At 66.4% G+C, this 112,089-nt stretch carries 109 protein-coding genes, 1 tRNA gene, 1 pseudogene and 1 riboswitch (2 of these 112 only partly in view); of the genes and pseudogenes, 60 read left to right on the top strand and 51 right to left on the bottom strand.

Annotated elements, in window-relative coordinates; all coding sequences use genetic code 11:
• The 4 genes from D6850_RS12885 to D6850_RS12870 all read right to left on the bottom strand — a co-directional run.
• A protein-coding gene (locus D6850_RS12885) for a DEAD/DEAH box helicase family protein (RefSeq protein WP_121167534.1) crosses the window boundary here: on the bottom strand, positions 1-191 show its start. The gene continues 2,347 nt to the left of window position 1, outside the view; the window shows 191 of its 2,538 coding nt (coding positions 1-191); it begins with the start codon at positions 189-191; its stop codon lies beyond the left edge, outside the window.
• Between the two features lie 298 nt (positions 192-489).
• Entirely contained in the window at positions 490-1,407 is a 918-nt protein-coding gene (locus D6850_RS12880) for an RES family NAD+ phosphorylase (protein WP_206019261.1), read from the bottom strand.
• A 104-nt stretch (positions 1,408-1,511) separates the two neighbouring features.
• Complete coding sequence (locus D6850_RS12875; protein ID WP_121167530.1) at positions 1,512-2,450, bottom strand: sce7725 family protein; 939 nt, start codon at positions 2,448-2,450, stop codon at positions 1,512-1,514.
• A 5-nt stretch (positions 2,451-2,455) separates the two neighbouring features.
• Complete coding sequence (locus D6850_RS12870; RefSeq protein ID WP_245964178.1) at positions 2,456-3,334, bottom strand: sce7726 family protein; 879 nt, start codon at positions 3,332-3,334, stop codon at positions 2,456-2,458.
• A gap of 695 nt (positions 3,335-4,029) precedes the next feature.
• Here D6850_RS12870 and D6850_RS12865 point away from each other — a divergent pair.
• The 3 genes from D6850_RS12865 to D6850_RS12855 all read left to right on the top strand — a co-directional run bounded on the left by D6850_RS12865 (position 4,030) and on the right by D6850_RS12855 (position 11,532).
• Positions 4,030-5,838 carry an autotransporter assembly complex protein TamA gene (locus D6850_RS12865; protein ID WP_245964177.1) on the top strand — a complete coding sequence of 603 codons (1,809 nt, stop codon included), beginning with the start codon at positions 4,030-4,032 and terminating at the stop codon, positions 5,836-5,838.
• On the top strand, positions 5,838-9,791 hold the full coding sequence (locus D6850_RS12860; protein ID WP_121167524.1) for a translocation/assembly module TamB domain-containing protein: 3,954 nt from the start codon (positions 5,838-5,840) through the stop codon (positions 9,789-9,791). Before D6850_RS12865 ends, D6850_RS12860 begins: the two co-directional genes overlap by 1 nt.
• Positions 9,792-9,873: 82 nt before the next feature.
• On the top strand, positions 9,874-11,532 hold the full coding sequence (locus D6850_RS12855) for a flavin monoamine oxidase family protein (RefSeq protein ID WP_121167522.1): 1,659 nt from the start codon (positions 9,874-9,876) through the stop codon (positions 11,530-11,532).
• Between the two features lie 18 nt (positions 11,533-11,550).
• On the opposite strand, the gene D6850_RS12850 is transcribed toward D6850_RS12855, so the two are convergent.
• Both D6850_RS12850 and D6850_RS12845 read right to left on the bottom strand, forming a co-directional pair.
• Positions 11,551-12,711 (bottom strand): winged helix-turn-helix domain-containing protein, encoded by a 1,161-nt coding sequence (locus D6850_RS12850; RefSeq protein WP_121167520.1) that lies wholly within the window; start codon positions 12,709-12,711, stop codon positions 11,551-11,553.
• A gap of 56 nt (positions 12,712-12,767) precedes the next feature.
• Positions 12,768-13,484 carry a hypothetical protein gene (locus D6850_RS12845; RefSeq protein WP_147438904.1) on the bottom strand — a complete coding sequence of 239 codons (717 nt, stop codon included), beginning with the start codon at positions 13,482-13,484 and terminating at the stop codon, positions 12,768-12,770.
• A 288-nt stretch (positions 13,485-13,772) separates the two neighbouring features.
• On the opposite strand from D6850_RS12845, the gene panB reads away from it, so the two are divergent.
• Complete coding sequence (gene panB, locus D6850_RS12840; RefSeq protein ID WP_121167516.1) at positions 13,773-14,612, top strand: 3-methyl-2-oxobutanoate hydroxymethyltransferase; 840 nt, start codon at positions 13,773-13,775, stop codon at positions 14,610-14,612.
• Positions 14,609-15,457: a pantoate--beta-alanine ligase gene (gene panC, locus D6850_RS12835; RefSeq protein WP_121167514.1), complete on the top strand. Its 849-nt coding sequence runs from the start codon at positions 14,609-14,611 to the stop codon at positions 15,455-15,457. The genes panB and panC overlap by 4 nt, the downstream gene beginning before the upstream one ends.
• 100 nt (positions 15,458-15,557) lie before the next feature.
• Here the strand turns inward: panC and serA are convergent, their stop codons facing one another.
• Positions 15,558-17,153, bottom strand: a complete 1,596-nt coding sequence (serA, locus tag D6850_RS12830; protein WP_121167512.1) for a phosphoglycerate dehydrogenase — start codon at positions 17,151-17,153, stop codon at positions 15,558-15,560.
• Between the two features lie 78 nt (positions 17,154-17,231).
• Positions 17,232-18,392 carry a phosphoserine transaminase gene (locus D6850_RS12825; RefSeq protein ID WP_206019260.1) on the bottom strand — a complete coding sequence of 387 codons (1,161 nt, stop codon included), beginning with the start codon at positions 18,390-18,392 and terminating at the stop codon, positions 17,232-17,234.
• Positions 18,393-18,560: 168 nt separating this feature from the next.
• Between D6850_RS12825 and serB the strand changes: the two genes are divergently transcribed.
• Together serB and D6850_RS12815 are read left to right on the top strand one after the other, a co-directional pair.
• Positions 18,561-19,433 carry a phosphoserine phosphatase SerB gene (gene serB / locus D6850_RS12820; protein ID WP_121167508.1) on the top strand — a complete coding sequence of 291 codons (873 nt, stop codon included), beginning with the start codon at positions 18,561-18,563 and terminating at the stop codon, positions 19,431-19,433.
• Between the two features lie 96 nt (positions 19,434-19,529).
• Positions 19,530-19,844, top strand: coding sequence for a YciI family protein (locus D6850_RS12815; RefSeq protein WP_121167883.1), 315 nt, complete (start codon positions 19,530-19,532; stop codon positions 19,842-19,844).
• Positions 19,845-19,878: 34 nt separating this feature from the next.
• On the opposite strand, the pseudogene D6850_RS12810 reads toward D6850_RS12815, so the two are convergent.
• Positions 19,879-20,312: pseudogene (locus D6850_RS12810) on the bottom strand (6,7-dimethyl-8-ribityllumazine synthase).
• A gap of 83 nt (positions 20,313-20,395) precedes the next feature.
• Positions 20,396-20,552, bottom strand: a riboswitch (FMN riboswitch).
• Between the two features lie 388 nt (positions 20,553-20,940).
• On the opposite strand from D6850_RS12810, the gene D6850_RS12805 reads away from it, so the two are divergent.
• Positions 20,941-22,419: a hypothetical protein gene (locus D6850_RS12805; protein WP_121167881.1), complete on the top strand. Its 1,479-nt coding sequence runs from the start codon at positions 20,941-20,943 to the stop codon at positions 22,417-22,419.
• A gap of 313 nt (positions 22,420-22,732) precedes the next feature.
• Here the strand turns inward: D6850_RS12805 and D6850_RS12800 are convergent, their stop codons facing one another.
• A complete protein-coding gene (locus D6850_RS12800) occupies positions 22,733-23,728 on the bottom strand; it encodes an asparaginase (RefSeq protein ID WP_121167506.1) in 996 nt (331 codons plus the stop codon).
• 182 nt (positions 23,729-23,910) lie between these two features.
• Between D6850_RS12800 and D6850_RS12795 the strand changes: the two genes are divergently transcribed.
• The 5 genes from D6850_RS12795 (at position 23,911) to D6850_RS12775 (ending at position 28,777) form a co-directional block, all read left to right on the top strand.
• Positions 23,911-24,438, top strand: a complete 528-nt coding sequence (locus D6850_RS12795) for an invasion associated locus B family protein (protein WP_206019259.1) — start codon at positions 23,911-23,913, stop codon at positions 24,436-24,438.
• Positions 24,439-24,537: 99 nt separating this feature from the next.
• Positions 24,538-26,727 carry a CAP domain-containing protein gene (locus D6850_RS12790; protein WP_121167504.1) on the top strand — a complete coding sequence of 730 codons (2,190 nt, stop codon included), beginning with the start codon at positions 24,538-24,540 and terminating at the stop codon, positions 26,725-26,727.
• Between the two features lie 75 nt (positions 26,728-26,802).
• The gene (rlmN, locus tag D6850_RS12785) at positions 26,803-27,993 is read left to right on the top strand and encodes a dual-specificity RNA methyltransferase RlmN (RefSeq protein ID WP_121167502.1); all 1,191 of its coding nucleotides are present in this window, start codon (positions 26,803-26,805) and stop codon (positions 27,991-27,993) included.
• Positions 27,994-28,110: 117 nt separating this feature from the next.
• On the top strand, positions 28,111-28,320 hold the full coding sequence (locus D6850_RS12780) for a hypothetical protein (RefSeq protein WP_121167500.1): 210 nt from the start codon (positions 28,111-28,113) through the stop codon (positions 28,318-28,320).
• 265 nt (positions 28,321-28,585) lie between these two features.
• Positions 28,586-28,777, top strand: a complete 192-nt coding sequence (locus D6850_RS12775) for a hypothetical protein (protein ID WP_121167498.1) — start codon at positions 28,586-28,588, stop codon at positions 28,775-28,777.
• Between the two features lie 29 nt (positions 28,778-28,806).
• On the opposite strand, the gene D6850_RS12770 is transcribed toward D6850_RS12775, so the two are convergent.
• The gene (locus D6850_RS12770; RefSeq protein WP_121167496.1) at positions 28,807-29,625 is read right to left on the bottom strand and encodes an LOG family protein; all 819 of its coding nucleotides are present in this window, start codon (positions 29,623-29,625) and stop codon (positions 28,807-28,809) included.
• Between the two features lie 79 nt (positions 29,626-29,704).
• Between D6850_RS12770 and D6850_RS12765 the strand changes: the two genes are divergently transcribed.
• The 4 genes from D6850_RS12765 (at position 29,705) to D6850_RS12750 (ending at position 32,235) form a co-directional block, all read left to right on the top strand.
• On the top strand, positions 29,705-30,613 hold the full coding sequence (locus tag D6850_RS12765) for a threonine/serine dehydratase (RefSeq protein WP_121167494.1): 909 nt from the start codon (positions 29,705-29,707) through the stop codon (positions 30,611-30,613).
• 114 nt (positions 30,614-30,727) lie between these two features.
• On the top strand, positions 30,728-31,555 hold the full coding sequence (gene dapD / locus D6850_RS12760; RefSeq protein ID WP_121167877.1) for a 2,3,4,5-tetrahydropyridine-2,6-dicarboxylate N-succinyltransferase: 828 nt from the start codon (positions 30,728-30,730) through the stop codon (positions 31,553-31,555).
• A gap of 59 nt (positions 31,556-31,614) precedes the next feature.
• Positions 31,615-31,866 carry a GlsB/YeaQ/YmgE family stress response membrane protein gene (locus tag D6850_RS12755; protein ID WP_121167492.1) on the top strand — a complete coding sequence of 84 codons (252 nt, stop codon included), beginning with the start codon at positions 31,615-31,617 and terminating at the stop codon, positions 31,864-31,866.
• 24 nt (positions 31,867-31,890) lie between these two features.
• Complete coding sequence (locus D6850_RS12750) at positions 31,891-32,235, top strand: hypothetical protein (RefSeq protein WP_121167490.1); 345 nt, start codon at positions 31,891-31,893, stop codon at positions 32,233-32,235.
• A gap of 7 nt (positions 32,236-32,242) precedes the next feature.
• Here the strand turns inward: D6850_RS12750 and D6850_RS12745 are convergent, their stop codons facing one another.
• Both D6850_RS12745 and D6850_RS12740 read right to left on the bottom strand, forming a co-directional pair.
• Positions 32,243-33,337 (bottom strand): Hint domain-containing protein, encoded by a 1,095-nt coding sequence (locus tag D6850_RS12745; protein WP_121167488.1) that lies wholly within the window; start codon positions 33,335-33,337, stop codon positions 32,243-32,245.
• A 2-nt stretch (positions 33,338-33,339) separates the two neighbouring features.
• Positions 33,340-34,932: a Hint domain-containing protein gene (locus tag D6850_RS12740; RefSeq protein ID WP_121167486.1), complete on the bottom strand. Its 1,593-nt coding sequence runs from the start codon at positions 34,930-34,932 to the stop codon at positions 33,340-33,342.
• Between the two features lie 284 nt (positions 34,933-35,216).
• Here D6850_RS12740 and dapE point away from each other — a divergent pair, with 284 nt between their 5' ends.
• Positions 35,217-36,368, top strand: a complete 1,152-nt coding sequence (dapE, locus tag D6850_RS12735; RefSeq protein ID WP_121167484.1) for a succinyl-diaminopimelate desuccinylase — start codon at positions 35,217-35,219, stop codon at positions 36,366-36,368.
• Positions 36,369-36,388: 20 nt separating this feature from the next.
• Positions 36,389-36,970 (top strand): TIGR04282 family arsenosugar biosynthesis glycosyltransferase, encoded by a 582-nt coding sequence (locus D6850_RS12730; RefSeq protein WP_121167482.1) that lies wholly within the window; start codon positions 36,389-36,391, stop codon positions 36,968-36,970.
• Between the two features lie 95 nt (positions 36,971-37,065).
• Here D6850_RS12730 and D6850_RS12725 read toward each other — a convergent pair.
• Positions 37,066-37,141 (bottom strand) — tRNA-Lys (locus D6850_RS12725).
• A 120-nt stretch (positions 37,142-37,261) separates the two neighbouring features.
• Here D6850_RS12725 and dapF point away from each other — a divergent pair.
• Positions 37,262-38,140, top strand: a complete 879-nt coding sequence (gene dapF / locus D6850_RS12720) for a diaminopimelate epimerase (RefSeq protein WP_245964176.1) — start codon at positions 37,262-37,264, stop codon at positions 38,138-38,140.
• On the top strand, positions 38,137-39,387 hold the full coding sequence (gene mtaB / locus D6850_RS12715; RefSeq protein WP_121167480.1) for a tRNA (N(6)-L-threonylcarbamoyladenosine(37)-C(2))-methylthiotransferase MtaB: 1,251 nt from the start codon (positions 38,137-38,139) through the stop codon (positions 39,385-39,387). Before dapF ends, mtaB begins: the two co-directional genes overlap by 4 nt.
• A gap of 100 nt (positions 39,388-39,487) precedes the next feature.
• Here mtaB and D6850_RS12710 read toward each other — a convergent pair whose 3' ends face one another.
• Positions 39,488-40,177, bottom strand: a complete 690-nt coding sequence (locus D6850_RS12710; protein ID WP_121167478.1) for an outer membrane protein — start codon at positions 40,175-40,177, stop codon at positions 39,488-39,490.
• Positions 40,178-40,502: 325 nt separating this feature from the next.
• Between D6850_RS12710 and petA the strand changes: the two genes are divergently transcribed.
• The 6 genes from petA (at position 40,503) to D6850_RS12680 (ending at position 45,610) form a co-directional block, all read left to right on the top strand.
• Positions 40,503-41,063, top strand: a complete 561-nt coding sequence (gene petA, locus D6850_RS12705) for a ubiquinol-cytochrome c reductase iron-sulfur subunit (RefSeq protein ID WP_121167476.1) — start codon at positions 40,503-40,505, stop codon at positions 41,061-41,063.
• A 14-nt stretch (positions 41,064-41,077) separates the two neighbouring features.
• Positions 41,078-42,421, top strand: coding sequence for a cytochrome b (gene petB / locus D6850_RS12700; protein ID WP_121167475.1), 1,344 nt, complete (start codon positions 41,078-41,080; stop codon positions 42,419-42,421).
• 8 nt (positions 42,422-42,429) lie between these two features.
• Complete coding sequence (locus D6850_RS12695; protein ID WP_425452387.1) at positions 42,430-43,287, top strand: cytochrome c1; 858 nt, start codon at positions 42,430-42,432, stop codon at positions 43,285-43,287.
• Positions 43,288-43,452: 165 nt separating this feature from the next.
• Positions 43,453-44,202 (top strand): glutaredoxin, encoded by a 750-nt coding sequence (locus tag D6850_RS12690; RefSeq protein ID WP_245964175.1) that lies wholly within the window; start codon positions 43,453-43,455, stop codon positions 44,200-44,202.
• A gap of 121 nt (positions 44,203-44,323) precedes the next feature.
• Positions 44,324-44,521 (top strand): hypothetical protein, encoded by a 198-nt coding sequence (locus D6850_RS12685; RefSeq protein ID WP_121167473.1) that lies wholly within the window; start codon positions 44,324-44,326, stop codon positions 44,519-44,521.
• Positions 44,522-44,575: 54 nt separating this feature from the next.
• A complete protein-coding gene (locus D6850_RS12680) occupies positions 44,576-45,610 on the top strand; it encodes a succinylglutamate desuccinylase/aspartoacylase family protein (RefSeq protein ID WP_121167471.1) in 1,035 nt (344 codons plus the stop codon).
• Between the two features lie 280 nt (positions 45,611-45,890).
• Here D6850_RS12680 and D6850_RS12675 read toward each other — a convergent pair whose 3' ends face one another.
• Positions 45,891-46,667, bottom strand: coding sequence for a hypothetical protein (locus tag D6850_RS12675; RefSeq protein ID WP_121167469.1), 777 nt, complete (start codon positions 46,665-46,667; stop codon positions 45,891-45,893).
• Positions 46,668-46,825: 158 nt separating this feature from the next.
• On the opposite strand from D6850_RS12675, the gene D6850_RS12670 reads away from it, so the two are divergent.
• Genes D6850_RS12670 through dctP form a run of 3 tightly spaced genes read left to right on the top strand, consistent with a single transcriptional unit; the run spans position 46,826 to position 49,774 of the window.
• On the top strand, positions 46,826-47,332 hold the full coding sequence (locus tag D6850_RS12670) for a TRAP transporter small permease subunit (RefSeq protein WP_121167467.1): 507 nt from the start codon (positions 46,826-46,828) through the stop codon (positions 47,330-47,332).
• A 29-nt stretch (positions 47,333-47,361) separates the two neighbouring features.
• Positions 47,362-48,660, top strand: a complete 1,299-nt coding sequence (locus D6850_RS12665; protein WP_121167869.1) for a TRAP transporter large permease — start codon at positions 47,362-47,364, stop codon at positions 48,658-48,660.
• 28 nt (positions 48,661-48,688) lie between these two features.
• Positions 48,689-49,774, top strand: coding sequence for a TRAP transporter substrate-binding protein DctP (gene dctP, locus D6850_RS12660; protein ID WP_121167465.1), 1,086 nt, complete (start codon positions 48,689-48,691; stop codon positions 49,772-49,774).
• Between the two features lie 90 nt (positions 49,775-49,864).
• Here the strand turns inward: dctP and D6850_RS12655 are convergent, their stop codons facing one another.
• The 4 genes from D6850_RS12655 to D6850_RS12640 all read right to left on the bottom strand — a co-directional run bounded on the left by D6850_RS12655 (position 49,865) and on the right by D6850_RS12640 (position 54,940).
• Positions 49,865-51,490 carry an ABC transporter ATP-binding protein gene (locus tag D6850_RS12655; protein WP_121167463.1) on the bottom strand — a complete coding sequence of 542 codons (1,626 nt, stop codon included), beginning with the start codon at positions 51,488-51,490 and terminating at the stop codon, positions 49,865-49,867.
• A complete protein-coding gene (locus D6850_RS12650) occupies positions 51,487-52,326 on the bottom strand; it encodes an ABC transporter permease (protein WP_121167461.1) in 840 nt (279 codons plus the stop codon). The genes D6850_RS12655 and D6850_RS12650 overlap by 4 nt, the downstream gene beginning before the upstream one ends.
• The gene (locus D6850_RS12645) at positions 52,323-53,294 is read right to left on the bottom strand and encodes an ABC transporter permease (RefSeq protein ID WP_121167459.1); all 972 of its coding nucleotides are present in this window, start codon (positions 53,292-53,294) and stop codon (positions 52,323-52,325) included. Before D6850_RS12645 ends, D6850_RS12650 begins: the two co-directional genes overlap by 4 nt.
• An 80-nt stretch (positions 53,295-53,374) precedes the next feature.
• Positions 53,375-54,940 carry an ABC transporter substrate-binding protein gene (locus D6850_RS12640; protein ID WP_121167458.1) on the bottom strand — a complete coding sequence of 522 codons (1,566 nt, stop codon included), beginning with the start codon at positions 54,938-54,940 and terminating at the stop codon, positions 53,375-53,377.
• Positions 54,941-55,157: 217 nt separating this feature from the next.
• Between D6850_RS12640 and D6850_RS12635 the strand changes: the two genes are divergently transcribed.
• From D6850_RS12635 to D6850_RS12610, 6 genes are all read left to right on the top strand, one after another.
• Positions 55,158-56,186 (top strand): histone deacetylase family protein, encoded by a 1,029-nt coding sequence (locus tag D6850_RS12635; RefSeq protein WP_121167867.1) that lies wholly within the window; start codon positions 55,158-55,160, stop codon positions 56,184-56,186.
• Complete coding sequence (locus D6850_RS12630) at positions 56,183-57,745, top strand: acetolactate synthase large subunit (protein ID WP_121167456.1); 1,563 nt, start codon at positions 56,183-56,185, stop codon at positions 57,743-57,745. Before D6850_RS12635 ends, D6850_RS12630 begins: the two co-directional genes overlap by 4 nt.
• A gap of 13 nt (positions 57,746-57,758) precedes the next feature.
• Positions 57,759-59,048, top strand: coding sequence for an ArgE/DapE family deacylase (locus tag D6850_RS12625; protein WP_121167454.1), 1,290 nt, complete (start codon positions 57,759-57,761; stop codon positions 59,046-59,048).
• Complete coding sequence (locus D6850_RS12620; RefSeq protein WP_121167452.1) at positions 59,045-60,166, top strand: phosphotransferase; 1,122 nt, start codon at positions 59,045-59,047, stop codon at positions 60,164-60,166. Before D6850_RS12625 ends, D6850_RS12620 begins: the two co-directional genes overlap by 4 nt.
• A gap of 6 nt (positions 60,167-60,172) precedes the next feature.
• The gene (locus D6850_RS12615; RefSeq protein WP_121167450.1) at positions 60,173-61,489 is read left to right on the top strand and encodes an aspartate aminotransferase family protein; all 1,317 of its coding nucleotides are present in this window, start codon (positions 60,173-60,175) and stop codon (positions 61,487-61,489) included.
• A gap of 110 nt (positions 61,490-61,599) precedes the next feature.
• On the top strand, positions 61,600-62,628 hold the full coding sequence (locus D6850_RS12610) for a histone deacetylase family protein (protein WP_121167448.1): 1,029 nt from the start codon (positions 61,600-61,602) through the stop codon (positions 62,626-62,628).
• A 96-nt stretch (positions 62,629-62,724) separates the two neighbouring features.
• Here the strand turns inward: D6850_RS12610 and rpsU are convergent, their stop codons facing one another.
• Positions 62,725-62,931: a 30S ribosomal protein S21 gene (gene rpsU / locus D6850_RS12605; protein WP_005614280.1), complete on the bottom strand. Its 207-nt coding sequence runs from the start codon at positions 62,929-62,931 to the stop codon at positions 62,725-62,727.
• A 111-nt stretch (positions 62,932-63,042) separates the two neighbouring features.
• Between rpsU and D6850_RS12600 the strand changes: the two genes are divergently transcribed.
• From D6850_RS12600 to D6850_RS12585, 4 genes are read left to right on the top strand one after another with little or no spacing between them, the layout of a single operon-like run.
• Positions 63,043-63,732, top strand: a complete 690-nt coding sequence (locus D6850_RS12600) for a COQ9 family protein (RefSeq protein WP_121167446.1) — start codon at positions 63,043-63,045, stop codon at positions 63,730-63,732.
• Between the two features lie 9 nt (positions 63,733-63,741).
• Positions 63,742-64,722, top strand: a complete 981-nt coding sequence (locus tag D6850_RS12595) for an NAD(P)H-quinone oxidoreductase (protein ID WP_121167444.1) — start codon at positions 63,742-63,744, stop codon at positions 64,720-64,722.
• 4 nt (positions 64,723-64,726) lie between these two features.
• The gene (locus tag D6850_RS12590; RefSeq protein WP_166434066.1) at positions 64,727-65,851 is read left to right on the top strand and encodes an exo-alpha-sialidase; all 1,125 of its coding nucleotides are present in this window, start codon (positions 64,727-64,729) and stop codon (positions 65,849-65,851) included.
• On the top strand, positions 65,833-66,399 hold the full coding sequence (locus D6850_RS12585; protein WP_147438903.1) for a hypothetical protein: 567 nt from the start codon (positions 65,833-65,835) through the stop codon (positions 66,397-66,399). The genes D6850_RS12590 and D6850_RS12585 overlap by 19 nt, the downstream gene beginning before the upstream one ends.
• A gap of 55 nt (positions 66,400-66,454) precedes the next feature.
• Here the strand turns inward: D6850_RS12585 and D6850_RS12580 are convergent, their stop codons facing one another.
• Positions 66,455-67,087 carry a ribonuclease T2 family protein gene (locus D6850_RS12580; RefSeq protein WP_121167438.1) on the bottom strand — a complete coding sequence of 211 codons (633 nt, stop codon included), beginning with the start codon at positions 67,085-67,087 and terminating at the stop codon, positions 66,455-66,457.
• Between the two features lie 147 nt (positions 67,088-67,234).
• Between D6850_RS12580 and D6850_RS12575 the strand changes: the two genes are divergently transcribed.
• Positions 67,235-67,987 (top strand): DUF1013 domain-containing protein, encoded by a 753-nt coding sequence (locus D6850_RS12575; RefSeq protein ID WP_121167436.1) that lies wholly within the window; start codon positions 67,235-67,237, stop codon positions 67,985-67,987.
• Positions 67,988-68,080: 93 nt separating this feature from the next.
• A complete protein-coding gene (locus D6850_RS12570) occupies positions 68,081-68,935 on the top strand; it encodes an EamA family transporter (protein WP_121167434.1) in 855 nt (284 codons plus the stop codon).
• A 10-nt stretch (positions 68,936-68,945) separates the two neighbouring features.
• On the opposite strand, the gene recR is transcribed toward D6850_RS12570, so the two are convergent.
• From recR to D6850_RS12545, 5 genes are all read right to left on the bottom strand, one after another.
• On the bottom strand, positions 68,946-69,539 hold the full coding sequence (recR, locus tag D6850_RS12565; protein WP_121167432.1) for a recombination mediator RecR: 594 nt from the start codon (positions 69,537-69,539) through the stop codon (positions 68,946-68,948).
• A gap of 70 nt (positions 69,540-69,609) precedes the next feature.
• Complete coding sequence (locus D6850_RS12560) at positions 69,610-69,954, bottom strand: YbaB/EbfC family nucleoid-associated protein (protein ID WP_121167865.1); 345 nt, start codon at positions 69,952-69,954, stop codon at positions 69,610-69,612.
• Between the two features lie 85 nt (positions 69,955-70,039).
• Positions 70,040-70,387, bottom strand: a complete 348-nt coding sequence (locus tag D6850_RS12555) for a hypothetical protein (RefSeq protein WP_147438902.1) — start codon at positions 70,385-70,387, stop codon at positions 70,040-70,042.
• An 8-nt stretch (positions 70,388-70,395) separates the two neighbouring features.
• Positions 70,396-72,147 (bottom strand): DNA polymerase III subunit gamma/tau, encoded by a 1,752-nt coding sequence (locus D6850_RS12550; RefSeq protein WP_121167428.1) that lies wholly within the window; start codon positions 72,145-72,147, stop codon positions 70,396-70,398.
• Between the two features lie 84 nt (positions 72,148-72,231).
• On the bottom strand, positions 72,232-72,600 hold the full coding sequence (locus D6850_RS12545) for a DUF202 domain-containing protein (protein ID WP_121167426.1): 369 nt from the start codon (positions 72,598-72,600) through the stop codon (positions 72,232-72,234).
• Between the two features lie 153 nt (positions 72,601-72,753).
• Here D6850_RS12545 and ypfJ point away from each other — a divergent pair, with 153 nt between their 5' ends.
• Complete coding sequence (gene ypfJ, locus D6850_RS12540) at positions 72,754-73,596, top strand: KPN_02809 family neutral zinc metallopeptidase (RefSeq protein WP_121167424.1); 843 nt, start codon at positions 72,754-72,756, stop codon at positions 73,594-73,596.
• Between the two features lie 7 nt (positions 73,597-73,603).
• Positions 73,604-74,110: a phosphatase domain-containing protein gene (locus D6850_RS12535; protein ID WP_121167422.1), complete on the top strand. Its 507-nt coding sequence runs from the start codon at positions 73,604-73,606 to the stop codon at positions 74,108-74,110.
• A 282-nt stretch (positions 74,111-74,392) separates the two neighbouring features.
• Here the strand turns inward: D6850_RS12535 and D6850_RS12530 are convergent, their stop codons facing one another.
• From D6850_RS12530 to D6850_RS12515, 4 genes are all read right to left on the bottom strand, one after another.
• Positions 74,393-75,664, bottom strand: a complete 1,272-nt coding sequence (locus tag D6850_RS12530) for an ATP-binding protein (RefSeq protein ID WP_147438901.1) — start codon at positions 75,662-75,664, stop codon at positions 74,393-74,395.
• A gap of 8 nt (positions 75,665-75,672) precedes the next feature.
• On the bottom strand, positions 75,673-77,628 hold the full coding sequence (locus D6850_RS12525) for a DNA gyrase/topoisomerase IV subunit B (protein WP_121167418.1): 1,956 nt from the start codon (positions 77,626-77,628) through the stop codon (positions 75,673-75,675).
• A gap of 142 nt (positions 77,629-77,770) precedes the next feature.
• On the bottom strand, positions 77,771-78,694 hold the full coding sequence (locus D6850_RS12520) for a glucokinase (protein ID WP_121167416.1): 924 nt from the start codon (positions 78,692-78,694) through the stop codon (positions 77,771-77,773).
• 88 nt (positions 78,695-78,782) lie between these two features.
• Positions 78,783-79,061: a hypothetical protein gene (locus D6850_RS12515; RefSeq protein ID WP_121167414.1), complete on the bottom strand. Its 279-nt coding sequence runs from the start codon at positions 79,059-79,061 to the stop codon at positions 78,783-78,785.
• Positions 79,062-79,237: 176 nt separating this feature from the next.
• Between D6850_RS12515 and D6850_RS12510 the strand changes: the two genes are divergently transcribed.
• Together D6850_RS12510 and D6850_RS12505 are read left to right on the top strand one after the other, a co-directional pair.
• The gene (locus D6850_RS12510) at positions 79,238-80,113 is read left to right on the top strand and encodes a DMT family transporter (protein WP_121167412.1); all 876 of its coding nucleotides are present in this window, start codon (positions 79,238-79,240) and stop codon (positions 80,111-80,113) included.
• A complete protein-coding gene (locus D6850_RS12505; protein ID WP_121167410.1) occupies positions 80,110-80,778 on the top strand; it encodes a 5-formyltetrahydrofolate cyclo-ligase in 669 nt (222 codons plus the stop codon). The genes D6850_RS12510 and D6850_RS12505 overlap by 4 nt, the downstream gene beginning before the upstream one ends.
• A gap of 10 nt (positions 80,779-80,788) precedes the next feature.
• Here D6850_RS12505 and D6850_RS12500 read toward each other — a convergent pair whose 3' ends face one another.
• The 3 genes from D6850_RS12500 to D6850_RS12490 all read right to left on the bottom strand — a co-directional run bounded on the left by D6850_RS12500 (position 80,789) and on the right by D6850_RS12490 (position 82,425).
• Positions 80,789-81,598, bottom strand: coding sequence for a division plane positioning ATPase MipZ (locus D6850_RS12500; protein ID WP_121167408.1), 810 nt, complete (start codon positions 81,596-81,598; stop codon positions 80,789-80,791).
• A gap of 87 nt (positions 81,599-81,685) precedes the next feature.
• Entirely contained in the window at positions 81,686-82,216 is a 531-nt protein-coding gene (locus D6850_RS12495; RefSeq protein WP_342769538.1) for a DUF488 domain-containing protein, read from the bottom strand.
• Entirely contained in the window at positions 82,216-82,425 is a 210-nt protein-coding gene (locus D6850_RS12490) for a hypervirulence associated TUDOR domain-containing protein (protein WP_121167406.1), read from the bottom strand. Before D6850_RS12490 ends, D6850_RS12495 begins: the two co-directional genes overlap by 1 nt.
• 53 nt (positions 82,426-82,478) lie before the next feature.
• On the opposite strand from D6850_RS12490, the gene D6850_RS19520 reads away from it, so the two are divergent.
• Complete coding sequence (locus D6850_RS19520; RefSeq protein ID WP_166434052.1) at positions 82,479-82,616, top strand: hypothetical protein; 138 nt, start codon at positions 82,479-82,481, stop codon at positions 82,614-82,616.
• A gap of 80 nt (positions 82,617-82,696) precedes the next feature.
• Here D6850_RS19520 and dnaJ read toward each other — a convergent pair whose 3' ends face one another.
• Positions 82,697-83,851: a molecular chaperone DnaJ gene (dnaJ, locus tag D6850_RS12485; RefSeq protein ID WP_121167404.1), complete on the bottom strand. Its 1,155-nt coding sequence runs from the start codon at positions 83,849-83,851 to the stop codon at positions 82,697-82,699.
• Positions 83,852-83,924: 73 nt separating this feature from the next.
• Positions 83,925-85,838 carry a molecular chaperone DnaK gene (dnaK, locus tag D6850_RS12480; protein ID WP_121167402.1) on the bottom strand — a complete coding sequence of 638 codons (1,914 nt, stop codon included), beginning with the start codon at positions 85,836-85,838 and terminating at the stop codon, positions 83,925-83,927.
• A 212-nt stretch (positions 85,839-86,050) separates the two neighbouring features.
• Between dnaK and D6850_RS12475 the strand changes: the two genes are divergently transcribed.
• Positions 86,051-86,659, top strand: coding sequence for an alpha-ketoglutarate-dependent dioxygenase AlkB family protein (locus tag D6850_RS12475; RefSeq protein ID WP_121167400.1), 609 nt, complete (start codon positions 86,051-86,053; stop codon positions 86,657-86,659).
• A gap of 44 nt (positions 86,660-86,703) precedes the next feature.
• On the opposite strand, the gene D6850_RS12470 is transcribed toward D6850_RS12475, so the two are convergent.
• The 3 genes from D6850_RS12470 to D6850_RS12460 form a co-directional block, all read right to left on the bottom strand.
• A complete protein-coding gene (locus D6850_RS12470; protein WP_121167398.1) occupies positions 86,704-87,510 on the bottom strand; it encodes a mechanosensitive ion channel family protein in 807 nt (268 codons plus the stop codon).
• 114 nt (positions 87,511-87,624) lie between these two features.
• Positions 87,625-88,053, bottom strand: a complete 429-nt coding sequence (mscL, locus tag D6850_RS12465) for a large conductance mechanosensitive channel protein MscL (RefSeq protein ID WP_121167397.1) — start codon at positions 88,051-88,053, stop codon at positions 87,625-87,627.
• 154 nt (positions 88,054-88,207) lie between these two features.
• Complete coding sequence (locus D6850_RS12460) at positions 88,208-88,657, bottom strand: YtoQ family protein (protein ID WP_121167395.1); 450 nt, start codon at positions 88,655-88,657, stop codon at positions 88,208-88,210.
• A gap of 207 nt (positions 88,658-88,864) precedes the next feature.
• Here D6850_RS12460 and D6850_RS12455 point away from each other — a divergent pair, with 207 nt between their 5' ends.
• Positions 88,865-89,578 (top strand): FkbM family methyltransferase, encoded by a 714-nt coding sequence (locus D6850_RS12455; RefSeq protein ID WP_166434065.1) that lies wholly within the window; start codon positions 88,865-88,867, stop codon positions 89,576-89,578.
• A gap of 6 nt (positions 89,579-89,584) precedes the next feature.
• On the opposite strand, the gene pheT is transcribed toward D6850_RS12455, so the two are convergent.
• On the bottom strand, positions 89,585-91,984 hold the full coding sequence (gene pheT, locus D6850_RS12450) for a phenylalanine--tRNA ligase subunit beta (protein ID WP_121167391.1): 2,400 nt from the start codon (positions 91,982-91,984) through the stop codon (positions 89,585-89,587).
• Positions 91,985-92,053: 69 nt separating this feature from the next.
• Complete coding sequence (locus D6850_RS12445) at positions 92,054-92,335, bottom strand: YrhK family protein (RefSeq protein ID WP_121167861.1); 282 nt, start codon at positions 92,333-92,335, stop codon at positions 92,054-92,056.
• A gap of 138 nt (positions 92,336-92,473) precedes the next feature.
• On the opposite strand from D6850_RS12445, the gene D6850_RS12440 reads away from it, so the two are divergent.
• A complete protein-coding gene (locus D6850_RS12440) occupies positions 92,474-93,223 on the top strand; it encodes an SDR family NAD(P)-dependent oxidoreductase (protein ID WP_121167389.1) in 750 nt (249 codons plus the stop codon).
• Between the two features lie 21 nt (positions 93,224-93,244).
• On the opposite strand, the gene pheS is transcribed toward D6850_RS12440, so the two are convergent.
• Both pheS and D6850_RS12430 read right to left on the bottom strand, forming a co-directional pair.
• The gene (gene pheS / locus D6850_RS12435) at positions 93,245-94,318 is read right to left on the bottom strand and encodes a phenylalanine--tRNA ligase subunit alpha (protein ID WP_121167387.1); all 1,074 of its coding nucleotides are present in this window, start codon (positions 94,316-94,318) and stop codon (positions 93,245-93,247) included.
• Positions 94,319-94,374: 56 nt separating this feature from the next.
• A complete protein-coding gene (locus D6850_RS12430) occupies positions 94,375-95,436 on the bottom strand; it encodes a Hint domain-containing protein (protein WP_121167385.1) in 1,062 nt (353 codons plus the stop codon).
• Positions 95,437-95,702: 266 nt separating this feature from the next.
• Here D6850_RS12430 and yajC point away from each other — a divergent pair, with 266 nt between their 5' ends.
• The 9 genes from yajC to D6850_RS12385 are packed head-to-tail and all read left to right on the top strand — an operon-like array spanning position 95,703 to position 102,550.
• Positions 95,703-95,984: a preprotein translocase subunit YajC gene (gene yajC / locus D6850_RS12425; RefSeq protein WP_121167383.1), complete on the top strand. Its 282-nt coding sequence runs from the start codon at positions 95,703-95,705 to the stop codon at positions 95,982-95,984.
• A gap of 47 nt (positions 95,985-96,031) precedes the next feature.
• Positions 96,032-98,665, top strand: a complete 2,634-nt coding sequence (gene secD / locus D6850_RS12420; protein ID WP_121167381.1) for a protein translocase subunit SecD — start codon at positions 96,032-96,034, stop codon at positions 98,663-98,665.
• Positions 98,658-99,407 (top strand): sulfite exporter TauE/SafE family protein, encoded by a 750-nt coding sequence (locus D6850_RS12415; RefSeq protein WP_121167379.1) that lies wholly within the window; start codon positions 98,658-98,660, stop codon positions 99,405-99,407. Before secD ends, D6850_RS12415 begins: the two co-directional genes overlap by 8 nt.
• A gap of 26 nt (positions 99,408-99,433) precedes the next feature.
• Positions 99,434-99,787, top strand: a complete 354-nt coding sequence (locus D6850_RS12410; protein ID WP_121167377.1) for an Mth938-like domain-containing protein — start codon at positions 99,434-99,436, stop codon at positions 99,785-99,787.
• Positions 99,788-99,831: 44 nt separating this feature from the next.
• A complete protein-coding gene (gene ccmA / locus D6850_RS12405) occupies positions 99,832-100,449 on the top strand; it encodes a heme ABC exporter ATP-binding protein CcmA (RefSeq protein ID WP_121167375.1) in 618 nt (205 codons plus the stop codon).
• The gene (gene ccmB, locus D6850_RS12400) at positions 100,446-101,102 is read left to right on the top strand and encodes a heme exporter protein CcmB (RefSeq protein ID WP_121167373.1); all 657 of its coding nucleotides are present in this window, start codon (positions 100,446-100,448) and stop codon (positions 101,100-101,102) included. The genes ccmA and ccmB overlap by 4 nt, the downstream gene beginning before the upstream one ends.
• 26 nt (positions 101,103-101,128) lie before the next feature.
• Positions 101,129-101,860: a heme ABC transporter permease gene (locus D6850_RS12395; RefSeq protein WP_121167371.1), complete on the top strand. Its 732-nt coding sequence runs from the start codon at positions 101,129-101,131 to the stop codon at positions 101,858-101,860.
• The gene (ccmD, locus tag D6850_RS12390) at positions 101,860-102,018 is read left to right on the top strand and encodes a heme exporter protein CcmD (RefSeq protein WP_206019258.1); all 159 of its coding nucleotides are present in this window, start codon (positions 101,860-101,862) and stop codon (positions 102,016-102,018) included. The genes D6850_RS12395 and ccmD overlap by 1 nt, the downstream gene beginning before the upstream one ends.
• Positions 102,011-102,550, top strand: a complete 540-nt coding sequence (locus D6850_RS12385; RefSeq protein ID WP_166434064.1) for a DsbE family thiol:disulfide interchange protein — start codon at positions 102,011-102,013, stop codon at positions 102,548-102,550. Before ccmD ends, D6850_RS12385 begins: the two co-directional genes overlap by 8 nt.
• Positions 102,551-102,553: 3 nt before the next feature.
• Here D6850_RS12385 and D6850_RS12380 read toward each other — a convergent pair whose 3' ends face one another.
• From D6850_RS12380 to acnA, 4 genes are all read right to left on the bottom strand, one after another.
• Positions 102,554-103,513 (bottom strand): Hint domain-containing protein, encoded by a 960-nt coding sequence (locus D6850_RS12380; protein WP_166434063.1) that lies wholly within the window; start codon positions 103,511-103,513, stop codon positions 102,554-102,556.
• Positions 103,513-104,112, bottom strand: coding sequence for a toxin-activating lysine-acyltransferase (locus D6850_RS12375; RefSeq protein ID WP_121167367.1), 600 nt, complete (start codon positions 104,110-104,112; stop codon positions 103,513-103,515). Before D6850_RS12375 ends, D6850_RS12380 begins: the two co-directional genes overlap by 1 nt.
• 259 nt (positions 104,113-104,371) lie before the next feature.
• The gene (locus D6850_RS19860) at positions 104,372-104,506 is read right to left on the bottom strand and encodes a hypothetical protein (protein WP_281272586.1); all 135 of its coding nucleotides are present in this window, start codon (positions 104,504-104,506) and stop codon (positions 104,372-104,374) included.
• 184 nt (positions 104,507-104,690) lie between these two features.
• The gene (gene acnA, locus D6850_RS12370) at positions 104,691-107,465 is read right to left on the bottom strand and encodes an aconitate hydratase AcnA (RefSeq protein WP_121167365.1); all 2,775 of its coding nucleotides are present in this window, start codon (positions 107,463-107,465) and stop codon (positions 104,691-104,693) included.
• A 231-nt stretch (positions 107,466-107,696) separates the two neighbouring features.
• Between acnA and D6850_RS12365 the strand changes: the two genes are divergently transcribed.
• Positions 107,697-108,392 carry a DUF1223 domain-containing protein gene (locus tag D6850_RS12365; RefSeq protein WP_121167363.1) on the top strand — a complete coding sequence of 232 codons (696 nt, stop codon included), beginning with the start codon at positions 107,697-107,699 and terminating at the stop codon, positions 108,390-108,392.
• Here D6850_RS12365 and D6850_RS12360 read toward each other — a convergent pair.
• From D6850_RS12360 to purB, 4 genes are all read right to left on the bottom strand, one after another.
• Positions 108,389-109,327, bottom strand: coding sequence for a lysophospholipid acyltransferase family protein (locus D6850_RS12360; RefSeq protein ID WP_245964174.1), 939 nt, complete (start codon positions 109,325-109,327; stop codon positions 108,389-108,391). The genes D6850_RS12365 and D6850_RS12360 overlap by 4 nt on opposite strands.
• A 149-nt stretch (positions 109,328-109,476) precedes the next feature.
• Complete coding sequence (locus D6850_RS12355; RefSeq protein ID WP_121167361.1) at positions 109,477-110,556, bottom strand: flagellar motor switch protein FliG; 1,080 nt, start codon at positions 110,554-110,556, stop codon at positions 109,477-109,479.
• A 101-nt stretch (positions 110,557-110,657) separates the two neighbouring features.
• Complete coding sequence (locus D6850_RS19515; RefSeq protein ID WP_166434062.1) at positions 110,658-110,825, bottom strand: hypothetical protein; 168 nt, start codon at positions 110,823-110,825, stop codon at positions 110,658-110,660.
• A 59-nt stretch (positions 110,826-110,884) separates the two neighbouring features.
• On the bottom strand, positions 110,885-112,089 hold the 3' portion of the coding sequence (gene purB / locus D6850_RS12350) for an adenylosuccinate lyase (RefSeq protein WP_121167359.1). It continues 118 nt past the right edge of the window; the window shows 1,205 of its 1,323 coding nt (coding positions 119-1,323); its start codon lies off the right edge, out of view; the stop codon is at positions 110,885-110,887.

Genomic DNA, 112,089 nt, shown 5'->3' with positions numbered 1-112,089 from the left:
AGGAAGTCGACAAATCCATTGGATGTTTCTTCGAGATCGTCACCGAGTGCGTCAAGCTTTTCCCTTGTAAGCTTGACGTTCGGTTCCAATACCACGTTGGCAGGCCCGTGAACGTCTTCAAAGAAGCGCCAGCCAGCCCTTTCGAGAAGCCGGTTGATCTTGATACGAGCTGTCGCTTCTTTCTCAGCCAACTTTCAAGCTCCAACCACGCTGGAATACACTGGTTTTAGTAGGGATATCGGTTTTTCAGCGTTTGATGAAGGGTTATTCGCGTACAGATGCCACGAGCTCCTATGTAACCAACTTTATCACTTCAAATGCCACCCGAGGCGATTTCAAAGACTTTGGCCGCAGTCACTCGAATGCCCAACCAAATACTCAATAAGGCTGGGTGAAGCAGTTCAATTCCCGTAAGATTTGGATTAGTTGTTCATGGAGATTGACAGCCGCAATGTGGGCCACGTCCGTAAACTCAATTGACTCACCCTGTCAATTTTCTCGGGTCACCTCCACTGTTACCTTGTCAACACGCCAGACGGTTACGCCTTTGGGTGCAGCTTTGGCCGGGTCAAACACTGCGAGGTTCACGCCTTCACTCACCGAGCTTGAATACAGCACACCGTCCCACCCGGAACGCTTTATGAATTCGCAAAGGTATTGACTGGGAACATACTCAACCGCCGCTGCTTGCGGCCTAACCGGGCGGGTTAGTTCGTTTCCGAGCCGTTCTAGAAAATCAATGTCTCCGCGCAACGCGCCAATCGTGTCTTCATCACCGAGAGAGAACGGCGAAATCAGTTTTTTCGGCTCTCTAAGGTCAACCAAAGCCAAGTTTTTCGCGGCAATCTCGAATTCCGCCACTGTCGCTGTTTCGCCAGTGTGAGGTCGAATTTCCGCGATTGAAGTCTCAGGTGTCGAGCCAACGTAAAGATACGGAATGCCCGGCGGATTCGCACGGCCATGCGAAGCGACACCAATTGGCGGAGCCCCCATGTTCTCAATGGAATAGGGGGCGCTGCCCGCGTTTATTCGCGCGCGATACCATTTATCCGAGAAGTCTGGGGCACGAAGAAACTTGAGTAGTTCCGCGAGGCGTTCAAATTCGATTTCAACCTCGGGAAAATATCGGTTTCGGCTTCGAAGCTCTTCTGACAGTTGTTTCCATCGCTCCAATCGGTTGCTCTTGAACCTGTCAGAGGGTCGATATCTTTTTCGCAAAGCTTCGGCATCATTCAGTATCTCGGCGAGCAAATCCTTGGCTCGGAAATTATCCATGCGCGAATGCTGAAACATTGCCCAATCTTCGCGAAACCAGTGGACTAACTCCTGCCCATCCTCGGCCTCTGCATAGATATTGGTCACAGTAGAGAACAGGTCGAACAATTTGGCGGGCTCGACAAGGTCCATGCCGTCTGAACCGCAGTAGTCACATTTGCCTTGCTTTGAAGAATGCGAGGGGAGAATGTCGCGAAGCCCTATGTCGCCAAAGCAGTTGCCACAGCAGAGCATGACTATTCCACAAAATAATCAGCAAGGGTCTCAATGTGATGCTGCATGGATAGCTTCTTTACATATCCCAATCCGGGATAGTGACGATCCACATGCAGTTGCCGGAATTCCTGAACCGCGTTTGATTCCAATATTGAGGAGTCACCACGGTCAAGCACTTCAATCATTGCGGTCAGCGCTTCCGCAAACTTGCCAGCAGGGTCAGTTGGCGTATCTTGGCGCACAGATAGGAAATGCCGAACGAACATTGCATCGTCCTGCGCGGGGTCGACGAACGTAAGATGGATAGCGATTGCATATGCAGGCCCGCCAGTTTCAGAGAAATCGTCACCCACTGTCAAAAAGTCACCGAAACCGCTCATTCCCTCTTCGGCAAAGGTCACATGTAGGTCAGAAAAAAATTCAGTTGGTGGGTGATCTCGATTGCGTCTGCGTTCAAAACCATCCCTCAGCAAGACCCTTTCTTCACTCTGAAAATGCCGCCTATACAATCGACCACAACTATCTTCTAGAAACACATGTCGCAGATCGTGCGTCCTCGCGCCCAACGCATCAGCCAAAGCCGCGCCGTTAGCAAATCCAGCGTGAACTAGAGTCACGGGATCGTTCTCGAACTCACCGCAGAGCCGAACCGCCTCTTCCACGGTGCACTGTTCCTTAAGAAGAACAGCGGGAGAAAGATCAACCTCTTCAATGGGGCCATCGCGCAAGAACTCAATTATTCGTTCGCCGTCATCCGCATGATCACCATGGTGAGGATTAACGATTACAACTGCACTACCGCCGGCTTCTCCAACTGCCGTTAACGCGCGGCCCAAACCATTGAGGGCTTCTTTGACAGGCTCGATGATTGGAATGAAACCGGACTCCGCAAATAGACCGGCGTTCTCCCGGATTGTAATCAGTTCATATTGCTTTCCACGAAAGTAGGGGTGATACATTGCTACTACGCCCAGTGCTCTGCTTCCAATAACGGGGTATCAACCGCTGCAATAAATCTAGGTTGATCGCTTCGCCTTATTGGAGTGGAAAGCGCCGCCGCTTGCAAGGAAGAAGGTAGATTGGCCAAGAAATCTCTCAGCCCATACTGGCTACGGGATTTTCTAAGAACCGCGACGGCTTCGTGATGCAGTGCAATCGGTTCTTGCTCTACAAACAACTCACGAACGACTCTGAACCTTTCAGTATTGGGAACGCGAGGCACATCTACCCCGAGACTATCAAGAATTCGACATGCTTCTTCTATCCGCAAGACGTCGAACAACGTTGCCGGTTTTATAATCTCGGGGCGAACCGTGGCTGCTTGTACCTCTGAAATCTGCCCACGTCGATTTAGGACAAGAATTCCTACATCATTCGGAGCAATGTCACTTACTCTATCCACATGTGCCTCGGAGGTGATCACATTCACAGATGCAAATGCCCGCCGATATGCCTCAAGTTGGCTAGGAAGCCGGGTCAGGCTGTCGCGCTCGGACTTGATTTCATAGACCGTAGAAGTGCCATTGAGCACGACGACATCTGCCTTGTTTCCCTCCACTCGAACCTCGGTCAGCATGGATGCAGTGCGAAGACTGTGGCGACCAAGGAGCACTTTTTCTGCAATAGCGGACTTGTAAACATATTCGTCGCGACTGCCGGGGTTGTCGATTGCTTTGAATGCTGAGTTGAACACGTCTGAAACCGATATGGCTTCCGAAAATTGCTCTCTGCCAATCTCCCGAACCAAGCGAGCGAAAAGCGGAGATTTGCCTTTCTTGGCCAACTGGTGAAACACCGCCGACGAGAAAAGACGTGTGGTCGCCGCAAGTGTTGATCTGTCCAAGACCATGGAAATCCGTCTCTCCGCCTGTTGTTTTCGGTCCATTGTGCCAGATGTATGACAGACTGAACACCCGTGATGTCCACCCAGATGAAGCAAGTGGCGGGTATGCCGCAGATTCAGACCCGCGCAAGGGTGGTGGAGCTACTGGTGAGGTCTGGCGGGGCTCCCGGCTTTCACGCCGCAAACGAACTCCGTACATATAATTGCGAATGCGACAGAGGGTGATCCTTTGCACAAACCTTGCACGTACTTTGCACAAAATTCTCTTTTACCGATCTTTGATCTTCATAACATATTGTAATTGTGAGATAAAAAATTCTGCGATGGAGATGGTCGAAAATCGAGTCTTCTCGACCGCACCATCGAAGTCACTTCCTGAAAGGAAGTGACGCGCCTGCCCCAAAATCACATCGCAAGCGGCAGTCGTGTCGCAGAAACGACGAGAGCGGCCGCGGCGTGCTTTGCGGCGTGACCTCACGCAAACGTGACCAAAGGACCGCGGGGCCGGGGATGGCCGGGCGGAGCGGTCTGTCGCGTTTGCAGAAAAGCCTTTGACGCACGGGAACCCGCCGACGTGGTCGGCGTTGGGCCTCGAACCGTTTGAAGCGCGCCGACCTCTCCTGCATGATGGTGATCCAGGCGCCCGCGGGGCGCGAGGATGGAAGGCAGAGAGCCGGGGGGGCGGAAATACCAAGGTGAGAAATGCAAGACGAATCGCGATAGGCGCGCTGGCGGCGCTCGCCGCTCTGGCGATGACCCCCAAGGGGGCGTCCGCGCTCGAGGTGACGCTTTCGGTGCCGCGCGAGGACGACGAACTGACCGACCGACTGGTCGACGCCTCGCTTCTCATGGAGTTGCAGGAGCGCGAAGAGGTGAACACGCAGGACGTGGTGGCCTCGGCCCGCGCGGATTACCAGCGGTTGCTCACCGTGCTTTACAAACAGGCTTATTACGCCCCGGTGGTCAGGATTCGGCTCGACGGTCGCGAGGCCGCGGACCTGTCGCCGGTCGCGCCCATCGGCGACGTGCGCCGCGCGGTCATCCGGGTCGAACCGGGGCCGGCCTTCCGCTTTGGCAGGGCCGCGATCGCGCCGGTGGCCGGCGGTACGGAGTTGCCCGAGGAATTCGCGCCCGGCCATGTCGCGGGGGTGGACGTGCTGAAGGACGCGGCCAGCGCCGGCGTGGACGGCTGGCGCGCCATCGGGCACGCCAAGGCGGACGTCGCCGGGCAGGAGATCACCGCGCGGCACAAGGCGCATCGCCTCGACGCGGCCATCCGGCTTGCGCCGGGGCCGCGGCTGCGCTTCGGGCAGCTTCGCGTGGAGGGCAACGAGGACGTGCGCGCCAGCCGCATCCGCGCCATTGCCGGCCTGCCGAGCGGCGAGACCTATTCGCCCAAGGAACTGGACCGCGCGACCGAGCGGCTGCGCCGCACCGGCGCCTTCAACGTCGCAACGCTGCGCGAGGCCGAGGAGATCGGGCCGAACGACACGCTCGACATCACCGCACAGATCAGCGAGGCGCCCAAGCGCAGGTTCAGCTTCGGGGCGGAGGTTTCCTCGACCGAGGGGATCGGGCTGTCGACCATGTGGATGCATCGCAACCTCTTCGGCGGGGCCGAGCGGCTGCGTCTCGAGGGCGAGGTCACCGGCATCGACGGCGACGCAGGCGGCATGAACTACCGCGCCAAGGCCCGGTTCGAGCGTCCGGCGACGTTCCAGCCGGACATGGATCTCTATCTCGAGACCGAAATCGAGGACAAGGACGAGGACATCTACAACGCGCGCAGCTACACGCTGGGCGCCGGGATCAAGCACTGGGCTTCCGAGCACCGCACGTTCGAATACGGCGTCGGCTACCGCTACGCGGAAACGACGAACGCCTTCGGGTCGAACACCTACTCGATGCTGACGACGCCGCTCAAGGCGATCTACGATTACCGCGACAACAAGCTGGACGCGAAGTCCGGCTATTACGCGGAGGCGAGCCTGCTGCCCTTCGTGAGCCTGCGCGGAACCGAGAACGGGGTGCGCACCAATCTGGATTTGCGCGCCTACAAGAGCGTGGGCGCCGAGGACGGCATCACCTTCGCGGCGCGCGCGCAACTGGGATCGGTGATCGGGCCGAGCCTGGCGGAAACGCCTGCCGATTTCCTGTTCTACTCGGGCGGCGGCGGCACGGTGCGCGGGCAACCATACCAGTCGCTCGCGGTCGATCTTGGCGGCGGGAACTTCGTCGGCGGTCGATCGTTCCTCGGGCTCTCGGGCGAAATTCGGGTGGATGCGACCGAGAAGATCAGCGTCGTGGGGTTCTATGACGCCGGCTATATCGGGGCCGAGGATTTTCCCGACGGCAGTTCGGGCGACTGGCACAGCGGCGCCGGCCTTGGCCTGCGTTACAAGACCGGCATCGGGCCGGTGCGGCTCGATGTCGGCGTGCCGGTCACCGGACCGGGGAGCAACTCGGGCTTTGAGGTTTATATCGGCATAGGGCAGGCATTCTGATGGGCAACTTGCGCAAGATCGTGATGGCGCTTCTGATCGCCTGCCTGCCCGTCCTCGCGGCGGCGCAGACCTCCGAGGACGACAAGGGCTTCCTGACCCGGCTGCTCGAGAACAGCCTTGGCGGGGAAGGGCGCGACGTGGACATCACCGGCTTCCGCGGCGCCTTCAGCAGCGAGGCCACCGTCGAGAAGATCACCATCGCCGACGAAAAGGGCGTCTGGCTGACGATGACGGGCTTGGTGCTTGACTGGGACCGCTCCGCCCTGCTGAGCGGGCGCATCCAGGTCGAGACCCTGAGCGCCAAGACCATCACGGTGGCCCGCGCGCCCGAGCCGGTCGATGACGGGCTGCCCGCGCCCGAGGCCACGCCCTTCAAGCTGCCCGACCTTCCGGTTTCGGTCGTGATCGACACGCTCGAGGCCGAGAGGATCACGCTCGGCGCGCCGCTGCTGGGGGAGGAGGTGCACCTGTCGCTGACCGCCTCGGCGAGCCTCGCGGGCGGGGATGCAGAGGTCGACCTGACCTCCGAACGCCTCGATGGCGGCGAGGGTGTGTTCAAGTTCGCCGGGTCGTTCGAGGAAGCGAGCGAGATGCTGGCGCTCGACCTGCGGCTCGATGAAGGGGAAAACGGCATCGCGGCCCGTCTTCTAGACCTGCCGGGCAAGCCGAGCGTGACGCTGAGCCTGAAGGGCGACGGGCCGCTCGACGATTTTGCCGCGCGGCTGAACCTCTCGACCAACGGGCAGGAGCGGCTTGCGGGCAAGATCGGCCTTGCCGCCGCCGGGGACGACGGGGCGGGGACCGCGCGACGTTTCACCGCGACGCTGGGCGGGGACGTGACCGCGCTCTTCGCGCCACAGTTTCGCGACTTCTTCGGCGAGGATGTGGCGCTTGACGTGGCGGGGGTGCGCGCGGCCGATGGCGCGCTTGATCTGTCAGAACTGTCGCTCGAGGCGCAGCAGCTTACGCTTGACGGCGAGGTGGCGCTCAATGCCGCGCTCTGGCCGACGCGGATCGACCTCGCGCTCGACCTGTCGGGCGAGGACGCGGTGTTGCTGCCGCTGCCGGGACCGCCCACGAGGTTGCAGAGCGCCGCGCTCGACATCACCTACGCTGCGGATCAATCGAACGATTGGACCGCGAAGGGCCGCGTGACCGGGTTTGATCGCGCAGGCGTCCAGGTCGACGACCTGACGCTCGACGCGGGCGGCATCCTCGAGGGGGACGCGGACACGGTGGGCCGGGTGACGGCGGATGTACGCTTTGCCGCCGGGGGAATCGCGCTTGCCGATCCGGCGCTGGCCGACGCGGTGGGCCGGGAGGCCGAGGGCGCGTTCAAGCTGTCCTACACCAAGGGCGAACCGCTTCTGCTGAGCGATCTCGACCTGCGCAACGTGTCGGCCCATCTGACCGGCAAGGCGCGCGTCAACGATCTGCAAAGCGGGTTCAAGACCATCTTCGACACGCAGTTGACCACCAGCGACCTGTCGCGTTTCTCCGCCCTCGCAGGGCGGCCGCTGGGCGGATCGGCGCAGCTCACGCTTGCCGGCGACGCGATGCTGGGTGGGCAGTTCGACATCACGCTGACCGGGACGGCGGAGGACCTCGCGCTTGACCAGCCGCAGGCCGACGCGCTGCTGAGCGGGCGCACGGAGTTGACCGTGAAGGCGCGACGGGACACGGCGGGGACGTTCATCGACAAGGCGGTGATCGAGAATCCGCAACTTTCGATGACCGCCGACGCCCGCCTTGCGACCGACGATTCCGAAGTCTCCTTCGCGCTGCGCATCGCCGAGTTCGGGGAGATCGACCCGCGCCTGCCGGGGCCGCTGACCGCGGAGGGCCAGGCGGTGCAGGACGCTCGCGGCTGGAATGTCGACATTTCCGCCGAGGGGCCGCTTGATGCGCGCGCCGAGATCACCGGGCTCGCCACCGGGCCGAACGCGCTGTTGCGTTTCGATGCGCGACTCCCGGATATCGCGCCGCTCGCGCCGGGTTTCTCCGGCGCGGTCGCGCTCAACGGCACGTTGGAGCAGACGCCGCAGGGCTGGAAGCTCGACACGTTCGCAAGCGGACCCTACGGCGTGAAGGCCGATGTCAGCGGCACGCTGAGCGACAGCCCCACCTTCCGCTTCGACGCGCGCCTGCCCGATGTCAGCCCCTTCGCGCCCGGCTTCTCGGGCGCCGCACGGGCGACGGGCACGGCGGCGCAGACCGGCAATGGCTGGAAGATCGACACCGAGCTGAGCGGCCCCTACGCGCTGAGCGCGACGGTCGAGGCGACGCTGGCCGAAATGGTGCGCGTCACCTTCCAGGCGCGGCTGCCGAACGTGCGCCCGCTGGTCCCGGCCTATTCCGGGGCGCTGACGGCCGATGGCGCGCTCGAGCAGACCGAAGACGGCTGGCGCGTCACAGCCGACCTGGGAGGCCCCTACGGGACCACGGCGCAGGTGTCCGGCAGCTTCGGCAGCAGCGCGCCGGCCTTCGATTATTCCGCGCGGATCCCCGATATCGGCCCCTTCGCCGGGCAGATCAGCGGCCCCGCGACCGTCAAGGGCACGGCCCGGCAGGAGGGCGACGCCTGGCGCATCGATACGGCGCTGACCGGCCCGGGCGGCACGCAGGCGAACGTGGCCGGCACGGTTACGGGCGCAAACCAGGTGAACCTTACCGCCAGCGGCAGCGTTCCGCTTGGCTTGACGGAGCCGTTCCTGCGCCCCCGCAGCCTCCAGGGGCTGGCGCGTTTCGACCTGCGGCTGAATGGCGCGCCGGGGCTTGGCGCGCTGTCGGGAACGGTGACCACGTCCGGCGCGCGATTCGCCGCCCCGAAACTGCAGGTGGCGCTGACCGGGATCGACGCGCGCGCCGACATCGCCAACGGGCGCGCGGACGTCTCGCTGAGCGCGGCGGCCTCGAGCGGCGGGCGCGTGTCGCTCAAGGGGCCGATCACGCTGACCGGGGCGATGCCCGCGGACCTCGCGATTTCGCTTGCCGAACTCGTGGTCACGGACGGGGAAATCTACTTTACCCGCGTGAGCGGCGGGATCACGGTGCGCGGTCCGCTGACGGGCGGCGCGCGGATCGCCGGGCGCCTGAGCCTGGGCAAGACGAGCATCACCGTGCCGTCCTCGGGGATCACGAGCTTTGGCGAACTGCCGCCCATCAAGCACGAAAGCGCCCGCCCCGAGGTGCGCGAGACTCTGCGCCGCGCCGGGGTCAACGCGAGCGGAGCCCAGCCGGACCAGGGCGGCGGGCCGGCCTATCCGCTTGACCTGACGATCTCGGCGCCCTCGCGGATCTTTGTGCGGGGCCGCGGGCTTGACGCCGAACTGGGCGGTGAGTTGCGCCTTACCGGCACCACGGCGGATGTGATCTCGGCCGGGCGGTTCGACCTCATCCGCGGGCGGCTCGATATTCTCGAGAAACGCTTTGTCCTCAGCGAGGGGCGCGTGCTGCTGCAGGGGGATTTCAACCCCTATATCCGCTTCGTGGCCGAGACCGACACCGGCGAGGGCACCGCCAGCGTTATCATCGAGGGGCCGGCCTCGCAGCCCGAGGTCACGTTCAGTTCGGTCCCGCAGGCGCCCCAGGACGAGGTGCTGTCGCAGATCTTCTTCCGGCGCAACATCTCGGAGTTGTCCGCGCTCCAGGCGGCGCAGCTCGCTAGCGCGGTGGCGACGCTCGCGGGCAAGGGCGGCGAGGGCATCGTCGGGCGGCTGCGCCGCCAGCTCGGGGTGGACGACCTCGACATCACCACCGACGAGGAGGGCAACACCGGCGTGCGCGCGGGCAAGTATATCTCGGACAACATCTATACCGACGTGACCGCCTCGAGCGGCGGCGGCGGTGAGGTGTCGCTCAATATCGACCTGAGCCCTTCGGTCACGGTCAAGGGATCGATGGACAGCGACAACGAAAGCAAGCTCGGCATCTTCTTTCAGAAGGATTACTGAGCGCGCGTTGATCGCGCCGCCCGTCGCGGGTAGAGCATGAACAGGCGCGCGCCGCGCGCCGCCCCGAGATGCAGGACACGCCATGACCGACGCCCCCGTCACCGCCTTCGGGCCGGATTTCACCTTTGCCTTCGACGACTGGCTGGCGCACCCCGACGGCCTCGGCTCGATCCCGGCCGAGGCCCACGGCGCGGAGGTGGCGATCATCGGCGCGGGAATGGCCGGGGTGACGACGGCCTACGAGTTGATGAAGCTGGGGCTGAAGCCGGTCATCTACGAATCGGGCCAGATGGGCGGGCGGCTGCGCTCCGAGCCCTTCGAGGGCGCCGAGGATATCATCGCTGAACTGGGCGGGATGCGGTTCCCGATATCCTCGACCGGTTTTTACACCTATGTCGACAAGCTCGGCATCGAATCGCGCCCCTTCCCCAACCCGCTGAGCGACGCGGCGGGATCGACGGTGATCGACCTCGAGGGGCGCCCCGTCTACGCCGAAGCGCTTGACGATCTGCCCCCGCTCTTCCGCGAGGTGGCCGCAGCCTACGACGCCGCGCTCGAGGATGGCGCGCGGTTTTCGGACCTTCAGGCGGCGATCCGCGCGCGCGATGCGGACCGCGTGAAGGAGATCTGGAACCCCATCGTGCGCGACTGGGACGAGCGCAGCTTCTACGATTTTGTCGCCCAGTCGGACGCGTTCAAGCGGCTGAGCTTCCGGCACCGCGAGGTGTTCGGCCAGGTCGGTTTCGGCACCGGCGGATGGGACAGCGATTTCCCGAACTCGATGCTGGAAATCCTGCGGGTGAACGTGTTGGGGCTCGACGACGATCAGCGCTTCATGGTTGGCGGGGTCGAGGCCGTGCCGCGCGGCCTCTGGTCCCACGCGCCCGAGCGGATGACGCATTGGCCCAAGGGCACGACGCTGGAGCGCCTGCACAGCGGCGCGCCGCTGCCCGGCGTCACCCGCATCCGGCGCGACGGCGAGGACGGAGATTTCGCCGTGACCGACCGCTGGGGGCGCACGAAACGTTTCGGCGCCGTGGTCGCGACCTGCCAGAGCTGGCTTCTGACCACGGCCATCGACGTGGACGAACGCCTGCTGAGCCAGGACATGTGGATGGCGCTCGATCGCACCCGCTACATGCAGTCGTCCAAGACCTTCGTGATGGTCGACCGCCCGTTCTGGCGCGACCGCGACCCGGAAACGGGCCGCGAGGTGATGAGCGTGACGCTGACCGACCGGATGACGCGCGGCACCTACCTTTTCGACAACGGCCCGGACCGGCCGGGGGTGATCTGTCTCACCTATAGCTGGATGTCGGACGCGCTCAAGATGGCGCCGCTGCCGGTGGAACAGCGTGTCGATCTCGCGCTCTCCGCGCTGGCCAAGATTTACCCCAAGGTCGATATCGGCGCGCATATCATCGGCAACCCGATCACCGTAAGCTGGGAAAATGATCCCAACTTCCTCGGCGCGTTCAAGGGCGCGCTGCCGGGGCATTACCGGTATAACCACCGGATGTACGGGCATTTCATGCAAGGCGCGCTGCCGCCCGCCGAGCGTGGGCTGTTCCTGGCCGGCGACGGCATCAGCTGGACGCCCGCCTGGGTGGAGGGCGCGGTGCAGACCGCGCTCAACGCCGTCTGGGGCGTGATGACCCATTTCGGCGGGGCGAGCCACGCGTCGAATCACGGACCCGGCGACGTCTATGCCCAGATGGGGCCGATCGACCTCGGCGGCTGAGAGATTGGCGAAATTCTCTCAGCCCGGACCGGGCGTCGTCCACGCGACGTCGCGGATCCCCGCCAGCCGCCCGAACCGCGCAAGCTCCGCATCGAGCCGGTCGCGCCGCGCCGCGCCCCATTTCACGCCCGCTTCCGGCCAGAACCCCGTGACGCGCAGCCATCCCTCGCCGCGGTTCGCCTTGAGCTCGACGCGCCCGACGAAACGGTCGCCCTCGAGCAGCGGATAGACGTAATACCCCCAGCGCCGCTTTGCCGCCGGGACGAACATCTCGTTTACATACTCGAACCCGAAGAGGCGGCGCAGCCGGGCGCGGTCGCGGATCGCCGGATCGAACGGGTTGAGGATGCGCAGCCGCGACGTGGGCGCGGGCAGCGACGTTAGCCGCGCCTCGATATCCGGCGGGGCATGGGCGGCGGTCCAGGCGCCGTCCGCGCCCTCGACCTCGACCGGCGCCAGCGCGCGCCGCCCCAGCCAGCCCCGCGCCTCGTCCGTGTCCATCGCCGCCCAGAACCGCTGAACCTCGCCCACGGTGGCGATGCCCAACCGGTCGAGCGCGGCGTCACAGAGCGCCTCCACCGCATCACGGTCGTCCAGCGCGTCATGGGGCGGGAACACCCGTTCGCCCAGGTCGTAGAACTTCACGAAATTCTCGCGATGGCTGGTGGCGAGATCACCCGCATACCACATCTGGTCGAGCGCCTTCTTGTGCGGCGGGCGCGCCCACATCTCGCGGCTTTTCGCGCGGGTCTCGAAGGCGTGGGTGGAGAGCGGCCCCTCCCTCGCGATGCGCTCGCGCAGGCGCGCGATCTCTGCGCTCGCCAGGCCCGACTGATACCATGGCCCCCGCGCGGCGCGCGCGCCAAGGCGGGCGAACTGGCGTTGCCAGAGGGGCAGCATCTCCACCGGCAGGAGCGAGGCGTCATGGGTGAAATGCTCGAAGAGCCTTCGTTCCCGGCCCAGCAGTGGCCACAGCATGCCCTCGCGGTAATTCTGGTTGCGTGTCCAGAGGATGTGATTATGCGCCCGGGTGACGTTGCGGATGGTGTCGATCTGCACGAAGCCGAGCCGACGGATGATAGCCATCACATCGAGCGGCCCGACCGGCGTCTCCGACAGCCCGTTGGTCCAGAGCCAGAGATGCCGAGCCTTCCGGTTGTTCAGTCTGATCGGCTGCATGTCGCCCCCTTCGCGGGTTTACTGCGCGAGCATGCGGGCGAATGCAACGGCGCGCGTCACGGCAGGCTCAGCAACAGCAGCGCGTCGTGCAAGGCGCGCCCCTCGAGCGACATGACCGTGTCGATGAACAGCCGCCCCGCCGCACAGGCGCGCCGGTTGCCGGCCTGGTCGAGCCGCGCGAAGGTGCGGATCATCACCGCGCGGTTTTCGGCCCCGTCAAGCCGCGCCAGCAAGGCGTTGAAGATCATGGTCTCGGTCCGCTCGATCCTCGCCGGGTCCATCCGCACGGGGGCGCGCGTCGCGCCGAGCCGCGCGGCGCGGCGCTGGATGCGGTAATACTGACGCAGCGCAGGCGTGTTGAGCCGCGCCGCGACCCGCGCCGTCGCGTCCGACAATTGCGCGGGCGACAGCCGTTCCTTGATCGCGAGGCCGCATTCGCGGATGGGCATCGCGCCAAGGACCGTCTGCTCCACAAGGTAATAATACCGCAGGTCGCGCAGCGGCAGATGACCCACGCCGCGATCGATCACCCCCCAGAGCGCGCCGCCCGCGCGGGTGTTTCCGGGGAGTGTTCCGTCCGCGCTGAAGGCGATGATCTGATCGGCGATATAGCCCGCGACCTCCGGGTCGGTCATCAGCCCGCGCATCTGTCGGGTGGCGAGTTCCAGATTCTCGCCCTTGAAGCCAAGCCGCACGAGATCCTCGCGGATGCCGTCATCGGTGAAGATCCGCCCCAGCATGCGGACGATGTCTGCCTTGCCGATGGCGGGCATTGCGCCCTGCTGCGCCGTTGCGACGGGCGCGAAGAAGAGCGAAACACATAGAAAAAGGATGAAAAAGCGCACTATCGGGCCGCCTTGGGGTGAGGTGAACGGGGGGCGCGATCATCAGACCCGCTTTGCGCGGAGAAGACAACCCGGGCGCGGTGCGGATGGCGCGATAATGCGCTGGACGTGACGCGCCGCTCCTGAAGCGCCCCGAGGAGCGGCTGCAAGAGGAGGTGGAAACGGCCGTCGTTTCTTGCTAGGCATCGCTGCAACGCAGCACGAGGAGCCTCACCGATGAGCGCCACAGCCCGCAAGACCGCCCCGTTGCCCGACGACATCCGCGCGATGAAGGGCGGCGCGCCGATCGTCAGCCTGACCGCCTACACCACGCCGATGGCGCAGATGATGGACGAGCACTGCGATTTCGTCCTGGTCGGCGACAGCGTCGGCATGGTCCTGCACGGGCTGCCCTCGACGCTGGGCGTGACGATGGAGATGATGATCCTGCACGGACAGGCCGTCGCGCGGGGGCTGCAAAAGGCGATGCTGGTGATCGACATGCCCTTCGGCAGCTACGAGGAAAGCCCGGCGCAGGCGTTCCGCAACGCCGCGCGCCTGATGCGCGAGACGGGCGCGGCGGCGGTCAAGATCGAGGGCGGCGCGCATATGGCCGAGACGATCGCGTTTCTCAGCGCGCGGGGCGTGCCGGTGATGGCGCATGTCGGCCTCACGCCGCAGTCGATCAACACACTGGGCGGTTACAAGGTGCAGGGCCGCGCCGAACAGGGCGACGCGCTGCTCGCCGGCGCCCAGGCGGTGGCGGATGCCGGGGCTTTCGCCGTGGTGCTGGAAAAGGTGCCTGCGACGCTGGCGGACCGGATCACCGAAACGGTCGATATTCCAACCATCGGGATCGGCGCCTCGGCGGGCTGCGACGGGCAGGTCCTCGTCGTCGACGACATGCTCGGCCTCTTCACCGCGTTCAAGCCGAAATTCGTCAAGCGCTACGGCACGCTCGGGCAGGACGCCGAGGCGGCCATCGCCGCCTACGCCGCCGAAGTGCGCGACCGCCGCTTTCCCGCCAGCGAACATACCTTTGGCGATGCCGCCCCGGCCAAGGGCGCGACAGCGTGAGCGCGCCGATCCTGCGCAGCGTCGCGGCGCTGCGCGAGGCGACGGACCCGTGGATCCGCGCGGGCGAGCGGATCGGCGTGGTGCCCACGATGGGCGCGCTGCACGACGGGCACCTGTCGCTGGTCGCCGCCGCCGAAAAGGTCTGCGACCGGGTGATCGTGACGATCTTCGTCAACCCGAGGCAGTTCGGCAATGCCGAGGATCTCGACAGCTATCCGCGCACCGAAGCCGAGGACGCGCGCAAGCTGTCGCGCTTTGCGGTCGATGGGCTGTTCGTTCCCGACGTGTGCGAGATGTATCCCGAAGGCTTCGCCACCACCGTGTCGGTCGCCGGGCTGACCGAGGTGATGGACGGCGTCCACCGCCCCGGTCATTTCGAAGGCGTGGCGACGGTGGTGGCCAAGCTCTTCAACCAGACCTCGGCCACCGACGCGTTCTTCGGCGAAAAGGATTTCCAGCAATTGCAGGTCGTGCGCCGGATGGCCCGCGATCTGAACCTGCCGGTAACCGTGCATGGATGCCCCACCATCCGCGAGATCGACGGCCTCGCCATGTCCTCGCGCAACCTGCTCTTGTCCGACCGCGCCCGCACCCGCGCGCCCGTTCTGTTCGAGGCGATGGAGACCATCGCCGAGGGCGTTGCCGCGGGCGGTGATTTCGACGCGCTGCACGCCGAGGCGCTCAAGCGGCTCGACGCCGCCGGGTTCACCAAGGTCGATTACCTCGAGATGCGCGCCGCCGACGACCTGACGCTGCTGAGCGCGCCGATCCGGCCCGCGCGTCTCTTCGCGGCTGCGTGGCTCGCCGGCGTGCGCCTGATCGACAACATCGCGGTCGGGGGCTGAGGCCCGCTTCTTCTTCTTGCTCGAAAATGCCCCCGCCGGAGGCGCCCGCGTTGGCGCCTCCGGCGAGAGTATTGGCGGAACATCGAGCGCCGGGTGGCGCTCAGCTTACATCGAAGCGCAGCGGCCTGATCTGCTGAAACAGCCCGGTGTCGTGCAGCTTCTCCATCAATTCCTTCGGGACCGGCGAATCGACGTAGAGCAGCGCGATCGCCTCGCCGCCGCGGATGCTGCGCCCGAGGGTGAAATTGGCGATGTTGACGCCGTTGCCCGCCAGCGTCTGCCCGAGCGCGCCGATGATGCCGGGCTCATCCCGGTTGGTGGTGTAGAGCATGTGTTCGCCGATCTCGGCGTCGATGTTGATGCCCTTGATCTGGATGAAGCGCGGCTTGCCGTCCGAAAAGACCGTGCCTCCGATCGAGCGCTCGCGCTGGTCGGTGACGACGGTGAGCTTGATGTAGCCCTCGAACGCGCCCGACTTGTCCTGCTGGGTCGTGCTGATCTGGATGCCGCGTTCCTTGGCGATGACCGGGGCGCTGACCATGTTCACCTCGGGGTTGAGGGATTTCATGATCCCTGCCACCGCGGCGCTGGTCAACGCGGCGAGGTTCATGCCGGACACGACGCCGTCATAGAGGATGTTGATGGCGCGGATCGGCTCGTCCGTCATCTGGCCGATGAAGGCGCCCAGGTGATCGGCGAGCTTGATCCACGGGCCCATGACCTTGGCCTCGCGCGCGGTGACCGAGGGCATGTTGAGCGCGTTGGTCACGGCGCCGGTCAGCAGGTAATCCGACATCTGCTCGGCCACCTGGATGGCGACGTTTTCCTGCGCCTCGGTCGTGGCGGCGCCCAGGTGCGGCGTGCAGACGACGTTCGGCAGGTCGAAGAGCGGGTTTTCGGTGGCGGGTTCCTTGGCGAAGACGTCGAACCCCGCGCCCGCCACATGGCCCGATTCAAGCAGATCCGCGAGCGCCTCTTCATCGACCAGCCCGCCGCGGGCGCAGTTGATGATGCGCACGCCGGGCCTGGTTTTCTCGAGGTTCTCGCGGCTCAGGATGTTGCGGGTCTGGTCGGTGAGCGGCACGTGCAGGGTGATGAAATCCGCGCGCGCGAGCAGGTCGTCGAGTTCAACCTTCTCCACGCCCATCTTGTCCGCCTTCTCTGCGCTCAGGAAGGGGTCATAGGCGATCACCTTCATCTTGAGTCCCCGCGCGCGGTCGCAGACGATGCCGCCGATATTGCCCGCGCCGATCACGCCCAGCGTCTTGTTGGTCAACTCCACGCCCATGAAGCGGGATTTCTCCCACTTGCCGGCGTGTGTCGACGCGCTCGCCTCGGGGATTTGCCGCGCCACGGCGAACATCATCGCGATGGCGTGCTCGGCGGTGGTGATCATGTTGCCGAAGGGCGTGTTCATCACGATCACGCCTTTCTTCGACGCCGCGACCTTGTCGATGTTGTCGGTGCCAATGCCGGCGCGGGCGATGACCTTGAGATTGTCGGCGCGGTCGAGGATCTTCTCGGTCACCTTGGTGGCCGAGCGGATCGCGAGACCGTCATATTCGCCGATCACCTCGGCGAGCTTTTCCTTGTCCTTGCCGAGATCGGGCTGAAAATCAACGTCGATGCCGCGATCGCGGAAGATCTGCACCGCCGTGTCGGAGAGCTTGTCGGAAACGAGAACTTTGGGAGCCATTTTCGTGGTCCTTTCGGGGGTGGGGCGCCGGGATCCTTGAAAGATCCCGGTCCGATTTTGTCCAGAGAGATCAGCGGTTCAGCCGCGTTCGGCCGCGTAGACCCAGTCGATCCAGGGCAGGAGCGCCTTGATGTCGGCGGTTTCTACCGTGCCGCCGCACCAGATGCGCAGGCCCGGCGGCGCGTCGCGATAGGCGCCGATGTCATGCGCGGCGCCGGCGTCGTCCAGCCGTTTCGCGACCGCCTTGGCGAAGGCGGCGGGATCTGCGATGGTCGGATCGGTGAAGCGCAGGCAGACCGAGGTGTTGGACCGCGTCGCCGGATCAACGGCGAGGTTCGCAATCCAGTCGCGCGCATCGCAGAAGTCATGGATCGCCTGCGCGTTGGCGTCCGCCCGCGCGAACAGCCCTTGCAGCCCACCGACCGAGCGCGCCCAGTCCAGCGCCGCGAGGTAATCCTCGACCGCGAGCATGGAGGGCGTGTTGATCGTCGCGCCCTCGAAGATGCCCTCGATCAGCTTGCAACCCTTGCTAAGGCGGAAAATCTTGGGCAGCGGGCGGTCGGGCGTGTAGCTTTCCAGACGCTCCACCGCGCGGGGGGAAAGCACGAGCATCCCGTGCGCCGCCTCGCCGCCCAGCACCTTCTGCCAGCTGAACGTGGTCACGTCGAGCTTGTCCCACGGCAATTCCTGCGCGAAGGCCGCGCTGGTCGCGTCGCAGATGGTGATCCCGGCGCGGTCTTCCGCGATCCAGTCGCCATTGGGTACGCGCACCCCCGAGGTGGTGCCGTTCCACGTGAACACCACGTCATTGTTGGTGTCGACGCTCGTCAGGTCGACGATCTCTCCATAGTCGGCGGTCTTGACGATGGCGTCGAGTTTCAGCTGTTTCACCGCGTCGGTGACCCAGCCGGCGCCAAAGCTTTCCCAGGCCAGCATCTCGACGGGGCGTGCGCCCAACATGGTCCACATCGCCATTTCCACGGCGCCGGTGTCCGAGGCAGGCACGATGCCAATGCGGTGGCTGTCCGGGATGCCGAGCACCTCGCGCGTGCCGTCGATGGCGGCCTTGAGCCGCGCCTTGCCGATGGGCGCGCGGTGGCTGCGGCCCAAGGGCGCATCCGCCAGCTTGTCGAGCGAGAATGTCGGGGGTTTGGCGCAGGGGCCAGAGGAGAAACGCGGATTCGCCGGTGTTTCCACGGGGCGAGAGACCGGCCGCGCGCCGGTGTCTTGCATAGCCATTGCTGCTATCCTTCCAGATAAGCGCCCTTCGTTGGGGAAGGGTGTCCCACCTACGGTGCTAAGCCCGTTGCGGGGCTTTCGCAAGTGGGGAAATGCGGGTAAGCGGCATTCGAAGGATTATTCGCGACGCGGGCCGCCTGCGCCGCCGCGTGAAAGGGGAACCCGAACATGTTCATCACCACGCTCATCGCCCGCCCCGGCGCGCTCGACCCCGCGCTGGTCGAGAGCCTGCGCAACGCCTGGGGCGGGGGGGATGCGCAATGGCTGTCGCCCGACGAGGCGGCGGAGTTCGCGATGAAGGAGATCCCCGGCAACCGCTGGGATCTCTGGGAGGACCTGCAGGGGATGGGCGTCGATCTGGTCGTGCAGCGGGCCGATGGACGGCGCAAGAAACTGCTGATCGCGGACATGGACAGCACCATGATCGAGCAGGAATGCATCGACGAACTGGCCGACGCCGCCGGTATCGGCGCCGAGGTCAAGGCGATCACGGCGCGCGCCATGAACGGCGAGATCGGCTTCGAGGGGGCGTTGCTCGAGCGGATGGCGTTGCTGCGCGATCAACCCGAGGGCATCATCGCCGAGGTGCTGGCCGCCCGGATCACCCACATGCCCGGCGCCGCGGCGCTGGTGGCCACGATGCGCGCGGCGGGGGCGCACACGGCGCTCGTCTCGGGCGGGTTCACCGCGTTCACCGAACGGGTGGCGGATGCGCTCGGCTTTGACGAGCATCGCGCGAACGTGCTGGAAATCGCCGATGGCAGGCTCACCGGGACGGTCGCACAGCCGATCCTCGGGCGTGACGCCAAGGTGAGCGCGCTCGAGGAGATCGCCGCGCGGCTCGGGATCGCGCCTGCCGACGCCATCGCGGTGGGGGACGGGGCCAACGATCTCGGGATGCTGGCGCGCGCGGGCATGGGCGTGGCGCTTCATGCGAAACCGTCCGTGGCGGCGCAATGCGACCTGCGCGTGAACCACGGCGACCTGACCGCGCTGCTCTACCTGCAAGGCTATGCGCGGGACGAATTCGTGGGCGGCTGAGCGCGCACGGGAAGGGGCGTCGGTGAATCCTCTCGGTGCTGGCGCGAGGTGCTGATACCTTTGCGCGGCGATCTGACGCGAGAGGGAGGAGCGATGATGGCGAACTATCTTTTCATCTATCACGGCGGCGGGATGCCGGAGACCCAGGAAGAGGGCGAAAAGGCGATGGCCCAGTGGATGGCGTGGTTCGGCGAGCTGGGCGACGCGGTCGTCGATGGCGGCAACCCGGTGGGCAAGTCCAGCACGGTGAGCGCGAATGGCGTCACCGGCGACGGCGGGGCCAACCCGACCAGCGGCTACACGGTGGTCCGGGCCGCGTCGCAGGAGGCCGCATGCGAACTGGCCAAGGGCTGCCCGATGGTCGTCGACGGATCGGGCAGCGTCGAGGTGGCCGAGATCATCGAGATGTGAGCGCGCGGCCCCGGATCGGCCGCGATATCGCCGCTTACGCCGCCAGTTCCGCGCGCGCCTGCCCGATCATCAGCGCGGCGCGCGCCGCCTCGCGCCCCTTCTCGACGAAATGCGCGGCGTAGATCGCGCGGTGATGCTCCGTCTCCTGGTACTGGTGCGGGGTGAGCGAGACCGACAGCACCGGCACGCCGCTGTCCAGCCCGGCCGCATCAGCCCGTCCACCACCGCCTGCGCGACGAAGTCGTGGCGGTAGATGCCCCCGTCCACCACCAGCGCCGCCGCGATCACCGCGCCGTAGCGCCCCGTCAGGGCGAGGTCGCGCGCCATGAGCGGCATCTCGAACGCGCCGGGGACGTCGAGGACGTCGATCCGGTCGCGCGGGATGATTTCGGCGAATCCGTCCAGCGCGCGGTCGACGATGTTGGCGTGCCAGTTGGCCTTGATGAAGGCGTAGCGGGTGGGTGTCATGGGGTGCTCCTTTCGCATGTCGACACGTACACCCAAGGCGAAGGACGACAGGCAAGGCCGGCGCGGATGCGCGCGGCGGAACCCGGCGTTCTCTCTCATCCGGACTGTGACCGTCGGCCCTGGAATTGCACCAGGTCTGCTTGACCCAGGGGATTGCGGCGCAATCCCGAGGCGCTCGCGGGCTTCGGGCCGATGCCCGTTACCGCCGGTGGGGAATTCCGCCCCGCCCTGAGAACGAAGGCGAGCATGAGGCATGTCATGGCAAAGCGCAAGGTTGCCGGACATGCGCCGGTCCGGTCCGCTCCGGGGGGCGACGCGGGATCGGGGGGTGGGCGCGTGCAGTCTGGAGGTTGGCTTGGCGGAGAGAACCGCCGTTTCGGTCACCTGCAAGCGGGTCTGTTTGCGGCCCTTTGCTGTCGTTCGAGTCTGGCGCGGCGGGCGACCGGTCACAACCCAAAGCCGACAGTGCAGAAGCATCCTAGCTGTTACATGTCGGGGGCGTTTGCGTTCTTTTACAGACCGATCGCGAAGCCATTCTTCAGGGAAAATGCTTCTTCTTACATTCGCGTTCGAGTTGCCGTACAATGTGCGAGTATCGGCTTGTCACACAATATATGGAGTACTCCGGTTGGCTACCTTTTTCAGCGATGCATTCAGATTGGAAAAATCAGTTGTCGACGAGTACGGGGCTTTTGATGTGTCGATCATCAACGATTTGCCACTTTTTATTGACCCGTTCCTTCTCTTTCACAGCGAAAAGCAAGAATATCGGGACTTGCACGAAAGCATCATCGAATACCTGATCTTTCTGAGAGATCGGGCAGCGGACAGCCATGTTAGTGACGGAATGCTACGTAACTGGTATTGCTTCCCGGAAGTAAAGCAAAACTGGTTTGGCTTCTCGATGGTTGGAAACGGTGGTTCCGGTCTCGGGATGGACTTTGCAGGAAGTTTACATGAAAATTTGAATTTCATCTTCGCAAACTTTGGCGAGGAGAGCATCACCGAAAGCTCTCACCTGGAGAAAGTATGCTTGGTATCGAGCGGAGTCGGACGGGATAACATAAGTGATTTCGTGACAAACCTCATCCAAGACTTTCTGTGCACATACACGGAGAGCTTCGCCAAGGCGCATTTGCGCGAAGACCAAACACGAGAAGTCTGGATTGATAGGGCCGTTTTCAACTTCAAAACACAATCTTGGCAGAGGAAGCGCTACGAACTGCCTTGGTACGAAGGTGATTACATCATCCTTACTCCCAAGGACATGCTTACAAGGGACGACACATGGATCAATACGAGCGATTTAATTAATAGGTTCCAAGATATTCCTACAGCTATCCCTGACGGTAGCCTTAGGGCGTCCGTCAGCAATTATTTTGAGAGAGAACTCAGAGCACGCAAAAAGAAGGGGCGACATCCTACGAAAGGAAAGAGGGCCAAGGCAGCGACAGAGACTATCCGGCAGTTTCCTGAACTCATCGACTATTACATCAAGTTGAAAGAAGACACTGGCGATGATGCTACTGATTTGAGCTTTGAGAAGGTCTTCGCAACAGAATTATTTTTCTCCAAACGTCTCCGCGAAGTTCTTCAGCCTGTTCTGGCTGGAACCGATTTCTACCGCGTAAAGCCCGGCACGTACGAAGAATCTCATATTCGACTCGCTTACCTGAAGCACGTCATCGAAGACATGGGAGGCTGGCGTATCTTCTATGACGAAAATGGAAAAGCGGTCGAAAGAGAGAAAGACGTTCAGATACTGTACCGACTGGTTTGGTTCGGAACGCCGTCGGATGCAGGTACCGAGGCCAACGATGGTCGCGGGCCGGTTGACTTCAAAATATCCCGCGGTAGAGAAAAGACGCTGGTCGAGATGAAGCTGGCAAAAAACACAAAACTTGAGATGAATCTCAAAAAACAAACTGACATATATCAAGCATCATCAGATGCGCAGCGCGCTATAAAGGCCATTGTTTACTTCTCGTATTCACAGTTGACTCGCGTTCAGCGAATATTGAAGCGGCTTGGTCTCGAAGACAGCAAAGACATTGTTCTCATCGATGCGCGCAAGGACAATAAACCTTCAGGTTCGAAGGCCAGTTGAACGACCAAGATGGTGCGTAAGGTCATGAAAGATGGTGCGTAAGGTCATGAAATGTGCACCATCCCTATGAAGGGAGGACAACAAAGCTCTGGATGTGGTATACAAAGCCGGTGCGCTTCGCCTTGAGCCGACAACTGTATTTTGCAAAGTTTGTTATCTGCACAGGGCCACCCTTCGTGATCAGCGCGGCGAATGACGGCTCACCGCCCTCCCAAGACCTCAACGCCCAGCGCCGCGATAATCAAATGGCGCGCAAACCATAACTCCACGCGCGCAGCAAGGGCGGCGGCTGCCCCCGCTCACCCGATCCGCATCACAGCAACGCGGGCTCGGGCGCGATGCGGCCCGTCTCCATTCCGCGCCAGTTGACGATGGGCGCGTTGCAGTATTTGCGCGCCGCCGGGTGATCCGCGTCGAGCGCGCCGAGCCGGATCAGCAGCGCGGCGATGGCGCATTCCGCCGCCCGCGTGGCTCCGTCCGCGATCTTGAGCGCGACGCCGAGCCCGCGGCCCGGGATGATGGCGACGTAGAACGCCTCGGCCCCGGTCTTGAGCGCGACCGGCTCGGTGCAGGCGCGCATCAACTCGGTGCAGGCGCGCCGCTCGCCGGCGACGAGGTCGGGATGCGCCACCATCGCCTGCCAGAGCCGCGCCGCCGCGTCCTGGCGCGCGTCCGCGCCATCGGCGGCCGTCGCGAAGAAGGCCATCGCGCGGGCCATGCCGTGCAGCGTCGTGATGTGGTTGGGCGCTGAGCAGCCGTCGATGCCGTAGCCGGGGCTGGCGAGGCCGGTCAGTTCCTCGGTCGCGGCGAGGATCGCGCGCTGGACCGGATGGTCCATCTCCAGGTATTCGGGTCCGGCGCCGAGATGCCGGGTCACGCTGAGGAAGCCGGCGTGCTTGCCTGAGCAGTTGTTGTGCGCCTGGCAGGGTTCGGCGCCCGAGCAGAGCAGCGCCTTGTGCGCCTCCGAGTCCTTGGGCATATGCGCGCCGCAGCGGAAATCGTCGTCGCCGAGGCCGAGATCGGCCAGCCACGCATTCACCCGTTCGGTGTGAATCGCGGCGCCGTTATGCGACGCGCAGGCGAGCGCGAGGTGCTCGGGCGTCAGGCCGAACCGGTCGGCCGCGCCCGTCTCGACCAGCGGCAACGCCTGCAGCATCTTGCAGGACGAGCGCGGCAGCACCTGCGCGTCCGGGTCGCCCCAGGCTTCCACGATCTCGCCGCCGGGGCCGCAGATGACGGCCTGCCCGAGATGCGCGCTCTCGACCAGGGGGCCGCGTGAAATTCCGACCATCGGAACCGGTCCGGTCATCCTCATCCTCCCTTGGCGAACGCATGTGCGACTTTTCGCCAATTCATTCTTTCGTTTCTGGTCTCACTTGGGCTATTGGTGCACTGTCGAGAATGCAAAGCCCGGTCCAGTAGATACCCGCGGCAGGCGGGATGCAACCGGCGCGGATTGAGGTTTAGGGACAGCTTGGAGGCTGGACAAAAATGGTAGCACGGCTCATGCGCGGCGCAGGCGTCGCGGTTCTTTCCATACTTGCGTCGGGCGCGTTCGCGCAGGACGAAAGCACCAACCAGGTCGCGGCCAAGACCGCGTGGAGCGTGTTCGTCGATTCCGATCCCAAGGAGTGCTGGGCGGTGTCGGCCCCGACCGAGTCGGTCAACACCAAGGGCGGGCGCGTGGTCGCCGTGCGCCGGGGCGAGATCCTGTTCATGACGTTCTTCCGCCCGGCGGCCGGCGTGGCCGGGCAGGTCGCGTTCACCGGCGGCTATCCCTTCGCCTCCGGCTCCACCGTCGAGGTGAATGTCGACGGCGCCAAGTTCGAGCTGTTCACCGAGGGCGAATGGGCGTGGCCGGCCAGCAAGTCGGACGACGCCAAGATCATCGCGGCGATGAAGCGGGGGGCGGACGCAATCCTGACCGCGCGGTCCTCGCGCGGGACCCAGACCAAGGACACGTTCTCGCTCCTGGGGTATACCGCGGCGATGGAAGAGGCGCAGAAGCGCTGCAAGTAACCAATTGGCGGGTAATGGGGTGTTTCTGTGGCGCCCCGGCCCATAGTTTCGCCCTTAACGGATGATACGCCGCGCCGTGAGGCAGTTGTGAGGTGAACCATGTCCAGACCCAGCGCTTATGAACAATTGACGCTTGAGTATATCAATGCGCTGCGCACCGATCCGGGCGGCGAGTACGCGCGGCTTGTCGGGCAGCAGGCGAACATCGCGAGCGCGATCAGTTATTTCGGCGTCGATCTCGCCGCGCTGTCCGCGCAGTTGGGCGCGCTGCCCGCCGTGGCGCCGCTGGCGTGGAACGACAACCTGTCGGTCTCGGCCGAGACGCATTCGCAGCGAATGATCGACGAGGACACGCAGAGCCACAACCTCCCCGGTGAGCCGTCCCTGCGCGATCGGGTCGCGGATGCGGGCTACACCGGCTGGTCCGGCATTTCCGAGAACATCTACGCCTTTTCCAAGGACGCGCTGCACGGGCATGCGGGATTCGTCATCGACTGGGGTTATGACGACGCGGACTACTCGAACGGGGACGGCACAGGCACGTTGCTGTCCGACTGGCAGACCCGCGGCGACGGCATCCAGGATCCGGCCGGCCACCGCAACGCGCTGATGAACGCAGGCCGGACCGAGATCGGCATCGGCGTCATCCAGGACACGGACCCGGGCACGAATGTAGGCGAATACGTCACCACGCAGCATCTCGGCGCGCGGCACGCCTATGCGCCGCAATTCGTCGGTGTGGTGATCGACGATGCGGACGCCGACGGTTTCTACGACATCGGCGAGGGCATGGGCGGCGTGACCGTCACCCTGACCAGCGGCGGCGTCACGCTCAGCACGACGACATGGGCCGCGGGCGGCTGGCAGATCGCGGCGCCTGCGGGGACGTGGACGATCACCTTCTCGGGCGGCGGGCTGACCGCGGACGTGGTGACGACCGCGACGATCGGGGCCGACAACGTGAAGGTCGACGCCTTCAACCCCGCGGTCGTGTCCAACACCGCCCCGGTGGTGAGCATCGCGGACCAGGCCATCGCGGCCGGCGGCGACCCCTGGCTGCGCCTGGTGGACGTGATGACCGTCACCGACGCCGAAAGCGACGCGATCACGCTTTACGAGTTGCGCGACGACACGGGCGGCGACAACTGGTGGGCCGATGGCGGGATCAAGGACGCGAGCGCGGGCTACCAGACCACCGATCTGTCGGACATCTGGTTCACTCGTGACGCGGTCGCCTCCGTGCAGACGCTCTCGGTGCGGGCGCATGATGGAACCGACTGGGGCGCGTGGGAGTCGTTCGAGCTCACCACGCTGGGGGGCAACGCCGCGCCGGTGGTGACGGTCCCCGACCAGGTGATATCGCTGGGGGGCGGAGCGTGGCGCACGCTGGCCAGCGTGATGACCGTCACCGACGCCGAGGGCGACCCGATCACGCTCTACGAGGTTTGGGACGACGAGGGCGGCGACAACTGGTGGGCTGACGGCGGCATGGTGGACGCGAGCGTCGGATACCGGACCGCAGACCTCTCGGACATCTGGTTCACCCGCGACGCCGTCGCCTCCGAGCAGACGCTATGGGTGCGCGCCTTCGACGGCGCGGACTGGAGCGCCTGGGACCAATTCCAGCTGACCACCGCTGACGGGAACACAGCTCCCGTCGCGTCCGTGTCCGACCAGACCATCGCGCTGGGCGGCGATCCCTGGCGCAAGCTCGACGCCGTCCTCACCGTGACGGACGTCGAGGATGACGCGATCACGCTCTACGAGGTCTGGGACGACGAGGGCGGCGACAACTGGTGGGCTGACGGGGGCATGGTGGACGCAAGCGTCGGCTACCGGACCGCAGACCTCTCGGACATCTGGTTCACTCGCGATGCCGCCGCGTCCGAGCAGACGCTCTGGGTGCGCGCCTTCGACGGCGCGGACTGGAGCGCCTGGGACCAATTCCAGCTGACCACCGCTGACGGCAACACAACTCCAGTCGCGTCCGTGTCCGACCAGACAATCGCGCTGGGCGGCGATCCGTGGCGCAAGCTCGACGCCGTCCTCACCGTGACGGACGCCGAGGATGACGCGATCACGCTCTACGAGGTCTGGGACGACGAGGGCGGCGACAACTGGTGGGCTGACGGGGGCATGGTGGACGCAAGCGTCGGTTATCAGACCGCCGACCTCTCGGACATCTGGTTCACCCGCGACGCGGCTCCGTCCGAGCAGACGCTCTGGGTGCGCGCCTTCGACGGCGATCAGTGGGGCGATTGGGACGCTTTCGAGCTATTCACGGTCTGATTTGCGGCGCGAACGGTTTTGACCCGCGCGCGGAATCCTATATAGGGGCGTATCACCCCAGCCTCGAGGACCGACATGCCCGCCGCCGCGCCGATCACACAGGACGTCATGACCATCCCCCGCAAGACGCCGGAGGGCGGGCGGATCAACCTTGTCGGCCTCACCCGCGAGGCGCTGCGCGAGGCGCTGATCGCGCATGGCACGCCGGAAAGACAGGCGAAGATGCGCACGGGTCAGATCTGGCAGTGGATCTATCAATGGGGCGTGCGTGATTTCGACGCGATGACAAACCTCGCCAAGGCGTACCGAACCGATCTGGCGGAACATTTCACCATCGAAATCCCCGAGGTCGTCAATCGCCAGGTTTCCGCTGACGGCACGCGCAAGTACCTTGTGCGCATCGCCGGGGGGCACGAGGTCGAGGTGGTCTATATCCCCGAGGAGGGGCGCGGCACGCTCTGCGTCAGTTCCCAGGTGGGCTGCACGCTCACCTGTTCGTTCTGTCATACCGGCACGCAGAAACTGGTGCGCAACCTCTCCGCGGGGGAAATCGTCGGGCAGATCATGGTTGCGCGCGACGATCTGGACGAGTGGCCCACGCCGGGCGCACCCAAGGACGAAACGCGGCTTCTGTCCAATATCGTTCTGATGGGCATGGGTGAGCCGCTCTATAATTTCGAGAACGTGCGCGACGCGATGAAGATCGCGATGGACGCGGAGGGCATCCAGCTCAGCCGCCGGCGCATCACGCTTTCGACCTCTGGCATCGTGCCGGAAATCCACCGCACTGCGGCCGAGATCGGCTGCATGCTCGCGGTCAGTTTCCACGCCACGACCGACGAAGTGCGCGACAAGCTGGTGCCGATAAACCGCAAATGGAACATCGCGGCGCTTCTGGATGCTTTGCGCGAATACCCCAAGGCCAGCAATTCCGAGCGGATCACCTTCGAATACGTGATGCTCGACGGCATCAACGACAGCGACGAGGACGCGCGCCGGCTCGTGAAGCTGATCGAGGGCATCCCGGCCAAGATCAACCTCATTCCCTTCAACGAATGGCCCGGCGCGCCCTACAGGCGCAGCAGCAACAACCGCATCCGCGCCTTCGCCGACATCATCTACAAGGCCGGCTACGCCAGCCCGATCCGCACGCCCCGCGGCGAGGACATCATGGCCGCCTGCGGTCAGTTGAAATCGGCCACCGAACGCGCCCGCAAGTCCCGCCGCGAGATCGCCGCGGAGGCCGGGCTGGACAGGCGCGCGTAAAAGATCCCGATAACGCTGATATTCGACCTCACTCCCGCCACGTTTCGATGCGAGCGTGAAGCGAACGCGAAAGTAACCAGCCGGTTCGCATCGTGTTCGCAAACGGAGGGTTTGAAGATGGTCTATGTCCACAGCGATCCCACAGTGCGCGCCGGCGTTCTCGCGCTGGTGATGCGCGAGCGGCACAAGGCGATGAGTTCGGATGCCTGGGTCGCCGCGCTCCAATCATACGGGTATGGCGTCCGCAAACGCGCCGAAGGGGCATTTGTCACCACGTTGCCGCATGGCGTCGAGATCTGCCGCCTGCCCGACGAAGCCCGTCTCTGACTGCGCGATCCCGGGGCGCGTGTGGCGGCGCGTCCGATCTGACGCGATATGCCCGCGCGCTCCATGACGGTTACCATCGCGCACTCCACTCTATACTTAAAGCAGAATAATAGATCGCATACTCCCGCCATGATTGTTTCTGGATTGGGAACAATGTGGCGGCATTTCCAAGAATGACCGCGGCCTCGCCCCATTCCCTCACCATTGCAGCCACAAGGCGCATATATCCCGGTGCCAATCAAATTGCATGATTAGGATAAAATACATGAATATTCTTGACCTTGGGAATGATGACGCCGTTCTGAACCTGGTGATGCGCGAGCGGCGCCTGGCGGTTTCGGAGCGCGAATGGAAGCACCGGCTGCGCGGCTACGGCTACGCCATCCGCGACACTGCCGAGGGGCGGGTGCTGACCTCGCTGGTGCGCGGCGCGAGCATCTGCAACTTGCCGGCGTAATTCCCGGCCCGGGCCGGCGCGGGCGTCGCTCAGACGTCTTCGTGCCACTCGTCGATGATACGCACCGCTTCCTCGGCCGTCTCCACGAAGCTGAACAGCTCAAGATCCTCGGGTGAAATGGTGCCGGCGTCGGCCAGCGCCTCCCAGTTGATGATCTTGCGCCAGAACGCCTCGCCGAACAGCAGGAAGGGCATGCGCTTCATCCGATCGGTCTGGATCAGCGTCAGCGCCTCGAAAGTCTCGTCGAGCGTGCCGAACCCGCCGGGAAAGACGCAGACCGCGCGCGCCCGCATGAGGAAATGCATCTTGCGGATCGCGAAGTAGTGAAAGTTGAAGCAGAGGCCGGGCGTCACGTATTCGTTCGGCGCCTGTTCATGCGGCAGCACGATGTTGAGCCCGATGGACGACCCGCCCGCGTCGTCCGCGCCGCGATTGCCCGCCTCCATCACGCCGGGGCCGCCGCCCGTCGCCACAACGAAATCGCGCCCGTAGGAAGCGAGCGACCGCTCGGTCATCAGCCGCGAGAACTTACGCGCCTCGTCATAGTATTTCGACAGCTCCGCCAGTGTTTCGGTGCGCGCCGTGTCCTTCTCGGCGGGGGCGGGGATGCGCGCGCCGCCGAACAGCACGACCGTGCTCTTGATGCCGCGTTCGTTCAGGATCATCTCGGGCTTGAGCAGCTCGAGTTGCAGACGCACCGGGCGCAACTCTTCGCGGCACATGAAATCGGTATCGTTGAAGGCCAGCCGGTAAGCGGGCGCGCGGGTCTGCGGCGTGTCCGGCACCTGCTCGGCCGAACTGCGATCCGAATGGGCATCGCGGAACTGGCTGTGGCGGTCGTCGTTCATCGTGGGCTTGATCCTTGCCTCTGGTTCATTGATGAAGACGGTAGAGGGTTCGCAGGCCCTTGACCAGCAGGAGCGCGCAATGGATTGGACCGCAGAGATCGGGGCGGCGGCCGCGCGGATCGCGCCGCATGTCAGGCGCACGCCGGTGGTGAGCGCCGAATTCGCCGGCCGGCGGGTCGAGATCAAGCTCGAGCAGATGCAGCATACCGGCAGCTTCAAGGCGCGCGGCGCGTTCAACACGCTCTTGGCGGGCGATGTGCCCGCGGCGGGGGTCGTGGCGGCGTCGGGCGGCAATCACGGCGCGGCGGTTGCCCATGCGGCGCGTTCGCTCGGCCACCCGGCGCGGGTCTACGTCCCCGAGATGGCCGGGCCGGGCAAGATCGCCCTCATTCGCGCCACCGGGGCCGAACTGTGCGTCGTTCCGGGCGCCTACGCGAACGCTTTCGAGGCGGCGCGCGCCCATGAGGCCGAAACCGGCGCGATGCAGATTCACGCTTATGACGCGCCGGCCACGGTGGCCGGGCAGGGCGCCTGCATGGCCGAGTGGGAGGCGCAGGGACTCGACGCCGACACGGTGCTGATCGCGGTCGGCGGCGGCGGGCTGATCGCGGGCGCGCTCGGCTGGCTGGGCGGGCGGCGCAAGGTGGTGGCGGTCGAGCCGCAAAACTGCGCCGCGCTTCATGCGGCGCTGGCGGCGGGGGCGCCCGTGGATGTCGAGGTGTCGGGCGTTGCGGCCAACGCGCTGGGCGCGCGGCGGATCGGCGACATCTGTTTCGGGTTGGCGCGGGACGTCACGTCGGTCACGGTCGAGGACGCGGCCATCACGGCGGCGCAGACGGCGCTCTGGGATGGGTTGCGCCAACTGGTGGAGCCGGCGGGCGCGACGGCGCTAGCGGCGCTGCTGTCCGGCGCCTACGCGCCCGCAAAGGGCGAGAAGGTCGCGGTCCTGGTCTGCGGAGGGAATGTGGCCCGGTCGCCGCTGGGGTAGGGTGCGCCCCCCGGCGGGCGCGCAATCGCGCCGAATGGTCGCATTGGATGGATGACGCGGGCGTCGCCATTCGCTATGGAGGCGCGAGAATTCGTGAAACCGGAGACCGATCCCATGTCCAACGCCCAGCTCGAAGCCGCCATCGAATCCGCATGGGAGGCGCGCGCCGAGATCACGCCCGCCACCGGCGGCGAGACTCGCGAGGCGATCGAGGCCACGCTCGACGCGCTCGACAGCGGCAAGCTGCGCGTGGCCGAACGCGGCGATGACGGCGCGTGGCAGGTCAATCAGTGGGCCAAGAAGGCGGTGCTGCTGGGATTCCGCGTCAAGGACATGGAGGCGCAGCCGGGCGGCCCGCAGGGCGGCGGCTGGTGGGACAAGGTCGACAGCAAGTTCAAGGGCTGGGGCGACGCCGAATGGAGTGCGGCGGGCTTCCGCGCGGTGCCGAGCTGCGTCGTGCGGCGCAGCGCCTACATCGCGCCGGGCGTGGTGCTGATGCCGAGCTTCGTCAACCTTGGCGCTTATGTTGACGAGGGCACGATGGTCGACACCTGGGCAACGGTGGGCAGCTGCGCGCAGATCGGCCGCAACGTTCACCTCTCGGGCGGCGTCGGAATCGGCGGCGTGCTCGAACCGATGCAGGCGGGCCCGACGATCATCGAGGACAACTGCTTCATCGGCGCGCGCTCGGAAGTGGTGGAGGGCTGCATCGTGCGCGAGGGCAGCGTATTGGGTATGGGTGTCTTCATCGGCCAGTCGACCAAGATCGTGGACCGCGAAACCGGCGAAGTGACTTACGGCGAGGTGCCCGCCGGGTCGGTCGTCGTGGCCGGGTCGATGCCCAGCAAGAACGACATCAGCCTTTATTGCGCCGTGATCGTCAAGCGCGTGGACGAGCGTACGCGCTCCAAGACGTCGATAAACGAGCTGCTGCGTGCCTGAGCGCGGAACCGGCGGCCCCCTTCGCGCGTTTGGCATCGCCAAACAAGAAGGAGAACGGCATGGGAATCGGACTGATCGGGGCGATCATCGTCGGCGGGCTGGCGGGCTGGATCGCCAGCATGATCATGAAGGCGGATACCGGCCTTCTGGCCAATATCGGCCTTGGGATCGTCGGCGCGGTGGTGCTGAATTTCATCCTGAGCCTGTTCAACATCTATGCGCGCGACGCTTGGCTTCCGCAGCTTGTCGTCGGGCTGGTCGGGGCGTGCCTGCTGATCTGGCTCTGGCGCGCGCTGCGCGGGCGCGCCTGACGCCGAACGCGGAAGCGCGCCGTCATGTCTGACGCTGCGCCAGGGAAACCGCGCAAGACGCAACAGGTCTATACCCTGCTGGTCGAGATCGGGCGCAAGGCGGGCGACGGATTGCCCGAGAAGGCCACCGGCGCCGCGCTGGTCGTCTACGCCAGCGGCGTCGACGAGGCCGAGGCGGTGCGCGAGACGGTGGCGATCCTCAAGCAGGCAGATACCGCGCCGCTGGACGTGACCGGCTATGGCAGCCTGGCCGAGCGCGAGGCGGAAGGCCACGAGATCGACGGAAACGAGCGTGCGCTGATGCAGCGGGCGCTGGACGAGGATGCGGTGATCGTGACGCAGATGACGCCTTTCTACGGCGACGAATAGCCGCTGCTCACGCTACCCGGTGCATCGCCAGCGTCACCGCCTCGAACGGCTTCAGAACAGGCCAGACCGGGCGGGCGTGTTCGGGCAGCAGCGCGCGGGGCGCATCGGCGAGGATGCTGGCGGCCAACGCCTCGGGCTTGCGGCGCAGACGGCCGATATAGAGGCTCTCGAGCGGGCAGCCGGCGGCGACGACCGTGGCGTGATCCGGCAGCAGGATATGATGATAGGTCACGAGATCGGGGCCCTCCGCGTAGAAGGCCGATGCGCCGTTCACGAGGTGCCGCGCCGGGACCAGCGCCGCTTCGGTCCCGAACATGTATTCGACTTGGCTGCCGCCGATCACCAGGCGCTGATGCGGCGCGACGAGGATGTCGTGACGCAGCCCGAAGAACGGCGCGCGCAGGCGCACCGGGCGCAGGCTGCCGCGCGCCGGCGCCGTCTGGCGCACCGCGCGCAGCACCGGTTGAATGTCGCCCGTGCTGGTCAGCACCGTGTCGCCGCGTTTCAGCCGGGCGGCGGGAACCGGGCCGAAGGGTGTCTCCACCGGCACGTCGGCCGTCAGGCCCGCCATCGGGCCGATGGGTTCGACCCGGTCCGATACGGCGAGGAAGGTCACGTCGCGGTCCATCTCGCGGCGGGCGGGGTAGCGGCAGATCATCCGCAGGTCATCAAGCGGCATCGGGTGGGGCGGCGCCAGCGGACGGTTGCGGATGCGTCCAGCCGCGAGATGCTCGAGCGTGAGACGCCCCCAGCGGCGCGGCGCGTCCCAGCTGTAACGCACGCGCACCTGTTCGCTGCGCCCGTCGAGATCGTGGACCAGCGCCGCGTGACGCACGTCGCGGCCAAGCGATTCGACGAACACGATCCCGCCGCTCGGCATCACCTGGAGCGACAGGAGCCCCGACCAGGGCTGCGCGCGCTCGAACCGCAGGAGGGTCTGCGGGCGGCCCTCGGGCGACAGGTGTGTTTCGATCATCAGCGTGCCGCGCGGGGCGAGCGCGTCGGGGATCGCGTTCTCTTGCGGCGCGCCGCTGGCCGACGCGGCAAGGCCCGCGGGATCAAACCGCCCGCCGTCGTGGTCCGCGACGCCGATCCAGCCCATGGTCACGCCGCGTGCAGCCCGCTGGCCACCAGCAGTTCGGCCTCGTAGCGTTTCAGCGTGCGCCGCGCGGCGGGGCTGTAGCCGCGCCCGGTCTCTCGGTCGAGTTCGGGGAAGAGGGTGCAGATCTCGTCCACGATCTCGGCCTCGAAGCTGTTGGCGGTCTGCGGGCCGGGCAGGAAGCTCTCGGTTTCGAGCCCCGCGGAAAAGACCACCTGGTGGCGGTCAAAGAGGATATGGACGTAATCCACCAGCCCGCCCTCGATCCGGCGCACGGAGCGGTCGTTGACGAGGTCGCGCGCGGCGACCAGCACCTCGGTCTCGCCGAACAGCAGTTCGGCCAGCGCGTCGCGGATCAGCACCCGGTGCAAGGGCGACAGGAACAGCCCGTCATGCGCGCCGAAGGTGTTCGCCGCGATGAAGATCGGGGCGAAGTTGCCGGTGGCGGACACCCGCCGCTCGCCGATCCAGCGCAGCGGCTGCGCCCCCTCGTCGCGGGTCATCACCAGGTCGCCGGCTTTCAGCGTCTCGACCGGAACCGGGCCGCTTGGGGTTTCGATCATCGTGCCGGCGACGAAGCAGGGGACCGAATCCACCAGCACGAAGCCGGTGTCGCTTACTCCGCTCGCGTTCTCGGCGGTATAGGTAAAGGTGAATTCCTCAGCGTCGCCGTCACCCGCCAGTTCAAGCGTGCCGTCGGCGTTGAGCTTGACCGTCTGGCCGCTGTTCAGCGTGACCGTGTCGCCCGCACTGACGGCCTGCCCGTTGATATGGGTGACGGTCAGGCTGCCGGCGCCGTTGTTGGTGTCGTTGGCCAGGACGTCCAATGTCCTGATCCCGTTCGGGTCCACCCAGGTATTGTCATCCATCGCGAGAACGGAGCCCTGCACGCTGCCGCCCGCGATGATGAGCGTACTGTCGTAATTGGAGTCCGTCACGTCCGCGATGCCGATGCGAATCGAATTGGTTTCGTTCGCATTCACCGGGATCTTGAGCGTCATGGTGACGGTGAACCCGTCCATCTCGGTGTTGTACTGGTCGTTCGTGTTGTCGATGAAGAGGTTGCCGTTGGCTCCGGCATTTAGGTTGTTGGGGTCGATATCGCCGTCGCCGACGCTCAGTTCCACCTGCTGGCCGTTGATCCAGACGCCGACGAAATCCTGGAACGATCCGACCGCGTATTCGGGATACTCCTCCGAGGCGAACACGAACTGCATGGTAAGCAGATCGCCCGTCGGCGTGAAATCGACGTCGATATAGGACGCGTCATAGGTCGGCGCGCCGGCCGCCGCGTCGAACATGGGATCGCCATTGGGGCCGCTTGAACCGGTTGTCTGCGAGGTGCTGGAATTCGACCCGCCCCACCACCATGGCCGGTTATGGGTGAACCCGTCGAGGCTCCCGGTCGAGAACATGACGCCCGTATCGCCCGGCATGAACCCGGGCGAGATCGTATCGCCATCGCTGTAGATGCCCGAACTGTCGCTGTCGCCCGTGTATGACGCGCTTTCGACCGTCACGCCGGGGCCGAAGATCTCCTGCGCCATCTGCATCGCCGTGGCGTTCTTGTCGATCGGTATCTCTCTGCCTGCAACCATGTCCTGCCCCAAACCTTTATGCCGGAGACAGGCGCAAACACGCAGACGGGCGGGACGATCCCGCCGTTTTCATGAGGTCGCTTTTCGCGATCCGCTCGATCCGGGCCCTTTGCGGCCCCGCTGCTTTGCCCTGCCTCGGGTCTTTAATTGCCCGGGATTGTAGCAGAGGACGCGCGACCGCGTGAGAAAATTATCCACAGGGCGGGCGGGCTGCGTCCTGTTTGCCACAGCGGCGCTTTCGCGCTACGCGGGACGGACCGAAACCCCGCCGCGAGGTGCTCAGCATGTCCCATACGCCCATCGACCCGGTTGACCTGACCGCCGCCCTCGTGCGCTGCGCTTCGGTCACGCCCGAAGAGGGCGGCGCGCTGGTTCTGCTCGGGGATCTGCTGACGCAGGCGGGCTTTGTCTGCACGCGGGTGGATCGGGGCGGGGTGGCGAACCTCTATGCCCGCTGGGGCGACAAGGGCGCTGCGCGCAGCTTCGGCTTCAACGGCCATACGGACGTGGTCCCGGTGGGCGATGTCGCGGCCTGGAGCGCGCCGCCCTTCGGGGCCGAGATCCGCGACGGGTTCCTCTGGGGACGCGGCGCCACGGACATGAAATCGGGTGTCGCCGCCTTTGCCGCCGCCGCGGTGGATTTCGTGCGCGGCACGCCCCCCGACGGCGCCGTCATCCTCGCCATCACCGGCGACGAGGAGGGCGATGCAAAGGACGGCACCGTCGCGCTGCTCGACTGGATGCGGCAGGAGGGCGAGGCGATGTCGGTCTGCCTCGTCGGAGAGCCGACCTGCCCCGACGAGATGGGCGAGATGATAAAGATCGGTCGGCGCGGCTCGCTCAACGCGTTCCTGACCGTGACCGGCGAACAGGGCCACTCCGCCTACCCGCACCGCGCGCGCAACCCGCTGCCGGCGATCGCGCGGCTGGTGGACCGGCTTTCGTCACATGAGCTCGACGCGGGGACCGATCTTTTCGACCCCTCGACGCTGGCTGTCGTCACCATCGACACCGGCAACCCGGCGACGAACGTGATCCCCGCCGCTTGCCGCGCGACGCTCAACATCCGCTACAACGACGCCCATTCCGGCGCCTCGCTGACGGAGTGGTTGCAGCGCGAAACCGAAGCGGTCTGCGCTGACCTCGGCGTCACCGGCGCGGTCGAGGTCCGCAACTCGGGCGAGGCGTTCCTGACGCCGCCGGGCGCTTTCTCGGAAACCGTGGCGCGCGCCGTGGAGGCCGAAACCGGCCGCCGCCCGGTGCTGTCCACCTCGGGCGGCACGTCGGACGCGCGTTTTGTCAAGGATCACTGCCCGGTGGTGGAATGCGGCCTTGTCGGTCGCACGATGCACCAGGTCGATGAACGGGTGAACGTCGAACAGATCGGCCAGCTCAAGGCGATCTACGCCCGCATCCTGCGTGACTATTTCGCGTGAGGCGCCGCCGCCTCGTCGTCATGCTGAAGGAACCGCGCGCGGGGCGGGTCAAGACGCGGCTCGGGCGCGAGATCGGCATGATCGGCGCCGCATGGTGGTTCCGCCACCAGGGCGCGCGCCTGCTGCGCCGGCTCGACGATCCGCGCTGGGCGCTGATCCTCGCCATCTCTCCCGACCGCGCCGCGCTCACCAGCCGCGCTTGGCCCGCGCATCTTCCGCGTCTCGCCCAGGGCGGCGGCGACCTCGGCCGACGCATGGCGCGGATCATGCACGCCATGCCGCCCGGCCCGGTCTGCATCATCGGCGGCGACATTCCCGGCGTGACGCCCGACCACATCGCGCGCGCCTTCGCGATGCTGGGCCGTCACGACGCGGTCTTCGGCCCCGCGCCCGATGGCGGCTACTGGCTGACCGGGCTCAAACGCACCGCCGCGCCGCCCCCCACGCTCTTTGGCAATGTGCGCTGGTCCACCCGCCACGCCCTGGCCGACAGCATCGCCAGCCTCGGCCCCGCGCGCATCGCCCTGGCGGACACCCTGCGCGACGTGGATACCGCCGCCGACCTGAATGCTGCCCCCCGGGCCATCCGGGCAGGAACGTAAAACAGCAAATACTTGGCGTCGCAGAATTGTTGCAAATTCCGAAAACCGCCAAGCAGATGCTCGGCTCTTTCGCGATTCCGATCAATCGGTTGCAGTGGTGAGCCGTGCAGGATTCGAACCTGCGACCCACTGATTAAAAGTCAGTTGCTCTACCAACTGAGCTAACGGCCCACTAGCGGCGTATCTAGAAAGACGAGCGAGGGGGGTCAACCCCTTATCTGAAGCGGACGGCAGGGGGTGCTGGATTCGTCCCGGCGCCGGCGTTATACGCGGCACCGAACGGAGACGCGCATGACCAACGGATTGTCTTTCATGAAGATGCATGGGCTCGGCAATGATTTTGTCGTGCTGGATGCGCGCAAGGGCGATGTGCTGGATGCGCGCAAGGGTGATGTGCTGGATGCGCGCGCTTCCGGAGTGCTGGATGCGCTCGATCTGGATGCGCTGGCCGTGGCGCTCGGCGACCGGCATCGCGGGATTGGATTCGATCAGATGGCGGTGATCTCGGACGGACGGGGCGATGCGCATCTGGCCTTCTGGAACGCCGACGGCAGCCGCGCAGGCGCCTGCGGCAACGCGACTCGCTGCATCGCGCGCTACCTGATGGACGAAAGCGGGCGCGACGCGCTGCACCTCACGACCGAACGGGGCGATCTTTTCGCGCGAAACGCAGGCGGGGGGCTGACCTCGGTCAACATGGGCGCGCCGCAGACGGATTGGCGCGACATCCCGCTGGCCGAAGCGATGGACACGCTCGAGTTGCCGGTCGAGGGCGCGCCGGTGGCGACCGGCATGGGCAACCCGCATTGCACGTTTTTCGTCGAGGACGCCGAGGCGGTCGTGCTCGAGCAGTTCGGCCCGCGCTACGAGCATCACCCGCTCTTCCCCGAGCGCACCAACGTGCAGGTGGCTTCGCTCACCGGCGCCGATCACCTGCGGGTGCGGGTGTGGGAGCGCGGCGTCGGGCAGACGCTGGCCTCGGGGAGTTCTTCCTGCGCGGTGGCGGTGGCGGCGGCGCGGCGCGGGCTGACGGGGCGGCGCGTGCGGGTCGATCTCGACGGCGGCGCGCTGGATGTCGAGTGGCGCGAGGACGGCGTCTGGATGACCGGGCCGACGATGCACGTGGCCAGCGGCGCGCTCACCGCGCAGTTCCTGGGATCGCTCGCATGAAGGCGCCGGTCTTTTCCAACCACGGCTGCCGTCTCAACGCCTATGAAACGGAGGCGATGAAGGAACTGGCCGCCGAGGCCGGGCTTGAGGGCGCCGTGGTGGTCAACACCTGCGCGGTCACGTCCGAAGCGGTGCGCAAGGCGCGCCAGGACATCCGCCGCCTGCGCCGCGACAATCCCGGCGCGAAGCTGATCGTCACGGGCTGCGCCGCCCAGACCGAGCCCGCGACATTCGCGGACATGCCCGAGGTCGACGCGGTGATCGGCAACACCGAGAAGATGCAGGCCGGCACCTGGGCCGCGCTCGCCGGGGATTTCGGGACCGAGCGGGTGCAGGTCGACGACATCATGTCGGTGCGGGAAACCGCCGGGCACCTGATCGACGGGTTCGGCACGCGCAGCCGCGCCTACGTGCAGGTGCAGAACGGCTGCGATCATCGCTGCACCTTCTGCATCATCCCCTACGGGCGCGGAAATTCGCGCTCCGTCCCTGCGGGCGTGGTGGTCGACCAGGTCCGGCGGCTGGTCGATGGGGGCTATAACGAGGTGGTGCTGACGGGGGTGGATCTCACCTCGTGGGGGGCGGACCTGCCGGGCGCGCCGCGGCTGGGCGATCTGGTGATGCGGCTGCTGCGGCTGATCCCCGGCCTGCCGCGGCTGCGGATCTCATCCATCGACAGCATTGAGGCGGACGACAACCTGATGCGCGCCATCGCGACCGAGCCGCGCCTCATGCCGCACCTGCACCTGTCGCTGCAACACGGGCACGACCTGATCCTCAAGCGGATGAAGCGGCGGCACCTGCGCGACGACGCCATCCGCTTTTGCGAGGAGGCGCGCCGCCTGCGCCCCGACATGACCTTCGGCGCCGACATCATCGCCGGCTTCCCGACAGAGACCGAGGCGCATTTCGCCGACTCGCTGGCGCTGGTGCGCGATTGCGGCCTGACCTGGCTGCATGTCTTCCCCTATTCGCCCCGCCCCGGGACGCCTGCCGCGCGGATGCCGCAGGTGGACGGGAGCGCGATCAAGGAGCGCGCGGCGCGGCTGCGCGCGGCGGGCGATGCGGCGGTGGCTGCGCATCTCGCCGGTCAGGTGGGCGCAGAGCATCGCGTGCTGATGGAGAGCCCCCGGATGGGCCGGACCGAACAGTTCGCCGAGGTGCGTTTCGGCTCGGACCGTGCAGAGGGGCGGATCGTCACGGCCACCGTGACCGGCGCCGCCGATGGCCGGCTGATCGCCGCATAGGCTGCGCCGGCATTCTTGCAGTCTCGGGCCTGAATGAAGCGCGCCCGGGAAAATTCGACGAATCTTCCCGGGTCATCCTCCTTGGCGAAGAAAACGCCGCTCAGAAACTGTAGCTGACCCCGAAATTGACCGCGTGGGTCACGATCTCGGTGCGCAGCTTGCCCGCCGTCTGGCCCGGCACGGCCGGGTCGGCGTCGATGGTCACGTCGTTGTCCGACCAGGTGATCTGGTATTCGCCGAACAGCGCCCAGTTCTCGTTGATGTCGTATTTCATGCCGGCGATGCCCCGCGCGGCGATTCCCGTCGCCTCGAAGCCGAAGGTGCGGTTGGTCGCGCCCGTCACCTTGATGTCGGAATGCGGCACGGCCACACCGAGGCCCGCGCCCAGGTAAGGCGTGAAATGGCGGCCGGCGAAGGCGTCGGGCCAGCGTTTCATCACGTTGGCGGTAAAGATGTTGTGCCCGTTCGACAGTTCCAGCCGGTCGAACCCGAGCGCGCCGCGGTCGGCCGCGCTGGCATAGGCCTTGGCGTGCGTCCCCTCGAGGCCGAAACCGATGTTCCGATCGGTCCACCAGGTCGCCCGCGCGCCGTAATAGAACGGGTTGTCGAGCGGGTTGGCGTCCCATTTTATGTTGCGGCTGAAGGGCGCGCCGCCGGGCATGGTTCCCGACGCGCTGCTGTTGTCGACGCTCTGCACGCCCATGTAGAGGCTCAGCTCAACCTCGGCCGAGGCCGGCGCCGCCGCCGTCAGAAGGGTCGCGGCGAGCGCCGCCTTGCATGTTTTCCGCATCTCGATGCACTCCGGCAATGGTTTCGTTCGCTTTCAGGCTTTCGCTATATCGGCACGTCGCAAAACGCACGCGGCGCCCTGTCGTGGCGCCGCGATTCCGGCGCGGTGTTGTCGCCGCGACATGCCGAAACGTCTCGCGAACTGCTTACACCCGCCGCACCTCCGGCTCAAGCGTGACACATGCACACTCCATGTCATTTCATGCCGATTGCAGGCTGGACGATACACGCGCGCCCGGATAAGTATCGGCGTGCAAAGATCGCGCCCGCTGTCGCGATCCCAAACAGAACGGGCCGATGGCCGCCGCAAGAATGGAGTATGTTTCGTGTCCCACGCAGACGATCACGAAGGCACCCGAAGAGATTTCCTCTACTACGCCACGGCCGGCGCCGGCGTCGTCGCCACCGGGGCCGCGGTCTGGCCGCTGGTGGACCAGATGAACCCGTCCGCCGACGTGCAGGCCCTGTCGTCGATCTATGTCGACGTGGGCGGCGTCGCGGTCGGCACGCAGATCACGGTCAAATACCTGGGCAAGCCCGTCTTCATCCGCCGCCGCACGGAAGAAGAGATCGAGGCCGCCAGGGGCGTGCCGATGAGCGCGCTGATCGACACCAGCTCGGAAAATCCGAACAAGCCGGGAACCGACGCCGCGGACATCAACCGCGTGATCGGGGACAAGGAAGACTGGCTCGTGATGATCGGGGTCTGCACCCACCTGGGCTGCGTTCCCATCGGCGACGGCGCGGGTGAATACGGTGGCTGGTTCTGCCCCTGCCACGGGTCGCATTACGACACCTCCGGACGCATCCGCAAGGGACCGGCTCCGGAGAACCTGCATATTCCGATCGCGGCGTTCGTCGACGATTCAACGATCAAACTCGGATAAGGACGCGATTGAAGATGGCTGGCATTCCGCACGATCAATACGAACCGAAATCGAATTCCGAGAAGTGGCTGCACGGCCGCCTGCCTATCGTCAGGCTGCTTTATGACACGCTCATGATTCCCACGCCGAAGAACCTCAACTGGATGTGGATCTGGGGGATCGTCCTGGCGTTCTGCCTCGTGTTGCAGATCATCACCGGGATCGTCCTGGCGATGCATTACACGCCGCATGTCGACATGGCCTTCGCCTCGATCGAGCACATCATGCGCGACGTCAACGGCGGGCATTTCCTGCGCTACCTGCACATGAACGGCGCGTCGCTGTTCTTTGTCGCGGTCTACGCGCATATCTTCCGCGGCCTCTATTACGGCTCTTACAAGGCCCCGCGCGAGATCACCTGGATCATCGGCATGCTGATCTATCTCTGCATGATGGGCACCGCCTTCATGGGCTACGTGCTGCCTTGGGGGCAGATGTCGTTCTGGGGCGCCACGGTGATCACCGGCCTGTTCGGGGCGATCCCGCTGGTCGGTGAGCCGATCCAGACCTGGCTGCTGGGCGGGCCGGCGGTGGACAACGCCACGCTCAACCGCTTCTTCAGCCTGCATTACCTGCTGCCCTTCGTGATCGCGGCGCTGGTCGCGGTGCATATCTGGGCCTTCCACACCACCGGCAACAGCAACCCCACGGGTGTCGAGGTGCGGCGCACGTCCCGGGCGGAGGCGGACAAGGACACCGTATCGTTCTGGCCCTATTTCGTCATCAAGGACCTGTTCGCGCTGGCCGTGATCCTGATCGTGTTCTTCGCCGTCGTGGGCTTCATGCCGAACTACCTCGGCCATCCCGACAACTACATCGAGGCCGATCCGCTGGTGACGCCCGCGCATATCGTCCCCGAATGGTACTTCCTGCCGTTCTACGCGATCCTGCGCGCCTTCACCGCCGACGTTTGGGTGGTGCAGGCCACCAGCTGGATCACCGGCGGGATCGTCGACGCCAAGTTCTTCGGCGTGATGGCGATGTTCGGCGCGATCGCGGTGATGGCGCTGGCGCCCTGGCTCGACACCTCCTCGGTGCGTTCGGGGCGGTATCGTCCGATGCTGAAGTGGTGGTTCGCGCTGCTGGTGCTGGATTTCTTCGCGCTGATGTGGCTGGGCGCCATGCCCGCGGAGGAACCCTACGCGACCTTCTCGCTGATCGCGGCGGCCTACTGGTTTATCTATTTCCTGGTCATCCTGCCGCTGCTCGGCGTCATCGAGAAGCCGCTGCCGCGCCCCGACACCGTCGAGGAGGATTTCGCAGCGCATTACGCCCCCAAGGCCGGCGGCGCCCATACTTTCGTGAAACCGGCGGAATGAGAGGACAGATGGACATGCTCAAGAAACAAGGCATCGCCGCGATCGCTGCCCTCACCCTCTCGGCCGGGGCGGCGTTCGCCGCGGGCGGGAGCGGACATGTCGAGGACGTGAACTTCTCCTTCGAGGGACCGTTCGGAACCTACGACCAGAACCAGCTGCAACGCGGGCTCAAGGTCTATACCGAGGTCTGCGCCGCCTGCCACGGGCTGAAATACGTCCCGATCCGCACGCTGGCCGACGAGGGCGGGCCGCACCTCCCCGAAGACCAGGTGCGCGCCTACGCGGGCCAGTTCGAGATCTACGATCCCGAACTCGACGACTATCGCGCGGCCAAGGTAACCGACCACTTCGCCGCTTCCGGCGACCCCAACGCGCCGGACCTGTCGCTGATGGCCAAGAAGCGGGCCGGCTTTCACGGGCCCTACGGCACCGGCATCAACCAACTGGTGCGCGGCATGGGCGGGGCGGAATACATCTACACCCTGCTGACCAGCTACCACGAGCCGCCCGATTGCGCCCCCGAGGATTTCACCGGCAGCTACAACGCGGCGTTCACCGCCGGCGGGTTCCCCGAGTCGTGCAAGAACGAGGATGGAAGCCACATGGTGCCGGGCAGCTGGATCGGCATGGCGCAGCCGCTCTGGGGCGAGGACGTGGAGTTCGACGACGGCCACGAAAACAGCCTGCATCACGAGGCCAAGGACGTCGCCGCCTTCCTGATGTGGACCGCCGAACCCAAGATGATGGCGCGCAAGTTCTCGGGACTGACCGGGGTGATCTTCCTCACCATCCTGGCGGTGCTGCTCTATCTCACGAATAAACGCCTCTGGGCGCCGATCAAGGGCAGGCACGAGGGCGACGCCTAGAGCCGGCCCAGCGTCCTTTGTCTGACGATCAAGGCCCCGCTCGCCACGAGCGGGGCTTTTTTCATGTATTTCCGAACCGGCAGGCCCGTCATTTGATTTTCCGGGAACCTTCCTGCGCAGGAGGCGGGTTGTGTGCATGACGCGCACGGAAACGGAGGCACGCCCATGGCACAGCCCGACCCGGAACCCCGCACGGCCACGCTCTATCGCATGGTCATGCCTGATCACCTCTGCCCCTTCGGCCTCAAGGCCAAGGACCTGCTGGAACGGGAGGGATTCGAGATCGACGACAACTGGCTCAGGACACGCGAGGAAACGGATGCGTTCCAGCGCGAACATGATGTCGACACCACGCCGCAGGTCTTCATCCACGGCGAACGCATCGGCGGCTACGAGGCGCTGCGCGAATATTTCGGCAAGGAAGACGCCGACAGTGATGACACCTCCTACCGCCCGGTGATCGCGATCTTCGGCATGGCCGCGCTGATGGCGCTGGCGCTGTCCTGGGCGGCCTTCGATTCGATGCTGGAGGTGCGCACGGTGGAGTGGTTTGTCGCCATCGCGATGTGCCTGCTCGCGATCCAGAAGTTGCAGGACGTCGAAAGCTTCTCGACCATGTTCCTCAATTACGACCTGCTGGCACGGCGCTGGGTGCGCTACGGTTATGTCTATCCATATGGCGAGGCGTTCGCGGGGGTCTTGATGCTCGCCGGGGCGCTGATCTGGGTGGCGTCGCCAGTCGCGATCTTCATCGGCGGGGTCGGCGCGGTTTCGGTCATCAAGGCGGTCTACGTGGACCGTCGCGAACTCAGATGCGCCTGCGTCGGGGGCGACAGCAACGTGCCGCTCGGGGCGATCTCGCTCACCGAGAACCTGATGATGTTCGGAATGGGTATCTGGATGCTGGTGACCTGACGCTGGCCGGCGGGCCGGATCATCACATCGAGGAAAACCGCGCGGCCCGCGCGGAACTTGTGCGATGCAGCCGCGTTCATTGCCCGAGCAGTAAAAAACAGCAGGACCGGAGGGTCCGAATATGGCCGCGTTGAGCAGAAAACTGAAGCTTCATCCCGCATCGCACCAGAGAACCGATACGCCTGAACACAATTTGCGTACGGCCTTTGGCGCCGCGCTTGAACGCGACGCGCCACCGCGATTTCAGGAGCTGCTCGAACGGCTGCGCGCGAGCGAGCGCGCAGAGGCCGAGGCGGAAACGCAGACGCGCATGCAGTAGACAGTCGCAGCGATTGCGCCTATCGCTCGCTCCGGGACCAGAGGGGGCGCAGGGATGGCCAGACGGGACGCATTCGAGATCGGCGGCGCACGCGTCGCGCCGGGCGCGCGCGAGACGGTCGATATCCCTGTAAGCACACTATCCGATCACACCCCTGTGAGCCTGTCGGCGCATGTGATCCACGGCCGCCGCGCGGGGCCGGCGATGTTCGTCTCGGCCGCCGTGCATGGCGACGAGGTGATCGGCGTCGAGATCGTCCGCCGCCTGCTCAAGGCGCGGGCGCTGCGGGGAATGGCCGGCACGCTTATCGCGGTGCCGATCGTCAACACCTACGGGTTTCTCAACAACGCGCGCTATCTGCCGGACCGGCGCGACCTCAACCGCTGTTTCCCCGGCGGCGAGACGGGTTCGATGGCGTCGCGGCTGGCGCATATCTTCATGACCGAGGTGGTCCTGCGTTCGGATGTGGGGATCGACCTGCATTCGGCGGCGATCCACCGCACCAACCTGCCCCAGATCCGGCTCACCCCCGGCAATGCCCGGCTCGCGGAGTTGGGCCGGGCCTTCGGCGCGCCGGTGATGCTCAGCTCGAAGCTGCGCGAGGGGTCGCTGCGGATGGCGGCCGAGGAGTCGGGGATCGACGTGCTGCTCTACGAGGCGGGCGAGGGGCTGCGCTTTGACGAATTGGCCGCGCGCGCGGGGGTGGCGGGCATCCTGCGCGTCATGCAGGCGCTGGGCATGCTGTCGGGCCGCGGCGTGCCGCGATCGCGCGCCAGCAGCGTTCCCTGCGGCGAGTCGCGCTGGTATCGCGCGCCGGCGGGCGGGCTCTTTCGCGGCTACGTGGGCACCGGCGCAACGGTCAGCCCCGGCACGGTGCTGGGCGCGGTCTCGGACCCGTTCGGAGAGGTCGAGACCGAGATCGCCGCCGGGGAGGCGGGCATCGTCATCGGGCGCAGCAACATGCCCGTGGTCTACGAGGGCGAAGCGCTGTTCCACATCGCCGAAACCGCCCGCGCCGAAACCGCCGCCGACGCCGCCCAGGCCCAGATGGAGGCGGCGCCGCTCTATGATGAGGATGAAATCATCTAGGGTCAGGCGCGCGTCACTGAGCGGGCGAAGCCGCCCGCCGCACGCCGGTAGAGGTTCGACCCCGCCACCAACCGGTATCGGCCACGAGGTCCGCCGATACCGACCGCGCCCCATCCTCGACGATCAGTCGCCTGCGCCAGTCGCTTTAAAGCGAGAATTTCGGCGTGATGGCCATCGTGACGCTCGCGCCGGCTCGCAGGTCGGCGCGGGCGAAATGTTCCTTGGGGATGCAGGCGCTCGTCGCGAGCAGTGGAACGAGAGCCAGCCGGGGCGGAAGCCTTCACGTCACCCGATTGCGGTTCTGCGGCAGGATGAAGATCGACACCACGATCAGGCTGAAGACCAGTTCATAGACCTCCCACTTGCGCTGCACGTCGATCAGCGCGATCACGATGCTGGCCGCCAGCGCAACGGCCGCGTGGCGCAGCCACGGCACCGGCACGACGAACCTGTTCGCCAGCGCCGCCACCTTTGTGCTGCGGGTGTAGAGAAGCGGCAGGACCACGAGGTAAAGCAGGATGACGAAGGTCAGGATCGGCCCGAACAGCGTCTTGGTCAGGTGAATGTCGCCGATCATCAGGTTGTGCAGGTTGGTCTCTTCCTGCTTGTTGTGCTGCTGGAAGAACTCGCCAGACTCCCAGCCGAAGATGCGCTGCCCCCACGACACTTCCTCGCCCGCGGCGAGGAAGAAGAGCAGCGCGTAGAACGCGGTAAGAGCCGCCGCCCCGCGCCGTCCCTGGCGCCAGAGCGACCGGGAATGGGCCAGAAGCACGAAGCACGCGACCAGCAAGAACAGCGCGGTGCCGTATTCGACCAACCCGTCCTCGGCAGCGAAGACGGACCAGAAGAAGACGGGATCAATGAGCGCGATCGCGACCGTCGCCACGAGAACCGCGACGATCACCGCCATGAGAACGCGGTCGAATTGCTGCAAACGGGACATGGCGCGGCTCCCTTCCAGGGTCTGTCGGTTGACGACGCCATAGGCCAGCGCCTTGCGCGTATCAAGCCCCTTCGGGCGGCCCACGCGGTTGGCGGCGGGTTGCAGCCACGTCATGGCTTGCATTCCCTCAGCGAAACCCCGAGGGTAGGCGCCCGGACCGGAGCTACGCGACGATACCTTCGATCCGTCGGCACGCGACGAATTCGAAGCTTGACCCCTGCGGGTTGCGGCCTCAAAAAAGTCACGGGGAATGGAACAGAAGTGGACAGTTCATGGTCACACGCGCGATCGACACGCTGAACGAGGCGGTGGGGCGCGTTGTCGCCGTTGTCGCCATCCTCTTCGCGGGCATCATCATCTATGACGTGATCATGCGATATGCCCTGCTTTCCCCGACGCGCTGGGCCTTTGACGTCACCAAGCAGCTTTACGGTTTCTATTTCATCATGCTGGGCGGATATGCATTGCGCCACGGCGCGCATGTGCGGGTCGACATCCTGACCGAACGGCTGGGCCGCGGGACGCAGCGGGTCGTCGATCTGCTGGGCTACGCGATCTTCTTCTTTCCATTCACGATCGTGTTCCTCGTGCAGTCCTGGAATTTCGCGCAACGCTCCTACGCGCAGGGCGAAGTGACCTACGGCGCGATCCAGATGCCAGTCTATCCGCTCAAGATGGCGATGTGCGCGGCCGCGGGGCTGTTGCTGCTTCAGGGGATCGCCGAGGTGCTGAAGGTGATCCTCGGCAGGGACACCCACGAGGAAGAGGCCCATTTATGACGCTCGCTCCGGAACTGATCGCGGTCCTGATGTTCAGCCTGCTCGTGCTGGGGCTGTTCATGGGGCACCCGCTGGCCTTCGTTTTGGGCGGCACGGCCGTTCTGACCACGGTGATCCTCGGCAAGACGATGGTTCTGGGCATCGTCATCAACCGCATTTTCGGAGAGGTGCTCGACAATTTCGTGCTGATCGCCATCCCGCTGTTCATCCTGATGGCGAGATTCCTGTCGGATTCCGGCGTCACCGACCGCATGTTCGAAGCGCTCCGCCTGCTGATGAGCCGGGTGCGAGGGGGGCTGGCGCTGGCGGTGGTGTTCATCTCGATCCTGCTGGCGGCGACCACGGGCATCATCGGCGCGTCGATCACGGTCATGGGCGTGATGGCTTTGCGCCCGATGTTGCAATACGGTTACGCGCCGACGCTGACCTCGGGGGTGATCGCCGCCTCGGGCTGCCTGGGCATCCTCATCCCGCCGTCGATCATGCTGATCCTGATGGCCAGCTACTCGCCCCTTTCAGTGGGCGAGCTGTTCGCCGGCTCGATGATCCCGGGTATTTTGCTTGGGCTCAGCTACGCGCTTTACGTCTACGTGATCTCCGTCCTGCGCCCTGACCTCGCGCCTGCGGTGGAGCCCGACGAGAAGATCTCGCGCCCGGCGCTCATTCGCATGCTGCTGGTCGAGGCGGTGCCGCCGCTGGTGCTTATCCTCGGGATCCTCGGCACGCTGCTGGCCGGGATCGCCACCGCGACCGAGGCGTCGGCCATCGGCGCCGGTCTCGCGCTGCTGATCGTGATCGTGCGCGGCCGCTTCAAATGGGCGACCTTCTACAGCGCCATGCTGGAAACCGGGCGCACCTCGGCGATGATCCTGTTCATCGTTGTGGGGGCCACCGCCTTTACCGGGGTGTTCAACATCACAGGCGGGCTGCGCGCCACGCAGGAACTGATCCGCGCGATGGACATGGAGCCGTGGCTGCTCATCACGATGATGATGATCATCATCTTCATCCTCGGCGCGTTCCTCGACTGGACCGGGATCGTGCTGCTGTCCTTCCCGATCTTCCTGCCGATCATCCAGGAGATGCCGGAGGTGAGCCTGCTGTGGTTCGTCGTGCTCATGGCGGTGGTGCTTCAGACATCGTTCCTGACGCCACCCTTCGGTTACGCGCTATTCTACCTTCGGGCCATCGCGCCCAAGGAGGTGCGCACCGGCCACATCATCCGAGGCGTGCTGCCCTTCATCGCGCTGATCGTGCTGATGTGCATCTTCGTCGCCCTGTTCCCGGCGCTCGTCACATGGCTGCCGGACGTTCTCTATACCAAGTAATGCTTCAGCAACCAAAGGGAGAACAAGCATGACTCTGAGATCGACCATCATGGCAGCCGCCGCCGCGGCGGCCCTCGCCGGCCCCGCGCTGGCGCAGGAAAGCTGGACGATGACCACCACCTGGCCCTCGTCGCTCGAACTGATCGAGACCGACAAGCATTTTGTCGACCTCGCCAACAAGCTGACCAAGGGTGAACTGACCATCGAGTTCTTCGAGGGCGGATCGCTGGTTCCGGCCGGCGAAGTCTTCGGCGCGGTGGAATCGGGCACCATCCAGGCCGGGGCCGACTGGCCGGGCTACTGGGCGGGCCGGGATGCGGCCTTTTCGCCGCTGGCGACCACCGCTTCGCTGTTCAACGCGATCGACTACGTCAACTGGATCCTCGAATGGGGCGGCGCCGATCTCTATAACGAGATCTACGGCAACTACGGCATGGTCTATTTGCCCTACGGCGTGACCAACAACGAATCCGGCTTCCGCACCACCGACAAGGCGATCCGCACCCTTGACGACCTCCAGGGCATGCGCCTGCGCCTGTCGGGTCTCGAGCAGGGCAAGCTGCTCGAGAAGCTGGGCGGCAACCAGGTGTCGATGGCCGGCGGCGAGATCTACCAGGCGTTGGAGCGCGGCGTGATCGACGGCGCGGAATTCTCGACCCCGAACGTTGACTGGAAGGCCGGCTTCCAACAGGTCACGAGCTATTGGGCGACGCCCGGCTGGCACCAGTCGGCCTCGATGTTCGGCGTGATGATCAACAAGTCGGCCTGGGACGCGCTCAGCCCGGAAACCCAGGAGAAGCTGAAGATCGCCGCCGACGCCACGCTCGTCTGGTCGCTGGCCTACACCGAGAAGCGCGCCACCGAGGACTACGCCAAGTGGCAGGAGGCGGTCGAAGTCAACCGCTATGACGACGAGATGCTGGCGAAGGTCCAGGAGATGGCGAACGAGGTGATCGTCGAGACCGCCTGCGCCAACCCCAACTCGGCCAAGGTCTACGCCAGCATGCTGGACTATATCGAGGACTACGCTCAATGGCGCGACGCCTCGGCGCCGTTCAACCTCGGCCGGACGCCGGAAGGCCCGGACGCGCAGGCCATCAAGGACTGCATGTAAGCTCCCGACGGCCTGACGGCATGAAACAAAGAAGCCCCCGCCGGATTGGCGGGGGCTTCTGCTTAGGGTGGGCGACGCAGGTCGCGGGCGTTACGCGCCGGCCGTTTCCAGCGCGCGTTCGTATTCCTGCCCCGGGATCGCGTCCAGCAGGGAGCGGGTGTATTCGGTGTCCGGATCGTGCAGCACCTTGCCGGTCGGACCCGCCTCGACGATGCGGCCCTTCTGCATGACGATGATCCGGTCGCAGATCCGGGCCGCCACGCGCAGATCGTGGGTGATGAACAGCATCGACAGTTCCAGCCGGGTCTTGAGATCGGCCAGCAGGTCCAGCACCTGCGCCTGGATCGACACGTCGAGCGCCGAGACGGCCTCGTCCGCGATGATGATCTTGGGATCGAGCGCGAGCGCGCGCGCGATGCCGATGCGCTGACGCTGCCCGCCCGAGAATTCGTGCGGAAAGCGGTTCATCGCCGATGCGTCCAGCCCGACGAGTTCGAGCAGTTCGCGCGCGCGGGCGAGCGCCTCCCGCCGGGGGGTTCCGTAGGCGATCAGCCCTTCGGTGAGGATGCGCGACACCCGCGCCCGCGGGTTGAGCGACGAGAACGGATCCTGAAAGATCATCTGGAGCTTGCGCCGGTTGTCGCGCAGCGCGCTTCCGGTCAGTTCGGCGATGTCGGCGCCCTCGACCATGACGCGGCCGCCGTCGGGATCGAGCAACCGCACGAGGCAGCGCCCGACGGTGGATTTCCCCGAACCGGATTCGCCGACGATGCCGATGGTTTCCCCGGCATAGAGTTCAAAGCTGACATCCTGCACCGCCCTGACCACGCGCCGTTTGCCGAAGAGGCTGCCCGAACCGGTCGAGAAGGTCTTTTGCAGATCCTCGACGGTCAGGATCGGCTCGCGCGTTTGCGCGTCGGCCTCGCTGCGCTGGGTGAGGCGGGGGATCGCGTCGATCAGCGCCTTCGTATAGGGGTGCGAGGGGCGCAGCAGCACCTCGTCGGCGGCGCCGCTTTCGACGATCTCGCCGGTCTGCATGACGATCACGCGGTCGGCGATGTCCGCGACGACGCCGAAATCATGGGTGATGAAGATCACAGCCATGCCGCGCTTTTGGCGCAGATCCTCGATCAGCGTCAGGATCTGCGCCTGCGTGGTCACGTCGAGCGCGGTCGTCGGTTCGTCTGCGATCAGGATGTCCGGCTCGAGCGCGAGCGCCATCGCGATCATCACCCGCTGGCGCTGCCCGCCCGAAAGCTGGAAGGGATAGGCGCGGATCGCCGCCTCGGGGTCGGGGATGCCGACCTCGTCCAGCAGCTTCAGCGCGCGCGCGCGGCGCTCGGGCGGGGTAAGCGCGCCGTGCGCCTCGAACACTTCGGCGATCTGGGCGCCGACCCGCATCAGCGGGTTGAGCGCGCTCAGCGGTTCCTGGAAGATCATCGAGATGCGCCCGCCGCGCAGTTTCAGCATTTCCTTCTCCGGAAGACCGAGGATCGGCTCTCCGTCAAAGGTGATGGTTCCCTTGACCGGTTTCACCCCCTGCGGCAGCAGGCCCATCACCGCGTTGGCCGACATGGATTTCCCCGAGCCGGATTCGCCGACGATGCAGAGGATCTCGCCCCGGTCCAGGTCGAAATTGATGTCCTTTGCGGCAAAGGCGCGGTCGGCCCCTTCGGGCAGGGCGACGGCGAGATCGCGGATTTCCAGCAGGCTCATTCCGATTTCCTCGTCAGGCGCGGGTTCAGCGCGTCGTTCAGGCCCTCGCCGATCAGGTTCAGCGCCAGCACCGTCAGCAGGATCGCCATGCCGGGCAGGAACGAAAGCCACCACGCAGTGCGGATCACGGTGCGCGCCGCCCCGATCATGTAGCCCCATGACATGATGTTGGGGTCGCCAAGCCCGAGGAACGACAGCGAGCTTTCCAGCAGGATCGCCTGCGCCACCATGAGCGAGGCGAGGACGATGATCGGCGGCAGGGCGTTGGGCAGGATGTGCCGCAGGATGATCTGCGTGTTCCCAAGGCCGGACAGGGTCGCCGCCTCGACGAATTCGCGGGTGCGCAAGGACAGGACTTCGCCGCGGACGAGGCGCGCGACGGGCGGCCATGAGACGATGGCGATGGCGATGATGACGAAGGTCAGGCTCGGCTGGAAGATCGCCAGCAGCACGATGGCGAGCGCAAAGCTCGGGATGGTCTGGAAGAACTCGGTAAAGCGCATCAGCGCGTCATCCGTGCGCCCGGCGAAATAGCCCGCCATAGCGCCCACCGGCACGCCGATCGCCAGCGCCACGATGGTCGAGACGAGCCCCACCAGCAGGCTGACATACGCGCCATGCGCCAGCCCCGAAAGCACGTCCCGCCCGAGCGCGTCGGTCCCCAGCGGCAGGCCGTCCTGCGTGAAGGGCGGCAGGAACGGGCGCTGCACCATCTTCCAGGGGCTTTGCGGAAAGACGACCGGCGCGAGGATCGCGGTGAGGATCACCAGCGCGAGGATGACCAGCCCGATGACGGCGCCGCGGTTGTAACGGAATCGTTTCCAGAAATCCTTCATCCTGTCAGCCTTATGCGCGGGTCGATGATGACGTAGACGACATCGGTGATGAGGTTGAACAGCAGCACCATCGCCGCCGAGATGTAGAAGACCCCGAGGATCACGTTATAGTCGCGCTGGTTGATCGCCTCGAACATCAGCCGCCCGATGCCGGGCCAGGCGAACACCGTTTCCGTCAGGATCGCGCCGCCGAAGATCTGCCCCGCCTGCAACCCGGCGAGCGTGATGACCGGCAGCAGCGCGTTGCGCAGGATGTGCCGGCGCTGGATCACGCGGCGTTTCAGCCCCTTGGCGCGGGCGGTCTTGACGAAATCGAGGCGCGAAACTTCGAGCATGGATGCGCGGGTCATGCGCATGTAGATCGCCATGAAAAAGAGCCCCAGCGTGCTGGCGGGCAGGATCAGGTGCTTGGTCACGTCCCACGCATGCGCAAGGCCGGTATAGCCCGCGCCGATGGATTGGTAGCCAAAGCCGGGCAGCCATTCCAGCCAGACGGAAAAGACCAGCGCCGCCATCAGCGCCACCCAGAAGAGCGGCGTGGCGTAGAACAACAGCGCAAGCGTCGAGATGATCGTGTCCCCCCAGCTGCCCTGCCGGGCCGATGCGGCGACGCCCGCGATCACCCCGAAGACCAGCGACAGCACGAAGGCCACGCCGGTCAGCAGCAGGGTCGCCGGCAGGCGGTCGGCGATGAGCTCGGCGACCGGCATCTGCTGGCGCAGCGAATAGCCGAGATCGAGCTGCACCGCCCCCTTGATGTAAATCCAGAGTTGCACGTAAAGCGGCTGATCGAGCCCGAAGCGTTCGCGCAGTTCGGCCAGATAGGTGGGATCGCCGGCGCCGGCTTCGCCCGCCATGACGGCGGCCGGATCGCCCGGCGCTGCATGAATCAGGAAGAAGTTGAAGACGAGAATGGCCAGCAGGATGAAAACCGCCTTGACCAGCCTGCCCAGGATGAAACGCGCCACGCTGTCCCCCTTCTGCCGAGAATTTCAGAGGATCCGGGCCGCCCGGCGAGCGGGCGGCCCGGATCGCAGGCGTTCTATTCCTACTTCTTCTCGATCCAGACCTTGCGGAAGCCGTCATTCACCCCGAACGCGGTGTTGACCGGATTCTTGACGTTGCAGCGGTAGATGGTCGGAAAACCCAGTTCGAGCAGCCACAGGTTGGGCACGTCCGCCACGATCATGTCCTGGATTTCCTTGTAGGCCGCGCGGCGCTCCTCGTGGTCGGCCATGACCGCCGCCTCGTCGAACAGCTTGTCGGTTTCCGGGTTCTGGTAATTCGCCACGTTGTTCCAGGGCGAGCCGGGATCGGCGTTGTCGCCCATGTAGGTCCGGGACACGCCCAGGGCCGGATCTCCATACTGGTAAAGGTAGGTAAAGGCGACGTCGAAATCGCGGTCCGAGACCTTCTGGTTCCAGCCGGCCACGTCCGAGGGCACGATCTCGGAGTTGATGCCGATCTCCTCGAAGTTCTGCTTCACCGCTTCGGCCCAGCGTTGCCACGTTTCTCCGTAGGGCAGGCCGAGGATCTGGATCGTCTCGCCGTCATAGCTGCTTTCGGCCAGCAGTTGCTTTGCCTTTTCAGGGTCGTAGCTGATATCCGGCGTGTCGGCGGCATGGAACTTGGTGGTCGAAGCGACCGGCCCGGTCGCGATCTTGCCAAGCCCGTTCCACAGCGCGTCGCGGGCGAACTGACGATCGAGCGCATGCATCATCGCCTTGCGCACCTTGACGTCGTCGAGCGGCTTGTGATCGAGGTTGACCCACATCCAGGACAGCGGCGCGAAGTATTCCCAGCCCTTGTCGGTGATGCAGGTGTTTTCCATGTCGCGCACGCGCGGCACGTCGAAATTCTCGATCGAGCCGCCGGGCAGCACGTCGACCTTGCCGGTCTCATATGCCACGGCGCGCGATGCTGCGTCCGGGATCACGTGATAGTAGATCTCGTCAACATGGGGCAGGCCATCCAGGTAATAGTCTTCGTTCTTGACGAAATGGATGTAGCTGCCCTTGACCCATTCATCGAACTTGAAGGGGCCGGTGCCGATGGGCGTGTTGTTCGCCGGGTTGTTGGCGAAATCGGTGCCTTCGTAGAGATGTTTCGGGATCATCGGCGCGGTCCCGGCCTCGAAGATGCCGAGGAAGGGGCCGAAGGGCTGTTTCAGGTGAAAGACCACGGTGTGATCGTCGGGGGTCTCCATGCTCTCGACATGCTGCATGTACTGGCCCATGCGCGAATGCATCTTGCGCAGGAAGACATCCATCGAGAATTTGACATCCGCCGAGGTGAACGGCGTGCCGTCGTGAAAGGTCACGCCCTCGCGCAGATGGAAGGTGTAGGTCTTGCCGTCCTCCGAGATTTCCCACGACTCGGCCAGAAGCGGGTGCGGTTCGAGGTCGAAATCGTACCACATCAGGCTTTCGTAGATGTCGCCGGCGACCATTTGGGTCGGGCCGTTCTGCACGATGCCGAGCATCAGGCTGGGAGGTTCGGGCTGAATCACGACGTTGAGCGTGCCGCCGTCCTGCGGCGTGGCGTCCTGCGCCGCGAGCGGGCCGGCCAGAACCAGCGCCAGCGCCACGGCTGCGTGTCTGATGGGCTTGAACATGTTGTCTCCCTCGTATTTTCGTCTGTCGACGTTGAGTTTTATTGTGCCTTCGAGATTACCAATTTCACGCCCGATTTCCACTTTTTTCGTTTTTGGCTGCATGGAACAATGCCGCGCAGGGCGCCGCGCCGGGTGTATTCCGCCCGACGATCCGCTAAACCGGAACGGCAACGAGTCGCCCCGGGTCGCCCTGTCGGGGATGCGAAAGGACCATCTGATGAAAGCCTATTTCGACGAGCGGCAACTGGGCCATGCGCCGGTTCACTATTTCCGCCGCGGCGCCGCCATGCCGCACCAGGAACAGCCCCAGCGCGCCGAGATATTGCGCGACATGCTGATTCGCGAAGGGTTCGAGATATCGCCGCCCGCCGATCACGGGCTTGGCCCGATCAAGGCGGTGCACAATCCCGATTACGTCGATTTCCTGCCCGACGCCCACGCCCGTTTCGTCGAAAGCGCCGGACCCGAGGCGCTGGCGATCCCGACGATGCATCCGGGCCGGCGCCGCGGCAAGGAGCCGCGCGATATTCACGGGCAACTCGGCTGGTGGATGACCGACACCTCGACGCCGCTGACCGAAGGCACCTGGGAGGCGGTCTACTGGTCCGCGCAGACCGCGATCAGCGCGACCGACGCGGTGGCGCAGGGCGCGCGCGCAGCCTATGCGCTCTGCCGTCCGCCGGGTCACCACGCGATGCGCGACTGCTCCAACGGGTTTTGTTTCTTCAACAACGCCTGCATCGCGGCGAACCGGCTGCGCGACACCTATGGCAAGGTGGCGCTGATCGACGTCGACGTGCATACCGGCAACGGGTCGCTCGATATTCTTTATGAGCGCGGCGACATCTTCTTCTGTTCGCTGCATCCCGATCCGGCCACCTATCCGACCTTCTATCTCGGCCATGCCGATGAGACCGGGGAGGGCGAGGGCGAGGGCGCGTCGCTGAACCTGCTGCTGGAACAGGGCGCGAGCCAGGACGACGTTCTCGCCCTGCTCGACGAGGGGATCGGCGCGATCCGCGCCTTCGGCGCCGAGGCGCTGGTCGTCTCTCTTGGCTTCGACATGGCCGCCGACGATCCGCTGGCGGCCGTCAATGTCCACGCGGACGGCTTCGCCGAAATGGCCCGCCGCCTCGCCGCGCTGGACCTGCCGAGCGTGCTGGTGCAGGAAGGCGGCTATCTCGGCCCGTCGCTGGCCGATAATGCGCGATCCTTCCTCACCACCTTCCGCGAGGCCATCCGATGAATAAACCCCCGAGCGAAATGAACGGCGCCGAAAGCGTGGTGCGCAGCCTACATGCGGCGGGTGTGGACGTCTGTTTCGCCAATCCCGGCACCTCGGAGATGCAGTTCGTCGACGCGCTGGACCGCACCAAGCTCATGCATTGCGTGCTGGGTCTGTTCGAGGGCGTCGTGAGCGCCGCCGCTGACGGGTACGCGCGCATGGCGGGCAAGCCGGCGGTGACGCTGCTGCACCTCGCCCCCGGTTTCGCCAACGCGGCGGCGAACCTGCACAACGCGCGCAAGGCGAGAGTGGGGTTGATCAACCTCGTCGGCGATCATTCATTGCGTCACCAGCAATACGACGCGCCGCTCTCGGCGGATGTCGAGGCCGCCTGCGCGCCGTTCAGCGATTGGGTGAGGATGGGGCGCGACGCGGGCAGTTTCGCCGCCGACGCGATGGAGGCGCTGCGCGTCGCCAAGGGCCGGCCCGGGCGCGTCGCCTCGCTGATCGCGCCGGCCGATATCGGTTGGGACGAGGGCGGGCGGATGGCGGCGGAACTGCCAGCCGAGGGAGCCGCGCCGCTCGACGAGGACGCGCTCGATCACGCCGTGCGCGCGCTCGAGAGCGGGGAGCGCACGGTCATCCTCGCGGGCAATTCGGTGCTTGAGGACGTGGAGGCGCTGGCCCTGCTGCACGGGATCGCGGAGAAGGCCGGGGCCGATATCCTCACGCCGGTGTCGAACCGGCGGATGGAGCGCGGCCGTGGCCGTTTTGCGCTCAACAAGATCCCCTATCCGATCGACTTGGCTCTGGACACGCTCGCGCCCTACCGCCGCGCGATCCTCGTTGAAACCGTGCCGCCGGTCGCCTTCTTCGCCTATCCGGGCAAGCCGAGCCTGCTCTTGCCCGAGGATTGCGACACCGTCACGCTGGCCGGGCTGGACGGCGACGGACCGGCCGCTCTGGCCGCGCTGGCCGACCGCATCGGCGCGAAGCCGGCCAAGGCGCAGGACGTCGCGCCGCCCGCGCGTCCGCAGGCCGGGGCGATCACGCTGGCCAACATCGCCGCCGCGCTCGCCAGCGCGCTGCCCGAGGACGCCATCGTCATCGACGAAGCGGTCTCGTCCGGCGCGGCGACGTTCCCGGCGGGCGACGGGGCCGCGCCGAATTCTTGGCTCGCCCTTACGGGTGGGTCCATCGGCATCGGCATCCCGCTTTCGGCGGGGGCCGCCATCGCCTGCCCGGACCGCCCCGTCATCACCCTTCAGGCGGACGGGTCGGCCATGTACACGATTCAGGGCCTCTGGACGCAGGCGCGCGAGGGGTCGAACGTGACGACGATCATCCTCGCCAACCGCGCCTACGAGATCCTGAAGGGCGAGTTGCACAACGTCGGCGCGCAGCCCGGCCCAGACGCGCTGTCGATGCTGAACCTCGACCGGCCGCATCTCAATTTCGTCGACATGGCCCGCGGCATGGGCGTGCCGGGCCGCCGGGTGGAGGACGTGGCAGACCTGATGCGCGCGATCGAGGACGCGGCAAAGGAACCCGGGCCCTACCTGATCGAGGCGATGCTCTAGAAAGGATGGGGCGATGACACAGGATGCGGATCTGCGCAAACGGATCAAGGAGGCGGTCGCGGCGGGGTTCGACGACCAGGTGGCGTTCACGCAGGAGCTGGTGCGCAATCCGTCACTGCGCGGGCATGAGCACAGCGTCCAGGACCAGCTCTATCGCACGCTGCGCGCGCGCGGCTACGACATGGACCGCTTCAAGATGGACCGCGCCGCGATCGAGGCGCATCCGGGTGGCTCGAAATTCTCGGACCAGCACTCGGACGCGCCCATCGTCGTCGGGATTCACCGCCCGCGCCAAGAGACGGGGCGCTCGCTCATCCTGCAATCGCATCTCGACGTGGTGCCCGAAGGGCTGCATGACATGTGGTCCGATCCCCCCTTTTCCGCGAAGATCGACGGCGACTGGATGTATGGCCGCGGCGTCGGCGACATGAAGGCGGGAGCGGCGGCCAACATCTTCGCGCTCGACGCGCTGCGCCGGATCGGGATGCAGCCCGCCGCGACCGTCTATGTGCAATCCGTGGTCGAGGAGGAATCGACCGGCAACGGCGCGTTGCAGACCTTCCTGCAAGGCTACACCGCCGACGCCGTCCTGATCCCCGAACCCGAGGATGAGATGCTCGTGCGCGCCAATACCGGCGTCATCTGGTTTCAGGTCCAGCTGCGCGGCGTGCCGGTCCATGTGCGCGAAATGGGGGAGGGCGCGAACGCGATCGACGCCGCCTACCGCGTCATCGGCGCATTGCGCGAAATCGAGAAGGACTGGAACGCCGACAAGGGCGCGCATCCCCATTTCGAGGAGGAGGCCCACCCGATCAACCTCAACATCGGCCGGATCGAGGGCGGGGACTGGGCGTCCTCAGTGCCGTCCTGGTGCACCATCGACTGCCGCGTGTCGATCTATCCCGGCCGAACCGCCGGGGACGCCGCGCAGGAGATCACCGAAAGGGTCGCGGCCTTCGCGCAGAAGGACGCGTTTCTGTCGAACAACCCGCCGCAGGTCGTCTTCAACGGCTTTCACGCCGAGGGCTACGTGCTTGAACCCGGCTCCGAGGCCGAGGCCGCGCTGGGCCGCGCGCACGAGGCAGCGGCGGGCGCGCCGCTCGAATCCTTCATGACGGCGGGATATCTCGACACGAGGGTTTATGCGCTCTACAACCGGATCCCGGCGCTCTGCTACGGGCCGGTCTCCCGCAACATCCACGGCGTCGACGAATGCGTGAACCTCCCGTCGGTCAGGCGCGTCACGCAGGCGATGGCGCTGTTCATCGCCGAATGGTGCGGGCTGGAGCCGGTGGCGCCATGAGCGGGCAGCGCGCCCTGCGCCAGACCGGGCTGCCGCCTGTCATCGCCGGCGCCGCCGCCGGCGCGCCGATGGACGAAACCGACCCGCTGGCGCAGGACGCCCCCGTGATCGGGCCGGAGGAAGCGGCGGACCTGGCGCGCGATCTCTTCGGCGTCAAAGGCCGAATCCGCCCGCTCAGCGCCGAGAAGGACGCGAATTTCCACGTCACGCTCGGGTCGGGCGAGGAAGCGCTGCTCAAGGTGACCAACGCCGCAGAACCCCGCGCCGTCACCGACATGCAGACGGCGGTGCTGATCCATATCGCCGGCGTCGCACCCGACCTGCCCGTGCCGCGCGTCCACGCGAGCCTCTCGGGCGGCGCATCCGAGATCATCACCGGCCCCGACGGGCGCCCTCACGTCGTGCGGTTGCTCGGCTACCTGCCGGGCGCGATCCTGGCCAACGCAACGCTCGCGCCGGGGCTGCGCGGCGAACTCGGCGCGCTGCTGGCGCGGCTCGCGCGGGCGATGCGGGGGTTCTTTCACCCGGCGGCGGGGCACGTTTTGCAATGGGACATCAAGCAGGCCCACCGCCTGCGTCCCATGCTCGAGGCGGTCGCGGACGATGCGCTGCGCGCCCGGCTGGAGACGCTGCTGGACCGCTTCGACGCGGACATCGCGCCCCGGCTGCCCGGTTTGCGCGCGCAGGTCGTGCATAACGATTTCAACCCGCACAACCTGCTGGTCGACGGGACGCGGGCCACCAAGGTCACAGGCGTCATCGACTTCGGGGACATGGTGCACACGCCGCTTGCCTGCGACCTGGCGGTGGCCTGTTCCTACCAGCTTGGCGACGGGGCCGATCCGCTGGCCGGAGTGACGGAGATGGTCGCGGGCTACGCTTCGGTCCTGCCGCTCGAGGACGAGGAGATCGCGCTGCTGCCGGATCTGATCCGGCTGCGGCACGCCACCACGCTGACACTGGGCGCATGGCGGGCGCGGCGTTATCCCGAGAACGCCGATTACATCCTGCGCAACAGCGAAGGCGCGCGGCGGGGGCTGGGCGCGCTCGACCAGATCGGCGACGCCGTGACGCTCGAGCGTCTGCGCGCCGCCGCCAGCCGCCCCTTACCGGAGTGATGCCAGATGACCATGACCAACGCCTTCGACCCTGACCGCCCCGCCGACCTTGTGCCCGACGACGCCGCGCTGATCGAGCGGCGCAAGAACGCGCTCGGCCCGGCCTATCGGCTGTTCTACGAAGAGCCGCTGCACCTCGTCCGGGGCGAAGGGGTGTGGCTCTGGGACGGGCAGGGGCGCAAATACCTTGACGCCTACAACAATGTCGTGTCGGTCGGGCATTGCCATCCGAAGGTGGTCGAGGCGATCACGGCGCAGGCGCAGGTGTTGAACACCCACACCCGTTACCTGCACGAGGGACCGGTTGCCTATGCCGAACGGCTGTTGGCGACGATGCCCGATGCGCTGGGCCATGTGATGTTCACCTGCACGGGGTCGGAGGCGAACGACCTCGCGCTGCGCATCGCGCGCTCGAGCCTCGGGCGGGAGGGGGTGATCGTCACGCGCCACGCCTATCATGGCGTGACCGAGGCGGTGTCGGAACTGTCGCCGTCGCTCGGCCGGTTCGTTCCGCGCAGCGCGCGGGTGCGGCTGGTTGACGGCCCCGACGCGCTGCGCATCCCGCCGGAGGAGCAGGGCGCGCGGCTGGCGGCCGACCTCGCCCGCGCGATCGGAGAGATGCGCGCCGACGGAATCGAGCCTGCGGCCTTCATCTGCGACACCGTCTTTTCCAGTGACGGGCTCTATCCCGATCCGAAGGGCTTCCTGCAACCGGCGGTGGACCTCATCCGCGCCGAGGGCGGTATCTTCATCGCCGACGAGGTGCAGCCCGGTTTCGCGCGCACGGGCGAGGCCTGGTGGGGCTTCCAGCGGCATGGGCTCGCGCCCGACATGGTGACGATGGGCAAGCCGATGGGCAACGGGTTCCCGGTTTCGGGCGTGGCGATGCGCCCCGGTCTGGTCGCGGAATTCGGCGCGGGCGCGCGATATTTCAACACATTCGGCGGCAACCCGGTGGCCTGCGCGGCGGGCATGGCGGTGATGGACGTGATCGAGGACGAGGGCCTGCACGAAAACGCGCGCAAGGTCGGCGGCGCGCTGAAGGCCGCGCTGGCGGATCTCTGCGCCGGGCGCGACGATATCGCGGATGTGCGCGGCGCGGGCCTGTTCATCGCCGTGGAATGCGTGCGGGACCGCGACGGCGCCGCGCCGGACGGCGCGCGCGCCGCCTTCATCGTCAATCACATGCGCCGCAACGGCGTGCTGATCAGCGCCACAGGGCCGGGGGGCAATATCCTCAAGATCCGCCCGCCGCTGGTGCTGCGCGAGGATGAGGCGGCGATTCTCGTCGATGCGCTGAAGGCCGCGCTTCTCGCCGGCTGACCTGCGCGGCGCAGAATGTCCTTGGCGTGGCGGGTCGCCGCGCTACTACTGTTCCCCGTGCCGCGCCCCGGCGCGCGCTTTCGCGAAACCTGAACGAAAGGCCAGCCCCCGTGAGAGTTTTCCATACCGAGAAAAGCCTGCTGCACGCCCCGGATTTCTATTTCCGGCGCGGCAAGCGCATCGAGCATCTTGAACGCGCCGAGCGGTATCGCGTCCTGCGCGGCGCCGCCGAAAGGGCCGGGCACGACTTGCGAGAGGCCGACGCGCACGGGCTGGACCCGATCCGGCGCGTTCATAGCGAACGTTACCTCGATTTCCTCGCGACCGCATGGGCCTGCCGCGACGAGATTGAGCCGGGGTTGGACTATGTCCTGCCCTCGCATTTCGCCCGCCCGGAGATGCATCGCTACCCCGAGGGCATGATCGGGCGCGTCGGCTTTCACATGGCCGACCTGTCGGCGCCGCTTTACGAAAAGACGTATGAAGCGGTTCTCGCCAGCGCCGATGTCGCCGTGACCACGGCCGAGGCGGTGCTCGACGGCGGCCACGCCTATGGCCTCTGCCGCCCGCCGGGGCATCACGCCTCGACCGAGAGCACTGGGGGCTTCTGTTTCGTCAACAACAGCGCCGTCGCCGCCGCGCATCTGGGCGCGAAACTGGGCTGCAAGGCCGGGATCATCGACATAGACGTGCACGCGGGCAACGGCACGCAGATCATCTTCTACGAGCGCGACGACGTCGCCACCTGTTCGATCCACGCCGACCCGTCGGCCTTCATGCCCTACTACGCGGGCTACGCCGAAGAGACCGGCGCCGGGGCGGGCGCGGGGCACAACCTGAACCTGCCGCTGGCGCACGGGTCGGGCGATGACGTCTATCTGGACGCGATCGACCGCGCCATCGGTTTTGTCACCGATCACGGAATCGGCGCGCTGGTCGTGGCGCTGGGGCTGGATGCGTCCGAACACGACCCGAACGGCGCGCTGAAGGTCACGACCGAGGGCTTCCGCGCGGCGGGCGAACGGCTGGGCGCCGTGGCCCTGCCGGTCGCGATCATTCAGGAGGGCGGTTATCTGAGCGAAATCCTGGGCGAGAACCTGGCGGCCTTTCTCGGCGGGTTCGATAGCGCGCGGGGATAAGCCAGGCGACAGCCGCAACGAAAAACCCCCGCGGCGGATGCGCCACGGGGGTTTCTTGTTCTCGAATGTGTCGGTCGAAACCGCCGAAGGAGCGCCTTACAGCAGTCCTTCGCGCTGGGCTTTCTTCCGGGCCAGCTTGCGGGCCCGGCGAATCGCCTCGGCCTTCTCGCGCGCTTTCTTCTCGGACGGTTTCTCGAAATGTTGCTTGAGCTTCATTTCACGAAACACGCCTTCGCGCTGCAGTTTCTTCTTCAGGGCGCGAAGCGCCTGATCGACATTGTTGTCGCGAACACTAACCTGCATGTGGTGTCACCACCTTCCTAAGTTGAATTTGCATGAGTTTGCAGGAAGCGCGTCTATAGCAAAGCACGGCCATCTTGTCTAGGGTGACGCACGTAGAAGGGGAGAAGAACAATGACCGATCCTGACATCCGCGCCGCCCTTCTGGACGCCGCCGCCGCGCATGTTCCCTTCGACGGCTGGAGCGCGGCGAGCTTCGACGCCGCCGCGCGCGACGCGGGCGTCGCCCCCGGCGTGGCGCGCGCCCTCTTTCCGCGCGGCGCGGTCGACATGGCGCTCGCCTGGCACGCCGCAGGGGATGCGAAGATGGTGGCGCGGCTGGAAGAGACGGACCTGTCGGCCATGCGCTTTCGCGACCGGATCGCCACTGCCGTGCGCTTCCGGCTCGAGGCGACCCCGGACCGCGAGATGGTGCGCCGCGGCGTCGCGCTCTTTGCGCTGCCGCAGCATGTCGCTGACGGCACGCGCGCGATCTGGAACACCTGCGATCTGATCTGGACCGCGCTGGGCGACAGTTCGGACGACATAAACTGGTACACCAAGCGCGCCACGCTTTCGGGCGTTTACAGTTCCACCGTGCTCTACTGGCTGGGCGATGACAGCACCGACCATCGGGCGACATGGGGGTTCCTTGACCGGCGGATCGATGACGTGATGCAGTTCGAGAAGCTGAAAGCGCGCGCGCGCGACAACAAGCTGCTAAGCACCGTGCTAGCCGGCCCGCTCGCCGTGCTGGGCCGGGTGCGCGCTCCGAAAAAAGGCGCGCGCGACGATCTGCCCGGCCACTGGCGCGACCAGACATAGGAGACAGACATGCCCGACATGATGAACGCCGTGGAAATCACCCAGCCCGGCGGCCCCGAGGTTCTGAAACCGGTGCAGCGCCCCGTTCCGCGTCCCCGCGCGCACGAGGTGGTGATCCGCGTGGCCTATGCCGGGGTGAACCTCCCCGACGCGCTGCAACGCGCGGGCATGTACAACCCGCCCGAGGGCGCGAGCGACCTGCCCGGGCTCGAGGCCGCGGGCGAGATCGCCGCAATCGGCGACGCCGTGCGCGAATGGGCGGTGGGCGACGCGGTCTGCGCGCTGTTGCCCGGCGGCGGCTATGCCGAATATGTCGCGACCCCGGCGGCGCATTGCCTGCCGGTTCCGGCCGGCATGGGGATGAAGGAGGCCGCCTGCCTGCCCGAAACCTTCTTTACCGTCTGGTCCAACGTCTTCATGCGCGGCGGCCTCGAGGCGGGTGAGCGGTTTCTCGTCCACGGCGGCTCTTCCGGGATTGGCACCACCGCGATCCAGCTGGCGCATGTCTTCGGCGCGCGGGTCTTCGCCACCGCCGGAACGGACGAGAAATGCCGCGCCTGCGCCGATCTTGGCGCCGAACGCGCGATCAACTACCGCGAGGAGGATTTCGTCGAGATCCTCCGCGCCGAGGGCGGGGCCGATCTCATTCTCGACATGGTCGGCGGCGACTACCTGCCGCGCAATGTAAAATCGCTGGCCGATGACGGGCGGCTGGTGCAGATCGCCTTCCTGCAGGGGCCGAAGGTCGAATTGAACTTTGCCCAAATGATGATGCGCCGCCTGACCATCACCGGCAGCACCCTGCGCCCGCAAAGCGACCTCGCCAAGGCGCGCATCGCCGACGCGCTGCGCACCCATGTCTGGCCGCTTCTGGAAGCGGGCCGTGTTGCGCCGGTGATGGACAGCACTTATGCGCTGAGCGACGCCGCCAAGGCGCACGCGCACATGGAGGCCGGCGGCCATATCGGCAAGATCGTGCTCGAGGTGTGAGCGCGTGACAGGGGCGCAGATCGCGATCCTCGCGCTCGCGGCGCTGAGCGTGGGCCTCGGCGCCTGGACCGTCCGCCGCGACGCGCCGCCCGCGTGGCGCTTTGCCGCGCCCGTCCCTCTGGTCGCCGAAGGCGCGCCCGCGTTCGACACCGTGCTCGACTACACCGCGCCCGCAGGGCAGGCCCATTCGCCGGGCGTCGCGCTCGGCGAAGGCGGCTTCGACATCCTCTGGTTTGAGGGCTCGCAAGAGGCGCAGGCCGATGTCGACATCTTTGCCGCTTCCGTCACGCGGGGCGATGGCGGCTGGCGCGTGGGCGCACCCCGCCGCCGCGTCACCCGCGCCGCACTTGGCGCCGCGATGGAGCCGCCCCAGCTCGTCGTGACGCTGGGCAACACGATCGAGAACGAGAATGCGTCGGGCGCGCTCTACACGACCGCGGTGTCGGTCGGCGGCTGGGCGATGGCCTCGGTCGCGGATGTGCGGATGGGGCCGGAGGGGCCGCTCGGCGCGCGCAAGCTCAACCTCTCGCCGCTGCTCAATCGCTCGCATCTCGTGAAGTCGCCGATGGTCGAATACGCCGACGGCAGCCACGCGCTGCCCGCCTATTTCGAGATGGGGCAGATGCACGGGGTTCTCGTCCGTCTGGATGCGCGGGGCAGGGTGCGTGACGCCGCGCGCATGGACGCGCCGGGATTGCAGCCGATCCAGCCGATGATCGTGCCGCAGGACGCCACCCGCGCGGTCGCCTTCCTGCGCGATTTCGACGCCGCGCGCGGCCGGCTGCTGATCTCGCGCACCACCGATGGCGGGCGCACATGGTCGCGCGTGCGCCAGACCGATATCCCGAGCCCGAGCGCCCCGGTCGCGGCGCTGTCGCTGGGCGGGGCGCGCATCCTCGCGGCGATGAACGACGATCCGGACGCGCCGGGCGATCTGCGCCTGTCGCTGAGCGAGGACGCGGGCGAAACCTGGCGCGTCCTGCACCGGTTCCGCGCGGACGAGGGCGCCTTGCGCTACCCGATGCTGCGCAGGCTGAAGGACGACAGCATCGTGCTCGCCTATTCCAAGGGGACCAAGCGCGGCATCACGGCGCATGTCTTCAACGCCGCATGGGCGCTGCAACAGTGAGCGGGTTGCTGGAACAGGCCGCGCTCGCGGTGTTGATCGGCTGGCTGGCCTGGGCGCTGGGCGGGATGGCGCTGAGTCCGGTCCCGGCGACGGCGCTCGGCGCCGCCATCGGCCTTGGCGCGGTCACGGTTTTCGCCGGCACGCTGCCCATCGCGGCGCTGATCGCGCTGCTGGCGCCTTTCGGCGTGATGCTTCCGGCGCTGGCGCTGCGTCAGGTTGGCGCGCATCTCGGCCTGCCGGTTGCGCCTTTCTCGACGCTTGAACTGGCCGCGTTCCTCGTCGCCTACCTCGTCTTCCTCGCCGCCGCGATGGGGGCGGTCCCGGTCGACCTCTACCGCTTCGGCTACGCCCCGCTGCCGGTCGCGCTGATGACGCTCGCGGTCTGCGCCTATGGCTTTGCGACCGGCAACCTGTTCCTGCCGCTGGTCGCCGTCGCGGGACAACTGGCCTGGGCGCTGGGCTGGGGGAGCAGCAACTGGTTCGACCACGTGCTGCACGTCCTGCTTATCCCGATCGTCCTCACCATCCTCGCGCAGCGCCTGATCTGACGCGCGCTCATGCGCATTTTCCCGGCAAGAAAACCCAAAACTCCGCCCTTTGCCTCTATCGCACAGGGGCGAAAAGCGCGTCGCGAAGGCGGCAGTCGCGCACCACGTCGCGCCCGCAGGGGACCGGGTCGAGCGTGCGGGACAGGCAGAGCCGCGCCTCCTGGATGCGCCCCGCGCGGCAGGTGATGGTGAGCATGTCCGCCTCCCAGCCCGGGTTGGCCTTCAAAAACGCCTCTTCGACCACCGAGGCGGGCAGCTTCACCGGGCGCGTGAGCCTGTCGAAGACGTCGGGGAATGCGACCCGGCCGAACGCCTCGCGCGCCAGCGCGAAATAGGCGCGCGCCGAAAGGCCCGAGCAGCGCCCGTGCTTCTTCCATTGATACCAGGCAAGGCCGGACGAGCCCATGATATCGGCCATCTCCCGCGTCATCGCCCGGCTTGGCGGGCGCTCACCGGTCTGGCAATGCTCCGGCCAGCCACGGTGGTATTGCGGCCAGAGCCCGTGCAGCACCCAGCCCGTCCGCGCGCCCGGATCGCATTGCGCCGCGTCCCGCGCATCGCCCTCGAGCGCGCACCATGTCGGCGACCAGCTGAGGCTCAGCACGTAGTAGTCGAACGCGCCCGCCCGGTCGCCGTCCGCGAAAACGGGCGGGGAGATCAGCAGCAACAGGGTAATCAGAACGCGCATATTTCGGTCTTTCAATTTCCGCCGGACCTCACTATACAGCGCCCAAGTTCCCCCACAACGGTAACCCGCCCCGGACCCCCTCCGCGGCCTCCTGGAGACAGGAGACAGGAAAGAACCGTTCGCGCGCAGGATCAAGGAGAGACCGCAATGGCAAAACCGCTCATGGCCAAGGCCACCGCCGTCTGGCTGGTGGACAACACCACGATCAGCTTCAAGCAGATCGCCGATTTCACCGAGATGCACGAGCTCGAAGTGCAGGGCATCGCCGATGGCGACGTCGCCGCCGGCGTCAAGGGGTTCGACCCCGTCGCCAACAACCAGCTCACGCAGGAAGAGATCGACAAGGCCGAGAAGGACCCGCTGCACAAGCTGAAGCTCAAGCACAACCCCGCCGCCGAGGGCGAGGAAAAGCGCCGTGGCCCGCGCTATACGCCGCTGTCCAAACGCCAGGACCGGCCCGCGTCCATCCTGTGGCTGGTCAAGTTCCACCCCGAACTGGCCGACAGCCAGATCTCCAGGCTGGTGGGCACGACCAAGCCGACGATCCAGGCTATTCGCGAGCGCACCCACTGGAACATCGCCAATATCCAGCCGATCGACCCGGTGGCGCTGGGCCTCTGCAAGCAGTCCGAACTCGACGCCGCCGTGCAGAAGGCCGCCGCCAAGAAGGCCCGCGAGGGCGAAGCGATGAGCGACGACGACCGCCGCAAGCTCCTGAGCACCGAGCAAAGCCTGTCAAGCGAGGACGAACACAAGATTCCCACCGCGATCGAGGGGCTCGAGACCTTCAGCTTGAGCGACCCGGAGCCGGAGGAAGAGGAACAGCAGATCGACGCCGACAGCCTGTTCAACCTGCCCGACAGCGACGAGAACGACGACGACGACGACAAGCAAGGCTGAGCGCCGCGCCGGCCGGTTGGTCCGGTCATCCGCCGCGTTGTGCGCGTTGCGCGGATATGCAACGGTCAGCTTGCCTGATCCGGAGCGCGGGCCATGACCCTCACCGTCTTTCTCGCCGTCATCTTCGCCGCGCTCCTGCACGCGGGCTGGAACGCGATGGTCAAGGGCGGCGGGGACAAGCATCTCGCGATGGCGGGGGTGGTGATCGGGCAGGGGCTGTTCGCGATTCCCGTGCTCGCCGTCGCGCCGTCGCCCGACCCGGCGAGCCTTCCGCTCATGGGGGCGGGAATCCTTTTGCATCTCGGCTACCAGCTCTTCCTGCTCGCTGCCTACCGCAGCGGCGATCTGAGCCAGGTCTACCCGCTCGCGCGGGGCAGCGCGCCGCTGATCGTCGCGGCGGTGTCGGTGCTGTTCCTCGGCGTCACGCTCGCGCCGCTCCAGATCGGCGCGGTGGCGCTGATCGGGCTCGGGATCATGTCGATGGCGCTGGCGCGGCGGGCCGACGGGCTGCGCAATCGGGGCGCCGCGCTGCTGGCCCTCACCACGGGCTGTTTCATTGCCTCCTATTCGCTGGTCGACGGGTTGGGCGCGCGGGTGGCGGGCTCCGCGCTCGGCTTCTATGGCTGGCTGACCATCGGCAACATGCTCGGCTTCGTGGCGATCGCCGCGCTCAGGTGGCCCGCGACGCTGCGGCGGGTTCCCCGGCACGGGCTGAAACTGGTGTTCCTCGGGGGCGGGGCGTCCTTTACCGCTTACGCGCTGGTGATCTGGGCCTTCACGCAGGCGCCCATCGCTCTGGTGACGGCGCTGCGCGAAACCTCGATCGTGTTCGCGGTGCTGATCGGCGTCTTCGTGTTGGGCGAGCGGATGAATCTCGCCAAGGTGGTCTCGACCATGCTGACGCTGGCGGGGGTGGTCCTGCTGCGCTACGTGCGCCACGGACCCTGAAGCGCGGGCGTCACAGCGCCTTGCGCGCGTTGAGCGCGGCGGTGATCGTGCCCTCATCGAGATAGTCGAGCTCACCGCCGATCGGCACGCCCTGCGCGAGCGAGGTGAGGCGCACGCGGTCCTCCACCTGGTCGGCGATGTAATGCGCGGTGGTCTGCCCGTCCACGGTGGCGGCCAGCGCGAGGATCACCTCGCCGATCTCCTCTTCCTCGATCCGCGCGACGAGGCGGGGGATGCGCAGTTGCTCGGGGCCGACCTGATCAAGCGCGCTGAGCGTGCCGCCGAGCACGTGGTAGCGCCCCTTGAACACGCCCGCGCGCTCCATCGCCCAGAGGTCGGCCACGTCCTCGACCACGCAGATCTGGCCGTTGCCGCGCTTGGGCGAAAGGCAGATGTCGCAGATCTCGGCGGCGCCGACATTGCCGCAGCGGGCGCATTCGCGCGCCGTGGCGGCGACGGTCTGCATGAGGTCGGCAAGCGGCGTCAGCTTCAGGTCGCGCTTGCGGATCAGGTGAAGGACCGCGCGGCGCGCCGAGCGCGGGCCGAGGCCGGGCAGCCGGGCCATCATGTCGATCAGGGCGTCGATGTCGCGCGTGGAACTCATGGTCGGCCAGTGGGGGCCAGCCCCCACACCCCCGGGATACTTGCGGCAAGAAGAAGCAGGGCGGGGCGGGTCAGAACGGCAGCTTCATGTCCTTGGGCAGGCCCATGCCCTCGGTCAGCTTGCCCATTTCCTCCTGCGCGCGGTCGCTGGCCTTTTGCTGCGCGTCCTTGATCGCGGCGAGGATCAGGTCTTCGACCACTTCCTTGTCGTCGCTCGAAAAGATACTGGGGTCGATGTCGAGGCTCTTCAATTCGCCCTTGCAGGTGGCGACCGCCTTGACCAGCCCCGCGCCGCTTTCGCCGGTGACGGTGAGGTTGTGCATTTCTTCCTGGAGGTCGGCCATCTTGGTCTGCATTTCCTGCGCGGCCTTCATCATCTTGGCCATGTCGCCCATCTGGCCCAGTCCCTTGAACATCATCTCTCTCCGGGTTGTCCGTTGCGTTGGCCTAGAGATACGCGCGGCGGGGTGAGCGTACAAGGGGCGGGCGGCGGCGCGGACGTCAGGTCCGGGGTCCCCGGGTCGTGAGCAGGACCATCGCTGCGCAGAGCGCCATCGCGAGCGCGATGAAAAGCGTGGGCTTGCCGATGCAGCCCCCGGCCATCGCCGCCGCGCGCTGGCCGCCGCTCATGTCGAAGAAGGTGAAGGCCGAGATCAGCGCCGCCCAGCCGAGGCAGGCGACAAGCGCGCCCGCGGCGCTGCGGAAGCGGATCACCAGCGCGGAGGCGAGCAGCAGGATCAGCGCGGCCGGCGTCGTGAAGAGGGTCAGCGCCTCGGCCCAGGCGCCGACCGGCGCGCCGTCCCAGTTCGGTCTGAGGGACTGGCAGGCGGAGAGGGCGGCATCGCTCATCAAGGGGGTCATTCTTCCTCGAACGGGTCCCATTCGTCGGCCACTTCGGGCAGGGCTTCGGCCTCGGCCTCCTGGACGAGGTCGGCGGGCGTGCGGATGTCGAGGATCTTCGCGCCGGGAAAGGCCTGCACCACCGCCTGCACCAGCGGGTGATCCCGCGCCTCCGCCTCGAGCGCGAGGCGTGCGGCGTCGCGCGTCTCGGCGATGGTCCGGGCGTCGCAGTCGTTGACGATCGTCACCGCCCAGCGGTTGCCGGTCCAGCGCCCGAGCGCTGCGCCGAGCCGCTGGGCGAGGTCGCTCGGGGCGTCAGGCGTGGGCGTGAATTCGATCCGGCCGGGCTGGTAGGCGGCAAGGCGCAGGCAGGTTTCGACCTCGACCAGCAGCTTCACGTCGCGGTTGGCGCGGATCAGTTCGACCACCTGGTCGAAGGTCGGATAGCGCGCCAGCGCCTGGTCGGCGGCAACGGCGAGCGTTTGGGCGCCGCTTCCGCCGCTCGGACCGCCGCTGCGCGGGGCCGCGCCCTGCGGGGTGGGCGCCGCCGCCGGGACCGCGCTCTGCCCGCCGCCGCCGCCGGGGCCGGAGGGCGGAGGCGGGGGAGCGTCCTGGAGCTTGCGCAGCAGGTCGTCGGGGGTGGGCAGGTCGGCCACGTGGGTGAGGCGGATCACCGCCATCTCGGCGGCCATCATCGCGTTCGGCGCGTCCGCGACTTCCTCCAGCGCCTTGAGCAGCATCTGCCACATCCGGCTGAGCACGCGCATCGGCAGCGCGTCGGCCATCGCCTGTCCGCGGCTGCGCTCATCGGGGCCGATGGTAGGATCCTCGGCGGCCTCCGGCGTAATCTTGACCACGCTGATCCAGTGGGTGATCTCGGCGAGGTCGCGCAGCACCGCGACGGGGTCCGCCCCGGCGGCGTATTGCGCGCCGAGTTCGTTGAGCGCGCTCGCCGCGTCGCCCTTCATGATGAGATCGAACAGGTCGAGCACGCGCCCCCGGTCCGCCAGCCCCAGCATCGCGCGCACCTGTTCGGCGCCGGTTTCGCCCGCCCCGTGGCTGATCGCCTGATCGAGCAGCGAGGTCGCGTCGCGGGCCGATCCTTCCGCCGCGCGGGTGATGAGCGCGAGCGCGTCGTCGGCGATCGCTGCGCCTTCGGCATCCGCGATCCGGCGCAGCAGCGCGATCATCTCCTCGGGCTCGATGCGGCGCAGGTCGAACCGCTGGCAGCGCGACAGGACCGTCACCGGCACCTTGCGGATCTCGGTCGTGGCGAAGATGAACTTAACATGCGCCGGCGGTTCCTCGAGCGTTTTCAGCAGGCCGTTGAAGGCCTGCGTGCTGAGCATGTGCACCTCGTCGATGATGTAGATCTTGTAGCGCGCGGACGCGGCGCGATAGGCGACCGATTCGATGATCTCGCGGATGTCGTTGATGCCGGTGCGGCTCGCCGCGTCCATTTCCAGAACATCGACATGGCGCCCCTCCATGATCGCGACGCAGTGCTCGCACTCGCCGCACGGCTCGGTCGTGGGGCCGCCATTGCCGTCGGGGCCGATGCAGTTCATGCCCTTGGCGATGATCCGCGCGGTCGTCGTCTTGCCGGTGCCGCGGATGCCGGTCATGATGAAGGCCTGCGCGATGCGGTCCGCCTTGAAGGCGTTTTTCAGCGTGCGCACCATCGCGTCCTGCCCGACGAGGTCGGCGAAGGTTTCGGGCCGGTACTTGCGGGCCAGAACGCGGTAGCCGGAGGGGGAGGTGTCGGTCATGCACGCCTGCTTTCGGTGAATCGGACGGGGCCGGGTTGCGGGCAGATTAGGCGCGCGGCGGGGCGAGGTCCACCATCGCCGGGTTCAGAGCGCCCAGAGAATACCGCCGGTGGCCAACGTCGCTAGCGTCAGCCCGGCCGAAAGCCGGCGGAAATGCCGCGCCGGCACGGGTTCGGCGGCGCGGCTCGACAGACGTTCATGGGTGGCGTGGGCCTGGCGTTGGGCGATCCAGTAGATGGCGATGGCGATGGCCAGGAACAGCGAGGCCGCCAGCTTGGCCGCCCAGGTCGGATCGAAATCGCCGAACACCGCCTTGAGCGCGACCGCCACGCCGACCGCTCCGAGCCCGAGCCCCATCCACGAATTGAACGTGCGCTCGTTCGCCATGATCGTGCGATCCTCGGCCCAGTCGGTCCGGTCCTCGGCGTATTCGGTGCGCTTTTCGCTGCTCATTGGATGAGCTTACCGCGCCTTCCGGACGATGGCGAGTGGCGCGCGACATGGCGAACGCGACCCGACGCGGGAACCGGAGGGGCCGGAAAAACCTTTCTTCACCGCGGGGCGGGCCGATATAGTCGCCCGGACACGCGAAGGGGAGACGCGGACATGCGATTACGGGGCAGGCGCGGCAGCCGGAACATCGAGGACCGTCGGGGCCGGGGCGGCGGGGGCGCGGCCGGCGGGCTCGGCGTCGCGGGGGTGCTGGCGGTGCTCGCCATCGGCTACTTTACCGGCATCGACGTCACACCGCTGTTGCAGGGGCAGGACCCGTTCGCGCAGGGCGGCGAAACGCGCGCGCCCACCCCCGAGGAAGAGGAGGCGGCGCAATTCGCATCCCGCGTGCTCGCCACCACCGAGGAGGCCTGGGCGCAGATCTTTCCCGACCAGCTTGGCCTGGAATACGACCCGCCGGTGCTGGTCCTCTTCTCGGGCAGGACGCAAAGCCCCTGCGGCGGCGCCTCCGGCGCGACCGGGCCGTTCTACTGCCCCGCCGACGGCAAGGCCTATCTCGACACCGCATTCTTCGCCACCCTGTCGCGGCAGCTGGGCGCCAAGGGTGATTTCGCCGCCGCCTACGTGATCGCCCACGAGGTCGCGCATCACGTCCAGGACGAACTTGGCATCCTGCCCGAGGTCAACGCGCGCCGCCAGGCGGCGGGCGAGAGGCAGGCCAACGCGCTGACCGTGCGGCTTGAGCTGCAGGCGGATTGCCTCTCGGGCGTCTGGGCCAGCCATGTCGAGAGCCTGCTCGACCCCGGCGACATCGACGAGGCGCTGAACGCCGCGCGCCGGATCGGCGACGACTACCTGCAAAAGCGGGCGGGGCGCACGCCGCAGCCGCATACCTTCACCCACGGCACGTCCGAACAACGCTCGCGCTGGTTCGCGACCGGCTACCGCTCGGGCGCGGTGCGCGATTGCGACACCTTCGCCGCGACCCGGCTCTGAGGCGGGCGTGGGCGCCTTTGTCATCCATGCGCTGCCGGTGGGCGCCGGCATCCTCGCCATTGCGCCGCTGCCGGGGCGCTCGGGCGACTACGCCGCCGACCTTGCGCACCTGAAGGACTGGCGCCCCTCGCTGGTCCTGACGTTGACCACGCCCGGGGAAATGGCCGAAGCGGGCGTGCCCGAGCTCGGGCATGACATCGGGGCGATGGGGTCGCGCTGGGCGCATCTGCCGGTCGCCGATCTCGCCGCGCCGGACGCGGCGCAGCACGGGTCCTGGCGTGAGGCGAGCCGCGCGGCGCTGGCGGCGCTCGCCGGGGGCGGGCGGGTGCTGATCCATTGCCTGGGCGGGTGTGGGCGGTCGGGCATGGCCGCGCTGCGCCTGATGATCGAAGCGGGCGAGGCCCCCGACGCGGCGCTGGCCCGGCTGCGCGCGATCCGGCCCTGCGCGGTGGAGACGCAAGCGCAGGCGCGCTGGGCCGGAGCGGTGGATTGGAGCGCGCCGGAGGGCGGGTAGGGGAGCTACGCCACCGGGGCGCAGCGCCGCGCGATGGCCAGACCGCGGGCTGGCGATGCGACAGGTGTTCGGGGCGCTTTATGGCCGCCAAATCCGTAGGACCTCAAAGGGAAGGGCCTGCAGCAGCCAATCGCCAGCCCGGGTGGCGGTCGGGCGATCGCGCGGCGGCGCGCATGGCGCGCCTTGATTCCGCGCGGGGTGAGTACGATATTGTCGTGCGTGAGTGCCGTGGGCGAGTGTTCCCCACCTTACGCTTGCGTAGATTTGGCTGTTATCAGCGAACTAATTTGGAAACGTATCATCGCCTAATTCAACACCTTCGGTCTCTGCAATGAGTCGTACATAACTCCTTAGCATTGGATCGTGGAATTGATACCAGCCAGATTTTCCCTTCTTGAGGTATCCCCGTCTATGAAGGCTGTTTAATGCGTTTCTGAGATCTTGCGCATTGTTTTTTTTGGTGTCGTACCCTTCTCGATCAGAACGCGACTGCATAATCATCTGGTAATCGTCCACAATATCCTTGAATTGCCTGTTTAGGTGTTTGCTGTTGGCAACTGCAAACAATACTTCGGTATATCTATCAGTACCTTTCCGCACTGCGTTCTCATAAGCAGTGCGGAGTCGCGTAGCGGCCTGAGTGGCAGATCTATTTAAACCGCTCCTAAATAGATCGGTTGTTACATCGCGTTCAGAAAACTTATTCTCAAATGCTTCCATTAGGGTGTTCTTGAGAACTAGGTGTGCGAAATGAGGATACCCAGCCGAAATTTGTCCGATGCGAATTTGTTGGCCGCGATGAAATTCGATGTGAAACTCTTGCTCGGTATCTCGTATAAGATTCCAAATCGAATCATGAGATAGCGGCTGTAATTCGACGCCGAAGATGTAACGGTCAACAGACTCGTGAGCTGAAAGAAGGTGTCCAAGATCATCGGTCACCCCACAAAAACAGAACTTGGCGCGAGATGATATTACTGACAATTGTTTTAGAAGGTCTGAAATGCTTTGGAAAGTCTCTTCGTCATCCAATCGGTCAAACTCATCAACAATGATGATAGGTGTCTTCTCACCATATCGTGAAAGTGAAAATGTTGAATCTATTAAAGTTGCGGCTTGATTTATCGAAACGTCCTGCTGGTTAGATTCAATTCCGGCCAGTTCAGTGGAAACTTCTATACCAAAGGTTTTTAAAGATGCCCTCAGAGAGCTGTCTTTAAAAATCGGCGAATGCCTATAAACCGCGTTAGAAATTACATCATCTATGAGTTCGCGAAAGTTGGTATTCTTCCCGCAGGCGACGGTAGAGGCGAGTACTACCTCGTTATTGAACGCTTCGCACGCGGTATGTCCCAGAGACGTCTTTCCGATGCCTCTTGGGCCCCAAATGAATGGATGTGTTCCACTGGTTTCGAACGCATCTAACATCTCTTGAATAGACGATTCGCGCCCATACAATTGCGTAGGTAATTCGATGTGGCGCGAGGGATGGAGGCTATAATCCAACCTTGCGCGAAATTCCTTGCGTTCCTGATCGTGAAAATTGTTCCTCATTTTTTTAATCAAACATCCAACTCCTCCACGAACCGCGCGTTCTCCTGGATATACTGAAACCGCAGTTCCGGCTTCTTGCCCATCAGCCGCTCGACCAGATCGCCGGTCTCGCCCGGTTCGTCCTCGTCGATCGTCACCCGGATCAGCTTGCGCGAACTCGGGTCCATCGTGGTTTCCTTCAGATCCTTGGCGTCCATCTCGCCCAGGCCCTTGAAGCGGGAAACGTCGATCTTGCCCTTGCCGCCAAGACCACGCTCGAGCCACGCGTCACGCTCGGCCTCGTCCACGCAATAGACCCGTTTCGCCCCCTGGCTCAGACGATAGAGCGGCGGGCAGGCGAGGTAGAGATGCCCCTTGTCGATCATGTCGCGCATCTGCGTGAAGAAGAACGTCATCAGCAACGACGCGATATGCGCGCCGTCCACGTCCGCGTCGGTCATGATGATGATCTTGTCATAGCGCAGATCGTCGATGTTGAACTTCGTCCCCAGCCCCACGCCAAGCGCCTGCGTCAGATCGTTTATCTCCGCGTTGCTGCCCAGTTTCGAGCTGGCCGCGCCCAGAACGTTCAGGATCTTGCCGCGCAGCGGCAGCAGCGCCTGGTTGGTGCGGTTGCGCGCCATCTTGGCCGAGCCGCCCGCGCTGTCGCCTTCGACGATGAACAATTCCGTGCCGTCGCGGCTGTTCGATGAGCAATCGACCAGCTTGCCGGGCAGGCGCAGCTTCTTGGTCGCGGTCTTGCGCTGGGTTTCCTTTTCCTGCCGGCGGCGCAGCCGTTCCTCGGCCCGGAGCACGAGGAAATCGAGGATCGCGCCCGCGGATTTCGTATCCGCCGCCAGCCAGTTGTCGAAATGGTCGCGCACCGAATTCTCGACCATGCGCTGCGCCTCGACCGTGGCGAGCCGGTCCTTGGTCTGGCCGACGAATTCCGGATCGCGGATGAAGCAGGAGACGAGCGCCCCCGCCCCGGTGATCAGGTCTTCGCGCGTGATCGTTCCGGCCTTCTTGTTGCCCGCCAGTTCGCCGTAGGCCTTGATCCCCTTGAGGATCGCGGCCCAGAAGCCGGCCTCATGCGTGCCGCCCTCGGGGGTGGGCACGGTGTTGCAGTAGGACTGGATGAACCCGTCGCGCGCGGGCGTCCAGTTGATCGCCCACTCGACCTTGCCCGGGGCGTTGAACTTGCCGAACGACACGCTTCCCGCGAAGGGTGCGTCGGCATAGGTCGTGGCGCCTGCGAAGGTTTCCGACAGGTAATCGGCGAGGCCGCCGGGGAAGTGGAACGTCGCCTCTTGCGGCGTCTCGCCGTCGCTGATCGCGCTTTTCCAGCGGATCTCGACGCCCGAGAACAGATACGCCTTGGAGCGCGCCATCTTGAACAGCCGCGCAGGTTTGAGATGGAGCGAGCCGAAGATTTCGGGGTCCGGGTGGAAGGTGACGCTGGTGCCTCGCCGGTTGGGCGCGGCGCCGACCTTCGCCAGCTTGCCCTGCGGCAACCCGCGCGAGAACTCCATCGCGAACAGCTCCTTGTTGCGCGCCACCTCGACCCGCAGGTGATCGGAGAGCGCGTTCACCACGGAACTTCCGACCCCGTGCAGCCCGCCCGACGTCTCGTAATTGTCGCCGGAAAACTTGCCGCCCGCGTTGAGCGTGCAGAAGATGATCTCGAGCGCTGACTTGCTCGGGTCCTTGGGGTGCGGCCCGGTGGGGATGCCGCGCCCGTTGTCACGCACGCTGACATGGCCGTTTTCGTGCAGCTCGACCTCGATCCATGTGGCGTGACCCGCCACCGCCTCATCCATCGAGTTGTCGACGATCTCGGCCACCATGTGATGCAGCGCGCGGTCATCCTTGCCGCCGATATACATGCCGGGGCGCAGGCGGACATGCTCCATGTCCTCGAGCACCTGGATGGAGGAGGCATCGTAATCGCCCGCGTCCGGACGGGCCGACAGAAGATCGTTCATGTGGCTGCTCATTCTCGTTGGTTTGCGCGATTATGGCAGAGCCGCGCGTTTGGGGAAAGTGGATGCGTGCCCGTTCAGCGCGCAAATTCCCTCAATCTTGTGGATAGATCGGCCTCGTCCACCAGTCCTTGGGCGTAAAATTTCAACCGTTCGAAAGCACGCGCGCGCAGCCATAGAGCGCGGCGGCGTCATCCGTGATCAGCGACAGGGGAATGTCCTCCAGGATCGCCCGGTACGGCCCCTTGTCAGTGAAAGCGCGCGCGAAATCGGGCGTCGCGATAAAGGGCGCGAGCGCGCGGGCGAGGCCGCCGATCAGGTAGATGCCCCCCCTCGGCAGATGCGCCAGCGCCATGTCGCCCGCGACCGTCCCGAGGATGCGAAGGTAATGCCGCAGGGCGGCCGCCTCGGGCCCGCCGTCCGCGCAGCCGATCACCTCCGCGGAGCGGCCCGCGTCCGATCCGCACCAGCGCGCGATCCGCAACAACCCCTCGCCGCAGAGCGCCGCCTCGACCGGCAGATGCGCGCCATGCCAGCCAAGCGCCGCAACAAGGCCGGCGGGCAGGTCCAGCAGCGGCAGGCGGGTGTGCCCCGCCTCTGAGGGCGGCACGAAGAGGCGCCCCTTGACCCGGTGCGCCACGGCGATGTTGCATCCGGTCCCGAGGCCCAGCGCCAGTCGCGCGCCCGCCGGATCGGGCCGGCCCGGGATCAGGCGGCGCAGCGCGCCGGGCGGCAGATCGTCAAGCGCGTGGGCCTGCGCCTGAAGGTCGTTGATCAACCGGACCCGCGCCGCGCCGGTCGCGGCGCCCAGCGCCCTTGCGTCGATATGCCAGTCGCGATTGGTCAGTTGCGCCGCGTCCCCGCGCACCGGCCCCGCGACGCCGGCGCAGATCGCCTCCGGCGGGCCGGCGCCGATGTCGGACAGGTAGGCGAGGACCAGCGCGGTGAACCCGTCATGCTCCGCGTTTCGCGCAATTCGCACGCTCCCCTGCTGCACCACGCCGGCGCGCGCCAGCCCGATGCGCGTGTTGCTGGCCCCGACATCGGCAAGCAGCCAGAACTCAGACATCGTTCCGCCTCCGCGAATTTGAAACGGTATTCAGGCGGCGGCATCTACGCCTTCCCTGGCTGGCATGCGGGCGCGGCAACATACGGCTTCAGCCCGACGAGAGCATGGCGAAGCGGATCAGAGAGGTGGCCAGCACCAGCGCGGTCAGGATCAGCAGCAGTCTGCGGTCGCGCGCATGTTCGGGCGCGCAGGCGAAGGCGGCAAATTGCGCCAATTGTTCCGGCAGGCTCGGCCAGGCGCCGCCGTGCGCCGCGGCCGCTTCCCGCGCCGCCTGCGACAGTGCGAAGAGGCAGCGGAACATCTGGAACGCCCAAAGCGCGAAGATCGCGCCGGAAACGGCGATCCACAGGATCATCGACGGGCTCATGGCGGGCCTCCGGCGGCAGGGTGCCGCGGAGATCCTAGCCGGAGAAGGCGCGCCCCGCAATATCCGCCCGCGCCGCGCGCGTCCCGACGCATTCGGGCGCTGCGCGGTCGCCTTCGGGCAGACCGGGCGGCGCATGGCCTTTACATTCGGGGTCGATCCGGGGACAGGTTGGGATCATGAGCGAACACCTGAAAGGCATTGCGATCACGGCGCTGGGCGTCCTCTTCGTGGTGCCGGATTCGCTCTTCGTGCGCCTGATCGACGCCGAGCCCTTCGCCATCGCCTTTTGGCGCGCGCTGACCGCCGGAGGCCTGATCGCCGCCGGCGTGCTGATGCTCCGGGGCGCGTCCGGGTTTGGCGCGGTTCTGCGGACCGGGCGCGCGGGGGCGATCTACACGTTCCTCATCGGGCTGAGCGCGCCGGGCTTCGTCGTCGCCGTCAGCCTGACCAGCGTCGCCAACGTGGTGTTCATCTTCGCCTCCATTCCCGTCTTCGCCGCGATCTTCAGCCGCCTGTTCCTGGGCGAGGCGATCAGCGGACGCATGATCCTGACGATGCTGGCGGTGGGGGCCGGCCTTGGCGTGATCGCCTATGGCAGCCACGGGAACGAGGTCGCGTCGTGGCAGGGCGATCTCGTGGCGCTGATGGTGTCGATCTGTTTCGCCGGCGCGCTTACCGCGGTGCGCCGGGTGCGCGCGACCTCGATGATCCCGGCGATCCCGATCGGCTACCTGCTTGCAGCCTGCCTCATGTTCATCGTGTCCGATCCCTTCGCGGCGTGGTCGTCGCAATGGCCGTTGCTACTCGCGCATGGCGGGTTCATCGCCATATCGACCAGCCTGCTGACGCTGGGGCCACGGTTCATCAGCTCGCCCGAGGTGTCCTTGCTGATCCTGCTCGAATCGGTGCTGGCGCCGTTGCTCGTCTGGGCGATCGTGGGCGAGGACCCCGGCCCCTGGGCGCTGAGCGGCGGGGCGTTGGTGATCGGCGCGCTGCTGGTGTCGAACCTGGTGGCGATGCGCGCCCACGACCGCAGGAGGACGGTTTCATGAACGGTGACGCAGAAGATACCGGCGACCAGGGCGGAACCGCCCCCTGTTTCGCCCATGAACTGACCGCCGGTTTCGCGGTCGACAGCCAGACCCGGCGCGACGTGGCCCGCTTCCGCAAGGCCGAGCGCGCGCGGCTCTACCAGCTGCGCAAGGACATGACCCGGGACGAGCTGCGCACCCAGGCGGCGCGGATCGCCGATGCGCTGGATGCGCTGCTGGGCGATGTCGCGGGGCGCACGATCGCCGGCTACTGGCCGATCCGCGGTGAGCTGGACATGCGGCCCTGGATGACGCGCTGCGCGGAGGCGGGGGCGCGCATCGGCCTGCCCGTGGTGCTCCAAAAGGCCGCGCCGGTCGAGTTTCACGCATGGGCGCCACGCGCGAAGATGGAGCGCGGCGTGTGGAACATTCCCGTGCCCCAGTCCAGACAGCCGGTGACGCCCGATGTCGTGATCGTGCCGCTTCTGGGGGTCGATGACGAATGTTACCGCCTCGGCAATGGCGGCGGTTACTATGACCGGACGCTTGCCGCGTTCGACCCGGCGCCGCAGATCGTCGGGATCGGCCATGATTTCTGCGCGTTGCCGACGATCTTCCCGCAACCCTGGGACATTCCGATGGACGTCGTTTTGCTGGGCGACGGCAGCACGCGGCGGCGCGGCTGATTTTCCGACCTCAGAAATCGACCTCGACGCCGGGCAGCTTCAGCGCCTTGACGAGATCGCGCAACTCCTGCCGTGCGGCCACGTTCGAGATGTTGAGCTTCTGCACACCGACATCCTTGAGGTCGAGCAGCGTCAAACCGCGCGGGAACAGCTCGCGGAAGATCACCCGCTCGTTGAAGCCGGGCGCCGTGCGAAAGCCGATCCGCCGCGCGAGGTTCTCGAGCGCCTCGCCCATCTTCTGCTTGTTCACCATCTGCTGAGCGCCCATGCGGTTGCGCAGCACGATCCAGTCGATCGGCGGCAGCCCGGCCTGCGCGCGCAGCTGCCGCGCGTTCCAGACCATCTCGGAATAGACCGAGGGGCGCAGGATCTTGCGCCCGTCCGAGTCGATCTGCGCGAGCAGGTCGAAATCGACGAAACTGTCGTTGAGCGGCGTCACCAGCGTATCCGCCAGGCTATGCGCCACCTGGCTCAGCCGCGTGTGCGAGCCGGGGCAGTCGATGACGATGAAATCGCTGTCCGGCTCAAGCTGCGCGACCGCCTCGGACAGCCTGCGGTCATAGACGTTTTCGCCCGGTTTCAGCGCTGACTGGTGGACTTCGGGCAGATCATGATAATAGGCCGACGGCAGGTCGAGGCCGGATTTCTTCATGAACGTCCTGCGGTTGTCCGCGTAACGCCCGAACGTCTTCTGCCGCAGGTCGAGGTCGAGCGCGCTGGTCTGATGTCCCATCCGCGCAAGCGCGGTGGCGACATGCATCGACACGGTCGATTTGCCCGCGCCGCCCTTCTCGTTTCCGACGACGATGATATGCGCCATGCCCAAGTCCCTTGCCCTCGTCCTCGCAGCGGGACGTTTGGCGCACATTATCCCGCGCTTCGCAAATAGGAAAGAGCCGGGGCGCGCTCATTCCGCCTCTGGTGGATAGAGGACGCGGCCATCGTCCGTGGCGCGCGCGCCGGGGGTCATCCGGGCGGGTTCGCTGCGCCCCTCGGCCATGAGATTCTCGACCTCATGCCCCCGCGCGAGAAGATAATCGGTCACGATCCGCCGGTGACAGCGCCACCACACCGCCTCGGCGCACATGAGGCAGGGCGTCGCCCTTTCACCAAGCGCGATCAGCCGGTCGAGCGCGTCGCCGAACGGCTCGGACAGCGCGTAGTCGGCATAGTTGTGAAAGCTGCGGACGCGCCACATGGCGTTGAGGTCTTCGCTCACTTCGGGCTGCTTGTTGCGCCTGCCGCCGAGATCGGGGAAATGCGCGTATCCGATCTGGTAGGGGGCCAGCGTCTCGGGCAGCGCGTCGATGTTGAAGGCCGGGTTGCTGCGCGAGCGCGGGAAGCTGCGCACATCGGCCAGCACGCCGACCCCGGCATCGCGCAGCATCTGCACAAACGGGGCGCGGTTGGAATGCCCGATCGTGGCGAAGCGCGCCATCAGTCGACCTTGGTCAGCGCGTCTTCCTTGTGGGCCGCGATGTGATCGGTCTTGTCGCTTTCGATTTCGTATTGCGGCTCGTCCTTCGACGCGCGACGGGTTTGCCCCTTGTAGTCGAAATCCTGTTCGTGAACCTTGATGATCTTGCCGCTCACGCGGCCCGCTTCGGAATTCCAGCCGACGTGATCGCCTTTTGAGAACTTGGCCATGATGATGCCCTCCTTTCAGGGAACAACGCCCCAAGCGGGGCCGCGTTCCAACGATGTGGAAACTGCCCGACCGTTTCGGGTTCCAGCTCGGCGCGCCCGACATGCGCGGGGGCGGCGGTGTGTCGGACCGGATGATCGAGAACGTATCAGTCGCCCAACCCGGGTGGCGGCGATTGGAACGCGACCTGTAAGCCTTGCGCTGACGAGAAACGAAAAAAGGGCCGCACCCGGTGGCGCGGCCCTTCATGAACAGCGATCATGGCGCGACGGCTCAGCTCTTCATGCTGTCCCAGAAGGACTTGACTGACGAGAAGAAGCTCTTGCTTTCGGGGTTGTTGTCCTCCGACAGCGCCTCGAACTCGCGCAGAAGCTCCTTCTGTTTCGACGTGAGGTTCACCGGCGTTTCGACCGAAAGTTCGATGAACATGTCGCCGCGCGCGCCGCCGCGTAGCGCCGGCATCCCCTTGGAGCGCAGGCGCATCTGGCGGCCCGACTGGCTGCCGGCGGGGATCTTCACGCGTGCGCGCCCGCCATCGATCGTCGGCACCTCGATATCACCGCCGAGCGCGGCCGTCGCAACCGACACCGGCACGTTGCAGAAGAGGTTGGCCTCCTCGCGCTCAAAGAGCTTGTGCCTGGCCACCTCGATGAAGATGTAGAGATCGCCCGGAGGCCCGCCACGCATGCCGGCCTCGCCCTCGCCCGAAAGGCGGATGCGCGTGCCGGTCTCGACGCCCGCGGGAATGTTCACGCTGAGCGCGCGGTCTTTTTCCACCCGGCCCTGGCCGCCGCAGGCCTTGCACGGGTTCTTGATGATCTGGCCGAGGCCGGAACAGGTCGGGCAGGTCCGCTCGACCGTGAAGAACCCCTGCTGCGCACGCACCTTGCCCATGCCCGAACAGGTCGGGCAGGTGGTGGGTTCGGCGCCGCCCTCCGCGCCCGATCCGTCACAGGCCGAACAGGCCACGGAGGTCGGCACGTTGATGGTCTTCTGCAGCCCGGAAAACGCCTCTTCCAGCGTGACGCGCATGTTGTAGCGCAGGTCCGAGCCGCGCGCGGCGCGCCGTCCGCCGCCGCCGCCGCGGCCGCCCATGAAATCGCCGAAAAGATCGTCGAACACGTCCGAGAAGGCCGAGGCGAAATCGCCCTGGCCGCCGCCGGGGTGTCCGCCGCGCGGCCCGCCGCCGCCGCCCATGCCGCCCTCAAAGGCGGCGTGGCCGAAGCGGTCGTAGGCCGCCTTCTTGTCCGGGTCCTTCAGCACGTCATAGGCTTCGCCGGCTTCCTTGAACTGCTTTTCGGCGTCCGGGTTGTCCTTGTTGCTGTCGGGATGCAGCGCCTTCGCCTTCTGACGATAGGCTTTCTTGATCTCGTCCGCCGAGGCGCCCCTGGGGACGCCAAGCACTTCGTAATAGTCGCGTTTGGCCATTCGAGAACTCCTTTTGCCGGAACGGTCCGGGCCGGCCCGTCACCAGGCCGGCCCGCGTCGTTCCGTGGCAGCCTTAGCTGCGTTTGTTGTCGTCGAGGTCCTCGAAATCGGCGTCGACGATGTCGTCCTCGCCCGGGCCGGACGCCTCGTCAGCGGCCTTCGGCTCGCCTGCGTCCTCTTCCTGGCTGGCCTTGTAGATCGCCTCGCCAAGCTTCATCGCGGCCTCGGTCACGTTCTGGATGCCCGCCTTGATCTTGCCGGCGTCGTCCTTCTCCATCTCTTCCTTGAGCGCGGAGATCGCCAGTTCGATCGCCTCGACGGTCGACGGGTCGACCTTGTCGGAGTGCTCCTCCATCGACTTCTCGGTCGAGTGGATGAGGCTCTCGGCCTGGTTCCGGGCGTCGACCAGTTCGCGGCGGGCCTTGTCGGCCTCGGCGTTCTCTTCGGCGTCCTTGACCATCTTCTCGATATCCTCGTCCGAAAGACCGCCGGACGCCTGGATCGTGATCTTCTGCTCCTTGTTGGTGCCCTTGTCCTTGGCGCTGACGGACACGATGCCGTTGGCGTCGATGTCGAAGGTCACCTCGATCTGGGGCATGCCACGCGGCGCCGGCGGGATGTCCTCGAGGTTGAACTGGCCCAGCATCTTGTTGTCTGCGGCCATTTCGCGTTCGCCCTGGAAGACCCGGATCGTCACCGCGTTCTGGTTGTCCTCCGCGGTCGAGAAGATCTGGCTCTTGTTGGTCGGGATCGTGGTGTTGCGGTCGATGAGCCGCGTGAACACGCCGCCCAGCGTCTCGATGCCAAGGCTCAGCGGCGTCACGTCGAGCAGCACCACGTCCTTGACGTCGCCCTGCAGCACGCCCGCCTGGATGGCGGCGCCCATCGCGACAACCTCGTCGGGGTTCACGCCCTTGTGGGGCTCCTTGCCGAAGAACTTGGTCACTTCCTCGATCACGCGGGGCATGCGGGTCATGCCGCCGACGAGCACGACCTCGTCGATCTCGTTGGCCGAGAGGCCCGCATCCTTGAGCGCGTCCTTGCACGGCTTGATCGACTGCTTGATGAGGTCCCCGACGAGCGACTCGAGCTTCGCACGCGTGAGCTTCATCACCATGTGCAGCGGCGAGCCGTCCGAGCCCATCGAGATGAAGGGCTGGTTGATCTCGGTCTGGCTGGAGCTCGACAGTTCGATCTTGGCCTTCTCGGCGGCTTCCTTGAGCCGTTGCAGCGCCATCTTGTCCTTGGTCAGGTCGACGCCGTGCTCTTTCTTGAACTCGTCCGCGAGGTAGTTGACGATCCGCATGTCGAAGTCTTCACCGCCAAGGAACGTGTCGCCGTTGGTCGATTTCACCTCGAACAGGCCATCGTCGATCTCGAGGATGGTCACGTCGAACGTGCCGCCGCCAAGGTCATAGACCGCGATTGTGTGCGTTTCGTCCTTGTCGAGCCCATAGGCCAGCGCGGCGGCGGTCGGTTCGTTGATGATGCGCAGCACCTCGAGGCCGGCGATCTTGCCGGCGTCCTTGGTGGCCTGACGCTGGGCGTCGTTGAAATAGGCGGGCACGGTGATGACGGCCTGCGTCACCTCTTCGCCGAGATACTTCTCGGCCGTGTCCTTCATCTTGCCGAGGATGAACGCGCTGATCTGGCTGGGCGAATATTTCTCGCCGCGCGCCTCGATCCAGGCGTCGCCCTGGCCGCCGTCGATGACGTTGAACGGCATGTTCTTCTTGTCCTTGGCCAGATCGGGGTCGTCCTCGCGGCGACCGATCAGGCGCTTGACGCCGAAGATGGTGTTCTCCGGGTTGGTCACGGCCTGGCGCTTGGCGGACTGGCCGACGAGACGCTCGTTCTCGGTGAACGCGACGATCGACGGCGTGGTGCGCGCGCCTTCGGCGTTCTCGACGACGCGGGGTTGACTGCCATCCATGATGGCGACGCAGCTGTTGGTGGTTCCGAGGTCGATACCGATGACTTTGGACATGTGTTATCCCTTTCTCTTCAGGCGATAGGACAGGGCGTGACCCGTTACGGCATCCCGCCCCGACTGGTTAAGGAGACCGCCCGCGCTGGCGCCGGCGGTGCTTCCCGGCGTATATAGGGAGCGCGCCGAGCCCCTGCAAGCGCCGGGGGAGCACGGAAACGACAGTTTTTCATTGAATCCGGGCATGCGCGCCCGAGGCCGGAGACGTCCGCATGGCTGAACCCGAACTGAACCTGCGCGGCCTGCGTATCCTGCCGGGCCGAATTGAGCGGGCGGCGCAGGAGGCATTGGTCGCGGACCTGCGCGATGTCGTGCGCGCCGCGCCCTTTGTCGCCCCCGAGACGCGGTTCGGGCGCAAGATGAGCGTGCGGATGACCTCGGCCGGGCGCTATGGCTGGGTGTCGGATCGCTCGGGCTACCGCTATGCCCGGCGGCACCCGGAAGGCATGGACTGGCCCGCGATTCCCGACCGGGTTCTTGCGCTCTGGCGAGACCTGGTGAGCGATGCGCGCGATCCCGACTGCTGCCTCGTCAACTACTACGGCGAGGGCGCGCGCATGGGACTGCACCAGGACCGCGACGAGGCGGATTTTACCTGGCCGGTGCTGTCGGTGTCGCTGGGCGACGAAGGGTTGCTCAGGGTCGGCAACGCCACGCGGGGCGGGCGCACGGAATCGATCTGGTTGAGGTCAGGCGACGTGGTGGTGATGGGCGGCGATGCGCGGCTCGTCCATCACGGCGTCGACCGGATCAAGTTCCGCTCGAGCACGCTGCTGCCGCAGGGCGGGCGCATCAACCTGACCCTGCGGGTCGTGGACTGACGGCGGGGGCATGGGCAATTCTCTTGGACGAGAATTGCGCGCCCTCACGCGTCCTTCTCGACGTTGACCTGATGGGGATAGGGGATCGAGATGCCCTTCGCGTCGAAGGCTTCCTTGATCTCCTTGGTCAGCTTGAACTTCAGCTCCCAATAGTCCGCCGTCGCGCACCAGAGCCGCGCGGTGATGTCCACCGAACTGTCGCCCAGGTTCGTCACCCGCGCCCAGGGTTCGGGGTCGGCGTGGATGCGGTCGTCGGCGCGGGCGGCGTCGAGGATGATCTTCATCGCGGCGTCGCTGTCGTCGTCGTAGTCGATCCCGAAGGTCAGGTCGAGCCGGCGCGTATCATGCACCGAGTAGTTGGTGATGACCGATCCCCAGGCCTGCCCGTTGGGGACGATGATCTGCACGTTGTCAGGCGTCTTGAGCTCCGTGTAGAACAGCGTGATGTCCACCACGGTCCCCCCGGTTCCGCCGATGTCGACATATTGCCCGTTTTTGTAAGGCTGGAAGATCACCAGCATGATGCCGGCGGCCAGATCGGCCAGCGTACCCTGCAACGCCATGCCGATCGCGAGCGTCGCCGCGCCCATGACGGCGACGAGGCTCGTCGCCTCGATCCCGAAGAGGCCGAGAACGGCCATCAGCACCATCAGCCGCACGATCCAGGTGACCAGCGTGGCGGCGAAATTGCCCAGCGTGTTGTCGATGCGCGGGTGCTTGTTCACCTGGCGGCGCACGAACCTTCCGATCAGCCCGGCGGCCATCCAGCCGACCACCAGCACGATGAGCGCCTTGATCGCCTGAACGATCAGGGGCCCGAAGCTGATCGCCTTTTCCAGGTATTCTTCCATGTCGCGACGCCTTTCGGTATTCCGTTAGGGGCGGCAGGTAACATCCCCGCACAGCCGGGCGCAAGGCGCGAAAAGGCCCGGAACACCCGGGCCTCTCTCGTCAGCTTGCGCGGTTCATTTCTTCAGCGAGTCGCGGATCTCCAGCAGCACGTCCAGTTCGGACGGGCCGGTCTCGACCTCGGGCGCCACCTCGTCGGGTTTCTCGGCCATCGCCTTTACCTTGTTGACATAGCGCACCAGCATGAAGACCACGAAGGCGATGATCAGGAAGTTGATGACCGCCATGATGAACGCGCCATAGGCGAAGATCGACGCCCCGGTTTCGCGCGCGGCCTCGAGAGAGGCGCCCTCGGGCACGTCGCCGGAGAGCACGGCGTAATTGTTGGTGAAATCGACGCCGCCGGTGAACAGGCCGATGATCGGGTTGATCAGATCGCCCACCAGCGACGTGACGATCGCGGTAAAGGCGGCGCCGATGATGATGCCGACGGCCATGTCCATGACATTGCCCTTGGCGATGAAGTCCTTGAATTCACTAAGCATGACTGTCCCTTTTCCCTGTATTTCCCGACGCCCGGAGAATTGTCTGTTTCCGTATCATGGATATAGATCCATATTTAGCGGGATTATCATGGGAAAAGGCAACAGTTTTTCCCTTTCGGGCAGAGGCTTGCGCCTGCCGGACCGTCGCGCGGGGTCAGCCGGGCAGAGACCCGTTCAACACGTAGCGCAGGACGGCGACCACCTGATCGGGCGTGCGCGCCACGGCGAGCGCGGCGGCGTCCACTTCCTTGAGCGCGTGATCGTGTTCGGGCGGTTGCAGAATGATGAGCGACTTGCCCAGCGCGGCGGCATAACCGGCGTCAAAGGCGGCGTTCCACTGCTTGTACTTGTCGCCGAACCGCACGACGACGATGTCGGCCTCCTCGATGCCGCGTCGGGTGCGGATCGCGTTGATCATCGCGCCCTTGTGGTCGTGCCAGTACTTGTCGTCTTCGGCCCCGAGGATGGCGACTCCGCAATCGTCGCTGGCGCCGTGATCGGTGACGGGTGCGGAAAATGTCACCGGCAGTCCTTCGGCTCCGTTGGCGATCTCCTCGCGCCAGTCGGTGTGGATCTCGCCGGAAAGATAGACATGCAGGGTCATGGTGGTTCTTCTCCATTTTCGGTTTCGGTCTTGGTTCGGGCCATGGCGCCTTGGCTCGCGCGCGCGGCGCGGCTTGCCATCGAACCGCAGCCTACCCGATCGCTCCGGGCTTTGCGACCGGTTGACCGGCGAATGCGCCGGTTGCGCTTCTACAGGGCCGGACAAGCCTGTAAGGTCCGCCCCGATAAGCCTTTGGAGGAATCCATCTTGAAGACATTTCTGAAACGGGCGGTCCCGGCGGGGCTGCGCCGCTACGCCGCCGAGAAAAAGCGCTCCCGCGCGCGGGCGGCGTTGCGGCGGATCGCCGCCCGCGGCGTCGAGGTCGCCACGGTCATCGATGTCGGCGCATCCGATGGCCGTTGGTCCGTGCAGACGATGGACTACTTTCCCGACGCCGACTACCTGCTGATCGAGGCCAACCCGGTTCACCGCACGGCGCTCGAGGAATTCTGCGCCGCGCGACGCAACGCACGCTTCGAACTGGCCGCCGCCAGCGATATCGACGGCGAGGTCGCCTTTGACGGCAGCGATCCGTTCGGCGGCGCCGCCGATCCGCAGCGGACGGAGGCGACGCTGCGCGCCCGCGCGGTCCGGCTCGACAGTCTGTGCCAGGCGGACGGAAAACACGCCGGGCCCTATTTTCTCAAGCTCGACACCCACGGTTACGAAGTCCCGATCCTGAACGGCAGCGAGCACATCCTCGCCAACGCGTCCCTCGTCGTGATCGAGGTCTACGTGTTTCGCCTGTCTTCCGACGCGCTGCTGTTCGACGAGATGGTCGCCCTCATGCGCGAAAAGGGGTTCGGCGTGGTCGACATGTCGGACCCGCTCTGGCGTCCGGGGGACGGGTGCTTCTGGCAGATGGACATCTATTTCGAGCCGCTCTCCGCGCCGGTGTTCCGCCGCCAGACCTATAGCTGAGCGCCCCTAGCCCCTCAGCACCCCGCCGGTCGCCTTGCCGACCTTCTCGACGATCCGCGCGCTCACCGCCTCGATCTCGGCGTCCTTCAGCGTCTTCTCGGTCGGTTGCAGGCGCACCGTCACGGCGAGGGACTTCTTGCCTTCGCCAAGGCTGCCGCCGATGAACTCGTCGAAGACGCGCACCTCCTCGATCAGCGCCTTGTCGGCGCCCTTGGCCGCGTTGACCAGCGTCAGCGCTTCAACCTCTGCGTCGACCACGAAGGCGAAGTCGCGCTCGACGGCCTGGAGGTCGCGGGTTTCCAGCGCGCCGCGATTGGCGGTGGCGTTGCGCGGCAGCGGCGCCTCGCCCGGCCACAGGGTAAAGCCGACCGCCGGCCCCTTCACGTCCAGGGCGCGCAGCACGCGGGGGTGCAATTCGCCGAAGACGCCCAGCACCTTCTTCGGGCCAAGGCAGATCCTCCCGTGCCGGCCGGGATGCCACCAGTCGGGGCCGCCGCGCAGGATCTGCGCCTTGGCGGGCGCGCCGATGGCCGCGAGGATCGCCTCGGCGTCGGCCTTGGCGTCGAAGACGTCGACCGCGCGCGCCTCTGCGTGCACGTCCTTGGGCCCGGTGCGGCCGATCAGCAGACCCGCGACCTGCATGTGCTGCTCGCCCGGCTCACCGCCATGAAAGACATGCCCCGCCTCGAACAGCGCGAGATCCGCCGCCCCGCGCGCCTGGTTGCGCGCGGCGGCCTGCAAGAGGCCGGGCAGCAGGTCGGGGCGCATGTGGCTCATCTCGGAACTGATCGGATTGGCGAGCATCGTCGCATCCTCCCCGCCGCCGAACAGCGTGGCGGCGGCATGGTCGATGAAGCTGTACGTGACGCATTCGTTATACCCCAGCGCCGCCGCCGTGCGCCGCGCCGCCTGTTCGCGCCGCTGCGCGACCGAAAGCACCGGCTTGGGCACGCCGGCCTGCGCGCGCGCCATCGGGCGGCCGACGAGCTTCGTGAGCGAGGCGATGCGCGCCACCTCTTCGACAAGGTCCGCCTCGCCCTGCACGTCGGGGCGCCACGAGGGAACCTGCGCGCGGTCGCCCTCCATGCGAAAGCCGAGCGCGGTCAGCGTCTGGCGCTGGTCCGCCTCCGCGATGTCCATCCCGACGAGCGAGCGCACCCGCTCGGGGTCGAGCGGATAGCTGCGCGCCACGTCCGGCACGGCGCCGGCGATGACCCGGTTGGACGGCTCGCCGCCGCAGAGATCGAGGATCATCTGCGTCGCCAGTTCCAACCCCGGAAGGGTGAAGGCCGGATCGACCCCGCGCTCGAAGCGGTAGCGCGCGTCCGAGTTGATCTTGAGCGCGCGACCCGTATGCGCGATCTGGACATGATCCCAGAACGCGGATTCGAGGAACACGTCGGTGGTCTCCTCGGTGCAGCCGGTGGCGGCGCCGCCCATGACGCCCGCGATGCTCTCGACGCCCGCGTCGTCCGAAATCACGACCTGGCCCTTGCTGAAGGTGTATTCCTTGTCATCGAGCGCGGTCAGCGTTTCGCCTCCCGCCGCGCGGTGGATGCGCAGATCGCCGCTGACCTTGGCCGCGTCGAAGACGTGCAGCGGGCGGTTGCGGTCGTAGGTGAAGAAGTTGGTGATATCCACCAAAGCCGAGATCGGGCGCAGCCCGATGGCGCGCAGCCGGGTTTGCAGCCACTCGGGGCTGGGGCCGTTAGTGACGCCGCGGATCAGCCGGCCCGCGAACACCTCGCATCCGCCCGCGCGGGCGTCCTCGGATATGCTGACGCCGATGGGGCAGGGGAACTGCCCGTCGATATGGACCTCGGGCGCCGGTTTCAGCGCGCCCAGCCCGCGCGCCGCGAGATCGCGCGCGACGCCGCGCACGCCGAGCGCGTCGGGGCGGTTCGGGGTGATCGCGATCTCGATCACCGGGTCCACCTTGGCCGGATCGTTGGCGGCGAGCCAGTCGATGAACCGCTCGCCGACCTCGCCCGAGGGCAGCTCGATGATGCCGTCATGTTCGTCCGACAGCTCCATTTCGCGCTCCGAGCACATCATCCCGTAGCTCTCGACGCCTCGGATCTTGCCCACCCCGATGGTGGTGTCGATGCCGGGCACGTAGACGCCCGGCTTGGCGATCACCACGGTGATGCCGGCGCGCGCGTTGGGCGCGCCGCAGATGATCTGCAACTCGCCCGCGTCCGTTTCGACGCGGCAGACGCGCAGGCGATCGGCGTCGGGGTGCTGCTCGGCATGGGTCACCTTGCCGATGGTGAACTCGGACAGGCGCGCGGCGGGGTTGGTCACGCCCTCGACCTCGAGCCCGAGATCGGTGAGCGCATCGGTGATCTCATCGACCGACGCGGTCGTGTCGAGATGGTCCTTGAGCCAGGAAAGGGTGAATTTCATGTGCCGTCATCCGCGGGTCGTTATCGGTTGGCCCCGCTTAGCGCAGAAGGCGGCGGGGGGAAAGGCCGCTTACCGGTCGTAGCGTTTGGCCAGGTCCTCGGTGTCGCCCATGCCCAGCAGCCTGATCTCGCGGGCCATGCGGATCGTCGGCTTGAGGCAGAAACAGGTCGAGCCGATGACGAAGAGCCATACGGCGGGGGTTTCGTACTTCGCCCAGAAGAACAGGATGGACCCGACGAGGAACGAAAGCGCGGCGATGAAATCGACGATGGTGTAGGCGATTTCATATAGGGCGTAGAGGCGGCGGCTGGCGGGGGACTTCTGGCGATTCTCGTGCTGGAACAGGCGCATGGCATCGATCCCGAATGATTGAAGGGAGGGCATGTTCCTTAGCCCGGAGTCGGGGGGCGACACAATGTCCGCCCGACTGGCCGGAACTCCGATGCGGACCGGACGTTTTCGGGGGCGAGAGGCAAAAGGAGTTTCAGGATGATTTCGCTAGCGGACAAGACAATCCTCGTGACCGGCGCCGCAGGCGGTATCGGGAGTGCGATGTGCAGGACCTGCGCCGACCTCGGTGCGAAGGTGGCGCTGACGGACCTCGCCGACAGCGATGGCGGCGACGTCGCCGATGATCTGGGTGAGCGCGTGACCTTCTACGCGATGGACGTGACCGACCAGGACGATATCCGCAACACGATGGAGCGCGTCGAGGGCGATCTCGGCCCCTTGTCGGGGGTTGTCGCCAATGCCGGCATCGCGCCCACGGGGCCGACGATGGACTATCCGAAAGACACCTGGGACAAGGTCATCGCGATCAACCAGACCGGCGTTTTCCTCACCGCGCAGGAGGCGGGCCACCGCATGAATGGCCGCGGTGGGGCGCTGGTGCTGACGTCCTCCATCGCCGGGTTGTCGGTCGTGCATCCCGAGACGCACATCGCCTATGGCGCATCGAAGGCCGCGGTGGCGCACATGGCGGCGCTGATGGGCGTCGAATGGGCGCAGAAGGGCATCCGGGTCAACGCCGTGGCGCCCGGCTATGTCGATACGCCGATCCTTGATGCGGTCAAGAAGGACGATCCCGAGATGGCCGAGGAATGGGTCGACGCGATGCCGATCAAGCGCGTCCTGCGCCCCGAGGAGATCGCCAACGTGACCGCATTCCTGCTGTCGGATGCCGCCAGCGCCATCACCGGCGCGACGATCGCTGCCGATGGAGGATACTCCAAGGCATGAACCGGACGGGCGGGCGCCCGGCTATCGCGACAACCCACCCCTGAGCGTCGGCACATCCAACGCCGCGAACCCGTAATGCCGCAACCAGCGCAGGTCGGAATCAAAGAACGCCCGCAAATCCGGGATCCCGTATTTCAGCATCGCGATCCGGTCGATCCCCATGCCGAATGCAAAGCCCTGCCACTCCGCGGGATCGATGTTCCCGGCCTCGAGCACCTTGGGGTGCATCATGCCGCTGCCGAGGATCTCGAGCCAGTCGTCGCCTTCCCCCACCTTCAGCGTGCCGCTCTCCCAGGAGCAGCGGATATCGACCTCCGCCGAGGGTTCCGTGAACGGAAAATGCGACGCGCGAAAGCGCAGCTCGACATCGTCGACCTCGAAAAACGCCTTGACGAATTCCTCGAGCACCCATTTCAGGTTCGCCATCGAGATATCGCGGTCGATCGCCATGCCCTCGACCTGGTGGAACATCGGCGTGTGCGTCATGTCGTAATCCGCGCGGTAGACGCGCCCCGGCGCGATCACCCGGATCGGCGCGCCCTGGTCCTGCATCGCGCGGATCTGCACCGGCGAGGTATGCGTGCGCAGCACGTGCGGCGGGCGGTCGTCGCCCTCGGCGCGATGGGTGTAGAACGTGTCCATCTCGGCGCGCGCGGGGTGGTGGCCGGGGATGTTCAGCGCGTCGAAATTGTACCAGTCGCTCTCGATCTGCGGCCCTTCGGCGACGGCGAATCCCATGTCGGCAAAGATCGCGGTGACCTCTTCGGTGACCTGTGAAATCGGGTGGATCGTGCCCTGCCGGCGCCCCCGCGCGGGCAGCGTCACGTCGAGCCATTCGGCGCGCAGCCGCTCGTCCAGCGCCGCGTCCGCGAGCGCCGCCTTGCGGGCCGCCAGCGCGCTGTTGATCTCGTCCTTGAGCGCGTTCAGCGCGGGGCCGGCGGCCTGCCGCTCCTCGGGCGTCATCTTGCCCAGTTCGCGCATCCTGAGCGCCACCTCGCCCTTCTTGCCGACCGCTGCGATGCGGATCGCCTCGAGCGCGGATTCGTCCTCTGCCTCCGCGATCTGCGTCAGGTATCTGGCTTTGAGATCGTCCATGCTGCGTGCTCCTTCTTCGCGGGCACTGCTAGCGCCATGCACCCGCGAAGGCAAGGTCACGCGGCGCGCAGCAACGCCCCGATGCGCACCCGCTGGACCGGGCGCGCGGCCGCGCCGAAACCGTCGCGCGTCAGGTCCGGGAACAGCGCCGCCAGTTCACGCTCGGTCGCCTCGCACCCGCCGGCGATTCCGGCGAGGGCGGGAAAGTAGCTTTCGCTCCACAGGCCGCAGGTCTGGACGATCTGGTGACTGTCAAACAACAGATGCACATAGCACACCTGAGCGCGCGGCTGCTGCCGTACGCCGCGCCCGTCGACCAGCGCCTTGGCCGGGACGAGGATTTCCTCGGCCCCGCAGTAGAGCTCGGCGCGCCAGCCGTCGATCAGGACGCGGTGCTGGGGCGACACCCAGACCGGCGCGGTCGCGCCGTAGCGACCGGCGGCAAAGCGCACCGGGGCGAAATCGCCGGTCCCCCTGACGCAGCGACGCCCGATCCAGCGCACCGGCAGCGCGCCTTCGTCGCGCGTCAGGACCAAATCGCCGGGCGCCAGCGCCTCGATCCGGCGCGGGCCGGACGGGGTCTGCACCCGCGTGCCGGCCACGAAACAGGCCAGCCCGGTATCGCCCGCCCCCGCGGGGCCATAGCTGACCTGGCCGGGGTCGGGCTGGTTGAACTGGATCGTGCTGGTGGTCGAGGACGGCCCCGTCAGCACCGGCAGGTTCTCGGACACCGCGCCCGCCGCCGCGCCGCCCAGGGCGGTGATGTTCTGCGCGCCGCCGCCGATGTCGTAGAAATCGATGACCTCGCTCGTCGCCGTATCGGTCAGCGCGAAGGCCTCGTAGTTGTTGGCTCCGCCGCCGTCGGGATCGGTCAGTTGGATCGGCAGGTTGTCCGCCGAAAGAACGTAGATGCGTTCGCCGTTGTCCGGGTCGATCGTCATGGTGACGCGTGGGTCCGTGAGCGGCACCTCGATCCCGAGCGAGCCGTCCGCCTCGTAGAAGCCGACGACGAAATCCGCCGGATCCTCGGACGGGCGCAGCGCCACCTCGAGGAATTCGGACACGCCCGAGTTCCGCGCATAGGCGTTCGAATAATGCAGTTCGCTGATCCGCGCCAAGTGGTGCCCTCCGATTCCGTCCGCGCGACAGCGCGCCAAGGACGCCGGGATACGGGGGGATTAAGGCGACGACATGGGCAATCAAGGTTAATTCAGCGGCGCGCGCGGCCGCAATCGCGCCTGATTTTCCGCGCGTCCGCGCCCGGAACGCGCGCGTGGGGCGGCGTCGCGCGCCGCGTGGTCATCGCGCCTTGCAAAACCCGGACGCGAACCCTAGGTTCGCGCGCATCGCGGGAGGCCCCCGCCGGACACCTACGGAGCACCTCATGGACGCAATGGCGCAATTCCTCCCCCTGATCCTGATATTCGCGATCATGTACCTGCTGCTGATCCGCCCCCAGCAGAAGAAGATGAAAGCGCACCAGGCGATGGTCGAAGCCCTGCGGCGCGGCGACCAGGTGGTCACCCAGGGCGGGCTGATCGGCAAGGTCTCCAAGGTCAAGGACGACGGCGAGATCGAAGTCGAGATCGCCTCGGGCGTCAAGGTGCGCGTCGTCAAGTCGACGATCGCGCAGGTGCTGTCGAAAACCGAACCGGCCGAGGGCTGAGCGCCCGGCCGCTCTTCGTCCTCCTCCATACCTGAAAAGGCGTCGTCATGCTTCAGATCGAGCTGTGGAAACGTATCTGTATCTGGGGCGTGGTCGCTCTCGGCCTCTTGCTGGCGCTGCCCAACGCCTTCTATTCGCGGGTCGAGACGCATAACGACGCGCTCGCCGCGATCGAGAAGGGGACCGACGCCGCAGAGGTGGCGGACGATGTCGCGCTCTGGCCCGAATGGCTGCCCTCGGGGCTGGTCAATCTCGGGCTCGACCTGCGCGGCGGCGCGCACCTGCTGGCCGAGGTCAAGGTCGGAGAGGTTTACAAGGCCCGCGTCGAGGGGCTTTGGCCCGAGGTCCGCGACCTCCTGCGCCGCGAGCGCGACGCGATCGGCACGATCCGCCTGCAACAGGACACCGGCGACGAACTCGTCGTGCGGCTCAACGAGCATCCCGAAAAGGCGCAGGAGGCCGCAGACATGGTGCGCGGCCTCGCCCGCCCGGTGACGAGCCTGACCGGCGCGGGGGCCAGCGATATCGAGGTGACGGCGCGCGACGGATCCGTCGTCGTCCGGCTTAGCGAGGCGGAAAAACGCGCCACCGACGACCGCACCGTGCGCCAGGCGCTCGAAATCATCCGCCGCCGCATCGACGAGGTGGGCACGCGCGAACCCACCATCCAGCGCCAGGGCGCCGACCGCATCCTGATCCAGGTGCCCGGCATCGGCAGCGCGGCGGAGCTGAAGGAAATCATCGGCACCACCGCGCAGCTTACCTTCCAGCCGGTGGTCAGCCGCACCTCGAACCCCGATGAACGCCCGGGCCCGGGCAACGAGATCCTGCCGTCGCTCGACGAACCGGACGCCTACTACATCCTCGAGCGCGCGCCCGTCGTCACCGGTGAGGAACTGGTCGACGCCCAGCCCGATTTCGACCAGAACGGGCGGCCCGCCGTATCGTTCCGCTTCAACCCGACCGGCGCGCGCGCCTTCGGCGACTACACCGCCGAGAACATCGGCAACCCCTTCGCAATCGTCCTTGACAACGAGGTCATCAGCGCCCCCGTCATCCAGAGCCATATCGGCGGCGGCGCGGGCATCATCACCGGCCGCTTCACCGTCGAGGAAAGCACCAATCTCGCCGTGCTGCTGCGCGCCGGCGCGCTGCCTGCCGGGCTCGACTTCCTCGAGGAACGCACCATCGGCCCCGAACTCGGCGCCGACAGCATCGAGGCGGGCAAGCTCGCCTGCGCGGTCGCCTTCGTGCTGGTGTTGGGCTTCATGTTCGCAAGCTACGGGTTGTTCGGGATATTCGCCAATATCGCGCTCATCATCAACGTCGGGCTGATCTTCGGCCTGCTCAGCCTGATCGGCGCCACGCTGACGCTGCCGGGCATCGCCGGGATCGTGCTGACCATCGGTATGGCGGTCGACGCCAACGTTCTCATCTTCGAGCGCATCCGCGAGGAGATGAAGACCGCCAAGGGACCGGCCCGCGCGATCCAGCTCGGCTATGAAAAGGCGCTGAGCGCGATCGTCGACGCCAACATCACCACGCTCATCACCGCGCTGATCCTGTTCGCGATGGGGTCGGGTCCGGTGCGCGGCTTCGCGATCACGCTGGGCCTCGGCATCATCACCTCGGTCTTCACGGCGATCTACGTGACGCGCCTGCTGGTGGTCATGTGGTTCGAGCGCAAACGCCCCAAGACCGTGCTGCACGGCCGCGGCCTTCGCCTTGTGCCCGAGGTGACGCGCTGGGACTTCTTCCGCCGCTGGAGATGGTCCATCGGCCTGTCGGTGGTGCTGATCGTCCTCGCGCTGCTGTCCTTCGGGGTGCGCGGGCTCAACTTCGGGATCGACTTCAAGGGCGGCACCACGATCCGCACCCTGAGCGAACAGAGCGTCGACATCGGCCAGTACCGCGACGCGATCACGCCGCTCGACCTTGGCGACGTGTCCATTACCGAGGTGTTCGACCCCACCTTCGGCCCCGATCACAACGTGTCCATGATCCGCATCCAGGCACAGGACGACCAGGAGTCGGTCTCGCCCGAGATCATCGCGCAGGTCGAATCCGCGCTTCAGGCGGTGACGCCGGATATCGAGTTCACCTCGGTCGAAAGCGTCGGCCCCAAGGTTTCGGGCGAATTGATCACTGCGGCGGTGATCGCGGTGCTGCTCGCCATCGCTGCGGTGCTGGTCTATATCTGGCTGCGCTTCGAATGGCAGTTCGCGGTGGGCGCGGTCGTGGCGCTCGTGCATGACGTGGTGCTGACCATCGGCGTCTTCTCGGAGCTACAGATCCAGTTCGACCTGGCGATCATCGCCGCGTTGCTGACCATCGTGGGCTATTCGCTGAACGATACCGTGGTCGTCTTCGACCGGGTCCGCGAGAACCTGCGCAAATACAAGAAGAAGGAGTTGAGCGAGGTGCTCAACCTCAGCATCAACGAAACGCTGAGCCGGACGGTGATGACCTCCGTGACCACGCTGCTCGCGCTCATCGCTCTCTACGTGCTGGGCGGGGACGTGATCCGCGGCTTCGTCTTCGCGATGATCTGGGGTGTGATCGTTGGGACCTACAGCTCGGTCTTCGTGGCCTCCACGGTGCTGCTGCGCCTCGGGGTCAAGCGCGACTGGTCCAAACCCGACGCCAACGCCGGCAACCAGTTCGCCAACGTGGATGCCTGACGCCGCCGTCGCCGTCTTCGGCGCGCCGGGGTTCTGGTGGCTGGCGGCGACCATCGCGGTGGCGGGGATCGTGCGGGGCTTCACCGGATTCGGCACCGCGCTGATCTTCGTCCCGGTCGCGGGGATGTTCCTGCCGCCTGCGCAGGTGGTGGCGACGATCACCCTCACCGGGGTCGCCAGCACCGCGGCGCTCGTGCCGCGCGCCTGGCGCCAGTCGGACCTGCGCGAGGTCGGGCTGCTGGTCATCGCCGCGCTGCCGACCATTCCGCTCGGGCTCTGGCTGATGGAGGCGCTGGACGCGCTTACCGTGCGCTGGGTCGTGACCGTGGTGGCCGGCGGCACGCTGGCCGCGCTGATCGCAGGCTGGCGCTATCACGGGCGGATGCGGCTGCCCGGCCTGCTCGCCGTCGGGGCGACGGCGGGGGCCATCGGCGGCATGACCGGGCTGACCGGACCGGCGGTGATCCTGTTCTACCTGGCCGGGCAGGCGGCGGCGCAGGCGGTGCGGGCCAACACGATCGTGTTCCTCGCCGCGCTCGACCTGGTGATCGTCGCCAACCTGCTGCTGTCAGGCGCGGTGGGCTGGTCGGTATTTCTGCTGGCCGCGGCGCTGGCCGTGCCCTATTTTTTCACCACGATGATCGGCCAGTCGCTTTTCCATCCCGGCCGCGAGCGGTTCTATCGCTCGGCCGCTTTCGGGGTGATCGGGCTGGCCGTGGTCAGCGGCATGCCGATCTGGTAGGCCCGACCCCAAAGGAAGGATACGCCATGCAGATGCAAGAGATCACCTTCGACAACGCCGCCCCCATCGACGGCTACGGCCCCGGCTTCTTTCGCGTCGGCGGGCAGGTGATCGAGGGTGCCGCCTGCGTGACCGAAACCGGCGCCCGCGCCTGGGGCGGCTACGAGGACAGCGCGACGCTGCTCGCGCTGGCGGACCGGGTCGACGTGATCCTGATCGGCGCCGGCGCCGAGGTCGCGCATATCCCCGCGCCTTTACGCCGCGCGCTGGAAGACGCCGGGTTGGGGGTCGAGACGATGATCACTCCCGCCGCCTGCCGCAGCTATAACGTGCTCCTGTCCGAAGGGCGGCGCGTCGCCGCGGCCCTGCTGCCGGTCTAGGGCGTGTCTTCCGCGCGCCCCGCCTTTGCGCTAGTGCAGCGCGCATGACGCTCAAGGTCACAGACCTCTGCATCGCGCGCGGCGGGATTCCAGTCCTGACCGGCGTGAACTTCACCCTCGCCCCCGGCGCGGCGCTGATCCTGCGCGGGCCGAACGGGTCGGGCAAGACGACGCTGCTGCGCACGCTCGCCGGGCTTCAGCCGCCGCTTGGCGGGCGTATTGAAGCGCCGCCCGAGTCGCTGGTCTATGCCGGGCACGCCGACGGGATCAAACAGGTGCTGAGCGTCGCGGAAAACCTCACCTTCTGGGCGCGCGTCTTCGGGCGGCGCGACATTGATGCGGCGCTGGCCGCGTTCGAACTGGCGCCGCTCGCGGACCGCGCGGCGGGCACGCTTTCGGCAGGGCAGAAACGGCGGCTGGGCCTTGCGCGGCTGCTGGTCACCGGGCGCCCCGTCTGGCTGCTGGACGAGCCGACCGTGTCGCTCGACGCGCACGCGACCGCGCTCTTCGCCGCCGCCGTGCGCGCGCATCTGGCGGAGGGGGGATCGGCGCTCATCGCGACGCATATCGACCTCGGGCTGGCCGAGGCGGCGGCGCTCGACGTGGCGCCCTTGCGCGCCCGCGCGCCGGCGCCGGACGATTTCGACGGGGTGTTCGCATGATCGCGATGCTGGGCCGCGACCTCGCGCTCGGGGTGCGCGCCGGGGGCGGCTTCGGCCTCGGGCTCGCGTTCTTCCTGATCGTGGTGACGCTGGTGCCCTTCGGCGTCGGCCCGCATCCCGACCTGCTGGCGCGGATCGGCCCCGGCATGCTGTGGCTCGGCGCGCTGCTGGCCTGCCTGCTCTCGCTTGACCGGATCTTCGCGCTCGACTGGGAGGACGGCTCGCTCGACCTGCTGGCCACCGCGCCCCTGCCGATGGAGGGCGTCGTCAGCATGAAGGCGCTCGCCCACTGGATCACCACCGGCCTGCCGCTGGTCGCCGCCGCGCCCGCGCTTGGCGTGCTGATGAACCTGCCGGCGCCCGCCTACCTGCCGCTCACCCTCACGCTGCTGCTGGGCACGCCCGCGCTGAGCGTGATCGGCACCTTCGGCGCGGCCCTGACCGTGGGGATCAAGCGCGGCGGGCTGCTGCTCAGCCTGCTGGTGCTGCCCCTCTACGTGCCGACGCTGATCTACGGGGCCGAGGCCGCCCGCCGCGGCGCGGCCGCGCAGGCCTATGGCACGCCGCTGATGATGCTGGCCGGGATCACCTGCGGCGCCATCGCACTCTTGCCCTTCGCCTCTGCTGCGGTATTGAGGGTCAACCTGCGTTGAGACGCCAAGCCGAGGATACGCCGCCGATGCGTTCGCTCTGGGAATACGCCAACCCCGCCCGGTTCATCCGGCTGTCGGACCGGGTGCTGCCATGGATCACCGCGCTCGCGCTCGCGGCGCTGGTGATCGGCCTTGTCTGGGGCCTCTGGTTCACCCCGGACGAGCGCCGCCAGGGCGCGACGGTCAAGATCATGTTCCTGCACGTGCCCTCGGCGTTGATGGCGATCAACGCCTGGCTGATGATGCTGGTCGCTTCGCTGATCTGGCTGATCCGCCGCCACCACGTCAGCGCGCTTGCCGCCCGCGCCGCGGCGCCGGTGGGCGCGGTGATGACGCTGATCGCGCTTGCTACCGGCGCGATCTGGGGGCAGCCGACATGGGGGACATGGTGGGTCTGGGACCCGCGGCTCACCTCGTTCCTGATCCTGTTCCTGTTCTACCTGGGCTACATCGCGCTCTGGGCCGCGATCGAGGACGACGACACCGCCGCCGACCTCACCAGCGTGCTCTGCCTCGTCGGGTCGGTCTTCGCGGTGCTCAGCCGCTACGCGGTGCTGTTCTGGAACCAGGGGCTGCACCAGGGCGCGTCGCTGAGCATGGACGCCGAAGAAAACGTCGACAACGTGTTCTACATTCCGCTGCTCTTCTGCATCGCGGGCTTCGTTCTGCTGTTCATCGCCCTCGTGCTGTTGCGCACGCAGACGGAAATCCGCGCGCGCCGGATGCGCGCGTTGTTGGCCCGTGAAAGGATGGGATGATGTTGCCCGATCTCGGAAAATACGCGGCCGAGGTGCTGTCTGCCTACGGCGTGTCGCTGGCGCTGCTGATCGCGCTTTGCTGGCAGAGCGTGGTCCGCGCCCGCCGCGTGCGGGCCGACCTCGCCCGCGTCGAACAAAGGCTGCGCGGCGATGGCTAGGGTGTCGCCGCTGATGATCGCGCCGCCGCTGATCTTCGCGGCGCTCGCCGCGCTCTTTTACGTCGGAATGCAGCGCGACGATCCCGACGCGCTGCCCTCGGTCTTCATCGGCAAACCCGCGCCCCCGGTGCCGGCGGACCCCCTCGCCGGGCGCGCGCCGCTCACCGACGCGGACCTGCGCGCAGGCGAGGTCACCGTCGTCAACTTCTGGGCGAGCTGGTGCCCCCCCTGCCGCGCCGAGCACCCCAATCTGCGCGCGCTCAACGACGAAGGCGTGCGCGTGGCTGGCGTCAACTTCAAGGACGAGGCGGCGCAGGCCAACGCCTATCTCGACGGGTCGGGCAACCCGTTCTTCGGCATCGGCTATGACCCCAAGGGGCGCGCGGCGATCGATTGGGGCGTGACCGCCCCGCCCGAGACCTTCATCATCGGCGGCGACGGCACCGTTCTTTACAAGTTCATCGGCCCATTGGTCGGAAGCGATTACGAACAGCGGTTTCGCCCGGAACTCGATAAGGCGCTGGGACGATAGGCGTCACTCGGCCGCGACGGCCGGCGCCTCTTCCAGCACCGCCCCGCCCGCCTGCCGCAAGGCGCGCAGATAGCGGCGGATCTGCCGCCCGTTCGCCGCGATCGGCCGGGCGGGGGCGACCTCGCGGCTTGCGTCCGCGCCTTTGGGGAAAAGGGCTGCGATCTCCGCGAGGCTCTCCCGCGGCAGCGTGCGCAACGCCTGTTCGCCCAGGAGGAAACTCTCGCTCGCCACGCCATGCGCGAAGACGATCTCGTGCGCGTCGAACAGCAGGTGATGATAGGCGATTCCGCCGACCTCCTCCGCGACCGCGACACCCGGCAGCCGGGTGAGGTGGATCGCCGGGATCAGCACCTCGCCGGCGCCGAATATGTCGCGCGCCACCGGCCCGCGCACGAGGATGCGATGCTGCCGCGACACTCGCAAGTCCAGCGTCGGCAGCCCGGCGCCAAGCGCGCCGGCGCCGATCCGGACCGGGCGCAGCGTCCGGTCCGCCAGCTCTTCGGCGCTCAGCCGCATCTTTCCCGTCCAGCGCAGCGCTTGCAGGCCGCGGTCGGCGGTAAGAATCCGATCGCCGACGCGCAGGGTTTCAACCGCGCGGGGGCCTTGGGCTGTCTCGATCAGCGTTCCGGCGGCAAAGCAGACCGCGCCGTTGATGGTGATCGTCACATCCTGCGTGTCCGAACGGCCATCGGCGTCGAGCATGGTGACGGTGAACGTATCCGTCAGCGTATCGCCGGGATCAAGCGCCTTCACCGCCGGATGATTGTCGTTCAGGTCATAGCTCCATGCGCCGGTGGCAGGGTTGATCGTCGCCGTGCCATAGCTCCCCGCGCTACTGATCGACCAGGTGTCGTCGTCGTTGCCGGTAAAGGGGTTCACGTCGTCGAGATCGCCGGTGACGATGGCGCCGCTGCCTTCGAGCACGCTGCCGGAGGTGTCTCCGCCGATGGTCGGGCTGCCCATCAGCCCTCTCCCGCTTCCAGACGGCGGGCGAACTGGCCCACCCCGTAGGACGCCACGCGGATCCGCCCGCCATCCTCTTCGCGGCTCCATTCGATGACGCGATACCGCGTGCCCTTGCGATTGTGCCAGAGCGTGCGCACCCGCCGCTGGTCCGGCCTCTGCGCCAGCATGTCGAGCACCTGTTCGAGATGCCCGAAGGGCGCTACAAGGTCGACGATCCAGACAGATGCGCCGCCGTTCCACTGATGCGCCTTGAGCGGCTGATGGTCGATGGCGAAGCGCCGCTCGGCCCCCGGCGCCAGCCCGGCCCAGGTCACGAAGGCGCGCGGATGCCCGTTCGTGCGGAAGATGCGGTATTGGCCAAGCCTGAGCGGCGTCTCCAGCTCCGCGATCACCTGCGCATGGGTGCGCATCCGGTGAAACGGGCCGAGCGCGGTCAACATCGCCATCGCGCCGAGATCGGCCAGCATCTCCTGCGGCCAGTCGAACCAGTCGGACGGAAACGGCTCCGTTCCCTCGCTGTCATGCGCGGCGCGGTCCCTCAGCGCGGCGAGGTGCCGCAGGGACGTCTGGATGAATTCCTGGCCGTGTTTGCTCACATAGACCTGTTCCGACTCCGACCCGGCGCGGCCCTGCCCGCATGCCGAGCCACGGTCCCGGAGAGGGCGCGAAACTCGTGCGGCGGGCGCGACTGTCCAGTGCGGAATACTGCTCTGACCGGCGCATTTTTACGCTCAATTCAGGCGATGTTATGACAAATCGCCCAAATTTTCAACGGGTTTCGCGGCCGAGCGCCAGCGCGGCCCCCGCCACGGCGCGTCGCGGTGGGCCGGCGGGCGCCATTCGGCGGGGTCGTCCCTACAGGTTGACGTGGTTTTCCATGGCTGGCGCGTTGATCGGGCTGTGCGCCGACCGCTCGCCGGACTCGCCGGCGCCGATCACGGCGAGAATGATGAGGATACCGGCCTGAACGACAATGAGAACTGCGCGCATATCGTTATCTTTCCTGCTCTTTTGGGGACATGAAATGTCACCGCCAGCGCATTGAAGGAAGAGAAAAGTTCACGAAGCCCCGATTTGCGCGGATTTCCGATCACGGGGCGCGCGCGCGGGTCTACTTCGGCGCATGCGAAACGCCCCGGAGCGAGGCCGGGGCGTTTCAGGTCGGTCTGTCGCGTCAGGCCGATTTGGCGAGGTCGCGCAGCACGTAATGCAGCACGCCGCCATGCTCCACGTATTCCTTCTCGATGGCGGTATCGATGCGGCACCTCAGCGTGATTTCCTTGGTGCTGCCGTCGCCCATCTTGATCTGGCAAGGAACCTCCTGAAGCGGCTTGATATCGGCGAGCCCCTTGATCGTCACGCTCTCATCGCCGGTGAGGCCCAGCGACTTGCGCGTGTCCCCGCCGGTGAATTCGAACGGCATGACCCCCATCCCGACAAGGTTCGAGCGGTGGATGCGCTCGAAATCCTCGGCGATCACCGCGCGCACGCCCAAGAGTGCCGTGCCCTTGGCCGCCCAGTCGCGGCTGGAGCCGGCCCCGTATTGTTCGCCCGCGAACACCACCAGAGGCGTGCCCTGCTCCTGGTAGGCCATCGCGGCGTCGAAGATCGATGTCTGTTCGCCGTCCGGTCCCTTGGTGTAACCGCCCTCGACCCCGTCCAGCATCTCGTTGCGGATGCGGATGTTGGCGAAGGTGCCGCGCATCATCACCTCGTGGTTGCCCCGGCGCGATCCGTAAGAGTTGAACTCGCGCACCGGCACCTGGCGCTCGACCAGGTATTGCCCGGCCGGCGTGCTTTCCTTGAAACTGCCCGCGGGGCTGATGTGGTCGGTCGTGACCATGTCGCCCAGCAGCGCCAGCACGCGCGCGCCCTCGATATCCGCGATCTTGCCGGGGTCCTTCGACATGTTCTGGAAATAGGGCGGGTTCTGAACATAGGTCGACTCGGGCGGCCAGTCATAGGTCTCGCCCTCGGACGTCTCGATCGCGCGCCACTTGTCATCGCCCTTGAAGACGTCGGCGTATTTCTCCTGGAAGGCGTCGCGGGTGACGGTCTTCTGCACGAGATCGGCGATTTCCTTGGTCGAGGGCCAGAGATCCTTGAGATAGACGTCGTTGCCGTCCTTGTCCTGCCCGAGCGGGTCGTTGGCGATGTCCACGTTCATGTCGCCGACCAGCGAATAGGCCACCACCAGCGGCGGGCTGGCCAGGTAGTTGGCGCGGCAATCCGGGCTGATCCGTCCTTCGAAGTTGCGGTTGCCCGACAGCACGCTGACGCCGATCAGGTCATAGTCGTTGATCGCCTTGCTGATCGCCGGGTCGAGCGGGCCGGAGTTGCCGATGCAGGTCGTGCAGCCATAGCCCACGAGGTTGAATCCGATGGCGTCGAGATCCTCCTGCAAGCCGGCGGTTTCGAGATAGTCGCTCACCACCTGGCTGCCGGGCGCGAGCGAGGTCTTGACCCAGGGCTTGCGGTTCAGCCCCAGTTCGCGCGCTTTGCGGGCGACAAGGCCCGCGCCGATCATCACGTAGGGGTTCGAGGTGTTGGTGCAGGACGTGATCGACGCGATCACGATGGAGCCGTCATGCAACTGGTAATGCCCGTCATCGGTCGCCACGTAGCCGCGGGCGTGATGACCCTGGTCGCCGGGGATGTGTTCCGGTTCGGGCTGCCCGCCTTCGCCTTCCCAGCGTTCGTCGGCGTTGTGCGTGTGCGTGCGCCCCTCGCGGAAACCCTTGACGTATTCGCCGAAGGTCTTGGCCGCGACGTCGAGAGCGATATGGTCCTGCGGCCGCTTGGGGCCGGAAATCGCCGGCACGACCGTGCCCATGTCAAGGCTCAGCGTATCGGTATATACCGGATCGTAATCCTTGCCGCGCCACATGCCGTTCGCCTTGGCGTAGGCCTCGACCAGCGCGATGCCGTCCTCGTCGCGGCCGGTCAGCTCAAGATATTTCAACGTTTCGTCGTCGATCGGGAAGAACCCGCAGGTCGCGCCGTATTCGGGCGCCATGTTGCCGATCGTCGCCCGGTCCGCCAGCGGCAGATTGTCGAGCCCGTCGCCGTAGAACTCAACAAACTTGCCCACGACGCCCTTTTCGCGCAGCATTTCCACGACGCGCAGCACGAGGTCGGTCGCGGTGGTGCCCTCGACCATCGCGCCGGTGAGCTTGAAGCCCACGACCTCGGGGATCAGCATCGAGATCGGCTGCCCCAGCATCGCCGCCTCCGCCTCGATCCCGCCGACGCCCCAGCCGAGCACAGCGAGGCCGTTGATCATCGTGGTGTGGCTGTCGGTGCCCACCAGCGTGTCGGGGTAGGCCACCTCCTCGCCGCTCTGGTCCTTGTCGCTCCAGACGGTGCGGCCGAGATACTCGAGGTTCACCTGGTGACAGATCCCGGTTCCCGGCGGCACCACGCGGAAGTTGTTGAACGCGCCCTGACCCCATTTGAGGAACTGGTAGCGCTCGATGTTGCGCTCGTACTCGCGGTCCACGTTGACCTGGAAGGCGCGCGGGTTGCCGAATTCGTCGATCATCACCGAGTGGTCGATCACGAGGTCCACGGGGTTCAGCGGGTTGATCTGCTGCGCGTTGCCGCCAAGCGCGACAATCCCGTCGCGCATCGCGGCAAGGTCCACGACCGCCGGCACGCCGGTGAAATCCTGCATCAGCACCCGCGCGGGGCGATAGGCGATCTCGATCGGGTTTTTGCCGCCCCTGTCGGCCCATTCGGAAAACGCCTTGATGTCGTCCGTGGTGACGGTCTTGCCGTCCTCGAAGCGCAGCATGTTCTCGAGCACCACCTTGAGCGCGGCGGGCAAGCGGGAAAAGTCGCCCAAGCCGGCCTTTTCGGCGGCCTCGATCGAGTAATAGGCGAGCGAGCGGTCGCCGACCTTCAGGGTCTGGCGGGCCTTGGCGGTGTCATGTCCGACGGTGATCGGCATCGCGATGTCCTTTCGGCTGGAGGAATTCGTCTGGCTGGCCCGGATTTTCGCCGATTTGATTCGGCGCATCAAGGCGAATAGGCTATGTTCGGTATACTATGGCACACAATTCACGGAGTCCACTGCCGCCCCCCGCGCCCCTCGCGAAACCTTGATTGGTTTTCCGCCGACCGGCTGGATAGACGGGAAGCGCAGCCCGCCCGAAACCACGAACCACGGAAAGCCCCTTTCATGCGTGTCGCGACGTTCCTGTTCCTTCTTCCATTCCTGTGGGCCTCGGCGCTGACGGCGCAGGACAGGCCCGTGCTGGTGGAACTCTTCACCTCGCAGGGTTGTTCCTCCTGTCCGCCGGCCGACGCTCTCCTGCACGAACTGGCCGCGCGCGACGACGTGATCGCGCTGGCGCTGCATGTCGATTACTGGGACTACATCGGGTGGAAGGACATCTTCGCCGATCCGGCCTACACGCGGCGTCAGCGCGCCTACGCAAAGGCCGGGGGGCGACGCATGGTCTATACGCCACAGATGATCATCGACGGGCAGGATCACGTGGTCGGCAACCGGCCCAAGGACGTCGGCGCGCTGATTGGCCAGCACCTCGCCGATCCCGACCGGATCGCGCTCGACGTGACGCGCAGCGGCGACGAGCTCCGCATCTCGGCCCGCGCGACCGCTTCGCTGCCGTCGCCGCTGGTCGTGCAGGTCGCGCGCTACGCGCCCGAACGCACGGTCGAGATCACCCGCGGCGAAAACGCTGGGCGCACCATCAGCTATGGCAACATCGTCACCGGCTGGAGCCGGGTCGCCGAATGGAACCCGGCCAGCCCGCTTTTGATCCGCACCGAGGTGACGGGCGACGCGCCGCTGGTGGTGATCGTGCAGCGCCCCGGGCCGGGCGCGGTCGAGGCGGTCGCGCAGCTCGATTAACCGCCGCCCGCCAGTTCCGCGATCCGCTCCGCGCCGCGATCCGCCATCTCGCCGGTCCCATCCTTCCAGCGGCGGTGGATCCAGAACCACTGATCCATGCGCGCGCGCACCTGAACCTCGAGCCGGTCATTGAACGCCTGCGTCATGGTCACCGGGTCGGACGGCAAAATCGGCTCTTCGACATGGATGTCGAAATCAAGCCCGTTCTCGCGCCGTATGCCCCAGACCGGAACGAGCGGCGCGTCGAACTTGAGCGCCAGCTCGGCCGTCACCAGCGAGGTGAGCGCGGGCGCGCCGAAGAAATCCAGCGGCACCCCGCCATGCGCGTTGAGATCGTTGAGGATCGCCAGCACCCCTCCGCCGCGCAGGTGCTTGACCATCTGCACCATGCCGCGCTTGCCCTGTTCGAACATCGGCTGGCTGAGGGCGCCCATCGCGGCCGTGTAATGGGTGTTGAAATAACGGTTCTTGAGCGGGCGGTAGAACACCCCGAGGTCGAACCCCTGCTCGATCATCGCCACCCGCGCGGCGTTGAAGCTGCCGAAATGCGCGGTCACGAAGATCACCGGCCGGCCCTCGGCGCGGGCGGCGCGCACCGCCTCCATCCCCGGCCCGGCGACCGGCGAATACCGCGCGCGCTCCGCGAACTCGGGCGAGTAGAGCTCGATCATGCCGCGCCCGGCATTGTCGGGCACGGCCCGCGCGAGACGGCGCACCTCGGAGGCGGGCAGGTCCGGGCGGACATGCGCGAGGTTCTCGCGCACCCGGCGCGAATACCCGGCAAGCGGCGCCACGATCCGCGCCGTGACCCAGCCCATCAGCGGCACGCGTCGGCGATAGGGGATCAGCCGGGCGAGCCCGATCAGCCCGCGCAGGGCCATGTTGACGCTGTATTCGCCTGCACGGGCGCGGAATGGATCGGGAGGTGTGGTCATCTGGGGCGCTCGTCTCGGGACGCCGCCAGACATAGAGGCGGGCGGCGTGCGGCGCAAGCGCGCCCGGAAGCGCGGCGTCATTGCCGTGTCGCCCGCAGCGCGCCGCCCGTCAGCGGGGGACAGGGAGCATCGCCACCCCGCGGCGCGCGTCAGGCGGCGTGCGCCTCGGCCGTATCGCTGTCCTCCTCAACCTTCAGCGTCAATTCGCCGGCCGCCTCGAGGCGGCGGATGGCGTTGACAACGTCCGTCATCGCCTCTTCGCCCGCGTCGGCGCGCACCTTGCCCGCCTCCTCGATCTCTTCGCGCAGGGCGTCGGCCATGCGGCGCGACATGTTGGCCAGCAGGAATTCCGCGACATCGCCCAATCCTCCCGCCATCGCGGCGGCGAGCGCGGTGACCAGCACCGGCTGGTCCACGACCCGGGTGACCTTGGGCACGTCCGTCGCCTCGAGCCGGGCCGGGATGTGCTGGAAGGTGAATATCGCCCGGCGGACCTGGCTGGCGAAATCGCGATCCGCCTCCTCCAGTCCCGTCAGCACGTCGTCGCGCAGCGCCGAGGGCGAGGAGTTTAGGATCGCCCCAACCCGCTGCACCGGGCCGTCGTCGAAGGCGATCGGCGGGCGGTCGTCGATCTGCGCGGCGAGCGCGAGGCCGATCCGGTCCACCGCCTCGGGCGTGACCTTGCCGGTTTGCGAAATCGCCAGCGTGATGCGCCGCGCCCTGTCGCCGGGCAGGCGGCCCAGCAGCCTGGCCGCAAACGCCACGTCGAGCTTGGAGAGGACCACCGCGGCGACCTCCGCGCTTTCGGCGAGGATGAGCGGCGCGAGCGTGTCGATATCCGTCGCGCGCACCTGCTCCCAGGGGTCGCCGTACTGACGCACGCCTGCCTCCTTGCGCAGCCGCGCGGCGGTTTGCGCGCTGATCCGCCCGTCAAGCGCGCTGATCGCCCCGGCCATGCCATGCGGAAAGGTCAGGCCCATCCCTTCGAGTTCGGCGGCGAATTCGGTCACCACCGCCAACAGCGTGGCCCGGTCGACATAGCGCATCGAGCCCATCTGCGTGGTCAGCGCCGCCTGCGATGGGTCGGGCAGGTCCGACAGAGGAATATCCGCCCCCTCGTTGAGCAGGAAACGCACGATGATCGCCGCCTTCTGCCGGCGCGTCAGACGCGCGGCGGCGGAAGGTGGCGCGTCCTGCGCCGTCCGCGCGAGCGGCTTTGGCTGGCTCATCAAATCCCCTCCGGTCTCTGGCCCCGAGAGGATAGGACGCAGAGGGTGAAGAAAGTTCTAAGACGCGGGCGAATCCCCGACGATGGCGTCGGGGCGCGGCGTCAGCTGCTCGCCAGCGGGACGCAGGCCCCGGTTCCGGCGTCGTAGGTGGACCCTTCGGCGCAGGACATCGCCTGCGTCTTCACCCGGTCATGCGAGCACCCCATCGCGAGCGCGAGGGTGGGGGCGAGGGTGAGAACGAGCGTCGCGAAGATGGTTCTGGCGGTCATCGGCTTGGCCTCCTTCTGCTGATTGACCCAGCGTAAGGCGCCCGCTTGCCATCACCTAATCACTTTTTCGCCGGTTCGTCCTCGCCGAACACCCGGGCAAAGATCGTGTCGACGTGTTTCGTGTGATAGCCGAGGTCGAATTTCTCCTCGATCGCCTCGCGCCCGAGGGCCGCGACCACGTCTGCGTCGGACAGCAGTTCCTCTTTGAAATCAGTGCGTTCTTCCCACACCTTGAGCGCGTTGCGCTGGACCATCGCGTAGGCGTCCTCGCGGCTGACGCCGGCCTGCGTGAGCGCAAGAAGGACCCGCTGGCTCATCACGAGACCGGGGAACTTGTTCATGTTGTCGAGCATGTTGTCCGGGAAGATCAGCATCTTGTCCACGACGCCGGTGAGCCGCGCCAGCGCGAAGTCGAGCGTGATCGTCGCGTCCGGTCCGATCATCCGTTCGACGGAACTGTGCGAGATGTCGCGTTCATGCCAGAGCGCCACGTTCTCCATCGCGGGCACGACGGCCGAGCGCACCATGCGGGCCAGGCCGGTGAGGTTCTCGGTCAGCACCGGGTTCTTCTTGTGCGGCATGGCCGACGACCCTTTCTGCCCCATCGAGAAGAATTCGGCCCCCTCAAGCACCTCGGTGCGCTGCATGTGGCGGATTTCGGTCGCGATATTCTCGATGCTGCTGGCGATGACGCCCAGCGTGGCGAAGAACGCGGCGTGCCGGTCGCGCGGGATGACCTGCGTGCTGATCGGTTCGGGCGCAAGGCCCAGCTGCGCGCAGACATGTTCCTCGACCGCTGGCTCCACGTTGGCGAAGGTGCCGACCGCGCCGCTGATGGCGCCGGTGGCGATCTCTTCCCGGGCGGTGCGCATCCGCGCGAGGTTGCGGTCCATCTCGGCGTAGAATCGCGCGAAGGTGAGGCCCATCGTGGTCGGCTCCGCGTGGATGCCGTGGGACCGACCGACGCGCACCGTGTTCTTGTGCTCATGCGCGCGGCGCTTCAGCGCGGCGAGAAGCCCTTCGAGATCGGCGATCAGGATGTCCGCCGCGCGCGTGAGCTGCACGTTGAAACAGGTGTCGAGCACGTCCGAACTCGTCATGCCCTGATGCACGAAGCGCGCCTCGTCGCTGCCGACATGCTCGGCTAGGTGCGTGAGGAAGGCGATCACGTCATGCTTGGTCACCGCCTCGATCTCGTCGATGCGGGCGACGTCGAATTCGGCGTCTTTCGCCTTCCAGACCGCTTCGGCGTTCTCGCGCGGAA

The sequence above is a fragment of the Roseovarius spongiae genome (genome assembly GCF_003651245.1).
GTDB classification, from domain to species: domain Bacteria; phylum Pseudomonadota; class Alphaproteobacteria; order Rhodobacterales; family Rhodobacteraceae; genus Roseovarius; species Roseovarius spongiae.
This window is presented reverse-complemented; position numbering and strand designations above follow the sequence as displayed.

Bases quoted from the DNA above. Each gene is read 5' to 3' on its own strand.
- dapE (WP_121167484.1), top strand. From the start codon at position 35,217: ATGTCCCATACGCCCATCGACCCGGTTGACCTGACCGCCGCCCTCGTG.
- D6850_RS12385 (WP_166434064.1), top strand. From the start codon at position 102,011: ATGGCTAGGGTGTCGCCGCTGATGATCGCGCCGCCGCTGATCTTCGCG.
- D6850_RS12875 (WP_121167530.1), bottom strand. From the start codon at position 2,450: ATGTATCACCCCTACTTTCGTGGAAAGCAATATGAACTGATTACAATC.
- secD (WP_121167381.1), top strand. From the start codon at position 96,032: ATGCTTCAGATCGAGCTGTGGAAACGTATCTGTATCTGGGGCGTGGTC.
- D6850_RS12530 (WP_147438901.1), bottom strand. From the start codon at position 75,664: ATGAGGAACAATTTTCACGATCAGGAACGCAAGGAATTTCGCGCAAGG.
- ccmA (WP_121167375.1), top strand. From the start codon at position 99,832: ATGACGCTCAAGGTCACAGACCTCTGCATCGCGCGCGGCGGGATTCCA.
- dnaJ (WP_121167404.1), bottom strand. From the start codon at position 83,851: ATGGCCAAACGCGACTATTACGAAGTGCTTGGCGTCCCCAGGGGCGCC.
- ypfJ (WP_121167424.1), top strand. From the start codon at position 72,754: ATGCGATTACGGGGCAGGCGCGGCAGCCGGAACATCGAGGACCGTCGG.
- D6850_RS12655 (WP_121167463.1), bottom strand. From the start codon at position 51,490: ATGAGCCTGCTGGAAATCCGCGATCTCGCCGTCGCCCTGCCCGAAGGG.
- D6850_RS12665 (WP_121167869.1), top strand. From the start codon at position 47,362: ATGTTCAGCCTGCTCGTGCTGGGGCTGTTCATGGGGCACCCGCTGGCC.
- mtaB (WP_121167480.1), top strand. From the start codon at position 38,137: ATGAAGGCGCCGGTCTTTTCCAACCACGGCTGCCGTCTCAACGCCTAT.
- D6850_RS19515 (WP_166434062.1), bottom strand. From the start codon at position 110,825: ATGACCGCCAGAACCATCTTCGCGACGCTCGTTCTCACCCTCGCCCCC.
- D6850_RS12880 (WP_206019261.1), bottom strand. From the start codon at position 1,407: ATGGACCTTGTCGAGCCCGCCAAATTGTTCGACCTGTTCTCTACTGTG.
- D6850_RS12470 (WP_121167398.1), bottom strand. From the start codon at position 87,510: ATGGAAGAATACCTGGAAAAGGCGATCAGCTTCGGGCCCCTGATCGTT.
- ccmB (WP_121167373.1), top strand. From the start codon at position 100,446: ATGATCGCGATGCTGGGCCGCGACCTCGCGCTCGGGGTGCGCGCCGGG.
- D6850_RS12775 (WP_121167498.1), top strand. From the start codon at position 28,586: ATGAATATTCTTGACCTTGGGAATGATGACGCCGTTCTGAACCTGGTG.
- dapF (WP_245964176.1), top strand. From the start codon at position 37,262: ATGACCAACGGATTGTCTTTCATGAAGATGCATGGGCTCGGCAATGAT.
- D6850_RS12555 (WP_147438902.1), bottom strand. From the start codon at position 70,387: ATGAGCGATGCCGCCCTCTCCGCCTGCCAGTCCCTCAGACCGAACTGG.
- dnaK (WP_121167402.1), bottom strand. From the start codon at position 85,838: ATGTCCAAAGTCATCGGTATCGACCTCGGAACCACCAACAGCTGCGTC.
- D6850_RS12650 (WP_121167461.1), bottom strand. From the start codon at position 52,326: ATGAAGGATTTCTGGAAACGATTCCGTTACAACCGCGGCGCCGTCATC.
- D6850_RS12580 (WP_121167438.1), bottom strand. From the start codon at position 67,087: ATGCGCGTTCTGATTACCCTGTTGCTGCTGATCTCCCCGCCCGTTTTC.
- D6850_RS12860 (WP_121167524.1), top strand. From the start codon at position 5,838: ATGGGCAACTTGCGCAAGATCGTGATGGCGCTTCTGATCGCCTGCCTG.
- D6850_RS12670 (WP_121167467.1), top strand. From the start codon at position 46,826: ATGGTCACACGCGCGATCGACACGCTGAACGAGGCGGTGGGGCGCGTT.
- pheS (WP_121167387.1), bottom strand. From the start codon at position 94,318: ATGGACGATCTCAAAGCCAGATACCTGACGCAGATCGCGGAGGCAGAG.
- D6850_RS12490 (WP_121167406.1), bottom strand. From the start codon at position 82,425: ATGGCCAAGTTCTCAAAAGGCGATCACGTCGGCTGGAATTCCGAAGCG.
- D6850_RS12495 (WP_342769538.1), bottom strand. From the start codon at position 82,216: ATGGCGCGCTTCGCCACGATCGGGCATTCCAACCGCGCCCCGTTTGTG.
- D6850_RS12685 (WP_121167473.1), top strand. From the start codon at position 44,324: ATGGCCGCGTTGAGCAGAAAACTGAAGCTTCATCCCGCATCGCACCAG.
- D6850_RS12570 (WP_121167434.1), top strand. From the start codon at position 68,081: ATGACCCTCACCGTCTTTCTCGCCGTCATCTTCGCCGCGCTCCTGCAC.
- D6850_RS12745 (WP_121167488.1), bottom strand. From the start codon at position 33,337: ATGGGCTGGATCGGCGTCGCGGACCACGACGGCGGGCGGTTTGATCCC.
- D6850_RS12560 (WP_121167865.1), bottom strand. From the start codon at position 69,954: ATGTTCAAGGGACTGGGCCAGATGGGCGACATGGCCAAGATGATGAAG.
- D6850_RS12395 (WP_121167371.1), top strand. From the start codon at position 101,129: ATGCGTTCGCTCTGGGAATACGCCAACCCCGCCCGGTTCATCCGGCTG.
- ccmD (WP_206019258.1), top strand. From the start codon at position 101,860: ATGTTGCCCGATCTCGGAAAATACGCGGCCGAGGTGCTGTCTGCCTAC.
- pheT (WP_121167391.1), bottom strand. From the start codon at position 91,984: ATGAAATTCACCCTTTCCTGGCTCAAGGACCATCTCGACACGACCGCG.
- D6850_RS12640 (WP_121167458.1), bottom strand. From the start codon at position 54,940: ATGTTCAAGCCCATCAGACACGCAGCCGTGGCGCTGGCGCTGGTTCTG.
- D6850_RS12855 (WP_121167522.1), top strand. From the start codon at position 9,874: ATGACCGACGCCCCCGTCACCGCCTTCGGGCCGGATTTCACCTTTGCC.
- yajC (WP_121167383.1), top strand. From the start codon at position 95,703: ATGGACGCAATGGCGCAATTCCTCCCCCTGATCCTGATATTCGCGATC.
- panB (WP_121167516.1), top strand. From the start codon at position 13,773: ATGAGCGCCACAGCCCGCAAGACCGCCCCGTTGCCCGACGACATCCGC.
- dapD (WP_121167877.1), top strand. From the start codon at position 30,728: ATGTCCAACGCCCAGCTCGAAGCCGCCATCGAATCCGCATGGGAGGCG.
- D6850_RS12380 (WP_166434063.1), bottom strand. From the start codon at position 103,513: ATGGGCAGCCCGACCATCGGCGGAGACACCTCCGGCAGCGTGCTCGAA.
- D6850_RS12845 (WP_147438904.1), bottom strand. From the start codon at position 13,484: ATGCCCGCCATCGGCAAGGCAGACATCGTCCGCATGCTGGGGCGGATC.
- D6850_RS12445 (WP_121167861.1), bottom strand. From the start codon at position 92,335: ATGCGCCTGTTCCAGCACGAGAATCGCCAGAAGTCCCCCGCCAGCCGC.
- D6850_RS12615 (WP_121167450.1), top strand. From the start codon at position 60,173: ATGACCATGACCAACGCCTTCGACCCTGACCGCCCCGCCGACCTTGTG.
- D6850_RS12795 (WP_206019259.1), top strand. From the start codon at position 23,911: ATGGTAGCACGGCTCATGCGCGGCGCAGGCGTCGCGGTTCTTTCCATA.
- D6850_RS12620 (WP_121167452.1), top strand. From the start codon at position 59,045: ATGAGCGGGCAGCGCGCCCTGCGCCAGACCGGGCTGCCGCCTGTCATC.
- D6850_RS12755 (WP_121167492.1), top strand. From the start codon at position 31,615: ATGGGAATCGGACTGATCGGGGCGATCATCGTCGGCGGGCTGGCGGGC.
- rpsU (WP_005614280.1), bottom strand. From the start codon at position 62,931: ATGCAGGTTAGTGTTCGCGACAACAATGTCGATCAGGCGCTTCGCGCC.
- D6850_RS12510 (WP_121167412.1), top strand. From the start codon at position 79,238: ATGAGCGAACACCTGAAAGGCATTGCGATCACGGCGCTGGGCGTCCTC.
- D6850_RS12780 (WP_121167500.1), top strand. From the start codon at position 28,111: ATGGTCTATGTCCACAGCGATCCCACAGTGCGCGCCGGCGTTCTCGCG.
- D6850_RS12815 (WP_121167883.1), top strand. From the start codon at position 19,530: ATGGCGAACTATCTTTTCATCTATCACGGCGGCGGGATGCCGGAGACC.
- D6850_RS19860 (WP_281272586.1), bottom strand. From the start codon at position 104,506: ATGCGCGCAGTTCTCATTGTCGTTCAGGCCGGTATCCTCATCATTCTC.
- rlmN (WP_121167502.1), top strand. From the start codon at position 26,803: ATGCCCGCCGCCGCGCCGATCACACAGGACGTCATGACCATCCCCCGC.
- mscL (WP_121167397.1), bottom strand. From the start codon at position 88,053: ATGCTTAGTGAATTCAAGGACTTCATCGCCAAGGGCAATGTCATGGAC.
- D6850_RS12415 (WP_121167379.1), top strand. From the start codon at position 98,658: ATGCCTGACGCCGCCGTCGCCGTCTTCGGCGCGCCGGGGTTCTGGTGG.
- D6850_RS12365 (WP_121167363.1), top strand. From the start codon at position 107,697: ATGCGTGTCGCGACGTTCCTGTTCCTTCTTCCATTCCTGTGGGCCTCG.
- serA (WP_121167512.1), bottom strand. From the start codon at position 17,153: ATGGCTCCCAAAGTTCTCGTTTCCGACAAGCTCTCCGACACGGCGGTG.
- D6850_RS12790 (WP_121167504.1), top strand. From the start codon at position 24,538: ATGTCCAGACCCAGCGCTTATGAACAATTGACGCTTGAGTATATCAAT.
- dctP (WP_121167465.1), top strand. From the start codon at position 48,689: ATGACTCTGAGATCGACCATCATGGCAGCCGCCGCCGCGGCGGCCCTC.
- D6850_RS12595 (WP_121167444.1), top strand. From the start codon at position 63,742: ATGCCCGACATGATGAACGCCGTGGAAATCACCCAGCCCGGCGGCCCC.
- D6850_RS12475 (WP_121167400.1), top strand. From the start codon at position 86,051: ATGGCTGAACCCGAACTGAACCTGCGCGGCCTGCGTATCCTGCCGGGC.
- D6850_RS12765 (WP_121167494.1), top strand. From the start codon at position 29,705: ATGGATTGGACCGCAGAGATCGGGGCGGCGGCCGCGCGGATCGCGCCG.
- D6850_RS12550 (WP_121167428.1), bottom strand. From the start codon at position 72,147: ATGACCGACACCTCCCCCTCCGGCTACCGCGTTCTGGCCCGCAAGTAC.
- D6850_RS12460 (WP_121167395.1), bottom strand. From the start codon at position 88,657: ATGACCCTGCATGTCTATCTTTCCGGCGAGATCCACACCGACTGGCGC.
- D6850_RS12710 (WP_121167478.1), bottom strand. From the start codon at position 40,177: ATGCGGAAAACATGCAAGGCGGCGCTCGCCGCGACCCTTCTGACGGCG.
- D6850_RS12690 (WP_245964175.1), top strand. From the start codon at position 43,453: ATGGCACAGCCCGACCCGGAACCCCGCACGGCCACGCTCTATCGCATG.
- D6850_RS12680 (WP_121167471.1), top strand. From the start codon at position 44,576: ATGGCCAGACGGGACGCATTCGAGATCGGCGGCGCACGCGTCGCGCCG.
- D6850_RS19520 (WP_166434052.1), top strand. From the start codon at position 82,479: ATGTGGAAACTGCCCGACCGTTTCGGGTTCCAGCTCGGCGCGCCCGAC.
- D6850_RS12630 (WP_121167456.1), top strand. From the start codon at position 56,183: ATGAATAAACCCCCGAGCGAAATGAACGGCGCCGAAAGCGTGGTGCGC.
- D6850_RS12575 (WP_121167436.1), top strand. From the start codon at position 67,235: ATGGCAAAACCGCTCATGGCCAAGGCCACCGCCGTCTGGCTGGTGGAC.
- D6850_RS12355 (WP_121167361.1), bottom strand. From the start codon at position 110,556: ATGAGCCAGCCAAAGCCGCTCGCGCGGACGGCGCAGGACGCGCCACCT.
- D6850_RS12525 (WP_121167418.1), bottom strand. From the start codon at position 77,628: ATGAACGATCTTCTGTCGGCCCGTCCGGACGCGGGCGATTACGATGCC.
- D6850_RS12825 (WP_206019260.1), bottom strand. From the start codon at position 18,392: ATGGCTATGCAAGACACCGGCGCGCGGCCGGTCTCTCGCCCCGTGGAA.
- D6850_RS12635 (WP_121167867.1), top strand. From the start codon at position 55,158: ATGAAAGCCTATTTCGACGAGCGGCAACTGGGCCATGCGCCGGTTCAC.
- D6850_RS12440 (WP_121167389.1), top strand. From the start codon at position 92,474: ATGATTTCGCTAGCGGACAAGACAATCCTCGTGACCGGCGCCGCAGGC.
- D6850_RS12515 (WP_121167414.1), bottom strand. From the start codon at position 79,061: ATGAGCCCGTCGATGATCCTGTGGATCGCCGTTTCCGGCGCGATCTTC.
- serB (WP_121167508.1), top strand. From the start codon at position 18,561: ATGTTCATCACCACGCTCATCGCCCGCCCCGGCGCGCTCGACCCCGCG.
- D6850_RS12740 (WP_121167486.1), bottom strand. From the start codon at position 34,932: ATGGTTGCAGGCAGAGAGATACCGATCGACAAGAACGCCACGGCGATG.
- D6850_RS12600 (WP_121167446.1), top strand. From the start codon at position 63,043: ATGACCGATCCTGACATCCGCGCCGCCCTTCTGGACGCCGCCGCCGCG.
- D6850_RS12800 (WP_121167506.1), bottom strand. From the start codon at position 23,728: ATGACCGGACCGGTTCCGATGGTCGGAATTTCACGCGGCCCCCTGGTC.
- D6850_RS12545 (WP_121167426.1), bottom strand. From the start codon at position 72,600: ATGAGCAGCGAAAAGCGCACCGAATACGCCGAGGACCGGACCGACTGG.
- D6850_RS12625 (WP_121167454.1), top strand. From the start codon at position 57,759: ATGACACAGGATGCGGATCTGCGCAAACGGATCAAGGAGGCGGTCGCG.
- petB (WP_121167475.1), top strand. From the start codon at position 41,078: ATGGCTGGCATTCCGCACGATCAATACGAACCGAAATCGAATTCCGAG.
- D6850_RS12750 (WP_121167490.1), top strand. From the start codon at position 31,891: ATGTCTGACGCTGCGCCAGGGAAACCGCGCAAGACGCAACAGGTCTAT.
- D6850_RS12360 (WP_245964174.1), bottom strand. From the start codon at position 109,327: ATGACCACACCTCCCGATCCATTCCGCGCCCGTGCAGGCGAATACAGC.
- D6850_RS12505 (WP_121167410.1), top strand. From the start codon at position 80,110: ATGAACGGTGACGCAGAAGATACCGGCGACCAGGGCGGAACCGCCCCC.
- recR (WP_121167432.1), bottom strand. From the start codon at position 69,539: ATGAGTTCCACGCGCGACATCGACGCCCTGATCGACATGATGGCCCGG.
- D6850_RS12585 (WP_147438903.1), top strand. From the start codon at position 65,833: ATGGGCGCTGCAACAGTGAGCGGGTTGCTGGAACAGGCCGCGCTCGCG.
- D6850_RS12500 (WP_121167408.1), bottom strand. From the start codon at position 81,598: ATGGCGCATATCATCGTCGTCGGAAACGAGAAGGGCGGCGCGGGCAAA.
- D6850_RS12520 (WP_121167416.1), bottom strand. From the start codon at position 78,694: ATGTCTGAGTTCTGGCTGCTTGCCGATGTCGGGGCCAGCAACACGCGC.
- D6850_RS12730 (WP_121167482.1), top strand. From the start codon at position 36,389: ATGCTGAAGGAACCGCGCGCGGGGCGGGTCAAGACGCGGCTCGGGCGC.
- D6850_RS12850 (WP_121167520.1), bottom strand. From the start codon at position 12,711: ATGCAGCCGATCAGACTGAACAACCGGAAGGCTCGGCATCTCTGGCTC.
- D6850_RS12410 (WP_121167377.1), top strand. From the start codon at position 99,434: ATGCAGATGCAAGAGATCACCTTCGACAACGCCGCCCCCATCGACGGC.
- D6850_RS12695 (WP_425452387.1), top strand. From the start codon at position 42,430: ATGGACATGCTCAAGAAACAAGGCATCGCCGCGATCGCTGCCCTCACC.
- D6850_RS12675 (WP_121167469.1), bottom strand. From the start codon at position 46,667: ATGACGTGGCTGCAACCCGCCGCCAACCGCGTGGGCCGCCCGAAGGGG.
- acnA (WP_121167365.1), bottom strand. From the start codon at position 107,465: ATGCCGATCACCGTCGGACATGACACCGCCAAGGCCCGCCAGACCCTG.
- D6850_RS12770 (WP_121167496.1), bottom strand. From the start codon at position 29,625: ATGAACGACGACCGCCACAGCCAGTTCCGCGATGCCCATTCGGATCGC.